General features: G+C 59.2%; 119 protein-coding genes, 2 tRNA genes and 1 pseudogene (1 of these 122 cut by a window edge). 69 read left to right on the top strand and 53 right to left on the bottom strand.

The window, feature by feature from the left end; translation table 11 throughout:
• The 7 genes from C7964_RS05495 to C7964_RS05465 all read left to right on the top strand — a co-directional run.
• On the top strand, positions 1-51 hold the 3' portion of the coding sequence (locus C7964_RS05495; RefSeq protein WP_110278692.1) for a Na+/H+ antiporter subunit E. It extends 429 nt beyond the left edge of the window; only the last 51 of its 480 coding nucleotides appear in the window; its start codon lies off the left edge, out of view; it ends in the stop codon at positions 49-51.
• Positions 48-350, top strand: a complete 303-nt coding sequence (locus C7964_RS05490) for an MrpF/PhaF family protein (protein WP_110278691.1) — start codon at positions 48-50, stop codon at positions 348-350. Before C7964_RS05495 ends, C7964_RS05490 begins: the two co-directional genes overlap by 4 nt.
• Positions 343-639 (top strand): monovalent cation/H(+) antiporter subunit G, encoded by a 297-nt coding sequence (gene mnhG, locus C7964_RS05485; RefSeq protein WP_110278690.1) that lies wholly within the window; start codon positions 343-345, stop codon positions 637-639. The genes C7964_RS05490 and mnhG overlap by 8 nt, the downstream gene beginning before the upstream one ends.
• Before the next feature lie 73 nt (positions 640-712).
• Entirely contained in the window at positions 713-2,128 is a 1,416-nt protein-coding gene (hydA, locus tag C7964_RS05480) for a dihydropyrimidinase (protein WP_110278689.1), read from the top strand.
• 9 nt (positions 2,129-2,137) lie between these two features.
• Positions 2,138-2,527 carry a VOC family protein gene (locus tag C7964_RS05475; RefSeq protein ID WP_110278688.1) on the top strand — a complete coding sequence of 130 codons (390 nt, stop codon included), beginning with the start codon at positions 2,138-2,140 and terminating at the stop codon, positions 2,525-2,527.
• Positions 2,524-3,204 (top strand): aspartate/glutamate racemase family protein, encoded by a 681-nt coding sequence (locus tag C7964_RS05470; protein ID WP_110278687.1) that lies wholly within the window; start codon positions 2,524-2,526, stop codon positions 3,202-3,204. Before C7964_RS05475 ends, C7964_RS05470 begins: the two co-directional genes overlap by 4 nt.
• On the top strand, positions 3,197-4,114 hold the full coding sequence (locus C7964_RS05465) for a dihydrodipicolinate synthase family protein (RefSeq protein ID WP_220000162.1): 918 nt from the start codon (positions 3,197-3,199) through the stop codon (positions 4,112-4,114). Before C7964_RS05470 ends, C7964_RS05465 begins: the two co-directional genes overlap by 8 nt.
• A 4-nt stretch (positions 4,115-4,118) precedes the next feature.
• Here C7964_RS05465 and C7964_RS05460 read toward each other — a convergent pair.
• The 10 genes from C7964_RS05460 to iscR form a co-directional block, all read right to left on the bottom strand.
• Positions 4,119-4,195 (bottom strand) — tRNA-Arg (locus C7964_RS05460).
• 71 nt (positions 4,196-4,266) lie between these two features.
• Positions 4,267-5,490 (bottom strand): cysteine desulfurase, encoded by a 1,224-nt coding sequence (locus tag C7964_RS05455; RefSeq protein ID WP_110278685.1) that lies wholly within the window; start codon positions 5,488-5,490, stop codon positions 4,267-4,269.
• Positions 5,487-6,083, bottom strand: a complete 597-nt coding sequence (locus C7964_RS05450) for a YIP1 family protein (RefSeq protein WP_110278684.1) — start codon at positions 6,081-6,083, stop codon at positions 5,487-5,489. Before C7964_RS05450 ends, C7964_RS05455 begins: the two co-directional genes overlap by 4 nt.
• Positions 6,080-6,583 carry a YIP1 family protein gene (locus C7964_RS05445; RefSeq protein WP_110278683.1) on the bottom strand — a complete coding sequence of 168 codons (504 nt, stop codon included), beginning with the start codon at positions 6,581-6,583 and terminating at the stop codon, positions 6,080-6,082. Before C7964_RS05445 ends, C7964_RS05450 begins: the two co-directional genes overlap by 4 nt.
• Positions 6,583-7,869, bottom strand: coding sequence for a SufB/SufD family protein (locus C7964_RS05440; RefSeq protein WP_110278682.1), 1,287 nt, complete (start codon positions 7,867-7,869; stop codon positions 6,583-6,585). Before C7964_RS05440 ends, C7964_RS05445 begins: the two co-directional genes overlap by 1 nt.
• Positions 7,869-8,624: a Fe-S cluster assembly ATPase SufC gene (sufC, locus tag C7964_RS05435; RefSeq protein WP_110278681.1), complete on the bottom strand. Its 756-nt coding sequence runs from the start codon at positions 8,622-8,624 to the stop codon at positions 7,869-7,871. Before sufC ends, C7964_RS05440 begins: the two co-directional genes overlap by 1 nt.
• A gap of 93 nt (positions 8,625-8,717) precedes the next feature.
• Entirely contained in the window at positions 8,718-9,227 is a 510-nt protein-coding gene (locus C7964_RS05430) for a hypothetical protein (protein WP_110278680.1), read from the bottom strand.
• 114 nt (positions 9,228-9,341) lie between these two features.
• Complete coding sequence (gene sufB / locus C7964_RS05425; RefSeq protein ID WP_110278679.1) at positions 9,342-10,865, bottom strand: Fe-S cluster assembly protein SufB; 1,524 nt, start codon at positions 10,863-10,865, stop codon at positions 9,342-9,344.
• Between the two features lie 12 nt (positions 10,866-10,877).
• Positions 10,878-11,909, bottom strand: a complete 1,032-nt coding sequence (locus C7964_RS05420; RefSeq protein WP_110278678.1) for a cysteine desulfurase family protein — start codon at positions 11,907-11,909, stop codon at positions 10,878-10,880.
• Positions 11,910-11,968: 59 nt separating this feature from the next.
• Positions 11,969-12,433, bottom strand: a complete 465-nt coding sequence (gene iscR, locus C7964_RS05415; RefSeq protein WP_055292933.1) for a Fe-S cluster assembly transcriptional regulator IscR — start codon at positions 12,431-12,433, stop codon at positions 11,969-11,971.
• A 169-nt stretch (positions 12,434-12,602) separates the two neighbouring features.
• On the opposite strand from iscR, the gene C7964_RS05410 reads away from it, so the two are divergent.
• From C7964_RS05410 to C7964_RS05385, 6 genes are all read left to right on the top strand, one after another.
• Positions 12,603-13,256, top strand: a complete 654-nt coding sequence (locus C7964_RS05410; RefSeq protein WP_110278677.1) for an alpha/beta hydrolase — start codon at positions 12,603-12,605, stop codon at positions 13,254-13,256.
• A gap of 2 nt (positions 13,257-13,258) precedes the next feature.
• Positions 13,259-13,717, top strand: coding sequence for a hypothetical protein (locus C7964_RS20320; RefSeq protein WP_353652412.1), 459 nt, complete (start codon positions 13,259-13,261; stop codon positions 13,715-13,717).
• A gap of 8 nt (positions 13,718-13,725) precedes the next feature.
• On the top strand, positions 13,726-14,307 hold the full coding sequence (locus C7964_RS05400; RefSeq protein WP_110278676.1) for an HD domain-containing protein: 582 nt from the start codon (positions 13,726-13,728) through the stop codon (positions 14,305-14,307).
• Between the two features lie 92 nt (positions 14,308-14,399).
• Complete coding sequence (locus tag C7964_RS05395; protein WP_110278675.1) at positions 14,400-16,496, top strand: DEAD/DEAH box helicase; 2,097 nt, start codon at positions 14,400-14,402, stop codon at positions 16,494-16,496.
• Positions 16,497-16,849: 353 nt separating this feature from the next.
• A complete protein-coding gene (locus C7964_RS05390; protein ID WP_110278674.1) occupies positions 16,850-17,182 on the top strand; it encodes a TfoX/Sxy family protein in 333 nt (110 codons plus the stop codon).
• An 85-nt stretch (positions 17,183-17,267) separates the two neighbouring features.
• The gene (locus tag C7964_RS05385; RefSeq protein WP_110278673.1) at positions 17,268-18,467 is read left to right on the top strand and encodes an MFS transporter; all 1,200 of its coding nucleotides are present in this window, start codon (positions 17,268-17,270) and stop codon (positions 18,465-18,467) included.
• Positions 18,468-18,492: 25 nt separating this feature from the next.
• Here C7964_RS05385 and ndk read toward each other — a convergent pair whose 3' ends face one another.
• Positions 18,493-18,915: a nucleoside-diphosphate kinase gene (gene ndk, locus C7964_RS05380; protein WP_110278672.1), complete on the bottom strand. Its 423-nt coding sequence runs from the start codon at positions 18,913-18,915 to the stop codon at positions 18,493-18,495.
• Positions 18,916-19,039: 124 nt separating this feature from the next.
• Between ndk and C7964_RS05375 the strand changes: the two genes are divergently transcribed.
• Positions 19,040-20,350: an MFS transporter gene (locus C7964_RS05375; protein ID WP_110278671.1), complete on the top strand. Its 1,311-nt coding sequence runs from the start codon at positions 19,040-19,042 to the stop codon at positions 20,348-20,350.
• On the opposite strand, the gene C7964_RS05370 is transcribed toward C7964_RS05375, so the two are convergent.
• Positions 20,347-21,240, bottom strand: coding sequence for a DMT family transporter (locus C7964_RS05370; RefSeq protein WP_110278670.1), 894 nt, complete (start codon positions 21,238-21,240; stop codon positions 20,347-20,349). The genes C7964_RS05375 and C7964_RS05370 overlap by 4 nt on opposite strands.
• Positions 21,241-21,345: 105 nt before the next feature.
• Here C7964_RS05370 and C7964_RS05365 point away from each other — a divergent pair, with 105 nt between their 5' ends.
• The 4 genes from C7964_RS05365 to C7964_RS05350 all read left to right on the top strand — a co-directional run bounded on the left by C7964_RS05365 (position 21,346) and on the right by C7964_RS05350 (position 24,603).
• Positions 21,346-23,199, top strand: a complete 1,854-nt coding sequence (locus C7964_RS05365; protein WP_110279419.1) for an ABC-F family ATP-binding cassette domain-containing protein — start codon at positions 21,346-21,348, stop codon at positions 23,197-23,199.
• A gap of 87 nt (positions 23,200-23,286) precedes the next feature.
• Complete coding sequence (locus C7964_RS05360; RefSeq protein WP_110278669.1) at positions 23,287-23,916, top strand: MarC family protein; 630 nt, start codon at positions 23,287-23,289, stop codon at positions 23,914-23,916.
• A gap of 16 nt (positions 23,917-23,932) precedes the next feature.
• The gene (locus C7964_RS05355) at positions 23,933-24,511 is read left to right on the top strand and encodes a retropepsin-like aspartic protease family protein (RefSeq protein ID WP_110278668.1); all 579 of its coding nucleotides are present in this window, start codon (positions 23,933-23,935) and stop codon (positions 24,509-24,511) included.
• On the top strand, positions 24,508-24,603 hold the full coding sequence (locus tag C7964_RS05350) for a DNA polymerase III subunit chi (protein ID WP_110278667.1): 96 nt from the start codon (positions 24,508-24,510) through the stop codon (positions 24,601-24,603). Before C7964_RS05355 ends, C7964_RS05350 begins: the two co-directional genes overlap by 4 nt.
• Positions 24,604-24,630: 27 nt before the next feature.
• Here the strand turns inward: C7964_RS05350 and C7964_RS05345 are convergent, their stop codons facing one another.
• Together C7964_RS05345 and C7964_RS05340 are read right to left on the bottom strand one after the other, a co-directional pair.
• Positions 24,631-25,095: a DNA polymerase III subunit chi gene (locus C7964_RS05345; protein ID WP_110278666.1), complete on the bottom strand. Its 465-nt coding sequence runs from the start codon at positions 25,093-25,095 to the stop codon at positions 24,631-24,633.
• Entirely contained in the window at positions 25,095-26,564 is a 1,470-nt protein-coding gene (locus C7964_RS05340; RefSeq protein WP_110278665.1) for a leucyl aminopeptidase, read from the bottom strand. The genes C7964_RS05345 and C7964_RS05340 overlap by 1 nt, the downstream gene beginning before the upstream one ends.
• Positions 26,565-26,725: 161 nt before the next feature.
• Between C7964_RS05340 and lptF the strand changes: the two genes are divergently transcribed.
• From lptF to rsmA, 6 genes are read left to right on the top strand one after another with little or no spacing between them, the layout of a single operon-like run.
• Entirely contained in the window at positions 26,726-27,835 is a 1,110-nt protein-coding gene (gene lptF, locus C7964_RS05335; RefSeq protein WP_110278664.1) for an LPS export ABC transporter permease LptF, read from the top strand.
• Entirely contained in the window at positions 27,832-28,926 is a 1,095-nt protein-coding gene (gene lptG, locus C7964_RS05330; RefSeq protein ID WP_110278663.1) for an LPS export ABC transporter permease LptG, read from the top strand. The genes lptF and lptG overlap by 4 nt, the downstream gene beginning before the upstream one ends.
• Entirely contained in the window at positions 28,926-31,013 is a 2,088-nt protein-coding gene (locus C7964_RS05325; RefSeq protein ID WP_110278662.1) for an LPS-assembly protein LptD, read from the top strand. Before lptG ends, C7964_RS05325 begins: the two co-directional genes overlap by 1 nt.
• Complete coding sequence (locus C7964_RS05320; RefSeq protein ID WP_286163790.1) at positions 31,010-32,245, top strand: peptidylprolyl isomerase; 1,236 nt, start codon at positions 31,010-31,012, stop codon at positions 32,243-32,245. Before C7964_RS05325 ends, C7964_RS05320 begins: the two co-directional genes overlap by 4 nt.
• Positions 32,245-33,201, top strand: a complete 957-nt coding sequence (pdxA, locus tag C7964_RS05315; protein ID WP_110278661.1) for a 4-hydroxythreonine-4-phosphate dehydrogenase PdxA — start codon at positions 32,245-32,247, stop codon at positions 33,199-33,201. Before C7964_RS05320 ends, pdxA begins: the two co-directional genes overlap by 1 nt.
• A complete protein-coding gene (rsmA, locus tag C7964_RS05310; protein WP_110278660.1) occupies positions 33,188-34,030 on the top strand; it encodes a 16S rRNA (adenine(1518)-N(6)/adenine(1519)-N(6))-dimethyltransferase RsmA in 843 nt (280 codons plus the stop codon). The genes pdxA and rsmA overlap by 14 nt, the downstream gene beginning before the upstream one ends.
• A gap of 99 nt (positions 34,031-34,129) precedes the next feature.
• Here the strand turns inward: rsmA and C7964_RS05305 are convergent, their stop codons facing one another.
• The 7 genes from C7964_RS05305 to C7964_RS05275 all read right to left on the bottom strand — a co-directional run bounded on the left by C7964_RS05305 (position 34,130) and on the right by C7964_RS05275 (position 40,407).
• Complete coding sequence (locus C7964_RS05305; RefSeq protein WP_110278659.1) at positions 34,130-34,645, bottom strand: DUF4167 domain-containing protein; 516 nt, start codon at positions 34,643-34,645, stop codon at positions 34,130-34,132.
• Between the two features lie 218 nt (positions 34,646-34,863).
• Positions 34,864-35,712: a peptide chain release factor N(5)-glutamine methyltransferase gene (gene prmC, locus C7964_RS05300; protein WP_110278658.1), complete on the bottom strand. Its 849-nt coding sequence runs from the start codon at positions 35,710-35,712 to the stop codon at positions 34,864-34,866.
• The gene (gene prfA / locus C7964_RS05295; protein ID WP_110278657.1) at positions 35,709-36,764 is read right to left on the bottom strand and encodes a peptide chain release factor 1; all 1,056 of its coding nucleotides are present in this window, start codon (positions 36,762-36,764) and stop codon (positions 35,709-35,711) included. Before prfA ends, prmC begins: the two co-directional genes overlap by 4 nt.
• Before the next feature lie 18 nt (positions 36,765-36,782).
• The gene (locus tag C7964_RS05290) at positions 36,783-37,214 is read right to left on the bottom strand and encodes a DUF1499 domain-containing protein (RefSeq protein ID WP_110278656.1); all 432 of its coding nucleotides are present in this window, start codon (positions 37,212-37,214) and stop codon (positions 36,783-36,785) included.
• Between the two features lie 58 nt (positions 37,215-37,272).
• The gene (gene speB, locus C7964_RS05285; RefSeq protein WP_110278655.1) at positions 37,273-38,214 is read right to left on the bottom strand and encodes an agmatinase; all 942 of its coding nucleotides are present in this window, start codon (positions 38,212-38,214) and stop codon (positions 37,273-37,275) included.
• Complete coding sequence (gene speB / locus C7964_RS05280; RefSeq protein ID WP_110279417.1) at positions 38,214-39,182, bottom strand: agmatinase; 969 nt, start codon at positions 39,180-39,182, stop codon at positions 38,214-38,216. The genes speB (C7964_RS05285) and speB (C7964_RS05280) overlap by 1 nt, the downstream gene beginning before the upstream one ends.
• A 67-nt stretch (positions 39,183-39,249) precedes the next feature.
• Positions 39,250-40,407, bottom strand: a complete 1,158-nt coding sequence (locus C7964_RS05275) for a M20 aminoacylase family protein (protein WP_110278654.1) — start codon at positions 40,405-40,407, stop codon at positions 39,250-39,252.
• A gap of 63 nt (positions 40,408-40,470) precedes the next feature.
• On the opposite strand from C7964_RS05275, the gene mazG reads away from it, so the two are divergent.
• Positions 40,471-41,295, top strand: coding sequence for a nucleoside triphosphate pyrophosphohydrolase (gene mazG, locus C7964_RS05270; RefSeq protein ID WP_110278653.1), 825 nt, complete (start codon positions 40,471-40,473; stop codon positions 41,293-41,295).
• Here mazG and C7964_RS05265 read toward each other — a convergent pair.
• Together C7964_RS05265 and C7964_RS05260 are read right to left on the bottom strand one after the other, a co-directional pair.
• Positions 41,292-43,097, bottom strand: a complete 1,806-nt coding sequence (locus tag C7964_RS05265) for an ABC-F family ATP-binding cassette domain-containing protein (protein ID WP_110278652.1) — start codon at positions 43,095-43,097, stop codon at positions 41,292-41,294. The two genes, mazG and C7964_RS05265, sit on opposite strands and share 4 nt — an antisense overlap.
• Before the next feature lie 9 nt (positions 43,098-43,106).
• Entirely contained in the window at positions 43,107-43,835 is a 729-nt protein-coding gene (locus C7964_RS05260) for a GNAT family N-acetyltransferase (protein WP_110278651.1), read from the bottom strand.
• Positions 43,836-43,910: 75 nt separating this feature from the next.
• Between C7964_RS05260 and msrB the strand changes: the two genes are divergently transcribed.
• Positions 43,911-44,303, top strand: a complete 393-nt coding sequence (msrB, locus tag C7964_RS05255) for a peptide-methionine (R)-S-oxide reductase MsrB (RefSeq protein WP_110278650.1) — start codon at positions 43,911-43,913, stop codon at positions 44,301-44,303.
• Between the two features lie 13 nt (positions 44,304-44,316).
• Here msrB and C7964_RS05250 read toward each other — a convergent pair whose 3' ends face one another.
• A complete protein-coding gene (locus tag C7964_RS05250; protein WP_110278649.1) occupies positions 44,317-45,177 on the bottom strand; it encodes a hypothetical protein in 861 nt (286 codons plus the stop codon).
• Between the two features lie 133 nt (positions 45,178-45,310).
• Positions 45,311-45,787 (bottom strand): outer membrane protein assembly factor BamE, encoded by a 477-nt coding sequence (locus C7964_RS05245; RefSeq protein ID WP_110278648.1) that lies wholly within the window; start codon positions 45,785-45,787, stop codon positions 45,311-45,313.
• An 84-nt stretch (positions 45,788-45,871) separates the two neighbouring features.
• On the opposite strand from C7964_RS05245, the gene C7964_RS05240 reads away from it, so the two are divergent.
• From C7964_RS05240 to C7964_RS05205, 8 genes are all read left to right on the top strand, one after another.
• The gene (locus C7964_RS05240; RefSeq protein WP_110278647.1) at positions 45,872-46,420 is read left to right on the top strand and encodes a YceD family protein; all 549 of its coding nucleotides are present in this window, start codon (positions 45,872-45,874) and stop codon (positions 46,418-46,420) included.
• Between the two features lie 161 nt (positions 46,421-46,581).
• On the top strand, positions 46,582-46,788 hold the full coding sequence (rpmF, locus tag C7964_RS05235; protein ID WP_008236104.1) for a 50S ribosomal protein L32: 207 nt from the start codon (positions 46,582-46,584) through the stop codon (positions 46,786-46,788).
• Between the two features lie 22 nt (positions 46,789-46,810).
• Positions 46,811-47,935: a phosphate acyltransferase PlsX gene (plsX, locus tag C7964_RS05230; RefSeq protein WP_110278646.1), complete on the top strand. Its 1,125-nt coding sequence runs from the start codon at positions 46,811-46,813 to the stop codon at positions 47,933-47,935.
• Positions 47,936-47,937: 2 nt separating this feature from the next.
• Positions 47,938-48,909 carry a beta-ketoacyl-ACP synthase III gene (locus C7964_RS05225; protein WP_110278645.1) on the top strand — a complete coding sequence of 324 codons (972 nt, stop codon included), beginning with the start codon at positions 47,938-47,940 and terminating at the stop codon, positions 48,907-48,909.
• Between the two features lie 100 nt (positions 48,910-49,009).
• On the top strand, positions 49,010-49,312 hold the full coding sequence (gene ihfA / locus C7964_RS05220; RefSeq protein ID WP_110278644.1) for an integration host factor subunit alpha: 303 nt from the start codon (positions 49,010-49,012) through the stop codon (positions 49,310-49,312).
• Between the two features lie 3 nt (positions 49,313-49,315).
• Positions 49,316-49,891 (top strand): MerR family transcriptional regulator, encoded by a 576-nt coding sequence (locus C7964_RS05215; protein WP_110278643.1) that lies wholly within the window; start codon positions 49,316-49,318, stop codon positions 49,889-49,891.
• Between the two features lie 54 nt (positions 49,892-49,945).
• A tRNA-Pro gene (locus tag C7964_RS05210) sits at positions 49,946-50,022 on the top strand.
• A gap of 62 nt (positions 50,023-50,084) precedes the next feature.
• Entirely contained in the window at positions 50,085-51,167 is a 1,083-nt protein-coding gene (locus tag C7964_RS05205; RefSeq protein ID WP_110278642.1) for a 2'-deoxycytidine 5'-triphosphate deaminase, read from the top strand.
• Positions 51,168-51,200: 33 nt separating this feature from the next.
• On the opposite strand, the gene C7964_RS05200 is transcribed toward C7964_RS05205, so the two are convergent.
• From C7964_RS05200 to C7964_RS05170, 7 genes are all read right to left on the bottom strand, one after another.
• Positions 51,201-51,401, bottom strand: coding sequence for a hypothetical protein (locus C7964_RS05200; RefSeq protein ID WP_110278641.1), 201 nt, complete (start codon positions 51,399-51,401; stop codon positions 51,201-51,203).
• Positions 51,402-51,443: 42 nt separating this feature from the next.
• The gene (gene scpB / locus C7964_RS05195) at positions 51,444-52,094 is read right to left on the bottom strand and encodes an SMC-Scp complex subunit ScpB (RefSeq protein ID WP_110278640.1); all 651 of its coding nucleotides are present in this window, start codon (positions 52,092-52,094) and stop codon (positions 51,444-51,446) included.
• A complete protein-coding gene (locus C7964_RS05190; protein WP_110278639.1) occupies positions 52,087-52,881 on the bottom strand; it encodes a segregation and condensation protein A in 795 nt (264 codons plus the stop codon). The genes scpB and C7964_RS05190 overlap by 8 nt, the downstream gene beginning before the upstream one ends.
• A 6-nt stretch (positions 52,882-52,887) precedes the next feature.
• Positions 52,888-53,871 (bottom strand): glycoside hydrolase family 3 N-terminal domain-containing protein, encoded by a 984-nt coding sequence (locus C7964_RS05185; RefSeq protein ID WP_110279416.1) that lies wholly within the window; start codon positions 53,869-53,871, stop codon positions 52,888-52,890.
• 6 nt (positions 53,872-53,877) lie between these two features.
• A complete protein-coding gene (locus C7964_RS05180; RefSeq protein WP_110278638.1) occupies positions 53,878-54,807 on the bottom strand; it encodes an SPOR domain-containing protein in 930 nt (309 codons plus the stop codon).
• A gap of 75 nt (positions 54,808-54,882) precedes the next feature.
• Positions 54,883-56,622, bottom strand: a complete 1,740-nt coding sequence (gene argS / locus C7964_RS05175) for an arginine--tRNA ligase (RefSeq protein ID WP_110278637.1) — start codon at positions 56,620-56,622, stop codon at positions 54,883-54,885.
• Positions 56,623-56,730: 108 nt separating this feature from the next.
• Positions 56,731-57,903 carry a deoxyguanosinetriphosphate triphosphohydrolase gene (locus tag C7964_RS05170; RefSeq protein ID WP_110278636.1) on the bottom strand — a complete coding sequence of 391 codons (1,173 nt, stop codon included), beginning with the start codon at positions 57,901-57,903 and terminating at the stop codon, positions 56,731-56,733.
• A gap of 74 nt (positions 57,904-57,977) precedes the next feature.
• Between C7964_RS05170 and C7964_RS05165 the strand changes: the two genes are divergently transcribed.
• The gene (locus C7964_RS05165; protein ID WP_076658583.1) at positions 57,978-58,304 is read left to right on the top strand and encodes a HesB/IscA family protein; all 327 of its coding nucleotides are present in this window, start codon (positions 57,978-57,980) and stop codon (positions 58,302-58,304) included.
• A 17-nt stretch (positions 58,305-58,321) separates the two neighbouring features.
• Here C7964_RS05165 and C7964_RS05160 read toward each other — a convergent pair whose 3' ends face one another.
• On the bottom strand, positions 58,322-58,714 hold the full coding sequence (locus C7964_RS05160) for a hypothetical protein (RefSeq protein ID WP_110278635.1): 393 nt from the start codon (positions 58,712-58,714) through the stop codon (positions 58,322-58,324).
• An 88-nt stretch (positions 58,715-58,802) separates the two neighbouring features.
• Between C7964_RS05160 and C7964_RS05155 the strand changes: the two genes are divergently transcribed.
• From C7964_RS05155 to C7964_RS05145, 3 genes are all read left to right on the top strand, one after another.
• On the top strand, positions 58,803-59,333 hold the full coding sequence (locus C7964_RS05155; RefSeq protein WP_110278634.1) for a TetR/AcrR family transcriptional regulator: 531 nt from the start codon (positions 58,803-58,805) through the stop codon (positions 59,331-59,333).
• Between the two features lie 75 nt (positions 59,334-59,408).
• A complete protein-coding gene (gene xth, locus C7964_RS05150; RefSeq protein ID WP_110278633.1) occupies positions 59,409-60,209 on the top strand; it encodes an exodeoxyribonuclease III in 801 nt (266 codons plus the stop codon).
• A 54-nt stretch (positions 60,210-60,263) separates the two neighbouring features.
• Positions 60,264-60,584 carry a hypothetical protein gene (locus C7964_RS05145; protein WP_110278632.1) on the top strand — a complete coding sequence of 107 codons (321 nt, stop codon included), beginning with the start codon at positions 60,264-60,266 and terminating at the stop codon, positions 60,582-60,584.
• 382 nt (positions 60,585-60,966) lie between these two features.
• Here the strand turns inward: C7964_RS05145 and C7964_RS05140 are convergent, their stop codons facing one another.
• Together C7964_RS05140 and dksA are read right to left on the bottom strand one after the other, a co-directional pair.
• Entirely contained in the window at positions 60,967-62,115 is a 1,149-nt protein-coding gene (locus C7964_RS05140; RefSeq protein ID WP_110278631.1) for an FAD-dependent monooxygenase, read from the bottom strand.
• A 1-nt stretch (position 62,116) separates the two neighbouring features.
• Positions 62,117-62,539 (bottom strand): RNA polymerase-binding protein DksA, encoded by a 423-nt coding sequence (dksA, locus tag C7964_RS05135; protein ID WP_110279415.1) that lies wholly within the window; start codon positions 62,537-62,539, stop codon positions 62,117-62,119.
• A gap of 176 nt (positions 62,540-62,715) precedes the next feature.
• Here dksA and C7964_RS05130 point away from each other — a divergent pair, with 176 nt between their 5' ends.
• The gene (locus C7964_RS05130; protein ID WP_110279414.1) at positions 62,716-63,555 is read left to right on the top strand and encodes an AAA family ATPase; all 840 of its coding nucleotides are present in this window, start codon (positions 62,716-62,718) and stop codon (positions 63,553-63,555) included.
• A gap of 4 nt (positions 63,556-63,559) precedes the next feature.
• Here the strand turns inward: C7964_RS05130 and C7964_RS05125 are convergent, their stop codons facing one another.
• Positions 63,560-64,135: a hypothetical protein gene (locus tag C7964_RS05125; protein WP_110278630.1), complete on the bottom strand. Its 576-nt coding sequence runs from the start codon at positions 64,133-64,135 to the stop codon at positions 63,560-63,562.
• Between the two features lie 195 nt (positions 64,136-64,330).
• Here C7964_RS05125 and C7964_RS05120 point away from each other — a divergent pair, with 195 nt between their 5' ends.
• Genes C7964_RS05120 through C7964_RS05095 form a run of 7 tightly spaced genes read left to right on the top strand, consistent with a single transcriptional unit; the run spans position 64,331 to position 69,238 of the window.
• The gene (locus C7964_RS05120; RefSeq protein ID WP_110278629.1) at positions 64,331-64,789 is read left to right on the top strand and encodes a GNAT family N-acetyltransferase; all 459 of its coding nucleotides are present in this window, start codon (positions 64,331-64,333) and stop codon (positions 64,787-64,789) included.
• A complete protein-coding gene (locus tag C7964_RS05115) occupies positions 64,786-66,132 on the top strand; it encodes a DUF2927 domain-containing protein (protein WP_110278628.1) in 1,347 nt (448 codons plus the stop codon). The genes C7964_RS05120 and C7964_RS05115 overlap by 4 nt, the downstream gene beginning before the upstream one ends.
• 15 nt (positions 66,133-66,147) lie before the next feature.
• A complete protein-coding gene (locus tag C7964_RS19885; RefSeq protein WP_181417111.1) occupies positions 66,148-66,315 on the top strand; it encodes a hypothetical protein in 168 nt (55 codons plus the stop codon).
• A gap of 3 nt (positions 66,316-66,318) precedes the next feature.
• The gene (locus C7964_RS05110) at positions 66,319-67,506 is read left to right on the top strand and encodes a vWA domain-containing protein (protein ID WP_110278627.1); all 1,188 of its coding nucleotides are present in this window, start codon (positions 66,319-66,321) and stop codon (positions 67,504-67,506) included.
• Positions 67,507-67,518: 12 nt separating this feature from the next.
• The gene (locus C7964_RS05105) at positions 67,519-67,878 is read left to right on the top strand and encodes a hypothetical protein (protein WP_110278626.1); all 360 of its coding nucleotides are present in this window, start codon (positions 67,519-67,521) and stop codon (positions 67,876-67,878) included.
• A complete protein-coding gene (locus C7964_RS05100; protein WP_110278625.1) occupies positions 67,871-68,521 on the top strand; it encodes a DedA family protein in 651 nt (216 codons plus the stop codon). Before C7964_RS05105 ends, C7964_RS05100 begins: the two co-directional genes overlap by 8 nt.
• Positions 68,522-68,551: 30 nt before the next feature.
• Entirely contained in the window at positions 68,552-69,238 is a 687-nt protein-coding gene (locus C7964_RS05095; protein WP_110278624.1) for a M48 family metallopeptidase, read from the top strand.
• Positions 69,239-69,326: 88 nt separating this feature from the next.
• On the opposite strand, the gene C7964_RS05090 is transcribed toward C7964_RS05095, so the two are convergent.
• From C7964_RS05090 to C7964_RS05080, 3 genes are read right to left on the bottom strand one after another with little or no spacing between them, the layout of a single operon-like run.
• A complete protein-coding gene (locus C7964_RS05090; RefSeq protein ID WP_110278623.1) occupies positions 69,327-69,869 on the bottom strand; it encodes an RSP_2648 family PIN domain-containing protein in 543 nt (180 codons plus the stop codon).
• Entirely contained in the window at positions 69,866-71,071 is a 1,206-nt protein-coding gene (locus C7964_RS05085) for an RSP_2647 family RNA methyltransferase (protein ID WP_110278622.1), read from the bottom strand. The genes C7964_RS05090 and C7964_RS05085 overlap by 4 nt, the downstream gene beginning before the upstream one ends.
• Before the next feature lie 51 nt (positions 71,072-71,122).
• On the bottom strand, positions 71,123-71,677 hold the full coding sequence (locus C7964_RS05080; protein WP_110278621.1) for a DUF6778 family protein: 555 nt from the start codon (positions 71,675-71,677) through the stop codon (positions 71,123-71,125).
• A gap of 163 nt (positions 71,678-71,840) precedes the next feature.
• On the opposite strand from C7964_RS05080, the gene edd reads away from it, so the two are divergent.
• From edd to C7964_RS05065, 3 genes are all read left to right on the top strand, one after another.
• A complete protein-coding gene (gene edd / locus C7964_RS05075; protein WP_110278620.1) occupies positions 71,841-73,646 on the top strand; it encodes a phosphogluconate dehydratase in 1,806 nt (601 codons plus the stop codon).
• A gap of 79 nt (positions 73,647-73,725) precedes the next feature.
• On the top strand, positions 73,726-74,364 hold the full coding sequence (gene eda, locus C7964_RS05070) for a bifunctional 4-hydroxy-2-oxoglutarate aldolase/2-dehydro-3-deoxy-phosphogluconate aldolase (RefSeq protein WP_110278619.1): 639 nt from the start codon (positions 73,726-73,728) through the stop codon (positions 74,362-74,364).
• Between the two features lie 79 nt (positions 74,365-74,443).
• Positions 74,444-76,633, top strand: a complete 2,190-nt coding sequence (locus C7964_RS05065; protein ID WP_110278618.1) for a methyl-accepting chemotaxis protein — start codon at positions 74,444-74,446, stop codon at positions 76,631-76,633.
• Positions 76,634-76,675: 42 nt separating this feature from the next.
• Here C7964_RS05065 and C7964_RS05060 read toward each other — a convergent pair whose 3' ends face one another.
• Both C7964_RS05060 and C7964_RS05055 read right to left on the bottom strand, forming a co-directional pair.
• Positions 76,676-76,945 carry a hypothetical protein gene (locus tag C7964_RS05060; RefSeq protein ID WP_110278617.1) on the bottom strand — a complete coding sequence of 90 codons (270 nt, stop codon included), beginning with the start codon at positions 76,943-76,945 and terminating at the stop codon, positions 76,676-76,678.
• Complete coding sequence (locus C7964_RS05055) at positions 76,942-79,707, bottom strand: bifunctional [glutamine synthetase] adenylyltransferase/[glutamine synthetase]-adenylyl-L-tyrosine phosphorylase (RefSeq protein WP_110278616.1); 2,766 nt, start codon at positions 79,705-79,707, stop codon at positions 76,942-76,944. The genes C7964_RS05060 and C7964_RS05055 overlap by 4 nt, the downstream gene beginning before the upstream one ends.
• A gap of 80 nt (positions 79,708-79,787) precedes the next feature.
• Between C7964_RS05055 and C7964_RS05050 the strand changes: the two genes are divergently transcribed.
• The 4 genes from C7964_RS05050 to C7964_RS05035 all read left to right on the top strand — a co-directional run bounded on the left by C7964_RS05050 (position 79,788) and on the right by C7964_RS05035 (position 82,209).
• Positions 79,788-80,258, top strand: a complete 471-nt coding sequence (locus C7964_RS05050; protein ID WP_110279413.1) for a YbaK/EbsC family protein — start codon at positions 79,788-79,790, stop codon at positions 80,256-80,258.
• A 115-nt stretch (positions 80,259-80,373) separates the two neighbouring features.
• The gene (locus C7964_RS05045; protein ID WP_110278615.1) at positions 80,374-80,811 is read left to right on the top strand and encodes a DUF2852 domain-containing protein; all 438 of its coding nucleotides are present in this window, start codon (positions 80,374-80,376) and stop codon (positions 80,809-80,811) included.
• A 74-nt stretch (positions 80,812-80,885) separates the two neighbouring features.
• Positions 80,886-81,329: an RDD family protein gene (locus tag C7964_RS05040; protein WP_110278614.1), complete on the top strand. Its 444-nt coding sequence runs from the start codon at positions 80,886-80,888 to the stop codon at positions 81,327-81,329.
• Positions 81,330-81,402: 73 nt separating this feature from the next.
• The gene (locus tag C7964_RS05035; protein ID WP_110278613.1) at positions 81,403-82,209 is read left to right on the top strand and encodes an arginyltransferase; all 807 of its coding nucleotides are present in this window, start codon (positions 81,403-81,405) and stop codon (positions 82,207-82,209) included.
• A 70-nt stretch (positions 82,210-82,279) separates the two neighbouring features.
• Here the strand turns inward: C7964_RS05035 and C7964_RS05030 are convergent, their stop codons facing one another.
• From C7964_RS05030 to C7964_RS05015, 4 genes are all read right to left on the bottom strand, one after another.
• Positions 82,280-84,634: a TRAP transporter large permease gene (locus tag C7964_RS05030; RefSeq protein WP_110278612.1), complete on the bottom strand. Its 2,355-nt coding sequence runs from the start codon at positions 84,632-84,634 to the stop codon at positions 82,280-82,282.
• Positions 84,635-84,652: 18 nt separating this feature from the next.
• Entirely contained in the window at positions 84,653-85,597 is a 945-nt protein-coding gene (locus C7964_RS05025) for a TRAP transporter small permease subunit (protein WP_110278611.1), read from the bottom strand.
• A 110-nt stretch (positions 85,598-85,707) separates the two neighbouring features.
• Entirely contained in the window at positions 85,708-86,793 is a 1,086-nt protein-coding gene (locus C7964_RS05020) for a TRAP transporter substrate-binding protein (protein ID WP_055293004.1), read from the bottom strand.
• Positions 86,794-87,146: 353 nt separating this feature from the next.
• Positions 87,147-88,220 (bottom strand): LysM peptidoglycan-binding domain-containing protein, encoded by a 1,074-nt coding sequence (locus tag C7964_RS05015; RefSeq protein ID WP_110278610.1) that lies wholly within the window; start codon positions 88,218-88,220, stop codon positions 87,147-87,149.
• A 433-nt stretch (positions 88,221-88,653) separates the two neighbouring features.
• On the opposite strand from C7964_RS05015, the gene yghU reads away from it, so the two are divergent.
• The 4 genes from yghU to ilvN all read left to right on the top strand — a co-directional run bounded on the left by yghU (position 88,654) and on the right by ilvN (position 93,267).
• Complete coding sequence (gene yghU / locus C7964_RS05010; protein WP_110278609.1) at positions 88,654-89,523, top strand: glutathione-dependent disulfide-bond oxidoreductase; 870 nt, start codon at positions 88,654-88,656, stop codon at positions 89,521-89,523.
• A 166-nt stretch (positions 89,524-89,689) separates the two neighbouring features.
• Complete coding sequence (locus tag C7964_RS05005; RefSeq protein WP_502693561.1) at positions 89,690-90,604, top strand: calcium/sodium antiporter; 915 nt, start codon at positions 89,690-89,692, stop codon at positions 90,602-90,604.
• A gap of 262 nt (positions 90,605-90,866) precedes the next feature.
• Complete coding sequence (locus C7964_RS05000) at positions 90,867-92,621, top strand: acetolactate synthase 3 large subunit (RefSeq protein WP_110278607.1); 1,755 nt, start codon at positions 90,867-90,869, stop codon at positions 92,619-92,621.
• 79 nt (positions 92,622-92,700) lie between these two features.
• Complete coding sequence (ilvN, locus tag C7964_RS04995; RefSeq protein WP_110278606.1) at positions 92,701-93,267, top strand: acetolactate synthase small subunit; 567 nt, start codon at positions 92,701-92,703, stop codon at positions 93,265-93,267.
• Between the two features lie 85 nt (positions 93,268-93,352).
• Here ilvN and C7964_RS04990 read toward each other — a convergent pair whose 3' ends face one another.
• Positions 93,353-93,595: an EF-hand domain-containing protein gene (locus tag C7964_RS04990; RefSeq protein ID WP_110278605.1), complete on the bottom strand. Its 243-nt coding sequence runs from the start codon at positions 93,593-93,595 to the stop codon at positions 93,353-93,355.
• 330 nt (positions 93,596-93,925) lie between these two features.
• Here C7964_RS04990 and C7964_RS04985 point away from each other — a divergent pair, with 330 nt between their 5' ends.
• The 4 genes from C7964_RS04985 to C7964_RS04970 are packed head-to-tail and all read left to right on the top strand — an operon-like array spanning position 93,926 to position 97,703.
• Positions 93,926-95,080: an aromatic ring-hydroxylating oxygenase subunit alpha gene (locus C7964_RS04985; RefSeq protein WP_110278604.1), complete on the top strand. Its 1,155-nt coding sequence runs from the start codon at positions 93,926-93,928 to the stop codon at positions 95,078-95,080.
• Positions 95,077-95,286, top strand: a complete 210-nt coding sequence (locus C7964_RS04980; protein ID WP_110278603.1) for a hypothetical protein — start codon at positions 95,077-95,079, stop codon at positions 95,284-95,286. Before C7964_RS04985 ends, C7964_RS04980 begins: the two co-directional genes overlap by 4 nt.
• Positions 95,287-95,345: 59 nt before the next feature.
• The gene (locus C7964_RS04975; RefSeq protein ID WP_110278602.1) at positions 95,346-96,287 is read left to right on the top strand and encodes a nucleoside hydrolase; all 942 of its coding nucleotides are present in this window, start codon (positions 95,346-95,348) and stop codon (positions 96,285-96,287) included.
• Positions 96,288-97,703, top strand: coding sequence for a protein adenylyltransferase SelO (locus C7964_RS04970; RefSeq protein WP_110278601.1), 1,416 nt, complete (start codon positions 96,288-96,290; stop codon positions 97,701-97,703). It abuts the gene before it with no gap.
• Here C7964_RS04970 and C7964_RS04965 read toward each other — a convergent pair.
• The 4 genes from C7964_RS04965 to C7964_RS04950 form a co-directional block, all read right to left on the bottom strand.
• Positions 97,678-98,574 carry a DMT family transporter gene (locus tag C7964_RS04965; protein WP_110278600.1) on the bottom strand — a complete coding sequence of 299 codons (897 nt, stop codon included), beginning with the start codon at positions 98,572-98,574 and terminating at the stop codon, positions 97,678-97,680. The genes C7964_RS04970 and C7964_RS04965 overlap by 26 nt on opposite strands.
• 107 nt (positions 98,575-98,681) lie before the next feature.
• Positions 98,682-99,647 (bottom strand): DUF3179 domain-containing protein, encoded by a 966-nt coding sequence (locus tag C7964_RS04960; protein WP_110278599.1) that lies wholly within the window; start codon positions 99,645-99,647, stop codon positions 98,682-98,684.
• A 92-nt stretch (positions 99,648-99,739) separates the two neighbouring features.
• Positions 99,740-100,285 carry a peptidylprolyl isomerase gene (locus C7964_RS04955; protein WP_110278598.1) on the bottom strand — a complete coding sequence of 182 codons (546 nt, stop codon included), beginning with the start codon at positions 100,283-100,285 and terminating at the stop codon, positions 99,740-99,742.
• On the bottom strand, positions 100,278-100,784 hold the full coding sequence (locus C7964_RS04950; protein WP_110278597.1) for a peptidylprolyl isomerase: 507 nt from the start codon (positions 100,782-100,784) through the stop codon (positions 100,278-100,280). The genes C7964_RS04955 and C7964_RS04950 overlap by 8 nt, the downstream gene beginning before the upstream one ends.
• Positions 100,785-100,916: 132 nt before the next feature.
• Here C7964_RS04950 and C7964_RS04945 point away from each other — a divergent pair, with 132 nt between their 5' ends.
• The 7 genes from C7964_RS04945 to C7964_RS04915 all read left to right on the top strand — a co-directional run bounded on the left by C7964_RS04945 (position 100,917) and on the right by C7964_RS04915 (position 108,315).
• Positions 100,917-102,092: a phosphoglycerate kinase gene (locus C7964_RS04945; RefSeq protein WP_110278596.1), complete on the top strand. Its 1,176-nt coding sequence runs from the start codon at positions 100,917-100,919 to the stop codon at positions 102,090-102,092.
• Positions 102,093-102,194: 102 nt separating this feature from the next.
• The gene (locus tag C7964_RS04940) at positions 102,195-103,124 is read left to right on the top strand and encodes a class I fructose-bisphosphate aldolase (protein WP_110278595.1); all 930 of its coding nucleotides are present in this window, start codon (positions 102,195-102,197) and stop codon (positions 103,122-103,124) included.
• Between the two features lie 92 nt (positions 103,125-103,216).
• The gene (locus C7964_RS04935; RefSeq protein ID WP_110278594.1) at positions 103,217-104,038 is read left to right on the top strand and encodes a patatin-like phospholipase family protein; all 822 of its coding nucleotides are present in this window, start codon (positions 103,217-103,219) and stop codon (positions 104,036-104,038) included.
• A gap of 126 nt (positions 104,039-104,164) precedes the next feature.
• On the top strand, positions 104,165-104,464 hold the full coding sequence (locus tag C7964_RS04930; protein WP_242654343.1) for an FtsB family cell division protein: 300 nt from the start codon (positions 104,165-104,167) through the stop codon (positions 104,462-104,464).
• A gap of 143 nt (positions 104,465-104,607) precedes the next feature.
• Positions 104,608-105,618 (top strand): pyruvate dehydrogenase (acetyl-transferring) E1 component subunit alpha, encoded by a 1,011-nt coding sequence (gene pdhA, locus C7964_RS04925; protein WP_055293021.1) that lies wholly within the window; start codon positions 104,608-104,610, stop codon positions 105,616-105,618.
• Positions 105,619-105,621: 3 nt separating this feature from the next.
• On the top strand, positions 105,622-106,986 hold the full coding sequence (locus tag C7964_RS04920; RefSeq protein WP_110278593.1) for a pyruvate dehydrogenase complex E1 component subunit beta: 1,365 nt from the start codon (positions 105,622-105,624) through the stop codon (positions 106,984-106,986).
• A 12-nt stretch (positions 106,987-106,998) separates the two neighbouring features.
• On the top strand, positions 106,999-108,315 hold the full coding sequence (locus C7964_RS04915) for a pyruvate dehydrogenase complex dihydrolipoamide acetyltransferase (RefSeq protein ID WP_110278592.1): 1,317 nt from the start codon (positions 106,999-107,001) through the stop codon (positions 108,313-108,315).
• Between the two features lie 53 nt (positions 108,316-108,368).
• Here the strand turns inward: C7964_RS04915 and cysE are convergent, their stop codons facing one another.
• The 3 genes from cysE to C7964_RS04900 form a co-directional block, all read right to left on the bottom strand.
• Positions 108,369-109,178, bottom strand: a complete 810-nt coding sequence (cysE, locus tag C7964_RS04910) for a serine O-acetyltransferase (protein WP_110278591.1) — start codon at positions 109,176-109,178, stop codon at positions 108,369-108,371.
• Between the two features lie 82 nt (positions 109,179-109,260).
• Positions 109,261-109,554 carry a DUF7742 family protein gene (locus C7964_RS04905; protein ID WP_110278590.1) on the bottom strand — a complete coding sequence of 98 codons (294 nt, stop codon included), beginning with the start codon at positions 109,552-109,554 and terminating at the stop codon, positions 109,261-109,263.
• Positions 109,551-109,751: a hypothetical protein gene (locus C7964_RS04900; RefSeq protein WP_110278589.1), complete on the bottom strand. Its 201-nt coding sequence runs from the start codon at positions 109,749-109,751 to the stop codon at positions 109,551-109,553. The genes C7964_RS04905 and C7964_RS04900 overlap by 4 nt, the downstream gene beginning before the upstream one ends.
• A 42-nt stretch (positions 109,752-109,793) precedes the next feature.
• Here C7964_RS04900 and C7964_RS04895 point away from each other — a divergent pair.
• Positions 109,794-110,419, top strand: a pseudogene (locus C7964_RS04895) (IS3 family transposase); the annotation flags it as partial.

Genomic DNA, 110,419 nt, shown 5'->3' with positions numbered 1-110,419 from the left:
AGTCTGAAAAACGGCATGGAACGCATGGTCAAAGAGGTATTCGAAGCATGACTTCCGCCGCATTTCTGGATCTCGCGATCTACGCAAGTTTCTTGATGGTGATGCTGTCGCTCGCTATCGCCTTTATCCGTCTGGCCAAAGGTCCCACGCTCGCCGACCGCGTGGTGGCGCTTGATATGATGACCGTGTCGATCATCGCCGTCTGTGGTGTGGTTGTCGTCGGAACCGGAGAGCCTGCATTGCTTGACGTGGCCCTCGTGCTCGCGCTGGTTGGCTTCCTTGCCACCGTCGCACTGGCGCGTTTCGCCGAACGCCGCGATGCCCGCCAAGAGGAGAACGCCAATGATTAATGTCATCATCGGTATTTTCCTGCTGTTGGGCGGTTTCTTTGCCCTCGTCGCCGCAATTGGCGTGCTGCGTCTGCCCGATGTGCTGACCCGTATGCATGCTTCGACCAAAGCAGGTGTGCTGGGCAGTAGTCTGATCCTGATCGGCGGTGCGTTCTATCTGGCCCAGACCGAAGTCACCGCACGCGTCATCGCGACGATCATCTTTCTGATGCTCACCTCACCCATCGGCGCGCATATGATCGGGCGCGCCTCGGTGCGGGATCTCAAGGATAAACACGACAAGGTCTAGAGCGACGAAGGGACTTGCGGATACCGTCGTGTGAAGGGCAACATAAACCCAACACACCGCTAGGAGCCGCCCCATGTCAGACCCGTTCGATTTGCTGATCACAGGCGGCCGGATCGTAACACCGGCCGGTGTGGTGACTGGTGATCTTGCCGTGCGCGGGGAAAATATCGCGGCGGTCGGTACACAGCTCGGTCCTGCGAAAACGACGATGAATGCCGCGGGAAAATACGTCATGCCCGGGGGCATCGACCCGCATGCGCATATCGAGCAAATGTCCGGCATGGGTGTGATGAATGCCGACACTTTCGAGACCGCCACAAGATCCGCAGCCCTTGGCGGCACCACAAGTGTGATCTCTTTCGCGGCCCAGGCCAAAGGCGAGCGATTGGCACAAACCGTCGCCGATTACAGCGCCCGCGCTGATCGCGGAGCGATGATCGACTATGCTTTTCATATGACGGTCACTGATACCGGTGTGCCCGCTTTCGCGGATGATCTGGCCGCGCTGATCGACGCAGGCAACCGGTCCATCAAGGTCTTTACTACCTACAACATCCAACTGTCGGACGCGCAAATCCTGTCCGTGATGTCCCGGGCCCGCGCCCATGGCGCATTGGTCTGTGTTCACGCCGAAACCGATGCCATCATCGCGCAGGCCAAATCCGAACTCATTGCCGCAGGCAAGACCGCCCCCCATTTCCACGCAGCCTCACACCCGCGCATGGCCGAGATCGAGGCGGTGGAACGCATCTGCCGCTTTGCCGAATATCTGGGGCAGCCGGTGATGCTCTTTCACATCTCCACCACTGAAGGTGCCGCCGCCGTCAGCAGCGCCCGCGCACGCGGTGCGCCGGTCTGGGCCGAAACCTGCCCCCATTACCTGTTCATGACCGAGGACATCCTGCGCCAACCCGGATTGGAGGGCGGAAAATGGATGTGCTCTCCCCCGCAGCGGCAGGTCGCGGATCAAGAGGCGCTCTGGTCCGCTCTTTTAGCGGGTGAGCTGCAAATCGTCTCTTCCGACCACGCGCCTTACCGCTTTGACGAAAGCGGCAAACTCTCTGCCGGACCTGACGCAGGGTTCCACGAGATCGCAAACGGGCTTCCCGGGCTGGAAACCCGCCTGCCTCTGATGTTCGACGCGATGGTCACCAAGGGCCGTGGCGGACCAGAGGCCTTTGCCCGCCTCACGGCAACCGCCCCTGCCGACATCTACGGCCTGCCGCAAAAGGGCGCTTTGGCTGTCGGCATGCACGCCGATATCACCCTCTGGGACCCTGAAAAGACGGTCACCTACGGTGCGAACGACCTGCATGACAATGTGGGCTATAATCCTTGGATGGGCAGCACGGTCACTGGCTGGCCCACGGATGTCTGGCTGCGGGGGGCGCGGATTGTGACAGACGGTGCCCTGACAACAACGCCCGGCACAGGCCGCAAGATTGACCGCCCCGCGCTTGCTGTCACGCCAACTGCACCCCAAAGCTGAGGATCACCCATGCCCCGCCCCGACGCCCCGAACATGCTTGCCATCACCTTTCTCTATTACCGCGACCTGCCCTCCGCGATGGCGTTCTATGAAGATATCCTCGGTCTGCCGCTCGCCATTGACCAGGGATGGTGCAAAATCTACCGGATCTGCGCGGGCGCGCATGTGGGGCTGGTCGATGAGAGCCGTGGCATGAACAAATGGCAGGCGGTCAAACCCGTGCAGCTTTGTATCCGTGTGCGCGATGTGGATGCGTGGTATGCCTACGCACAAGAGGAAGATCTTGCCAACCTGTCCGACCTCTTTGTCAATGATGCCTTGGGCATCCGCGCTTTTGTTTTCAACGACCCCGAAGGCTATCAAATCGAAATCCAGTCCGCCACGCGTGAGGGTGCATGACCAGTAAAACCTTGATTGTGATCAATCCCAATTCGTCCCAGACCGTTACGGACGGGATCAAACACGCGCTTGATCCGCTGCGCAAATTCGGAACCCCGATCCGTTGTCTGACACTGGCCGAAGGACCACCCGGCATCGAAAACCAAAGGCAGGCCGATCTGACCATCGCGCCCATGCTGGAGCTTGCGGCAGCACAAACCGACGCGGCAGGCTATGTCATCGCCTGTTTCGGCGATCCGGGGCTGCATGCCCTGCGCGACCAAACCGTTTTGCCCGTCGCGGGCATTCAGGAGGCCGCCGTGATGACCGCGCTGACCCTCGGGCAGCGCTTTGGCGTCATCGCAATCCTGCCCGCCTCGATCCCGCGCCACCTGCGGGCCTTTGGGGCGATGGGTGTTCTTGACAGGCTGGCCGGCGACCGCGCGCTTGGCCTCGGGGTTGCCGATCTTGCGGATCCTAACAAGAGCCTTGCTGCCATGATCGCCACCGGCAAACGGCTGCGTGATGAGGACGGGGCCAACGTGCTGATCATGGGGTGCGCTGGCATGGCGCAATACCGCGCCACCCTTGAACAAGAGATTGGCCTGCCCGTGGTCGAACCCTGTCAGGCCGCCACCGCAATGGTGCTCGGCCAGATTGCCCTGCAACTAAGCCACAAAGGAAATCCGGATGCTTGATGAAACCGCCAAAGGTGTCTTTACGATCGCTGTGACCCCCTTCAAGCCGGATGGCGCAGTGGATTGGGACAGCATCGACCGGATGGTTGATTTCTATATCGCACAAGGTGCGACGGGGCTGACAATTCTGGGCATGATGGGTGAGGCGGGCAAACTCTCGGCCGACGAATCCGTTGCCGTGGTCAAGCGTGTCACGGCGCGCAGCACGGTCCCCATTGTCGTGGGCGTCTCTGCACCCGGGTTTGCCGCAATGAAAACGCTGTCCGATGCGGCGATGGATCTCGGTGCCGCCGGTGTGATGGTGGCACCCCCCAGCAGCCTCAAGACCGACGACCAGATCCTGACCTATTACCACAACACGGCCGAGACCTTGGGTGATGCACCTTTCGTGTTGCAGGACTTCCCGCTGGTCACCAATGTCGTGATCCCCACCAAAGTCATCCTGCAGGTGGTTGCGGACTGTCCGACCTGCGTCATGCTCAAACACGAGGACTGGCCGGGGCTGGAAAAGATCAGCGCCCTGCGCCGCGCTTCAGACGCAGGCGCGCGGCGAATCTCGATCCTGTGCGGCAATGGCGGGCTGTACCTGCTGGAAGAAATGCTGCGCGGGGCGGACGGGGCGATGACAGGTTTTGCCTATCCCGAAATGATGGCGCAGGTGATTGCCGCCCATAACGCGGGGGATATCGACCGCGCACGCGATATCTTTGATGTCTATATGCCGATGGTGCGATACGAGGCGCAGCCGGGTCTGGGGCTGGCAATCCGGAAATATACGCTGGCGCAGCGCGGGGTGATTGCCCATGACACACTGCGCAAACCGGGCGGTGTTCTGACAGCGGAGACGAGAGCCGAAGTCGATGCCTTGGCGGCGCGGCAGGCCGTAAAGCTTCGGGCTCTTGGTCTATAGAAATTGGCGCACCCGAGAGGATTCGAACCTCTGGCCTCTGCCTTCGGAGGGCAGCGCTCTATCCAGCTGAGCTACGGGTGCCTAGGGGTTCTATAGCGACGGTGAATGAGCGTCGCAACGGCAAAGTCAGGTAAGGCGGATCAAGATCCACCTTACGCAAACAGATCGTGGCAAAGTTCCAGCGCGTCGATCAACACATCCACCTCGTCGGTGGTGTTATACATCCCAAACGACGCGCGGCAGGTGGCCCCCACGCCCATATGTTCCATCAATGGCATCGCACAGTGGGTACCGGCACGCACAGCGACACCCTTTTTGTCCAATACAGTCGAGATGTCATGCGCATGCGCCGCCCCTTCCAGCGTGAACGAGAAGATAGCGCCCTTGGTGGCGGACTGCCCCTGTACGCTGAGCCAGTTCAGGCCACCCAACCGGTCGCGCGCATAGTCGCGCAAACCCCGTTCATGGGCGGCAATCGCGTCCATGCCGACGTCCATCATGTATTCCAGCGCCACACCAAGCCCGATTGTCTGCACAATCCCCGGCGTGCCTGCTTCAAACTTCATCGGCGGATCATTCCAGGTGACCGTATCGCGTGTCACATCGCGGATCATATCGCCGCCGCCCATGAAGGGGCGCATTTCCGCCATCCGTTCCTTGCGCACATAGATCGCACCTGACCCCGAGGGGCCATAGAGCTTGTGACCCGTGATGGCGTAGAAATCGCAGCCAATATCGGCCACGTCGACGGGCATATGGACCGCGGCCTGACTGCCATCGACCAGCACAGGCACGCCTTTGGCATGGGCACCGGCGGTGATGGCTTTGACGTCAACCACGGTGCCCAGCACATTGGACATATGGGTAATCGCCACCAGCTTGGTCTTGGGGCCGATCGCATCAATCACCTTCTGGGGGTCCAGATCGCCATTGGCGTCCACATCAACCCATTTGATCACCACGCCCTGCCGTTCGCGCAGGAAATGCCATGGCACGATATTGGCGTGGTGTTCCATGATCGACAGGACAATCTCGTCACCCGCCTCCATATGCGGCATGGCCCAGCCATAGGCCACCATATTGATGCCTTCGGTCGTGCCGGAATTCATGATAATGTCATCTTCCGAAGGCGCGTTCAGAAAGCGCGCGATGATCCCGCGGACGCCTTCGTAGCGCTCGGTCGACAGGTTGCTGAGGTAATGCAAACCGCGATGCACATTGGCGTATTCCTCGGCATAGCCGCGGGTGACCGCATCAATCACCACCTGTGGTTTCTGGGCCGACGCGCCGTTGTCGAGATAGACCAGAGGCTTGTTGTTCACCTCACGCGACAGGATAGGAAAATCGGACCTGATTTTATTGACGTCATAGCTCATGCCATACCTCCTGTCGGACCAACGCCCAGAACAGCCAAAATGATGCCCGAGATCAGGGCGGTCCCGATCAGGGCAAGAACGATCGCACCCAAGGCTTTGCCCAGATTGTCGAAGCCGTGCAAGACGTTGATAAAATTCATAAAACACCAGATCAAAGCGCCGAGTGTGAGCAGCCCGAAGATCGACCCGATCGCGGGGCTGATCAGAACCAGCGCGAACTGGATTGCCTCAAGCGTCAGACTGACCGCCTGAAACCAGACCACAATCGTCAAGCTTGCCTGCAAGGTGCCTTGGCCGCCGATCATCCGGCCCGCATAGAAAATGCCGTAAACAAACAGCACAAAAAAGATGCTGATGATCGCAAAGAAACCGAAGGGCGAAAGCGCAAAGGCCTGTTCTTGCATGGCCAGCGGCGCCGGCGACAAGAGCTGCAACAGCGCCACAAGGATCACGTTCAGCACCGCAACAAGTGCGAGCCCCGTCCAAAGCGCCTGTACCGGAATGTCCATGGCAAGCGCTTTGCGCGCGCTCTCTGACGGCTCCATGATGCTGGTCCAGACGGCACGCATCCAGGTTTGAAAATCAACGGTCATGAATGGCTTTCCGCCTCGCGCAAGGATTGTATCCAGATGAAAACAAAGGCAATTGCCCCGATCGCACCGACAAGAACCGCCTGTGTGCCATGCCCAATCAGGCCGCGCACCAGACCGTAAAACAAAAACATCGGCGTTGTCGCCAGCATGGTCCAGAACAGGGCCAAGCGCGCCCCGAACCAAGACCCCTTCCCGCCCAGCACCTTCGCCACAAGATGCGACAGCGCCGCGATCCCGTACATCATCAAAGGCAGGATGATGACCGACCCGAAGAAAGTATAGGTCATCATCCCCTCAAAGTTCATGTCAGGCGGAAACGGTGAGGGTTCAAACCCTTCCGCCACCCGACGCAAACGGGGCCACTGCGCGACAAAGATCAGAAAGCAACTGACCATCAGGTACATGATGGCCCTGTCTTCGCGCCGCCCTTGATCCAGCAACTCGCGCATCACGGCGCGCGGCCTGCGCCACGTCCGCATGATGTCGTTTGTGACTGGCATTACCGGTGCCGTGCCAGCCAGCCTTCAAGCCGGTCGCGCAAGTCTTCTGCCAGGGTCTCGTCCTCGATCTCTTCCAGTGCCTCGGCCAGAAACGACAGGGTCAGCAGATTGCGTGCCTCGTCATGGGGCACACCGCGCGAGCGCAGATAAAACAAGGCCGTTTCATCAATCGCCCCCGAGGTGGAGCCATGCGAACAGGCCACATCATCGGCGTAAATCTCAAGCTCCGGCTTGGCGAGGAACTGGCTGTCATCATCGAGCAGAAGCGACTGGCTGATCTGGTAGCCATCGGTCTTTTGCGCGCCTTCCTTGACCAGAATCTTACCCTGAAAGACGCCCGTCGCACCGTTGCGCAGCACCTTTTTGAACACCTGACGGCTTTCGCCATTCAGCGCATCATGGGTAATGAACACCGTGTCGTCGTGATGGAAATCCTTGCCGTCACCGACACAGACACCCGCCACATGCGCAACTGCATCATCGCCGACAAGCTCAAGCACACATTCGTTGCGCGTCAGCACACCGTTGAAGGTGAGTGTGAAGGACTTGAAGACAGAATCCGCAGCAATCCTTGCAAAACAATGCGTTACGGCGCGGCGTTCATGGTCACGGCCTTGTGCGCGGACGTGGTTGAACTTGCCGCCCTCGGCCACTTCCACTTCCAGCAGCTTGGAGAACCGCGCCGCTGCAGGGCCGGTTTCCAGCAAGGTCATCTCGGCCCCCGCTTCAACCTTCACCACATTGTGCAGGATCGCGTCAGAGGTGGTATCATTATGAAGGTAGATAAAGTTCACGGGCTTTGTGGCCTTGCCTGTCACACGGATCACAACGCCATCGGTGGCAAGGGCCGTGTTCAGCGCCGCCAAGGGCCGCGCCACAGGTTTCTGACCGTGCGCTTCCAGAACACCATAGATGTCCTTAGCCCAGTGGATATCCGTCGCCATGGCATCAGAGAGGCGTTCGATCTCAAGACCTGTCGCCTCCAGATCGTCAGACGCATCCGCATCGAACACACCGTCCACAAAAACGATCTTTACGCGGTCAACCGCGTCAAAAAGCGGCGCCTCATCGCTGGCGAAGAGCGCGGCCTCTGGCGCATCTACCGCGGTCAAGGATGTCGGATCGGTATATTTCCAGTATTCGTCACGCTTGGTCGGCAGAGCCATCAGGCGCACGCGCGCCAAAGCATCGGCCCGCGCGGCATTGCCCCACGCAGCCCCCTGCGGCAGGTCGACATCGGCCAAGCGGGCCTCTGTTGTATCAATTTTCAACTGTGCCAGTGCCATTAGGCCACCTCGGACAGAATGTCGGCGTAACCGTTGTTTTCAACCTCGAGCGCAAGCTCGGGGCCACCGGATTTGATGATCCGGCCATTGGCCATGATGTGCACGATATCCGGCTGGATATGATCCAACAGACGCTGATAGTGTGTGATGACAAGGAACGACCGCCCCTCGGACCGCAACGCGTTTACGCCATCTGCCACAAGCTTCATCGCATCAACGTCAAGACCGGAATCTGTCTCATCCAGAATGCACATCTTGGGTTCAAGCATGGCCATCTGCAGGATTTCATTGCGCTTTTTCTCACCACCGGAGAAGCCGACATTGACCGGACGCTTCAGCATCTCTGCGTCGATCTTCAGGCTCTTGGCCTTTTCGCGGACCTCTTTGAGGAAATCTGCGGCGCTCAACTCGTCTTCGCCACGCGCTTTGCGCTGTGCGTTCACAGCCGTGCGCAGGAAAGTCATGTTGCCGACACCGGGAATTTCCACAGGGTACTGGAACGCAAGAAACAGGCCCAAGGCCGCGCGCTCTTCGGGTTCCATATCCAGCAGGTCTTCGCCGTCCAGCGTGGCGGATCCACCGGTAACCTCATAACCGTCCTTGCCCGAGAGCACATAGGACAGGGTCGATTTGCCGGACCCGTTCGGCCCCATGATCGCATGCACGGTTCCCGGTGCGATCGACAGGTCCACGCCTTTCAGGATCTGCTTGTCTTCTTCTTCCAGTTTGACCTCTAGGCCTTTGATTTCCAGCATTTTATTCTCCTGAAGATGTTTGTGTTACGCCAACGCGCATGGCCCCGCGCCGGGCAAAGCCGCGCAGGGTTTCCGCATTGCGATAGAGTGGGTTTACAGGCCGAAAACGGTCCCGCGATACACAACGGAATGTTGTGTTGTGACTTCCATGATCTGATCCACGTATTCTGCGGTATAGATCATCGCCATGGGTTCGGGCCAGCGCCAGATCAGGTTGTGACCTGCGGTCAGCATCACTGCGATACCCGCGACCTGCGCGAACCGCTCCACCACCTTGCGCCGGTCCAGAATGGCCGAAAACAGCACCATCGCCCAGAACGCGATGAACAGTTCCAGATAGAACACCACATCGCTTTGCTCGAGCAGGCCAAAATAGCGGATCCGCAGCACTTGCGCGAAAAGCAACGCCAGCGCCCCGATGATCATCGAGACGATAAACTTGCCCAGAAACGATGGTTCCTGCGGCTTTGCGATCTTTTCGCGTGTGACGCGCTTGGGGATGTGCATCCCCAGGTCGGGGTCGTAGTACGACTTGTTGCGCGGGTTCTTGATCTTCTTCACCCGCGCATTGAAATCGTTGATATCGTACTTCCGCGTCGCCATAGGCCGCTGCCCCACCAAAATATTGCTCAATCCCTAATGGCATTGAACTGGGGCAAGAAATTGGCCGCAGCGTGACAAGGTCACGACAGTTATGTTGACGCAGGGGAAGCATATTCAGCCGACAGAACCTTCCAGCGAGATCGCCACAAGTGCCTGCGCTTCCATCGCGAATTCCATCGGCAGCGCTTGCAGCACTTCCTTACAGAACCCGTTCACGACGAGCGCGACCGCCTCTTCCTCGTCCATGCCGCGCGAGCGGCAATAGAACAGCTGGTCATCATCCACCTTGGATGTGGTGGCCTCATGCTCGACCCGGGACGAGTTATTCTTGACCTCGATATAAGGCACCGTATGCGCCCCGCATTTATCGCCAATCAAAAGGCTGTCGCACTGGGTATAGTTGCGCGATTTCGTGGCCTTGGGGTGCATCGACACCAGACCACGATAGGTGTTCTGTGCCTTGCCCGCACTGATGCCTTTGGACACGATGCGCGACTTGGTATTTTTGCCCAAGTGGATCATCTTTGTGCCGGTATCGGCCTGCTGCATGTTGTTGGCAATCGCGATGGAATAGAACTCACCCTGACTGTCATCGCCGCGCAGGATGCAGCTTGGATACTTCCATGTGACAGCAGAGCCTGTTTCCACCTGCGTCCACATCACCTTGGACCGGTCGCCACGGCAATCGGCGCGCTTGGTCACAAAATTATAGATGCCACCCTTGCCGTCCTCATCACCGGGATACCAGTTCTGGACGGTGGAATATTTCACCTCTGCATCTTCCTCGACGATGATCTCAACCACAGCGGCGTGCAGCTGGGCCGTATCACGTTTCGGCGCGGTGCAGCCCTCAAGATAGGACACGTAAGAGCCTTTATCGGCGATAATCAGAGTGCGCTCGAACTGTCCGGTATTCTCGGCATTGATGCGGAAATAGGTCGAAAGCTCCATCGGGCAGCGCACACCGGGAGGAATATACACAAAGGAACCATCTGAAAACACGGCCGAATTCAGCGTGGCATAGAAGTTATCCGATGGCGGCACCACGGTGCCCAGATACTTCTTGACCAGCTCGGGGTGCTTCTCGATTGCCTCGGAGATCGAGCAGAAGATCACGCCCGCTTTTTCCAGCTCTTTCTGGAAAGTCGTGCCGACCGACACGGAATCAAACACCGCATCCACAGCAACCTTGCGGCCCTCGGCAGGTGCATCTTCGGCCCCTTCGACACCGGCCAGGATCATCTGCTCTTTCAGCGGAATACCCAGCTTTTCGTAAGTGGCCAACAGCTTGGGATCGACGTCATCCAGCGATTTCGGCTTCTCTTCCATGCTTTTCGGACGCGCATAGTAATAGATGTCCTGAAAATCGATGTCAGGATAGTTCACCATCGCCCATGTGGGCTCGTCCATCTTTTCCCAACGGGTGAACGCGGACAAACGCCACTCTGTCATCCACTCGGGTTCTTTGTTTTTGGATGAAATCAGGCGCACGATATCGGGGTTTACGCCTTTGGGGGCGTATTCCATCTCGATTTCGGTGTTCCAGCCGTATTTGTAGTTGCCAGAGAGTTCCTTGACCGCATCCACGGTCTCCTGATCAACGCCTTCTTTGACCTCGACGGTATCCAAAGCTGTCATCTTTTCATCCTCTCAAGCGGCCCTGCGCCGCGCCCGTTTTTCGCTCCAGGCCTGCGCGAAGCGCAAAACCTCATCCTCAGTTGTCTCGATGCCCAGTGACACGCGGATTGCGCTTGATGCCACCTCATCGTCCAGTCCCAGCGCCTGCAGCACCCGGCTTGTCTTGACCTTGCCACTCGAACAGGCCGAGCCAGCCGAGACAGCAAATCCTGCCAGATCCATCGCCATCACCTGCGTTTCACCCTTCCAGCCCGGAGAGGCAAAACAGCTTGTGTTCGGCAAGCGCTGCGACCCTTTCCCGACAAAAATAGTGCTCTTTTCAGATGCCTCAATGGCTCTTTCTAGAATATTTCTAAGTTTGGCAACCCGCTCCCATTTTCCGGCCGCCAGATCGGCCTGTGCGGCGACCGCAGCAGCGCCCATTCCGGCAATCGCCACGACGTTCTCGGTGCCGGACCGACGGCCCATTTCCTGCCCGCCACCCTTGATTTGTGCTGCGATATCTGTGCCTTGCGGGAAGATCAACGCACCAACACCTTTGGGGCCACCAAATTTATGCGCCGACAGGAAAACCATCTGCACACCGGACCACGAAAAGGCGAATGGCACTTTGCCAAACCCTTGGGTAATGTCACTGACCGCCAATCCCTGCGGCAAATCCTGCACAATACCGGTTTCCGAATTGGCCAGCTGCACGGTCGATCCGGCCGGATCCTCCACCTGCACAGCGCCATCCACAACGGCCAGACAAGGATCAACCCAGGCATGGACGGCATCATGTTCAATCGGGGCAGCTTTCAATCCCCGCCCCGCCAATGCCAGTGCCGCAGCTTCCGTCGCGCCCGATGTAAAGACCACATCCGCACCCGATGCACCCACAGCTTCGGCAATCTGCTGACGGGCTGTTTCGACAATCCCTTTGGCTGCACGCCCCTCAGCATGCACGGACGACGGATTGCCAACCACATCCATGGCCGCCAGCATCGCGGTGCGCGCCTCGGCCCGCAACGGGGTTGTCGCATTATGATCCAGATAGGTTCTCATCTCATCATCTTGCCAAAAATACTCCGGGGGAGCGCGGAACGCGCGGGGGCAGCGCCCCCTTAAGTCTCTTCATCTACAACTTCGAACAACGCCGGTACAGCAGGACAAGGGGCAAGCTCGTTGCTGACCACATCGGACAGGCGGGCCTGGTGCAGGAACACATAGACATGCGCGCTCAGCCCCTCCCACAAGCGGTTCGTCATGGATTGCGCCCGTGATCCCGAAGCGCCGCCAGAGGCCCCCGCCCCTTTGTGCATTGCCGACACGGTTTCATCCACGGCACCCAGAATCTCGACCACGCGAATATCCGACGCAGGCCGCGCCAGACGGTACCCGCCCCCCGGTCCACGCACAGAATCAACCAGTCCTGCGCGGCGCAACTTGACAAAAAGCTGCTCCAGATAGGGCAGTGAAATGTCCTGACGTTTGGAAATCTCGGTCAGATTGACGAGTGCATTTTCGGGCTGCAACGCCAAATCCGCCAAAGCAACCATCGCATAGCGGCCCTTCGTGCTTAATTTCATTGGCTTTCCCCAGATAAACAGGCGCAATTACATTGACGACGCAGGCTCGCGTCATTAGGTCACTTTGACCACGACAACATGGGCCCGCGCCCGAGTTTAGAATCTTTCTAAGGTGTCTGAGCATTTTCGTCAAGAATGTGAAGGCACCGACAGCAGCAACGGAAATACCATGCCCGAAGTCATTTTTCCTGGTCCAGAAGGTCGCCTTGAGGGGCGCTATCACCCGCAAAAAGACCGGGACGCACCCATCGCGATCGTTCTTCACCCGCATCCGCAGTTTGGCGGAACGATGAACAACCGCGTCGTCTATAACCTGCATTACGCCTTCTACAACATGGGCTTTACAGTCCTGCGGTTTAACTTCCGCGGTGTCGGGCGCTCTCAGGGCGAATACGATCAAGGCGTGGGTGAACTCTCTGATGCGGCCTCCGCGCTGGATTATCTGCAGTCCATGAACAACAACGCCAAACATTGCTGGGTGGCGGGTTTCTCTTTCGGGGCATGGATCGGCATGCAGCTTTTGATGCGCCGCCCCGAGATCACGGGTTTCATCTCGGTCAGCCCGCCTGCAAATATGTATGACTTCAGCTTCCTCGCCCCCTGCCCGTCTTCCGGCCTGATCATCAACGGCTCGAACGACCGTGTGGCCCCGCCCGCCGATACGGTGAACCTTGTGAACAAATTGCACGAGCAAAAGGGCATCACGGTTACCCACGACGTGATGGAAGGTGCAGGGCACTTCTTTGAAGACCCTCACATGGACCCGATGATCGACACTGTGCGCTCTTATGTGCGCCGCCGTCTGACAGAGAACACACGCTAGCCATGGCCGATAGCTATCTTGAACGCGTTGCCGGTGAAATCGCCGATCTTGCTCTCGAAGATGCGAGGACCAATGGGGATGAAAACATCGTTGATGTTATCGGTGAAATCCTCGGCTCGTCTTCGCAAACCCTGCAGGAGGCGTTTCTGACCGCAGTGCGCGTCCGGCGCGCCGAAGCACGTGCGCGCAAGCTTCTGGCGGAACGTGCGGGCAAACCCACGCGGGTGAAATCGCGGCTTCTGGCGGATGACGACAAACCCCGTTCATCATCAGAGTCGATCGCAATGGGCGGCGCCACAACGCAGCCCCCCGCGAAAGAAACACCGGCGGCTCAAGAGTCAGAAGAAGATGCTGCCTTTGCGGATGTCCTAAGCTCGCTTGATGAATTCCTTCAATCGGACGACACCGATGCTGACGCCCCGCAACCGGGCATTCAGCCTTCGCGGCCCTCGCGCGGCTAGATCCGGCCATGTCGCGCATTGATGCACAGCTGGCCTTTTTGATCGAAGCCGACAAACTCAAGACCGTCCTGCGGGGCACGACACTCTGCGATGGTGCGCGCCGTGAAAATTCAGGCGAACACAGCTGGCATATTGCACTTTACGCGCTGGTGATGGCGGAACACGCCAATCGTCCTGTGAATATCGACCGCGTGATCAAGATGCTGCTGATCCACGATATTGTGGAAATTGATGCTGGCGATAATCCCATTCACGGCGATCATGATCCGGCGGAACAAGACATCATCGAAAAGGCCGCTGCCGACCGCATCTTTGGCCTGCTGCCAGCTGATCAGGCCCAAAGCCTCCGTGCGCTTTGGGACGAATTCGAAGCGGCCGAAACCGACGATGCCATCTTTGCCAAATCCATCGACCGTGTGCAGCCGGTGATCTCCAATCTGGAGACAGGTGGCGGCACATGGCCCGCATACAACGTCACCGCCGCGCAACTGCAATCCCGCGTCGGCGTCAAGGTTGAACGCGGCGCACCAGCGATCTGGTCTGCCCTCAGAACGCGTATTGATGCGTGGTTTGCCCAACACACAGGCTGATGCACAGACGCCGCAGTCGCCGATTTCCCCCTATACAAACAACCAACACAGGCGTAGGGCGCAGGTCTAACGCCCATGAAAGCACTTTTTATATGATCACGACCCTCGCCGACGCCCTTGCCAAACAGGGCTATACCGACCTCACCCCCGTCCAGGAGGCCGTGACGGACGACGCACTCGTCGGTCAGGATCTTCTTGTGTCCGCGCAAACGGGGTCCGGTAAAACAGTCGGCTTCGGGCTTGCTATTGGTCCGACCATCCTGAACGAAGAGGGCCAGTTCGGCCCGCAGAGTGCGCCGCAGGCGCTGATTATCGCACCCACACGCGAATTGGCCCTGCAGGTCAAACGCGAATTGCAGTGGCTTTACGCCGGTGCCGGCGCGACGCTGGCCTCTTGTGTCGGCGGCATGGATTTCCGCGACGAACGCCGCCATCTGGAACGCGGCGCGCATATCGTCGTCGCAACCCCCGGCCGTCTGCGTGACCATATCATGCGCGGCACGATTGACCTGTCCGAGATCAAGGCCGTCGTGCTGGATGAAGCGGACGAGATGCTTGATCTGGGTTTTCGCGAAGACCTCGAATTCATTCTTGATCAGGCCCCCGCAACCCGCCGCACCCTGATGTTTTCTGCCACCGTCCCGCCGATGATTGCGACACTGGCCAAATCCTATCAGCGTGACGCCGTCCGGATTGCGACGACCAGCAAGGAAAGCCAGCACGCCGATATCGAATACCGCGCATTGACCGTTGCCAACCACGACATCGACGCCGCCATCGTCAACGTGCTGCGCTACTACGATGCGCCCAATTCCATCGTCTTCTGCAACACACGCGCGATGGTCACGCGCCTAACCACGCGCCTGTCGAACCGTGGCTTCTCGGTTGTGGCCCTCTCCGGTGAACTCACGCAATCCGAACGCTCCAACGCGCTGCAAGCCATGCGTGACGGGCGTGCCAAGGTCTGTGTGGCCACCGATGTGGCCGCACGCGGCATTGACCTGCCCAACCTCGAACTGGTGATCCACGCAGAACTGCCCACCAACGCCGAAACCCTACTGCACCGCTCGGGCCGCACGGGCCGCGCGGGCCGCAAGGGGATCTCTGCCCTGATCGTGCCTGCCAAGATGAAACGGCGCGGTGAAAACCTGCTGAAATGGGGCAAACTGACCGCAACTTGGGCGCTGCCACCCTCTGCCGAAGAGGTTGCGGCCAAAGACGAAGAGCGTCTACTGACCGATCCGGTCTGGTCCGAGGATTTCACCGAAGAAGAAATCACATTCGCGGCACGTCTGCTGGAACAGCACGCGCCCGAAAAAATCGCTGCCGCCTACCTGCGCCTTTATGCTGGCAAGCAATCAGCACCCGAATTCATTTCTGAATACAAAGATGGCCCCGCCGCCAAGGAACGCGCTCCGCGCGAGGTGAAATCCTTTGGCCCTTCCAAATGGTTCAGTGTCGATATCGGGCGCGAAGGCAAGGCCGAGGCGCGCTGGCTCCTGCCGATGATCTGCAAGGCCGGTGGGATCACCAAAAACGAAATCGGCGCGATCCGCATCCAGCCCAATGAGACATTCATCGAAATTTCCGCTCCTTCCGTCCCAGGCTTTCTGGACAGCGTCGGCAGCGATATGAAGCTGGAAAACCAGGCAACGCTGACCGCCTTGGATGGTGCCCCGCAACTTGGCGAACGCGGTCCGCGCAAAACCAAGCGTGACTATGACGACGGCTCGAAACGCGCACCCAAGCGCGATTTTGGCGACAAGCCCAAGCGCGAAGACGGTGATAAACCCAAGCGCCACGCCCCGCGCGATCAGGCGGCCCCGCCACCCTCGCGACAAGATCACGTGCCTGCAATCCAACCGGTCCCCGGTGCCGCCGACGACCACAAAGCACGCAAACCGCGCCATAAACCCGAGCGCCGTGACCACGGTGAGGCACTGACCGAGAAGCGCAGCAAACCACCCTACAAGGGCAAATCGGACGGCAAAAAACCTGCAGGCAAGGGCAAACCGCCCTACAACGCCGACAGCAAACCGCGCAAACCCGGCGCTGGTAAACCCACAGGTAAACCCGCGGGCAATGCCAAGGATACATCCAAACGCTTTGTCCCGCCGGGCGGAAAAGCCAAGCCGCGCAAGGGCTTAGGCAAAGGCGGCGGTGCCGCACCTCGGCGCGGGAAATCCTAAAACCCGCACAATTGGTCACATTTATGTCACGCCAACCCCATCTTGTGGGCACAGCAGACTAGTCCAATGACAACACCAGTCCTTATCATAAACCCCACGAGCAAGCTAAAGGACCAGCAAAATGGCCACAGCAACACCAAAGACAACTTGGCCCGCGCCGGCGCCAAAACCAGCACCGATGGCACCGCAGCAACAGGGCAAACCGACAGCGCCCGTCTATACCGATTACGCGAGTATCTAGCCGTTCACGGGCGCCAATGGCCGGTGAGGCCACGACCAGACCGATCGCCCTCCCCGATCAGCCGTCTGGAACCTCACTGGCCCTTTTTTCGTGGTATGGCTAAGATCGCGACATGGCGGAGCTGACTTCTATCAGGAATATCGGACCTGCATTTGCGGCGTCACTGAAAGCTGTGGGGATCACCACAGCAGAAGAATTGCGTGCGCTTGGCGCAGATACAGCCTATGCCAAGATGCTGGAAGGCGGATCCCGCCCCCATTTCATCGGCTATTACGTGCTGCATATGGCGCTGCAAGGACGGCCCTGGAATGACTGCAAGGGCGAAGAGAAAAAGGCGCTGCGCAAGCAGTTTGACCAGATCAAAGCGGGCAGCTTTGATGAAGACCGCTCGGAACTGGAACGGTTTCTGAACCAGATTGGCGTGGTGGCCGTGGCCAAGGAATAACATCCGGCATCCCCCTACTTTCCCCTCGCGCGTTCCGGCCTTCCTGTTACTGTGCCACGATAACGCATTATGTCAGAGGCCGGAAATGTCGCGGGTCGTGGTCTTCGCTCTCTATTTTTCGGCTATCTTCCTGCAAGCAGGGGCTTACGGGCTAACCTTTATGTTGCCGCGCCTCTTTGACAGTTTCGGGGCCAATGAAAAGGTCGTCGGCGCGATGCTGGCGCTGACGGCGATTTCTACCATCGTCACGGTCTATTTCTCGGGGCATCTGTCCGATCTCTTCGGGCGCCTGCGCACCTTGGGCGGAGCCTGTCTCGCGATTGCGCTCTCGCTCTATCTTTATGCCATCATTGACACGGTCGGCATCGGCCTGATCAGCGCAAGTCTGCTCCTGGGCTTCGGCTGGGGGCTGACCTACTCGCTCGGCCCCATCGTGCTCACAAGGCTGGTGGTGGCAAATGAGCGGACCCGCTTCTTTACACTGCTGTCGCTTTTCGTGATGGCCGGTTTCGGCCTTGCACCTGTTCTTGCCGCCGCACTTGAGGGCGCAGGCTATTCCGTGCGCGATGCCTTCACCCTCACGGCCATTGCCTGCCTTGTCAGCGCGGCCCTGTTCTTTGGCCTCAACGGGGCCGTCAAAACCCATGCGGTCACGCCCATTGCCGAGGTCCCCTCGCGCATCACCTTGGCGGCCCTGCGCGGCGTGGCGCGCTCATCTGCTCTCTTGCCGGTGGCGATGGTCTGTCTGGGGGCGAGCGTCTTTGCAGGTATGGCCAATTTCCAGACCGTTTTCGCCGATGCGCGCGGGCTGGATTACGCGCAATTCTTCCTGACCTACACCACAACGGTGGTTGTCGGACGGATGATCCTTGCGCGCTATAAGGGGGGCGAGAACACGTATCGCACCATCGCGGTGCTGCAATATATCATGGGCGCCAGCGTGGTGCTGTTCATCTTCAGCGGGGCCAGCCTGCCCGCCTATCTGCTCGTCGCCTTCTTATTCGGGGTCGGCTACGGCATGTCCTATCCGCTGCTGGTCAGCATGGCCGCACAGGATGCTGATGACGGTCTGGGCGCCCAGACGCTGCAGCTTTTTGCGCTGACCTACTTTATCGGGATTTTCGGCTTTCCCCTGATCGCAGGCTGGATGATCGTCGAGGTCGGGACCACCGCACTGTTGATCCTCACGGCCATGCTCGCGATCATCGAGGCCACGCTGGCGCTGCGACGTGCGCAAAGAAAAAACCGTCCGCACCAATCAGGTGCGGACGGTTCTGTTGCTTGACCCTAAGGTCGGGGCCTGCTCCGACTTAACCGACCAGTTCGAGACCGGAGAAGAAGAAAGCGATCTCTTCTGCCGCTGTCTCTGGTGCGTCGGAGCCGTGGACCGAGTTTTCGCCGATGGACAGCGCGAATTCCTTGCGGATCGTGCCGGGTGCTGCGTCGGCAGGGTTTGTGGCACCCATAACTTCGCGGTTCTTTGCAATCGCGTCTTCACCTTCGAGAACCTGCACAACAATCGGCTCGGAGATCATGAATTCGCATAGCTCGCCAAAGAACGGACGCTCGGAGTGCACACCGTAGAACTGCTGCGCCTGTGCCAGTGTCAGCTGGATGCGCTTGGATGCGACAACGCGCAGGCCTGCTTCTTCGAATTTCGCGGTGATTGCACCTGTCAGGTTACGCTTGGTGGCGTCAGGTTTGATGATGGAAAAAGTACGCTGGATAGCCATGTGAGCCTCTTGATGAATTACGCGGCGGATGCCGCGGTGAAATGATGGCTGCGCCCTACCATGCGCGTCTGGCCATGAAAAGGCGTGAATTGCGCCACCCCCCGCGACCCGCTAGCGTGGATGCATGTGGACCCTCATGAAACACCCCGTCTTTGGCCGGCTCTTCGGGGCGCAGGTGGTCGCATTGTTGGGCACGGGGCTCTTGACGGTGGCCCTTGGTCTGTTGGCGTTTGATCTCGCTGGGGCTGCTGCGGGTGCTGTGCTGGGCACGGCCTATGCGATCAAGATGGTGGCCTATGTGGGCCTGTCCCCGGTTGCCGGCGCTCTGGTCGCAAACCTGCCGCGCAAGCCTGTGTTGATCATGGCAGATCTTGTGCGTGCAGCGGTCGCCCTGTCCCTGCCCTTTATCAGCGAGGTCTGGCAGATTTATCTCGCCATTTTCCTGCTGCAAACCGCATCGGCGACGTTCACGCCCGCCTATCAGGCGACAATCCCTGATGTTTTGGAGGATGAGGACGACTATGCCCGCGCGCTCTCGCTCTCACGGCTGGCATACGATCTGGAAAACCTCATCAGCCCCGCTTTGGCTGGTCTGCTCTTGCTGATGATCAGCTATCACTGGCTTTTTGGCGGCACTGTGATCGGCTTTGCCTTTTCGGCCTTCCTGATCTGGGGCACGCTGCTTCCTGCCCGCCAACGTACCAAAGACCGCCCGTTCCGTACGCGCCTGACGCGCGGCGTGCGGATTTATCTGGCCACCCCCCGCCTGCGCGGCTTGCTGGCGCTTACGCTGACCGCCGCTGCCGCAAGCGCCTTTGTGATTGTGAATACCGTGGTCGTCGTGCGCAGCGGCTTTGGCGGGACCGACGGCGATGTGGCGATTGCGCTGGCGGCCTTTGGCGGCGGCTCCATGATCGCGGCGCTGGCGCTGCCAGCCATGCTCAAACGCCTCAGTGACCGTCCTGTCATGCTGACAGGCGCGGCTCTTCTCACGGTGCTTATGGCACTCCAGGCCTTCATCACCGTCAACTGGCCCGTGTTCCTTGCGCTCTGGGCCCTTCTCGGCCTCGGGTATTCAGCGACGCTCACGCCCCAGGGCAGGCTCTTGCGCCGCTCGGCCCATGCCGAGGACCGGCAGGCAATCTTTACCGCGCAATTCGCGCTGTCGCATGTGTGCTGGCTCTTTACCTATCCGCTGGCGGGGAACGCAATGAACGCCTGGGGGATGGGGCCGACTTTGGGTATTCTGGCCGTCGTCGGAGCCATCGGGCTGACCGCTGCCCTGCGCCTTTGGCCCGTGGGCGATCCGGTGATCGTCACCCACAGCCATGACGACCTGCCCGACAATCACCCCCATCTTGCAGGCGGCGGTCACAGACACGCCCATGCTTTGGTGATTGACGATGAACACCACGCATGGCCGACACAGGGCTAGGCAGGCTTCCTTTTCCGTTCGGGCAGAAACTCCAGCACACCTGCGATCAAGACCAAACTGCCGCCGATCCATTCGGCAGGCGACAACACCTCACCGGCAATCACCGAGGCCGAGGCCACACTGACCAGCACCTCCGAGATCATCAAAATCCCCACGCGCGCCGGTTCCAGCTTTGTCGTAGCCCAAAGCAGGCCCACGATCGAAAGCGCCCACCACAGGGTTGCAGAGAATACCACCCAAAAGGCAACGACGCCCGGTTGCGGCAGTGCCGCGATATCCGGCAAAGGGGCCACGAGAGGCGCCAGAATCAGCCCGCCTCCCAAAGCCCCCACGGCAAACAGGAACGTGCTTTCCGCAGGTCCCGCCGTGGCCTTCACCTTGATCCCGATCGAGGCCACGGCCCACAAAAACCCGCTTGTCAGGCCAAGCCATTCGCCAAGCCCGCGGGGCACCGGCAGCTGACCATCCCCGCCCAACATCAACACAAGCCCTGCAATGCCTGCCAGAAGCGCGGCAATCCGGGGCCCCGTGATCGGCCAACCCATCAGGTAACGCCCGATGAGCGTGCTCCAGATTGGGGTGAGATAGAACAGGATCACAATAATCGCCACGCGCCCGTAGAGCAGGCCCAGCGAGTAAAACATCAGCGAACAGCCGCCCAGGACAAGCGAGGCAACAGCCATGGGGTGCGAACCCATAAGCCGAAGGCGCCCACGCCACCCCCAAGGGGCCATGACCATCACAGCCACGACCATGATCGCCACAGTACCCCAAGGCCCCGTCAGCCCCAGCGCATCAATCTGGCGTAACGGCAGCCAGTAAAAGCCCCAAAGCATGCCGAAACCCACAATGGTGAGACTGGCCAGAAAGATCGTGCGCGGCGTATCCATATCCACCGCTTAGCAACCCGCCCCGCATGGCACCAGCCACAACAATCGCAGGGCTACAGAAAACGGGTGATTGACCCCGCCCAGACGATCAATCATAGCGCGCATATGCTCAAGATTTCAGATATCACCTATTCCGTCGAAGGCCGCACGCTGGTCGAACACGCAACCGTCACCATCCCTGCCGGCCATAAGGTCGGGCTAGTGGGGCGCAATGGCTCGGGCAAGACCACGCTGTTTCGGGTGATCCGCGGCGAAATGGTGCTTGATACGGGCAGTGTCAGCATCCCCAAAGGCTGGAAGATCGGCGGCGTCAGCCAGGAAGTGCCCGGCAACGAAGTGTCGTTGATCAACACCGTATTGCGTGCCGATACCGAACGCGAGGCGCTTTTGGCCGAGGCCGAGACCGCCACAGACCCCGCCCGCATTGCCGAGGTGCAGACACGTCTGGCCGATATCGAGGCATGGTCCGCCGAGGCGCGCGCCGCCACCATCCTGCGTGGTCTGGGCTTTACCCATGAAGAGCAACAGATGCCATGTTCTGCCTTTTCGGGCGGCTGGCGTATGCGCGTGGCCCTCGCCGCTGTGCTGTTCTCCGAACCCGATCTGTTGCTACTCGACGAGCCGACAAACTATCTCGACCTTGAAGGTGCGCTCTGGCTTGAAGCCTATCTGGTCAAATACCCCCATACCGTGCTGATCGTCAGCCACGACCGCGAGTTGCTGAACCGCTCGGTCGGCGGCATCCTGCACCTCGAAGACAAGGGGCTGATCTACTACACCGGTCCCTATGACACTTTCGCGCGCCAACGCGCCGCCAACCGTGCGGTGCAGGCTGCGGCTGCGAAAAAGCAGGATGCGCAACGCGCGCATTTGCAGGCCTTTGTCGACCGTTTCAAGGCGAAAGCCTCGAAGGCCAAGCAGGCACAATCACGCGTTAAGATGCTCGAAAAGATGGAAACGATCCGCGCGCCCGAAGATGCGGCACGCACGGTCTTTACCTTCCCCGAGCCGGAAGAACTCTCGCCACCGATCATTGCCACCGAAGGGGCGGCTGTGGGCTATGGCAACCACATCGTGCTGCATGACCTGAACCTGCGGATTGATCAGGACGACCGGATCGCCCTTCTGGGGCGCAACGGTGAAGGTAAATCAACCCTGTCGAAAATGCTCTCGGACCGCCTGCCGCTGGCACGCGGGAAAATGGTGACCTCGAACAAATTGCGCATCGGTTTCTTCGCACAGCATCAGGTGGATGAGCTGCGGATCGAGGAAACCCCGCTTGACCACCTCTTCCGCGAACGCCCCAATGAAGGCCAGGCCAAGCTGCGCGCGCGCCTTGCCGGATTCGGGCTTGGTGCGGATCAAGCCGATACCGCAGTGGGCCGTCTGTCCGGGGGGCAAAAGGCACGTCTGTCGCTTTTGCTGGCCACCCTGCCCGCGCCACACCTTCTGATCCTCGACGAGCCCACCAACCACCTTGATATCGAAAGCCGCGAAGCGCTGGTTGAGGCTCTGACCGCCTATTCCGGTGCAGTAATCCTTGTCAGCCACGACATGCACCTTTTGTCCATGGTGGCCGACCGTCTGTGGCTTGTGAAAGACGGCCATGTCACAACTTACGATGACGACCTGAACGCCTATCGCAAAATGCTGCTGACGCCGGAAAAGCCCCGTGAAAAGGAAAAACCCGCCCCCGTCAAAGCGCCGAAACCCTCGCGCGAAGCGATTGCCGCGTTGCGCAAAGAGGTGCGCAACAACGAAGAGCGGGTCAAGAAAATCAACGACATGCGTGACAAACTCGCCAAGAAACTGGCCGATCCGGTCCTCTACGAGGATGGCAAGGCGGGCGAGCTTGCCACATGGAACAAGAAATACGCCGAAGTGATGGAGGGTCTGGACCGCGCCGAAACCATGTGGATGGCATCGCTCGAGAAACTCGAAAAAGCCGAGAAAAGCTGATCCCGGACTTTCTGCGTCCCCTCAAACTTCCGCCGGAGGCAATCCTGCCCTTGCCACCGCGCGGTCCCATCTGGCAGACACATGACCATGACCGAAATACCAGCCCTCATCGCAGCCTTCACCACGCTGTTCATCATCATCGACCCTCCCGGTCTTGCGCCGGTGTTCATTGCGCTGACCCAAGGGATGACCGCGCAGCAACGCCGCGCCATTGCCCTGCGTGCCTTTCTGGTCGCCGTCGGCCTGATGATGGTGTTTCTGGTGCTGGGCGAGGCCGTATTGGGCTTCATCGGCATCTCGATGGATGCCTTCCGCATCGCGGGCGGGATACTGCTTTTCCTGACCGCGCTGGACATGCTTTTCCAGCGCCGGCAGGCGCGGCGCGCCGGTGAGGCCGCCGAAGGACAGGCCGAACACCAGGATGACCCGTCGGTCTTTCCGCTGGCGCTGCCCCTGATTGTCGGCCCTGGTGCCATCACCACGGTGATCCTGCTGGCAGGCGAGGCACAGGGTGCCGCCGATATGGGCGCCATCGCGGGCGTCATCTTTGCGGTGCTGCTGATCGTCCTTCTGGCCTTCCTTGCCGCGCCAGCAATCGAACGCGCACTGGGCAAAACAGGGCTGAACATCGTCACCCGTCTTTTGGGCATGTTGCTGGCGGCTCTGGCCGTGCAATTCGTGCTTGATGGCCTGCGGGGTTTTGGGATCGGCGCCTAGTGCCTATATCTGAACCATGACCACTGACCAAATCATGCAACTGACCTATCTGGTCCTTCTGGGGGCCGCCATCGGCGGCTCTGCGATCGTGGTCGGGCGCAAGAATATGGGCAAGATGGCGCAGCAGGCCGCGATCTGGGCGCTGATCTTTATCGGCGTGATCGGCGCTTACGGGCTGTGGGAAGATATCAGCAATAACGTCAACCCGCGCCAGACCATCCTCAGCGAAAGTGCCATCGCGGTGCCGCGCAGGGCTGACGGGCACTATCACCTGACCCTTGATGTCAACGGCACAGCGGTTGATTTCGTCATCGACACCGGTGCCAGCCAGGTCGTGTTGTCCCAACGCGATGCGGCACGGATCGGGATTGATGCCAACAGCCTGGATTACTCGGGTGCCGCCAGCACCGCCAATGGCGTGGTGCGGACAGCCCCAGTGGTGCTGGATCAGGTGCGCTTGGGCGATATCACCGACCGCAATGTGCCTGCGGTCGTCAACGGCGGCGATATGGATAATTCGCTGCTGGGCATGACCTATCTGGGGCTTTACAACCGGATCGAGATTTCCAACGGCGAACTGGTGTTGAACCGATGATCAGAGCTATTGCCATCCTGCTGCTTCTGGCCGCCTGCACGCCCGCGCCCGCCGAGCTGCCCGAAGGGTTTGACCCGACGTTCACGTTCTAGCGGATCGCGCGCCTCAGGTAAGGTGGATCAGGATCCACCCTCCTTTTCAGCTTTCTTCGTCCAGCGCCCCGCCTCTTGCGCCCAGTATTGCGCAGCACAGCCTGCGTCGGTCAGCGCCTTCCACTGGCCACGCGCCACATCAAGTGCGGCACCATCATGGCCATCAAACAAGATACAGGTCCGCTCGGCGGCGCTGACTTCCTCGGCGCTAACGGCCGCCCCGCCCACGCTCATGACGCAGGCAAACCCGTCACTGGGCACATCGCCCAACAGAACAGGTTGGTCTGCGTCATAGGGCCCGCCCGCAAGGCCATGGGGCAGAAAGCCGTCCTCGGGGCCCTGCCACAGCACCTCGTCCAACCGCTTCAAAAGTGTCGCGTCATGCCCGCGCACCAGCACCCGCCAGCCCGCGCCGCGTGCCTTGCCGATCAACATGGGCAAAGTCGCCTCTAGCGGGCTATCGGTCAGGCGGTAGAAAAACGCAGCCCCCATCAACCCTTCTCGTAATTGTCGGCAATCAACCGGTTCAGCGCCATGACACCCCAGCCCGTCGCACCCGCAGGGGCCAGCGTGGTTTCTTTCTTCACGCTGGCGGTACCCGCGATATCCAGATGCGCCCAAGGCACGTCGGGTTTGACAAACCGCTGCAGGAATTGCGCGGCAATCACCGCACCACCCATGCGCCCGCCAACGTTCTTCATATCCGCAATCCGTGATTTCAGCTCCGCGTCATAACCCGCACCCAGTGGCATCCGCCAGACGCCCTCGCCCTCGGCTGCGGCGGCTTTGGCAATCGATGTACTCAGGTCATCCGAGTTCGAGAACATCCCTGCATTTTCATGGCCCAAGGCCACCATGATCGCCCCTGTCAACGTTGCCAGATTGATCATGCCAACAGGCTTGAACCGCTCTTGCGCGTACCACAACACATCGGCCAGCACCAAACGGCCCTCGGCGTCGGTATTGATGATCTCGATCGTGTCGCCCTTCATGGATTTGACTACATCACCGGGGCGGGTCGCATTGCCCGAGGGCATGTTCTCCACCAATCCGACAATTCCCACCACATTGGCCTTGGCCTTGCGCAGCGCGAGCGTACGCATGACACCTGCCACAACGCCCGCACCGCCCATGTCCATGGTCATCTCTTCCATACCACCGGGCTGTTTGAGGCTGATGCCGCCGGTGTCAAAGACCACGCCTTTGCCCACAAAAGCAAAAGGCGCTTCCTTGCCGCCACCGTTCCAGGACATCACAACCACTTTGCTGGGGCTGTCCGATCCTTGGCCGACGCTCAACAACGTGCGCATCCCCAGCTTGGCAAGGTCTTCCTCTTCGAGGATTTCAACCTCGAGCCCCAGTTCCTGCATCGCGGCAAGCCGTGCGGCGAAATCATCCGTGGTCAGCACATTGGCGGGTTCATTCGTCAGATCGCGGGTGAAAAACACGCCTTCGGCCACTGCCGCCAAAGGTGCGGCCGCTTTCGCGACCGCTTCGGGTTTGGAGACCATGAAGGTCACCGTTCCAGCCGTCTTGGCCGGCGCGGTTTTGTGGGTCTCAAACGTGTACCCCCGCAGCGCGAGGCCCAAAGAAATCTCCTCGGCGCGCGCGATTGAACCGGCAAGGATCAGCAGGTCATCACCGTTCTGGATCTTGGCCAGTTGCGCCCCGGCCTTGCGCGCATCCGCACAGCTCGGCTTGCGCCCCAGTTTCACCACGACCACAGCCACCGCCGCCATGCCCACCGGATACCCAAGCGGTGCTACATCGCCCGCAGCCATCTTTTCAAAGGCTGCGCTTTCAACAAACCGCGCCAGCGCCTTGCGGGTCAGCGTGTTCACCTTGCGCGCACCCGCATCCAGCTTGCTGTCGTCCCCGACAAAAACAACAACCTTCCCCGCAGCACCGGCGACAGCCTCAAGGTCAACGTCTTTGAATTGGATTTCAGCGGGTGTGGTCATGGTCTCTCCGATCTGTGTGAATGTCTTGGTGGCAATAGGTAGCCCGCGACCACCCCTTTGACCAGATAGCTGTTCAAACCCGTGCGCGCTTGGGCTAGTTTGGCCCCAACAGAGCGACAGGCATCAAAAAGGACACAGCATTGGGGCGATTCGACAGATATATGTTGTCGCAACTGATGGTGCTGTTCGGCTTTTTCAGCCTTGTGCTGGTGTTGATCTACTGGATCAACCGTGCGGTATCCCTTTTTGACCAATTGATCGCGGACGGCCAGTCTGCTGCGGTTTTCCTTGAGTTCACCGCGCTGTCACTTCCTTCGGTGATGCGGCTGGCCTTGCCTTTGGCAGCCTTTGCAGCGGCAGTCTATGTGACCAACCGCATGTCGACTGAATCCGAGCTGACTGTGGTGCAGGCGACCGGATACTCGCCTTTCCGGCTTGCGCGGCCCGTGATGTATTTCGGGCTGATTGTCGCGGTGATGATGTCGGTCCTGATGCATTTTCTGGTCCCCCTCAGCAGTGCGCGTCTGGTCGAGCGCGAGGCCGAAATCGCGCAAAATATCACGGCGCGGTTTCTGACCGAAGGCCGCTTTCTCGAACCGGTAAACGGCGTCACCTTCTATATCCGCGACATCACGCCAGAGGGGGAATTACGCGATGTCTTCCTCTCGGACACCCGCGACGCTGACGAACAGATAACATACACTGCCGCCAAGGCGTTTCTGGTCCGGCAGGACGGCGTGACACAGTTGGTCATGATCGACGGTATGATCCAGATTCTCAGAACAGCCGATCAACGCCTGTTCCGCACCTCATTTGACGATTTCGCCTTCAACATCAGCAATCTGATGAGTGAACCGCGCACAAGCGGCCGGCGGGAAAATGTTGTCCCGACGTGGGAACTGCTTCGTCCGACACAAGCCCTGCAAGATGAAACGAACCGGTCGGCCGCGGCACTACTGGCGACCGCGCACGACAGGTTCAGCCAATCCATTCTGGGAATCGTTGCCGCGCTTTTGGGATTTTCGGCGCTGATGGTCGGCGGATATAGCCGGTTCGGGGTTTGGAAGCAGATTATTTTCGCAATCGTCCTGATAATCATCGTCAAGGCAATCGAAACATCAGGCATGCGCACCGCGCGCAGCGATCCACAATTCTGGTTTGTTGCCTACCTGCAGTGCATTGTGGGGTTTGTGATGATCTGGTGCCTGCTCTTTTGGGCGAGCCGGCCCTATCTCTTCAAACGCCGGATCCAGGGGGGCAGCGCGCCATGATCCTGCACCGCTATTTCGCACGCCGCTTTCTGGTCACACTGCTGGGTGTCGGCGGGGTGTTTTTCATGATCATGTTCTTTTCCGAACTGGTCGAGCAGTTGCGCCGTTTCGGCAGCGCCGACGCCACTTTCACCGATATGGTGATCCTGAGCCTGCTCAATATCCCTGAAGCGCTTTATGCCATACTGCCATTGATCGTCATTCTCGCGACTGTGGCGCTTTTCCTCAGCCTTGCGCGCTCTTCGGAAATGGTCGTGACACGGGCCGCAGGACGTTCGGCACTGAAAGCATTGCTGGCCCCGCTGACCGTTGCCTTTCTGGCGGGTGTGTTGGCAGTGGCCGTGTTGAACCCGATCGTCGCCGGTACATCAAAAGCATATGAAGTGCGCAGCGACGCCTTGCGCGGTACAAGCTCCGTGCTGTCCATCGGTTCGTCGGGTCTGTGGCTGCGTCAGGGCGATGAAGCCGGACAAACCGTTATCCGTGCCCTCAGTGCCAATCTTGACGGAACGCGATTGAGCGATGTCACCTTCCTGACATTTACGCCCGACGGGGCGCCATTCCAGCGGATCAGCGCGGAAACCGCCGAATTGATGGCGGGTGCATGGGTTCTGCAAGACGTCAAGTCATGGGCTTTGTCCGAAGACACAACACCCGAGGCGACAGCCAAGCTCTTGCCAGAACTCAGCCTGCCTTCCACATTAACCCCTGATCAGATCCGTGACAGCTTTGGTACGCCCTCTTCGATTGCGATCTGGGACCTGCCCGCGTTCATCACGCGGCTGCAAACAGCCGGTTTTTCGGCACAACGCCATCTGATGTGGTTCCACAAAGAACTGGCGCAACCTTTGTTTCTGGTCGCAATGGTCATGATCGGCGCGAGCTTTACCTTGCGGCATCAACGCGGCGGGCGCACCGGCCTGATGGTCATGTTCGCGATCCTGCTGGCGTTCGTGATCTATTTCATCCGTAACTTTGCAGAGGTGCTTGGCGAAAACGGCCAGTTGCCGGTCTTGCTGGCGGCATGGGCCCCGCCCTTTGTCGCGATTGGAATATCCATGGGTTTCCTGTTGCACAACGAGGACGGCTGATGCGCGTTTTCCTGATCCTCTTGATGCTGTGCCTGCCTCTTTCGCTACATGCCCAAGGCGCTGCCACACTCGTGGCGGACAGTGTTGTGCTGACCCAAGACGAACAGCTGATTGCGACGGGCAATGTTGAAGTGCTCTTTGACGGCAGCCGGCTGACCGCCAGCGAGATCGTATTTGATCGCGCCAGCGACACGTTGCAGATTATCGGACCGATCGTCGTTCAGGCGGCGGACGGTACCATCTTTACGGCAGACCGCGCCACACTCGACCCCCGCCTTGAGAACGGTATCTTGCAGGGTGCGCGCATCGTGCTTGATCAACAATTGCAGGTCGCATCAAACCAGATCGACCGCCGCGATGGACGCTATTCGCAACTGTACAAGACCACCGCCACCTCTTGCCGCGTCTGTGGCACGCAGACCCCGTTGTGGGAAATCCGCGCTGAACGGGTGATCCACGATGCAGAAGAACGGCAGCTTTACTTCCGCAACGCCACATTGCGCGTGCGCGGCATACCGGTTCTGTGGTTGCCGCGTATGCGCCTGCCTGATCCGTCGCTCGAGCGGGCCAACGGGCTGCTGGTCCCCGAACAGCGCAATACCACACAACTAGGTTTTGGGATCAAGCTACCCTATTTCATCACGCTTGGTGATCATCGCGACCTGACACTATCACCCTATGTATCGCCGGAAACAACCACGCTCGAGCTGCGCTATCGTCAGGCCTTTGCCAATGGCAACCTGACCGTCGAGGGTGCGATCAGCGACGATACATTGCTGCCGGAAGCACGGTCTTATCTCTTTGCCGAAGGCCGGTTCGATCTTGCCGATGACTATCAACTCAACTTTGATGTCCAAACGTCCAGTGACCCCGCCTATCTTCTGGATTACGGCTATTCGGATATCGACCGCCTAGAAAGCGCGGTGCAACTGCTGCGCGTGATGGACGATACGCTCTTCAATGCACGTTTGACGAATTACGAATCGCTCCGTGATGACGAAGAAGACGCATCCCTCCCCCCGATCATTGCGGATCTGAGTTATGAAACGCGCTATGAACCCGCCTTTGGCGGTGTGTTGCGCTATGGTGCCAGCCTTGATGTGGCCTACAGATATAGCACAATCGACGGGGACGCCGGACGCGATGTCGGCCGCATCGGGACGACAGGCGCATGGTCCGACAGTTGGGTCCTGCCTTATGGCTTTGTGGCAGACATGCAGACCGCATTGCGCGCGGATGTTTATTTCGTCAGCGATGATATCGCCTTCGAAAACGAAGACCTGCGCGTCGCGCCAAGTGTCGGCGCGACATTGCGATGGCCCCTCGGGCGCGTTGGGACTGCGGATGCCACACATCTTCTGGAACCCGTCGTCAGTCTTGGCTGGGCCGAAACCTATGGCGGCACACCTCCCAATGAAGACAGCCTGCGTACCGAACTGGACCGTGCCAACCTTTTTGCCCTTTCACGCTATGCGGGCGATGATCGCATCGAAACAGGCCTGCAAGGTGCCGCCGGAGTGACATGGACGCGTCTGGGCGGGCGGGGGTTCAACTCGGTCCTCAGCTTTGGGCGCGTGTTCCGTCAGGAAGAGCAGGACGGCTTCACCAAGACATCCGGCCTGGACGGGCGCAATTCCGACTGGCTGCTTGCAGGCCAGTTCACAGCGCCCGGCGGTTTCCTTTTTGACACGCGCAGCCTTTGGAATGGCGTGCAGGACCTGACAGTGATCGACAGCCGCATCACGTGGCAAAACGACCGCATATCACTGGGTGCAAACTATGTCTGGCTGGGGCCGGACCCAGAGGAAAACCGCTTGGAAACCAGTTCGGAATGGACAGTCGATGCGGGCTTCGTCATCAATGATGCATGGTCGTTTGACGTGGATGCACGCTATGATCTCGCCGCCGAGCGTCCCGTCCGCGCAGGCGCGGTACTGCAATGGAGAAACGAATGTGTGACCGTCGACGTTTCGGCCTCGCGCCGCTTTACGTCTTCCAGTACGGTTGAACCCACAACAACTTTCGGGATAAGCGGCTCTATCGGCAGCTTTTCCACAGGGCGCGCGACAGGATGCGGAAACGAATGACGGGTTTTGAGATGCTAAAAGGTCGGGTTATGGCGGCGGTGGCTGCCGCACTTATCGGCACATGTGTTGGACCAAGCGCCATCGCGCAAGGACAGCTATCCGCAGTCATCACAGTTGATGACCGTGTGGTGACCCAATACGAACTGACCCAGCGCATCCGTCTGCTTGAACTGTTCCGCACACCGGGTGACCTCAATGAGGCTGCACGCAATGCGCTGATCGAGGATCGCCTGAAACAGCAGGAAATGGCACGTTTCGATGTGACAATTTCCGAGGACGTCCTGCAGCAGGAACTGGAAGCCTTTGCCGAACGCGCCAATCTGACGCTGCCGCAATTCACTCAGGTCCTTGCGCAGAATGGTGTCGATTTCAGCACGTTGCGCGACTTTGTCGAAATCGGCGTGCTTTGGCGCGACTATGTGCGCGCGCGCTTCAGCCGTCAGGTGACAATCACCGATAGCGACGTGGAACGCGCCATTGCGCAGCGCGGCAATGCCCGCTCGCAACTTGAAGTGCTGCTTTCGGAAATCATCATCGCAGCCCCACCCGATCGTGCCGCACGGGCACAGCAGGCGGCCGATCAGATTTCGCGGATGCGCTCTTTTGCAGAGTTTGAAGCCGCTGCGCGCCAGGTTTCAGCTTTGCCGTCGCGTGAAGATGGCGGACGGCTGGGCTGGCTTCCCATTGACAACTATCCGCCGCAAATCCGCGCCATCATCCTTGATCTGGAACCGGGCGAAGTAACCGAACCGATCGAGATCCCCAATGGTATCGCGCTGTTCCAACTCCGCGGCACACGCGAGGCCCTGCGCCCGGCACAGGCCCCCGTCAGCCTTGAATATGCCGCCTATTACATTCCCGGTGGCAAATCCGATGCCGGCCTGCGTCAGGCGGCTGTAGTCAGCGATCAGGTCGACACCTGCGATGATCTCTACGGCGTGGCGCGCAACCAACCTGCCGAGGTGCTTGACCGGTTGACAGTTGCGCCCGCCGCGATCCCCGACGAGATCGCGCTCGAACTGGCCCGCCTTGATCCCGGCGAAGTGTCTTACAACCTGACACGCGACAATGGTGAAACGCTCGTGTTCCTGATGCTTTGTGCACGCAACGCCGCAGGCGCCGACACACTTGATCCCGCCGTCGTGCGCCAGCAAATCCTGAGCCAGCGTCTGACAGCACTTGCCGATGCCCTGTTGGAAGACCTGCGGGCCTCTGCCGTTATCCGCCCCTGATGCAACCGATCGCCATCAGTTGCGGCGAACCGGCGGGGATCGGCCCCGAGATCGCAGTTAAGGCGTGGCAGGCGCTGAGAAACGAAGTGCCGCTATTGTGGATCGGTGATCCGGCGCATCTGCCTGCAGGCACCGATGTGCACCGCGCCACTGATCCCGGCGATATCCATCCCTTCAAGATGACGGTGCTCGCCCGCGATTTCGGCAGCCCCGCCACCCCGGGCAAACCTGACCCGCGCCATGCCAGCGGTGTGATTGCGGCCATCGCCGACGCCGTGGCGCTGGTTCAGGCCGGTGCTGCCCGTGCGCTCTGTACCGCGCCGATCCATAAGGCCGCCCTGATCGACGGTGCCGATTTCGCCTACCCCGGACATACAGAATATCTGGCGGCCCTCGCGGGAACCGATCAGGTGGTGATGATGCTGGCCTGTGATGCCCTGCGCGTCGTGCCGACCACCATACATATCCCGCTGTCGGATGTGCCCACCGCACTGACCGCCAGCCTTCTGACCGATACCCTACTGATTACCCATGCCGCACTGCGGCGCGATTTCGGCATCACCAGGCCGCGCATCGCCGTGGCGGGTTTGAACCCGCATGCGGGCGAAGACGGGAAAATGGGCCATGAAGAGCAGGAAATGATCATCCCTGTCCTGAATGCGCTGCGCGCCCAAGGCATGGATATCAGCGGGCCGATGTCGGCCGACACGATGTTCCATGCAGGCGCGCGTGCGCGCTATGACGTGGCGGTCTGCATGTACCATGATCAGGCGCTGATCCCGATAAAGACGCTGGATTTTTCCGGCGGTGTGAACGTGACACTGGGCCTGCCATTTATCCGCACGTCGCCCGACCACGGCACCGCCTTTGATATCGCAGGCAAAGGGATCGCCGACGCCACCTCGATGATCGCGGCCATCCGTATGGCCGCAACAATGGCCGATGCCCGTGATTGATAACCTGCCCCCCCTGCGCGAGGTAATCGCCACGCATGAGCTGGCCGCGAAAAAATCGCTCGGCCAGAACTTTCTGCTCGATCTGAACCTGACAGCCAAGATTGCGCGGCTTGCCGGTGATCTCACTGGCGCTGACGTGCTCGAAATCGGCCCGGGTCCGGGTGGTCTCACGCGGGGTCTCTTGGCCGAAGGGGCGCGCCGCGTGCTGGCGATTGAAAAAGACCCCCGCTGCATGCCCGCCTTGGCCGAAATTGCCGCGGCCTACCCCGGCAGGTTACAGACCATCAACGGCGATGCGCTTAACGTCAATCCGCTCGAACACCTGACGCAACCGATAAAGATCGCGGCCAACCTGCCCTATAACGTCGGCACGGAACTTCTGGTGCGCTGGCTGACACCGCCGGAATGGCCCCCCTTCTGGGAAAGCCTGACACTGATGTTCCAACGCGAAGTGGCGCAAAGGATCGTCGCAACACCGGGCAGCAAAGCCTACGGGCGGCTGGCGCTCCTGGCGCAGTGGCGCACCGATGCCAAAATGGTGCTGGAACTGCCGCCCGAGGCCTTCAGCCCCCCACCCAAAGTAAACTCCGCCGTGGTCCACCTGACCGCCCTGCCCGCCCCGCGCTATCCCGCGGATCCTGCCACGCTCAACAAAGTGGTGGCCGCCGCGTTCAACCAGCGCCGCAAGATGCTGCGCTCGGCACTCAAATCCGTCAGCCCAGATATCGAAGACCACCTAAATGCTGTCGGCATCAAACCCACGGAACGCGCCGAACAGGTCGGATTAGAGGCCTTCTGCGCCTTGGCAAGAAGCCTCGACGCAGCCTAGGGCCCTGATCCCCGGGCTTTCCATGTCCCATCAAACTTCCGCCGGCGGCAATCCTGCCCCCGCCAAACAAAAAGCCCCCCGAAATCGGAGGGCTTGTCTTTATTCAGCAGCCTCTGGGGCGTTGTCGCTCTTTGGCCCCTCATCGGGTGCCTTGCGCGGTTTGCGCGGCTGACGCGGGCGCTTGGGCTTGGCCTCGGGGGTTTCTACCAAACCGCTGTCACCTTCGTGCGCATGATCCGGCTGATCCATCTCCAGAGGAGCGTTCGCGGCCTCCTCCTGCGCGCTCAAGCGCTCCTGACGCTCGCGGTCACGCTCGGCCTGACGCTGACGGTTCTGCTCTTCCTGCTCTTCGCGCTTGGCATCGACTTCACGCTGCGCTTCGGCCAGAAGACGCGTGTAGTGTTCTGCGTGCTGGGCAAAGTTTTCCGCATCCACACGGTCGCCCGACAAAACGGCATCGCGGTGAAGCTGGTTGTACTTTTCAATAATTTGCTGCGGCGTACCGCGCACTTTGCCATCAGGGCCCGAGCTGTCAAAAACCCGATTGATGATGTTACCGCCCGTGGGACGGTTGTTGCGATTTTTATTCCGCGACCGTGACTTAGATGATCTCATAAGTTGCTTTCAAGCCTTTGGCTGTCGTTGCTGGGCCAATGTCGCGCTAATAGCGCGTCTCAAATGTGTAGCCTTGCGATGTTTGGCGACTGATCGGGGGGAGGTCAGTGGCGAGCCTCGTCCCATCCGATGGGATTGAATAAGCATGTGGGGGGACGCAAGACAAGACCAAAGTGAGAAAAAGGCGTGTTTTTGCCGGTTATTGTGGCGCTGGCGGGTCAAGAACGCCTGGTTTTGCCGGTCACAACACGGTCGCGACCATCAAGGTCGGGAATCACGAAAACATGGGTCAGACCGCCTTGCAGCATCAGTTCAGCCACCGCTTTGCCTTGTGTCGATCCGATCTCGAAGATCAACCGGCCGTCCGGTTCCAGCACATCTTGCGCCTGTGAAATGATGGTGCGGTAGGCGAACAGCCCATCAGCCTCATCGGTCAGCGCCAAACGCGGCTCCCATTCGCGCACATCGCGTGACAGGCCCGCCATTTCATCGGCGGCAATATAGGGCGGATTCGCCACGATCAGATCAAAGGGCCGCCTGATACCCGCCAACCAGTCGCTTTGCACAAAGGTTGCCCTGTCATCCACATGGTGTCGCTGCGCGTTGCGCAAGGCCACGGCAAGCGCCTTGGGCGACACATCGGCCCCCACACCAACCGCCTGCGTATTTTCCGCCAGCAGCGTCACCAGAATACAGCCTGACCCCGTCCCGAGATCCAGCACACGCGCGAAGGGATCACGCAAGGCCACATCAATCAGCGTTTCGGTTTCAGGACGCGGATCAAGGACATCCTTTGTCACCTCGAAATCGCGCCCGTAGAACGCGCGTGACCCGATCAGATGCGACACGGGCTCGAACCGCGCGCGGCGGGCGATCAGGTGGTCAAACCGCGTCATGACCTCTGCCGACACAGGCTCTGGCAGGATCAGCGTCAGCCGCCCTGCATCCACGCCGGAGGCATAGGCAAAAAGCTTGCGCGCGTCACGCGCGGCATCGGGCACCCCGGCTTTGGTCAATTGCTGCACAGCCGCCGTCAGAACCTGACTGCCGGTCCTGGCGTCACTCACGCGCCCATCTCGGCCAGCATCGTGGCTTGCGCGTCAGATTGCAGGGCATCGATGATCTCATCCAGATCACCCTGCATCACCTGCCCCAAGGAATAGAGCGTGAGGTTGATCCGGTGATCCGTCAGGCGCCCTTGGGGGAAGTTGTAGGTCCTGATCCGCTCCGAGCGGTCCCCCGACCCGACCTGACTTTTCCGGTCTGCCGAGCGTTCGCTGTCCACGCGCTGGCGTTCCAGATCAAACAGGCGCGTTTTCAGCACCTGCATTGCAATCTCGCGGTTGCGGTGCTGGGATTTTTCGGAACTGACAACAATGATGCCCGTGGGAATATGCAGGATCCGCACCGCACTGTCCGTGGTATTGACGTGCTGTCCCCCCGATCCCGACGCGCGCATCGTATCAATGCGCAAATCATTCGCATTGATCTCGATATCGACGTCTTCCGCCTCGGGGAGCACTGCCACCGTTGCAGCAGAAGTATGAATACGCCCGCCACTCTCGGTTTCAGGCACACGCTGCACGCGGTGCACACCGCTTTCGTATTTCAGCCTTGCGAAGACACCATCACCGACAACCCGCGCGACTACCTCTTTCACGCCGCCCAATTCGCTCAGGCTCTCTTCAAGAATTTCGAATTTCCAGCCCTGCTTTTCGGCATAGCGCTGATACATCCGTAAGAGATCAGCCGCAAAAAGCCCCGCCTCATCACCGCCCGTGCCGGGCCGGATTTCCAGCAATGCGGGCCGGCTGTCAGCGGCATCTTTCGGCAAAAGCGCCAGTTGCACATCATGTTCGGACGCTTCCAGCGCCGCTTTCAGATCAGGCAATTCAGCCTCGGCCAATTCCTTCATCTCCGGATCAGCCAGCATCGCCTCGGCATCGGCGATCTGCGCGAGCAGGTCCTTGTAGGCGGTCACGGTTTCCACGACGGGGCGCAAATCGGCGTATTCCTTGCCCAATTTGGCAATATCATTGCCCGCGGCACCACTCGACATTTTCGCTTCCAGAAACTGGAAACGGTCAATCAGCTGTTCGATTTTATCAGATGCGATCATGGATCACCGATTGGCGGATCAAAGCGGCTCGGTCAAGGGGGCAAGCGTTTCAAGCCAGCTTTCAACGCGCGCCTTGTTCACACCCATATCAGACTGGCCGAACCGCAACCTGCCGTAAATCACAAGTAAATCACCCTGCACGGCAACAGTTGTATGATCGGGAAAGCCCCATAAAAGCGACCGTGTCTGAAAGGTTATCATACCCTCCGCCACACTGCCCGCCAGCAACCGTGTCCGTGGCGTCGCCAAGGCCCGCTGTTCAACCCTTCCCAGCACGTCGGCAGCGGGGGCATTGATGCGGCGCACGGCAAGGAACGACCCCGGCCCCTCCGTATCGCCCGGCGCAGTCACTTCGGGCACTTGATGCCAGCGCGCTATGTCCGTCGGCGCAAACCGCACATAGGCCACAAGACCGGCAACAATGAGAATGATCAGATAAAGAATGCGCATAGGGCCCCTCATAATTGATTTAAAATGCACCTAATGCGCCGGTGGTCACTTTTGAAGCCTAGCGGTACGGCACACCGGGCAGTATCGACAGCATTTCGAACATGAGGTTCGCCCCGGTCAGTGCAGTATTGCCCGACGGATCATAGGGCGGCGACACCTCGACAAGGTCACAGCCCACAATATTCAGGCCCCGCAAACCGCGGATCAGCTCCATCGCCTGCGGTGTGGTCAGCCCGCCAATCTCGGGTGTGCCGGTGCCCGGCGCATATGCAGGGTCCAGACTGTCGATATCATAGGTGATGTAACAAGGCTGGTCGCCGATGGTGGCCTTGATCTCGGCCGCGAGGGGCGTCAGCGATTTGTGCCACAACTGCGGCGCCAGATACTGGTTGAACCCCCAGCCCGCGGCCTCTGTAAAGTCATCTGCGGTGTAACCCGTACCACGCAGCCCGATCTGGAACACCTTGTTGGCGGTGATCAGCCCTTCCTCATAGGCGCGGCGAAAAACCGTGCCGTGGGTCTCGCGCTCGCCGAACATCTCGTCGTTTACATCGGCATGGGCATCCACATGCACGAGCGCGACCGGCCCATGCTTGGCCGCCACCGCACGCAGCACAGGCAGGGTCAGCGTATGATCACCACCCAATGTCATCGGGATGAAATCATGCTTGAGGTGTGCCGCGTAAGTCTCTGTTATAATGCGGATACTCTCGCTGAGCGAAAAGGTGTTGATCGCCACATCCCCAAGGTCCGCACATTGCAGTACATCAAAAGGCGCCGCACCCGTCTGTATGTTATAGGGGCGGATCATCGCCGACTGTTCGCGGACCTGCTTGGGGCCCATCCGCGTACCGGACCGCCACGACGTGCCGATATCCATCGGGATGCCGATAAATCCCACATCAAGGCCTGCCGCACTGGTGACTTCTGGCAGGCGCATGAAGGTCTGCGGCCCTGAAAACCGCGCCAGATCATTTCCCGATATCGGTTGGTTCGGCATCACTTTTTCCTTTTATTCCAGAGCGCAAGACAGCAAAGTTCCATCGCCACATGCGCCCCCGCAATCGCGGTGGCCCCTGTCGTGTCATAGGGCGGCGACACCTCAACGATGTCGCCCCCCACCATATTGATCCCGGCAATATCCCGCAGGATTGCCGCCGCCTGCCAGGACGCCAGACCACCCCAGACAGGCGTGCCGGTGCCGGGCGCAAAAGCGGGATCAAGCGCGTCGATATCAAAGGTCACATAGGTCGGATGATCGCCCACCCGCGCCCTGATCTCTTCGGCCACCCACGCATTGCCCTTTTCGTGGCACGTGCGGGCGTCAATATAGGGCATTCCCAGATAGTCTGCGCATTCCGTCCGAATGCCGATCTGGACAGAGCGCGTCACATCCACCAAACCCAGCTTCACGGCCTTGTACATCATCGTGCCGTGATCAATGCGGGCCATATCGTCATCAGGCCAAAGATCGGAATGGGCATCAAACTGAACCACCGACAGCGGCCCGTATTGCGCGGCATAGGCACGCAGGATCGGCAGGGTGATGAAGTGATCACCCCCCAAGGTCACCGTCCCGCAGCCCTGCCCCAATATCCCCGCGATATGGGCCTCCACCAAAGCAGGCACACCGGCCACATTGGCATAGTCAAAGGCCATATCGCCATAGTCTGCGATGGCAAATTCCCCCAGCGGATCAAACCCGTCCCAGCCGTAAGGCGGATCATAGGGTTGCAGGCTCGACGCCTCGCGGATCGCGCGCGGTCCAAACCGCGTGCCGGGGCGATGGGTGACGGCCTGATCGAACGGCACACCCGTGACCGCCAGATCGAACCCCGTCAGATCCTTGGTGTACATCCTGCGCAAGAACGACGTGGCCCCGCCAAAAGCGTTCTCATAGGCCAATCCGCGCCGCTCGATGGCCGTAAACGCCCCGTCCACCGCCTCTTTCGCTTTATCAAGTGTCACCACGCCACCTCATTTTCCATGTCCAATCAAACTTCCGCCGGAGGCTTCTGCCCCTGCACCGCACGCCTCAGGCCGCTGGCAAAGCCCGCTCGACCAACCGCGCGAAAAAGGACGCCCCCACAGGGGCCGCCCCATCGGCAAAATCATATTTGGGGTGATGCAACCCCGCACTGTCACCGTTACCGACATAAACATAGGCACCGGGACGTTTTTCGAGAAAATACGAAAAATCCTCTGCCCCCATGTCATACTGGCGGGCATCATCCACATCCGGCGAGATTTCCCGCGCGACAGCCGCGGCAAAGGCGGTCTTTTCAGGATCATTGATCGTCGCCGGATAGCCGCGTTCGTAAATCACCTCGGCCTGCACACCGTAAGCCGCCGCATGACCAGTCACGATCTCGGTCAGCCGCTTTTCCACCATGTCCTGCACCGATTTTGCCATCGTGCGGACTGTGCCGTTGATATAGGCTTTCTCGGGCACGATGTTATCGGCTGATCCCGTATGAATTTGCGTGACCGAGACGACCAGATCCTCGAAAGGCACATGGTTGCGGCTCACAATTGTCTGGATCGCATTGACCATCCCCACAGCCGCAACCACCGGATCAGCGGTTTCGTAGGGGTAGGCCCCGTGCCCGCCAATCCCTGTGATATGAATGTGAAAGCTATCGACAGCGGCCATAATCGGCCCCGGCGTGGTATAGAAGGCCCCCACCGCATCGCCCGGTCCACTGTGCAGGGCATAAACCTCGGCGATGTCAAACCGCTCAAGAATACCTTCCCTGACCATGACCTCGCCGCCGCCGCCATTTTCCTCGGCAGGCTGGAAAATCAGCGCGACGCGCCCTGCAAAATTGCGCGTTTCCGCCAGATACCGCGCCGCCCCCAGCAACATCGTGGTATGCCCGTCATGACCGCAGGCATGCATCCGGCCCGCCACTTTTGATGCATAATCCAACCCCGTTTCCTCCTGCATGGGCAGCGCATCCATGTCGGCGCGCAAGCCAATCGTTGGCCCAGCAGCCTTGCCATTGATAATCGCCACCACGCCAGTCGTCGCGATCCCCTCGTGGATCTCGTCCACCCCGAAGGTGCGCAGCTTTTCAACCACAAAGGCCGCCGTTTCATGGCATTCAAATCCCAACTCGGGATACTGGTGCAGATGCCTGCGCCACGCGGTCATATCCTCCGCAAAATCGGCGATACGGTTAATCACTGGCATGTCTGGTGCTCCGGCAAATCTGCTCTTACGGTGCCACTTGACCCCAACAAGAGGCCCCGTGCAATGCCTGATGACACCCTGATCCATGATCCTGACGGCGGAATGCCGCGTCTGCTGGAAATCATGCGGCGTTTGCGTGATCCCCACACTGGCTGCCCTTGGGATATCGAACAGGATTTCGCCTCCATCGCCCCCTACACCATCGAAGAGGCCTATGAGGTCGCTGACGCCATCGCCCGCGCCGACTGGGACGAGCTTGAGGGCGAATTGGGCGATCTGCTGCTGCAAACCGTCTATCACACGCAGATGGGGTCAGAGGCGGGGCATTTCACCTTTGACAGCGTCGTCAAGGCGATCGCTGACAAAATGGTCGCGCGCCACCCGCATGTTTTCGGCGACGAATCGCGCGACAAATCCGCCGAACAACAGACCGCCGACTGGGAAAAGATCAAAGCAGCCGAGCGCGCAGGCAAAGCGCAGACCCGCACGCTGGACGGTGTGGCCACCGGCCTGCCCGCGCTAACCCGCGCCGTGAAACTGCAAAAACGTGCAGCCCGTGTGGGCTTTGACTGGCCCGATACCTCCCATGTGATCGACAAGATCATCGAGGAAGCAGGTGAGCTGGTCGAGGCGCGTGATACGCTCAGCCGCGCAGAGGTCGAGGAAGAATTCGGCGATCTGCTGTTCGTGGTCGCCAACCTTGCCCGTCATCTTGATATCGACCCCGAAACGGCCCTGCGCGCCACCAACGCCAAATTCACGCGGCGCTTTGAGGCGGTGGAAGATGCGCTGAAAGCGATGGGCAAAACCCCCGCCGACAGCGATCTCGCCGAAATGGATGCGCTTTGGGATCAGGTCAAAGCTGCCGAGAAACGGGCGAAAACCTAGCCCGCCTTCTCTTCCAGCTTCAACCATTCCTCTTCAGCATCCTGCAACGCGGACTGTCGCGCGACCAATGCGTCAGTGGCTTTTTGAAACTTCAAAGGCTGCTTGGTGAACAACTCGGGATCGGCCAGCAACTCCTCAAGCTTTGCGATCTCGGCGGTCAGCTTGTCGATGACGCCGGGCAGTTCTTCAAGTCGGTGCTTTTCGGTGAACGACAGCCCCGCACTGGCCTTCTTCGGGGCTTCTTTTTCCTTCTTGGCCAATGGCTTGCTGGCCTGCTTGGCCTCGGTGAAATCACCACCGCGTTGGGCGCGATAGTCTGTCCAACCACCTGCATAAACGACCGCCTCGCCATTACCTTCCATGGCAATCGTCGTGGTCGCGACACGGTCGAGAAAGTCACGGTCGTGACTGACGAGAAGCACCGTGCCCTCGTAATCGCCCAATATATCCTGCAACAGATCAAGCGTTTCGATATCCAGATCGTTGGTCGGTTCGTCGAGGATCAGCAGATTGCTTTCCCGCGCCATCAGCCGCGCCAGCAAGAGCCGCGCCTTTTCACCGCCCGAAAGCGAACGCACTGGCGCACGTGCTTGCGCCTCGTTGAACAAAAATTCCTTCAGATAGCCGACCACATGTTTGGGCGTGCCGCGCACCATGATCTGGTCGGATTTACCCGAGACACCCAGTTCGGGATCATTGGCCAGATTTTCCCACAGTGTCATATCTTCGTTCAGCGCCGCACGCGTCTGATCAAACACCGCGATATCAAGGTTGGTGCCGAGTTTCACCGATCCCGCGTCCGGTTCCACCTGCCCCAATAGCATCTTGATCAGCGTGGTTTTACCCACACCATTCGGCCCCACAAAGGCAATCCGGTCGCCGCGCTGCACCGTCAGATCGAAATTGCGCACGATGTTTTTGCCGTCAAAAGCTTTGCTCAGCCCGAAGGCCTCAACCACTTTTTTGCCAGAGGTTGACCCACCGTCAAAGGCCATCGACGCTGTGCCCTGCCGTGTGATCTGCGCGGCACGTTCGGCGCGCAATTCCTGCAAGGCCCGCACGCGGCCCTGATTGCGCTTGCGGCGGGCAGAGATGCCTTCCACCGCCCAACGCGCCTCGGCCTTGATCTTGCGGTTCAGCTTATGGCGCTGCTGGTCTTCTTCTTCCCAGATCTTGTCACGCCACGCCTCGAAATTCTCGAATCCCTCTTCCGCGCGCCGTACCTGCCCGCGATCAATCCAGAGCGTCGCGCGGGTCAGCGCGCGTAAAAACGCGCGGTCGTGGCTGATCAGCACAAAACCGGCACGTGTGGTTTTCAGCTCGTTCTCAAGCCAGGCAATCGCCTCGATATCAAGATGGTTTGTCGGCTCGTCCAGCAGCATCAGTTCCGGCGCTTCGGCCATCAGCTTGGCCAAGGCCGCACGCCGCCGTTCCCCGCCCGAGGCCGTGTTCACATCACCTGCGGGATCAAATTTCAGGCCCTCGGCCACCATATCGACCTTATAGGCCTCATCAATGTCCAGCCCGCTGGCGGCATAATCACCCAAAGTGGCGAAACCGGCCATCGTGGGGTCCTGCTCCATATAGCCTACCTGCACACCTGGGGCAGCGGTACGCGCGCCGCTGTCGGGCAGGACAAGGCCCGCCATAACCTTCATCAAGGTCGATTTGCCTGATCCGTTACGCCCGACCAGCGCCACACGGTCGCCGGGTTGGACGACCAGGGACAGGTCTTCGAATACAGGATCGCCGCCGAAGGTCAGCGCGATTTCAGAGAGTTGGAGTAAGGGTGCTCTAGCCATATCCGCCTGCTATGGCAGAGATGCTGTCTGCGCAAGGGCCCTCAGTGCAGCGGCACGTGCAGGCGGCACCGACGCGACCTCAAGACAGGTGAAAACATGCAAGGTTTGCATGGTGCGGTCGATCACCGCGTGGTCACATACCCAGCCGCCCATGGCCAGATAGGTGCGCAAAAGTGGCGGCATCGGCACGGTGCCATGGCACGGGATATCGGCAAAGCGCACTACCTCTGCGGCTTTCGGGCCGGGGCGCAAGGTTTCAGGCCCCAGATGACGCGCGGCAAGCCGTTTGAAGGCCTGCCCGTATGGCGCGGGATCGGTGCCTGCAAAACTGGTACAGCCGAACAGGACCGCGATACCGCGCGCATCCACCAGCCCGGTCAACGCCCCCCACGCAACGCGCAAAACATCCGCATCACGCGCATCGGCGGCAATACAAAAGCGGCCCACCTCGATCATCGGGGCGTCGCAGGTCGCAAGGCCGGACAGGTCATAACACCCCGCCGCATAGCATTTGCCGATCTCGGCCCCTGACGCCATCTCGAGCAGGCGCGCTGTCGCGACCAGCCGGCCCGCCTGATCCTCGACCATCACATGGGCACAGATCGGATCATAGGCATCGCGGTCCTGCCCCTTGCCGCCAAAAAAGCACTGATGCCGCAGGCGTTGACAGGCAACGAGATCAGCATCGGTTCTGGCCAACCGTGCCGCATAGCGTCCGTCCTGAAACGAAATTGTCATCTGGGCCTGCCTTGGCGAACTACCGTTGTAGACCTAAGTTAACGACAGATAGGTTACGAAAGGAATGGGGAAACCATGGATAAAGTCGTCAAATCTGATGCTGAATGGCGCGCGCAACTGTCAGATATGGCCTATAAGGTCACGCGCAAGCATGGCACGGAACGGGCTGGCACGCATGAGAATTTCCCGAAAGGTCCGGGCACTTACATGTGTGTTTGCTGTGGCGCGCCGCTCTTTGAGCAGGCAGCCAAGTTCGAAAGCGGCACAGGCTGGCCTTCGTTCTATCAACCCATCGATTCCGAAATGGTGGGCGAGAGTGTCGACCGCAGCTTTTTCATGAAGCGCACAGAGGTGCACTGTAACCGCTGCGACGCGCATCTGGGCCATGTGTTCCCCGACGGACCACAGCCAACCGGTCTGCGCTACTGTATCAACGGGGTCGCGCTGGAGTTTGAACCCGAAGAATAGTTACTATGCGTCGCTATGGGCATTTGCGCGCATGCCGCGACACATTCGACATGTTCGTTACAAACCGCGGGAGTGTACACAGGCCAGCCGGACAACGCGCCACGCCCTGATCGGTTGGAAACAGAAAAACCTGTGTGTCGACAGTGGCAAACGCGGAGTTATTGTCATTCAGAAGTACGGGAATATCATTGAAAATCAGCCTGAAAAAAGTAGGCGAAGCAGGCGAAACAACATCCACATCATCATACGGAAACCTGCGCTCAATACCCAAGGGTATGCCCGACGACGTCGTCTGAACGTATCTCAGATACAAGCGTGGCTCAAGCACCTGCACAGCATTCTCGCAGCCCTCGACGGGGTTTTGAAAGACAGTGCCCGTCACTTCAGACGGCCCCTTCGGTTCGTTGATTTGCGCACGCCAACTACTGTCCATGATCTCGAATGCGAAAGGTGAGTGACACGCAGTAAATGTTCCAGAGATCGAGATGGACGTCTGAGAAAGATTGCGTGCATCGAAAGGCGAACGCTGCAATTCGCCGCCGTTGCAGCTGACTTCGACCTGTCTGAGTTCAGTGCCAGACCTGTGACCTACGAAGCATCTTGCTTCTTCCTCTAGGATGACACCATCCGATGATATGCTAGCTTCCCGCAAAGACTGCACATGCTGCGCCGTATAGGACACTTCGCCGGTCTCGAATTCCACTTTAAACGCGGTTTGCCCGGGACCATTGCATTGAGGGTGATCTTCAATGATCGTGAGCGGAGCAAATAATCCATTTGGAATATCGGATGCAATCGTGTCCGCATCGCTGGCGACCGGTGCTGCGATGAAAGACACGCAAACAACACCACCTAGGAAAAGTGAATTCTGCATCGATTCCCCCACTCTACTTCAGGTAGAAATATGGGCAACCTGATCTGTCACTTCAAGGTGCAGGCGTCTGTGGCGGCAGCCTCCGGACCAAACCAGCGGGCATGACAAGTGATTGTAATTGCCTAAGTGCGCCCTACGGCTCGTCACCCAGGAACTGCCCGGCATCAATGCGACCGAACGATCCCAACAGCTGGCTGAGGAAGGTAATGTCGTTGATGCCATCCTCAGTCACCCGACGGTCAAGCACCACCACGCGGCCATCTTCGAGCGTATAGCGCGAGATGTTGCGCACGCGGTCGCCCGCGTCAAAATCAATCGCCAGAACTTGCCGGTCCACCTCTTCCGGTGCGAAGGGGCCGAAAATTTCGAACTGGCTGGAGGCATAGTAGATCGTGTTGTTCTGCAAGGCGCGGTCAGACACAGGCGGGCCGAAAAGGGCGATCACCTCGTCCTTGGTTGTGCTGCCGACATTCACTGTCGCAAGCTCCTCTGCGGGCGGGATAAAGCCGTGATAGCGGTCCATCGGGCTACAGCCGGCCACGATTGCAAACACGGACACGAATCCTGCGGCCTTGATTGTTTTGCGCAGTTTACCTGTCATCGCACTCATACCTGTCGCCTCTTGCCTTGGCGCCGTGCGCCTTTTATCCCCGATACAGTACACCCCGCCCCTGTTCAAGAATCGAAAGCAGTTATGACCAACATACCCACGTCACATCTGCGTTTGGCTGATCTGGCAACGCGCAAACCAACACCCTTTGAACTGGTGCCGACGCCACAGGAACGCGCGGCAATAGCAGAGGAACTCGGCATTGTCGGGATCAAGAAACTGCGCTTTGCCGGCACACTGACACCGCAGGACCGCAAGGACTGGGTCCTGAACGGCGAACTGGGTGCCACAGTGGTGCAATCCTGCGTCGTCACGCTTGATCCGGTGACCACCCGCATAGATGAGCCGCTTGTGCGGCATTACTTGGCCGAACTGCCCGAGATTGAAGCCACCGAGATCGAAATGCCTGTGGACGACACGGTTGAGGGCTTGCCCGAAACGCTCGACCTTGCGCAGGTGATGATCGAGGCGCTTGCGCTGGCTTTGCCGCTTTATCCACGCAAAGAGGACGCCGCGCTCACAGATGCGATTTTCACCAAACCGGGCGAAACCCCGATGACGGACGATGATGCCAAGCCTTTTGCGGGCCTAGGCGCTTTACGGGAAAGTCTTGAAAAGAAAGAAGAAAAATAGCGCCACGGCCCTTGGCGAAAAAGGGTTGCACTATAGAGGAATCGCAGTATGTTCGCGGCCTCTTTGACATCGTGTCTCGACAGGGCTGCCACAATGGCGTAGGACCCCGCGCAGACGCACAGAAATCAGGGCCGCGGCCCTTTAAACCATAGGGTTGAGACATGGCTGTCCAGCAGAATAAAGTATCCAAATCCCGCCGCAACAACCGGCGTGCACACGATTCACTCGTCGCGGCGAACCCGAACGAGTGTGACAACTGTGGTGAGCTGAAGCGCCCACATCACGTGTGCCCTTCCTGTGGCCACTATGCGACACGTGAAGTGATCGCAGACACCACAGAAATCGATCTCGACGACGACGCTGCTTAACGTCGCATAAAGGCAAAGTAGCATGACAACACCCCAGACGGACACCGCTCCGACACAGGGGCATGCTGCGAGCCACGTGCTTTCCGTCGACGCCATGGGCGGCGACAAAGGGCCTGCAACGGTTGTTGCGGGCCTTGCCAAGTTTCTGGGCAAGCAATCCGGCGCCTCTGCGATTTTGCACGGGCCCAAGCAAGAACTTACCCCGCTTGTCGACAAGCACGGCATCGCAGAACGCGTCACGATCCATGATGCCGCTGACGTGGTGATGATGACCGACAAGCCCAGCCATGTGCTGCGCCATGGTAAGAACACCTCCATGTGGTCGGCAATTGAGGCGGTACGCAACCGCGAGGCTGCCGTTGCTGTCAGTTGCGGCAACACAGGCGGTCTGATGGCGATGTCCATGCTGCGCCTGCGCAAGGCCGAGGGCGTCAACCGCCCTGCCATCGCCTGCCTGTGGCCGTCGCGCAATCCGTCAGGGTTCAACGTGATGCTGGATGCAGGCGCCGACATCCGCGCCGATCAGGATGACCTGCTGACCTATGCGCTCATGGGGGCCTCCTACGCGCGCAACGGTCTTGATATCGCGCGCCCTCGTGTGGGGCTTCTCAATGTCGGCACAGAAGAGCACAAAGGCCGTGCTGAGTTGAAGGTTGCCCATGAACTTATTGGAAACGCTGCAATAATCGGTGACTTTGAATATGTCGGTTTTGTTGAAGGCGGCGATCTGCCTTCCAACAAAGTCGATGTAATCGTCACCGACGGTTTCACCGGCAACGTCGCGTTGAAGACCGGCGAAGGCACCGCCACGCTGATCAGCGAGCTGCTGCGCGGTGCCTTGATGAAAAACCCCTGGTCTATGCTGGGCGCACTGCTCGCGGGTGGTTCTTTGCGCAGCTTGCGCAAACGGATTGATCCGCGCCGCGTGAACGGCGGCGTGTTTCTGGGGCTGAACCAGACGGTGATCAAGAGCCACGGCTCTGCCGACGAAACCGGTGTCGCAGCCGCGCTTCATCTGGCCTACCGGCTCGCCCAAAGCGGTTTTTCAGATAAACTCGCAGCAAGGGTTGCGTCCGCTGCCTCGCTTGCCCAAGATGCAAGCACGGCAAGCGGAACCGACGGTTCCAAGATAAAAACGGGCAAATAAACATGGTGCGTCGCGCAGTGGTCAAAGGGGTTGGTCATTACCTTCCCGAACGTGTGGTTCTGAACGCTGAATTCGAAGCAACACTCGATACCTCGGACGAATGGATCAAGACCCGTTCCGGCATCGAACGTCGCCATTTCGCCGCCGAAGGTGAAACCACATCCGACCTTGCTATCAAAGCCGCGAAAGCCGCACTCGCGATGGCCGGTATGGACGGCAATGATATCGACGCCATCGTTCTGGCCACGTCAACCGCCGATCTGACATTTCCCTCGGCCGCCACAATGGTGCAAAACGCCATTGGCAACACAAAGGGCTATGCCTTTGATGTCCAAGCAGTTTGTGCCGGATTTGTTTATGCACTGTCCAACGCCAATGCGCTGATTGTCTCGGGTCAGGCAGACCGTGTCCTTGTGATCGGGGCCGAAACCTTCAGCAGGATCATGGACTGGACCGACCGCGCGACCTGTGTGCTTTTCGGGGATGGTGCGGGTGCGCTGATCCTTGAGGCAGAGGAAGGAACCGGTGAAACCTCCGATCGCGGGATCCTGTCGGTCGATCTGAATTCTGACGGGCGTTACAAGGACCTGCTCTATGTCGACGGTGGCGTCTCAACCCAGAACTCGGGTATGGTGCGCATGAAAGGCAGTGAGCTTTTCAGACATGCGGTCGAGAAGCTCGCGAAAACTGCCGACACCGCACTGGAAAAGGTCGGCCTTGGCGCGGATGATATCGACTGGGTCGTACCGCATCAGGCCAATATCCGCATTATCCAGTCCACAGCCAAGAAGCTGGGAATCGGGATGGACCGGGTGATCGTGACCGTGCAGGACCACGGCAATACTTCGGCTGCATCGATTCCCCTCGCGCTTTCGGTTGGGGTACAGAACGGGCAAATTAAACAGGGTGATCTGCTTGTGACCGAGGCAATCGGAGGCGGATTGACCTGGGGTGCGGTCGTCATCCGCTGGTAAGGGCCGGAAACACGCTGTTCACTGTGCTTGCCAAGCCGTTGTTATTGACTCTGAAATTACGCTGCGCCTATGCTCTGTGAAACTGTGAGGGGTTCCGACTATGGCTGACAAGACTTTGACGCGGATGGATTTGGCAGATGCAGTGCACAGTCAGGTCGGACTTTCCCGGAACGACAGCGCCGATCTGGTTGAAAGCGTCCTGACACATGTTTCCGACAGCCTCGTTAACGGTGAAACGGTCAAGATTTCCTCATTCGGGACATTCTCGGTCCGCGATAAGGCGGCCCGCGTTGGTCGCAATCCGAAAACGGGCGAAGAGGTGCCGATCCACCCCCGCCGTGTTCTGACATTCCGCCCTTCGCATCTGATGAAAGATCGCGTCGCAGACGGGAACAAGCGCTAGGTCATGGCCAAAGCCAAAGACGCTTTCCGCACGATCAGTGAAGTCGCTGAGTGGCTGGACACGCCCACCCATGTGCTGCGTTTCTGGGAAAGCAAGTTCAGCCAGATAAAACCTGTCAAAGGGGCCGGTGGCCGGCGGTATTACCGCCCTGCGGATATGGAACTGCTCGGCGGGATCAAACAGCTTCTCCACGTTGATGGCCTGACGATCAAAGGCACACAAAAGCTGCTACGCGAAAAAGGCGTCAAATATGTTGCCAGCCTCGGGCCGTCGATGACGGCACAGGCCGAACCTGTCCATGAACGGGCGCAAATCGACGCCGCGCCAACGCCGGAACCAGCAGCAGCACCAACACCGGCAGAGCCCACACCAGCGCCAGCGCAAGAGGCCCTGCCCTTCGCACCAACGGCACCTGCCTTTGCCATCGACCTGCCACTACCCCCAACGGCGCTGCCTGCTGCAAAGCCGCGGTTGATCGGGCGCGCACCTGCCGATTCACATGCCTTGCGGGCCCGTGCCGCACAGATCACCCCGCTGCTCTTGCGGCTGGAAGAGATTCGTGCGCGGATGCATGGCTGAGAGATGTTTTTCGGGCTTGCCCTTGGACGAGTTTGGGGTATGAACGCCCACAGTCGGGCTATAGCGCAGCCTGGTAGCGCGTCCGTCTGGGGGACGGAAGGTCGCAGGTTCGAGTCCTGCTAGCCCGACCAATCATAACCGCCCGCCTGTGTGCAAGCACGGCGGGCGTTTTGGTATCAAGAGGGAAGACGATATGACAAACGCTGGTGTCCTCGCCGACCATCAAATCCGCGATATGATCGCATCCGGTGGCATCACGGCCGACACCCCGATTGAGCCCGGCCAGATTCAGCCCGCCTCGCTTGATCTGCGTCTGGGCAGCACAGCTTACCGTGTGCGCGCATCCTTTCTGGCAGGGCGCCAGCGCACAGTCAAAGACCGTCTGGCCGATTTTCAAATGCATGAGGTGGATCTGACCGGCGGTGCCGTACTTGAGAAAGGTTGCGTCTACGTCGTCCCGCTGATGGAGCGCCTGCGCCTGCCCAAAGGCATGACCGCTGCGGCCAGTGCAAAATCCTCGATCGGGCGGCTGGATCTTCTGACCCGCATCATTACCGATCACGGTGTCGAATTCGACCGTGTACCCGAAGGCTATGACGGCCCGCTTTATGTGGAAATCTGCCCACGGTCCTTTTCGGTCGTGGCCCAGCCCGGGCAGATGCTGAACCAGATCATCTTCCGGCAGGGCAAAACCCTGATGTCAGACGCTGATCTGCGCGCCCTTCACGCGCAAACACCCATCGTTTCGGGCGATCCTGTCATCTCGGATGGCTTGGGCTTTTCGGTCGACCTGCGGCCCGAGAGCGGCACCTTGGTCGGCTACCGCGCCAAACCGCATACCGGTGTCGTGGATCTGGCGAAACTGAACCACTACGACCCGACCGAATTCTGGGAAGAGGTCCATACCAAGGACGGCTGGATCATCCTTGATCCGGGTGCCTTCTATATTCTGGTCAGCCGCGAGGCGATTGTGATCCCGCCGATGCAGGCCGCCGAAATGGCCCCCTATCTGGCAATGGTCGGCGAGTTCCGCGTGCATTACGCAGGCTTCTTCGACCCCGGTTTCGGTTATGCCGAGGCGGGCGGCGCAGGATCACGCGGTGTGCTGGAAGTGCGCTGTCACGAAGCGCCCTTTGTACTGGAACACGGGCAGGTCGTGGGCCGGCTGGTTTATGAGAACATGTCTGCCCTGCCAGCCGCGCTTTATGGGCGCGACATCAAATCGAACTATCAGGGACAGGGCCTGAAACTCTCCAAGCACTTTCAATCAAAGTAATACGCAGTCCCGGACCTGATCCGGGACCTCGTGCTAACGCATAAACCGCCGCGCGGCATTGAGCCCGCGTTGCGCCTTTTGCGCGGTCTGCTGTGCGTTCTTGGCCTGCGCGCGTTCTTCTGGCGTCATATCCTCGGGCCGTTTGCCTTTGTTCGCCATCAGCGCCACGCCCTTGCTCATGCCTTTGCGCATCAAAATCCGCATGCCCATATTGATCAACTGGTTCACATTCATCTGCGACTCCCTATCTGCTCTACGCCATGTAAGGCTTGCGGATTAATCTTCAAATAATTCGGACTGGTTGTCGTCGTCATCGGCGTCTTCTGTCTCGCCCAAGATCTGCGCACCCGGTGGCGGACGGTTTTCCAGAAGGCCCGCAGAGCGCAGTTCTTTCAAACCTGGCAGGTCACGGGCGTTTTCCAGACCGAAGTGATCCAGAAACCCTTGAGTGACAACAAACGTCACAGGCCGCCCCGGTGTCATCTTTCGGCGGCCAAAGCGGATCCATTCCAGTTCGATCAACTGGTCAATCGTGCCACGGCTGACGCTGACACCACGGATTTCTTCAATCTCGGCGCGCGTCACAGGCTGATGATAGGCCACAATCGCCAAGGTTTCGATCGCGGCACGACTGAGTTTGCGCGTCTCGACCGTTTCTTTCTGCATCAGAAAGCCCAGATCACCCGCCGTGCGGATGGCCCAGGCATCACCCACCTTTACCACATTCACCCCGCGACCCTCATAGCGTTTGCGCAGATGCGCAATCGCTTCGGCGGGGTCACAGCCATGCGGCATCCGGCCCGTCAGTTCCGTGATCGTCACCGGATCAGCGGTCGCAAACAAGATCGCCTCGACCATGCGCTCCTGTTCGCCCATGGGCGGCGCTTCAAAGAGGCTTTCGTTGCGGGGGGTCTCTGTCTTAGCCATCACGCGGGTCTTTCTTGCGGATTTCGATCGGGGCAAACATCTCGCCCTGCCGGATTTCTATTTTGCCTTCCTTGGCCAATTCGAGCGAGGCCGCGAAAGTTGCCGCCGTCGTCGACCGGCGGCGTTGGGGGTCGGCGTCCCAGCCATCAGGCAGATAGCTGACGATATCGGTCCAGTTGCCCGCAAAGCCGATCAGCGACCGCATCCGCTCCAGCGCCTGTTCCATCGTCATCACATGCTGACGGTCCATCACAAAGGGGCGGAAATCATCGCGGGTGCGGATCCGGGCGTACCCCTGCATCAGGTCCAGAAGTGTGGCGGTATAGGTCACGCGGCGCACGCGCTGCACGTCTTCGGTGATCCCGCGGGCAAAGAAATCGCGGCCCAGCTGGTCGCGCGCCATCAGTTGGGCGGCGGCATTACGCATCGCCTCAAGCCGTTCAAGCTGGAACGCAAGATGTGCCGCCAGTTCCTCTCCGGACGGCCCCTCCTCGGAGGGGTCAGGCGGCAACAAGAGCCGCGATTTGAGGAAGGCAAGCCAGGCCGCCATCACCAGATAATCCGCGGCAAGTTCCAGACGCAGGCGTTTGGCCTGTTCCACAAAGGCCAGATATTGTTGGGCCAAAGCCAGAATGGAAATCTGGCGCAGGTCCACCTTCTGTGTGCGTGACAGCGTCAGCAACAGATCGAGCGGGCCCTCGAATGCGCCCACATCAACGATCAAGGCCTCAGCGGCGACACGCTCGCTGACACTGATCGTGTCTTCCTGGAAATCTTCGCCCTGCATCTGCCCTCAGCCTAAGTGACGGCCAAGTTCCGCTTCCAGCGCCCCGATGTCAATATTTTCAGGTGTTTTTCGCAATACCAAAGCACGATTTGCGCGGGTTATGGCCGCGTCCGTCATGACGCCCGACGCCTGTGCCACAGCAGCCATTTCATCCGCCTTGCCGTTGCAATGCAGGATAATATCACAGCCCGCCGCGATACTCGCCGCTGCACGCTGCGCGACCGTTCCCGAGAGCGCCTCCATCGACAGATCATCGGTCATCAAAAGACCATCGAAACCGATGTCCTTGCGGATCACTTCCATCATTCTAGCGGATGTTGTGGCGGGGTTGGCGGCGTCAATATCCGAGAACACGATATGCGCCGTCATCCCCATCGGCAGATCGGACAGCGCCGCAAATGGCGCGAAATCCCATGCGTCCAATTCTGGCCGCGGCGCATCCACACGCGGCAGGTCCTTGTGGCTATCCACCGCCGCCCGCCCATATCCGGGGATATGTTTCAGCACCGGCAGCACACCACCGGCCAGATGCGCGTCCGCACAGACGCGGCAGGCATCAACGACTGTCTGTACATCATACCCGTAGAGGCGGTTCTTCAGGACCGGATGCGTTGCCTCTTCGGCGATATCCGCCAAGGGGGCGCAATTGGCATCAATCCCCACATCATGCAGTTCCGCCGCGATCAACCGGTTACGGACCCAATGGGCGCGGAAGGGATCTTTGGCGCGTGACATCTGGTCCAAGGCCGGCAGATATTCGCGCCAATGCGGGCTGCGCATCCGCTGGACGCGCCCGCCCTCTTGGTCAATCAGGATCATCGCATCGCGTTGCACGGCCTCGCGCAGACTATGCGTCAGGCGGCGCAGCTGGTCAGGGTTGTCGATATTGCGCGCAAAAAGGATAAAGCCAAGCGGCTGGACTTCGCGGAAAAACCCGCGTTCCCAATCCGTGATCTCCAGCCCCTCGGGGCCGAAAATCGTTGCATTCATCGTCACTTAATTGACCACCACGGCAATACATTCCGCGCCTTCAGCCTGCAAGGCAGCACACAGGCGGCGGGCTTCGGCGCGGTCTTCAAACCCGCTGGCCCGCAGGCGGTACCACGTGGCACTGCTTTGATTGCTGACCTGAATGACGCGCTCACGCCCGCCCATCAACTGGCCAAAGCGTGATTGCAGTCGGTCCCATTCGGCTGCGGCAAGGCTGGGGTTGGGGAAGGCGCCAAGCTGCACAAGATTGGTACCGGCAGGAAAGGTTGCGGTCGTGACGGCCACTTCGCTACTGGCAGGCACAGGTGTTGCCGCAGCCACCGGTGCCGGAATACGCATATTTGCAGGCCGGATCACAGGACGCACCGAGATTGCGACACCGGGCACGCTTGCCGGGATCACATTTGGGTCTTGTGCCTCTTCTGCAGGGACCATCGGCGGTTCGGTGCTCAGGGCTGCCAATTGCGCGGCAAGCGCTGTGGCGTCATCCAGCGGGGCAACAGCGGCAACGGTCTCATCCGCGACAATTTCGGCTTCAAAAGCTGTGGGGACGTCTTCAACCGCCGCCGACACGGTAGAAAGAACCTCCGGTGTTGGTCGCACGTCAAGGTCTTCGGGTGACAATCCCGCCGTGCGCGGGGCCAGGACCAAACGATCCTCGGGACCGCCCGCTTCGCCCATCGCGGCGACTTCATTCACCGAAAGCCCCGTATGCGCGGCAACGCCACCACCGGGGTTGTCGGGCAGAACCCGCATATCGCCTTCCATGGCGCGCACCACGGGGATCCCGCTGACATCACGCACAATCAGCTTGTATCCCCAAAAGCTTACGCCAAGGATCAGCGCCAGCGAAAACGCCGCACCTGCGAAGTTGACTAGATTGGTTGAGCGCGGCTCACGTGCCGCCCGGGCGAACCCGTCATCGTATACTGCCATCTCTGCCTCACTGCGCCCCAGACCTTGTGGTTTTTTCGGGGTCAATATTTTCAGCTCGATCCGGCAGTCTGTGCGTTAACGCATCTCTTCCGCCGGAGTGACGCCAAGAATACCCAAACCGTGCAAAATAACAATCGCTACGGCCCGAATGAGGGCAATTTTCGCTTGTGTGGTATCTGAGTCACCCTCTTGGACAAAGCGCAGGCTCTCGTCCGCGTTCCCTTGGTGGTAAAGCGCGTGGAAATCCGACGCCAGATCATAGAGGTAAAAGGCGATCCGGTGCGGCTCATGCCCGCGCGCGGCGATTTCTACCAGACGCGGCCACTCGGCCAGTTTCTTGATCAGAGTGAGCTCCGCCTCATGGGTCAGACCGGAGAGATCGACCCCTGCCAATGCGGCATCTGAGACATCCGTGAACGCCCCCGCCTTGGCCACGGCGGAATTCACCCGCGCATAGGCATAGTTGACGTAGAACACCGGATTGTCCTTGGACTGCTCCAGCACCTTGTCGAAATCGAAATCCAGCGGCGCGTCATTCTTTCGCGTCAGCATATGGAACCGTGTCACATTGGGGCCGACTTGATCGACCACATCGCGCAGGGTCACAAAGGTCCCTGCCCGCTTGGACATTTTGAAGGGTTCGCCGTTTTTATACAGCTTCACAAGCTGCGTCAGCTTCACATCAAGTGGCACCCGCCCGTCAGACAGCGCCGAGACAGCCGCCTTCATCCGCTTGACGTAGCCGCCATGGTCGGCACCAAAGACGTCGATCAACTGATCAAAGCCGCGCTGCACCTTGTCATAATGGTACGCGATATCCGGCGCGAAATAGGTCCATGACCCGTCGGATTTCTGCACAGGCCGGTCCACATCGTCGCCATGGGCAGTGGATTTAAAGAGCGTCTGTTCGCGCGGCTCCCAATCCTCGGGCATTTTGCCTTTGGGGGGTTCCAGCACGCCGCGATAGATCAGGCCCTTGGCGTCGAGTTCGGCAATCGCCTTTTCGATCAGCCCCGTGCCATAGAGCGATTTTTCCGAAAAGAAGCTGTCCATGACCACACCAAGCTGGGCCAGATCCTCGCGGATCAGGTCCATCATGGCTTCGGTGGCGAATTCACGGATTTCTTCCAGCCAAACATCCTCGGGCTGCCCGACAAAGGCGTCGCCGACTTTTTCTTTCAGCGCCTGGCCGACTGGGATCAGATAGTCGCCCGGATAGGTGCCATCCTCGAACGCCACCTCCTGGCCATGCGCCTCAAGATAGCGCAGATAGACAGACCGCGCGAGCACATCGACCTGCGCGCCGCCATCGTTGATGTAATATTCTTTGGTGACATCATAGCCCGCATAATCGAGCAGACGCGCCAGCGCGTCACCAAAGACAGCCCCCCGCGTGTGGCCGACGTGCAAAGGCCCGGTGGGGTTGGCGGACACATATTCCACCATCATTTTCTGGCCTTGGCCCAGCGTGGATTGCCCGTAGGACGGATCGCTCAGCACGGTCTTGATCACACCTTGCCACACGTCAGGCACAAGCCGCATATTCAGGAACCCAGGCCCCGCCACTTCCGCCACCGCGATTTGCGGATCGTCCAGCAGCTTTGCCGCCAGCGCATCCGCGATCACCCGCGGGTTCATTTTGGCAGGTTTTGCCAAGACCATCGCCGCATTCGTTGCCATATCACCATGGGCCGCATCGCGCGGCGGCTCGACCGAGACAACAGCGGTCGAGAGGCCATCGGGCAGCGTGCCTTCTGCGACCAATTGGTCCAGACAGGCCAGCACACGGGTGCGAATATCAGCAAAAAGGTTCATGGGTCATCCAACAGCTTTGTTTGACTGGGGTTTACCACCCCGATAGCGCAGGGCAAGCAGACTTTTGTCAAAAGTCTGCCTCCAAAACCTTCAAAGGATTTGGCCCCTCTAATTCCCGTCAATCACCCCGGGTGGAATATCCTCGCCACCGATCAGCCGCTTATGTTCCTGAATGGCAAAGCGGTCTGTCATCCCGGCAATGTAATCCGCGACAATCCGTGCCAGTGCGGTCCTGTCAGGCGCATCCGCCACGTCCTTGCGCCATTGTTTGGGCAACTCGTCGGTGTTCTCCATGAAAAACGGGAACAGATCGTTGATCATCTGCGTCACCACCACCCGCATCTCCACCACCGCAGGGGCGCGGTACATCCGCGTGAACAAAAAGGCGCGGATCACCTTCAGGTCTTGCCAAAGCGCCGGTGAAAACTGGACCATCATCCGTCCTGCGTGGCGAATATCATGTACTGTCGCCGGGGCCAGTTCCGTCAGATTGTGGCGGCTGACGGCGATCACATCCTCGACCAGCACACCAAAGAACCGCCGCAGCGCCTCATGCCGGCGGCGATAGTAATTCAGGTCTGGGTATTTCGCATCCACCCGCGCAAAACAGTCGCGCAGGATCGGCAGTTCGGCAAGTTCATCGGTGCTGAAGAGTTCTGCCCGCAACCCGTCATGCAGATCGTGGTTATTATAGGCGATATCATCGGCCAAAGCTGCCGCCTGTGCCTCGGCACTGGCGTGCGTATGCAACTCCAGATCGTGCCGCGCGTTATAGGCGGCCAGCGCATAAGGCACCTGCCCCACCACCGGCCCGTTGTGTTTGGCAATCCCTTCCAGCGTTTCCCACGTCAGGTTCAGCCCGTCCCATTCCGCATAATGCCGTTCGAGGGAGGTCACGATGTGCAACGCCTGCGCGTTGTGATCAAAGCCGCCATAGGGCTGCATCAAGGCATCAAGTGCTTCTTCACCGGTATGCCCGAACGGCGTGTGGCCCAGATCATGAGCCAATGCGACCGCCTCGGTCAGCTCCACGTTCAGATCAAGGGCAGCCGCCACGGTGCGCGCCACCTGCGCCACCTCGATCGAATGGGTCAGACGGGTGCGGAAATAATCGCCCTCGTGCTCAATAAAGACCTGGGTTTTATGCTTGAGCCGCCGAAAGGCGCTGGAATGGATGATCCGGTCACGGTCCCGTTGAAACGGCGAACGGAACGCACTTTCTTCCTCAGGATAAAGCCGCCCGCGCGCATTGGCGGGGTCTGTCGCATAGGGCGCTGCCATGTGAATTGCCTGTCTTGTCGCTTTTGCCTGTCATCCCTATATTACAGGTACACCCAAACCGATAGGCCCCCGTGATGTTCACCGTCCCTCCCAAAGTTACCACCCGTGCATTTGAACGCCTCGCCGAAATCGGCGCGAGCGCGCAAGGCAAGGCCCTGCGTGTCGCGGTTGAAGGGGGCGGTTGTTCCGGCTTTCAGTACGAGATCGACCTTGATGAGGCGAAAGAGGATGATCTGGTTCTGTCTGACAAGGGCGAAACAGTCGTCATCGATTCCGTATCGCTGCCATTTCTGGCGGATGCAGTGATTGATTTCACCGAAGAGCTGATCGGTGCGCGGTTCGTGATCAACAATCCGAACGCGACCTCGTCTTGCGGCTGCGGGACTTCGTTTTCGATGTAGATCGCATCACTGGGGCGCTAATGCGCGCTCTTCTGCTCCAGCCACAATACTCTTGCCAGCATAGGCAACAATGCGATGCAGGCTGTCGCGAACACCGCAACGGACCACGGGAGCAGCGGCATACCAACTGCCTTTGCCCGAGGTGCAATCAGGTAAAAGCCAATCGTCACCGCGATGATCAGATCGAACCAGACTTGATTGCCTGCGAAATCAGTTGTGTGGTTTACCCAGAACTGGATCAATCCGTCCTGCGCCAAGGTCACGAGTGTAAAGATAAAAAATACTGCGCCGGTGGCTGCAGGGATCAGCCATTGCGATCCGGCAGTGGTTGACCGCCCAACGGCAATCATCAGGATTGCGCCGATACATCCTGCGTAGCCAAGGATGGGCAATACTTGAAACATGGTCATTGAAGTGTTCTTTCTAAGCAAGTGAATATCAGACAGCGTAGCAGTCGCTACATAATAGTCTTATGTAGCGACTGCTTCAAGGAAAAACATGGCCCGAACCAAGCCAAATAAAGACGCGCTTCTATCCGACCTCGCTGATCATGTACTGGCGCATGGCCTTAACACGGCCAGCCTGCGTCCGCTGGCAGCAGCAGCAGGCACATCTGACAGGATGCTCATCTACCACTTTGGCAGTAAGGATCAGTTGATCGCGGCGTTACTTGAATATCTCGCCGCTCGGATGGCGGCAGGGCTGGATGGGGCAATGCCCCCTGCCCGGCATGCTACGGAAGAAGAGTTGTTGCGCAAAGTCTTGCAGCTCATGCGATCAGATGCCTTTCAACCTTACAACCGTGTCTGGCTTGATATCATCGCCGCGGCGGCCCAAGGCGGGGCCGCCCATCGTGAGGCCGCGCATCAGATCATTCGGGTTTTTCTGGATTGGATCGCCAAGCGTCACCCTGCTGGCGCGCAAGGCGCGCCGCATGCATTGACGTTAATCGAAGGAATGCTGGTGATGGATGCGGCTGGACATGCATCGATTGCCAATGCTGCAGCAGGTCTGAGCGACGACGAATAGATTACGGACAAGGCAAGCTTGCCTTTTGCCCCCGCCTCCACCAAAACCAGATTTACAAAGTGACGGGGTGCCTCCATGAAAATCGCGACATTCAACATCAATGGCGTCAAAGCGCGGATTGAGGCGCTGACCAACTGGATTGATGACACCCAGCCCGATGTGGCGGTCCTGCAAGAGATCAAATCCGTGGATGAGAATTTCCCCCGCGAGATTTTTGAGGACAAAGGCTATAACGTCGAAACCCATGGCCAAAAGGGCTTTAACGGGGTCGCACTCCTGTCGAAATTCCCGCTTGAGGACGTCACCCGCGGTCTGCACAGTGCGCAAGGTAACGGGCGCGACGGCGCGGATGACGAAGAGGCCCGCTATATCGAGGCCACCGTCGTTGGCGTGAAAGCGGTGCGGATTTGCGGGCTTTACCTGCCCAACGGCAACCCCGCACCGGGGCCGAAATATGACTATAAACTGCGCTGGATGGAACGGCTTCAGGCCCGTGCCAAAGAGCTGTTGGAACATGAAGAAGTGGCGCTACTCTGCGGGGATTACAACATTATTCCGCAGGCAGAGGATGCCGCCCGCCCGGATGCGTGGCGCGATGACGCGCTCTTTCGTCTTGAAAGCCGCGAGGCGTTCCGCCGCATTCTGAACCTTGGCTACACCGAAGCTTTCCGCGCGCGCGAGGCGGGTGCGGGCCACTATTCCTTCTGGGATTATCAGGCGGGTGCATGGGACAAAAACGACGGCATCCGCATCGACCATTTCCTGCTGACACCGCAATGCGCGGACCTTTTGAACAACTGCTGGATCGAAAGCGAAGTGCGCGGTCGCGAAAAGCCCTCGGACCACGTGCCGGTCTGGGTAGACCTTGCCGCCTAGCCCGTTAATCGGTTAGGATCGCTTTTTCAGGTCGCATTTCAGGAGCACAGACACATGCTTCGCAAGTTAATCAGTATCGCAGTTGTCGCTGTCACATTGCCGACAATCGGTCAGGCAAAGTGCCGCATCGCCGTCGCAGGCACCGCTTGCGTCGCCATCCCCCAGCCCTTGACGCCACAGCCCGGCCCTGTCGAGATTGGTGAGATACTCGAACGCGGACAGTATTCCATGATCATGAATGCCCGCTACTATGGCCTGCCAACCGTCAGCGACGGCTGGGTCTATTTCCGGATCGAGGACGAGATCTACCGCGTCGATTGGCGCAGCCATGAAGTGCTGGAGCGCGTCACGGATCAGGCCAGCAGAAATTGGTGATCAGTGCGGTTGGGCTTCAGGCCGTTGAAACGCCTAACGGCCGCTAAGCGTCTGATACGAGTAAATCCCGCGACACCGCCCTCAGGTCACTGTTTTCTGTCGTGCGGTGTTTGCACACAAAGGACAATGTCGTGCGCCGGATCGAGATTGCCAGAAACATATCTGCGCCGGAGACGGAACCCGACGCAGGCTGCACCGGGCGGGTTTGGGCATACTTATGAAAATCAATAGGCAACATGAAACCTGTCTACACATGCAATTTGCCGAAAGCTGGGCAGAAACCGGAAACAATCAAGGTATTCAGGGGCATTGTTGCCGCAATCGCGACATAACCTGAAAAAGCGTTCCTGCTTTATCCTGCCCGAAGGAATCCTGAACGCGGTTAGGCGGTCACATCGTAATCATAAAGCCAGCCAAGCCGGTTGAGAAACACCGCTGGCGCGACTTTCCCCAAGGTCCGCAGCCCAGCATGGGCCACCATGCGTTGCATACCGCGCAGGTGATAATTGCGCGCATTCCTGTTTGCTGCCTCAATCGCCCGCACGACACGCGCGCGGCGTTTGTCCTGATAGCGGCGCAAGCCCGCCTCAATCGTTGCCTCTTCGTTGCAGCAGCGCGCCAAGGTGTAGGCATCCTCGATCGCGAGGTTCGCCCCCTGCGCAAGAAACGGCAACGTCGGATGTGCCGCATCCCCCAAAATCGCCACTGTGCCCAGATGCCATTTTGCCGCCACGGGGTGCCGGAACAGCCCCCAAAGCCGCACCTCTTCGACCGCCGACAAGATGCTCTTGGCCTCCCAGCCGCAGTCCGCAAAGGCCATTCGCAGGTTGCCGGGATCATCGCTGTGATGCCAGCCTTCCTTGGCCCATTGGCTGCGTTCCTGCACCGCAACAATGTTCAGCCGACCGCCTGGCAAAGGATAGGTCACCATGTGCCGCCCCGGGGCCATCCAGATACGGGCCACAGGGTCCGTCTTGTCGGACTTGATCATGGCGCGCCATGCCACCTGCCCTGTAAAGAACGGCTGTGCAGGCCGGTTGATCAGACCGCGCACGACCGAATGCAGCCCGTCGGCACCGACAGTCAGCGCAGGCCGGTGTGTCTCGCCATCCAAACTGAAACTGCCATCGGCGCTGATCTGCGTGATCTTTACACCCAGCCTGACCGTGACGCCCGCCGCATCACACCCGCGCGCCAGAATATCGATCAGGGCGGCACGGTGATAAAAAACATAAGGGGGTGTCTGCGCGGAGAGATCAAAGCGCGCAATCTCGCGCCCTGTCATCGCATCCATCGGCACCACGGCCTGTGCCTGCACACCGGAGGCGGCAAGCGCGCGGTCGATCCCAAGCGCGTTCAAGGCACGCGCACCGTTGGGGGTAATCTGCAGACCGGCGCCAACCTCGGTCAGCGCGGTTGCCTGTTCATAGACCGTGACGTTCGCGCCACTGCGCGCAAAGGCCAATGCGGCCGTCAACCCACCAATGCCGCCGCCGACTACAGCGATGTCGCGGCTTTGGTTGTGGGTCATCCTAGTCGTCCCGATGCACCTTTTCGCGGCGCTCGTGACGCTCTTGCGCCTCAAGGCTCATGGTGGCGATAGGGCGTGCATCCAGACGCTTGAGCGAAATAGGCTCGCCGGTGATTTCGCAGTAGCCGTATTCGCCCTGTTCGATCCGGCGCAATGCCGCGTCGATCTTGGTGACCAGCTTGCGCTGGCGGTCACGTGTGCGCAGTTCAAGTGAACGGTCGGTTTCTTCAGAAGCGCGATCAGCCACATCAGGAATATTGCGTGTCTGGTCTTTCATGCCGGCGACAGTGTCGCGGCTGTCTTCGAGGAGCTCGGCCTTCCATGCGATCAGTTTGCGACGGAAATATTCGGTCTGCCGCTCGTTCATGAATGGTTCGTCATCTGCGGGGCGATAGTCGTCTCCAAGAAACACTTCTGCCTTCATATTCATACCCTCTTGCTTTGATGCGCGCTGACGCGTTGCGCTCACCCCAACCCCAATTTTGTCGGGGTTTACTTGGTTCCCGACGCGCTGTCACCCCCCATTTTGACAGGCCTCGCAGGGTGTTGATGATCCCGAACGACCTGCTAGGTTGTTTTTGCAAATCAAAGGGCAAGCAGATGCAATTCACCGGAACCGAAACCTATATCGCCACAGATGATCTGACGATGGCGGTGAATGCAGCCGTCACGCTGGAACGCCCGCTATTGGTCAAGGGCGAGCCCGGCACCGGCAAGACCGAGCTTGCGCGGCAGGTCAGCGCGGCCCTTGGCCTGCCCATGATTGAATGGCACATCAAATCAACCACCAAGGCGCAACAGGGGCTTTATGAATACGATGCCGTCAGCCGTTTGCGCGACAGCCAGCTGGGTGATGCGCGGGTGCATGACGTGGCCAACTACATCAAAAAGGGCAAGCTCTGGCAGGCCTTCGGCGCGGAAGGTAAGGTCGTGTTGCTGATCGACGAGATCGACAAGGCCGACATCGAATTCCCCAACGACCTCTTGCAGGAACTGGACCGGATGGAGTTCCACGTCTACGAGACCGGTGAGACCGTGAAGGCCATCCACCGCCCTGTCGTGATCATCACATCCAACAACGAAAAAGAATTGCCCGACGCCTTTCTGCGCCGCTGCTTTTTCCACTACATCCGCTTTCCCGACATCGACACGATGCGCAGAATCGTCGAGGTGCACCATCCGGGCATCAAGGAACAGTTACTGACGACCGCACTCACCCAATTCTACGAGTTGCGCGAAACGGCGGGCCTGAAGAAAAAGCCGTCCACCTCCGAAGTGCTGGATTGGCTCAAACTGCTGCTGGCCGAGGATCTGAGTGCCGAGGACCTTAAACGTGACGGGGCGAATGCGCTGCCCAAACTCCATGGCGCCCTGCTCAAGAACGAGCAGGACGTGCATTTGTTTGAACGGCTGGCCTTTATGGCACGCGGACAGCGCTAGCGCGCTATTTCGTCCAGCCGTGGACGTGGACATCCTTGCCTGAATGGCCTTTGAGGATCTTTGTCGCGAGCGCCTCTTTGTCCTTGTTTTCGGTGCGTACCCACAACAGGATGCCGCCGTTCTCGATTTGGTGGGCGTAGTAATCCTTGTGATGCTGCCCGACGCGCCGCGCCAGCAACGTACCCAGAATCGCGCCGGGGGTGCCACCGATCGCCACCGCCGCGATTGAGGCCGCAAGCGTGCTGAGCGGTGTCAGCATCGCGGTCATGGCGATGGCCGATCCCAGAAAGAAGAACCCGCCTGCGATTGCGCCCTCCAACTCTCCGATGGCTTCCTCTGACACAAAGGCCGCACGGGGCGCATGAGGGTCGTCTTCAAGGTCCTTCGCGCGCCAAAAGGCCGAACCCAGCTTGTCCTCCAATGCAGCCTCATCCCCCAGAAGGCTGATATCACGGCGCGAAAAGCCCGACATGCGCAGGTCATAGATTGCGGCCTGCAAGTCTGCAAAGCTGTCAAAGACGCCGACCGCTTCGGGTATTTCGATTACGATGGTCTTTTCCTTGGCCTTTTCTGTGGTCATCTTCTTTCCTCTTGTATCAATCCCTCCCTTCCCTAACGCCAATGCCGTATCGCAAATTGCGTTTCATCAATCCGGAAGGCGCAAAACGGCCATTCCCGAGACAAAACGAGCGCAGCCCCGCCCCCCACAGGGAATTGACTGGCCCTGCGCCTAAACACCTCTATTGTCAGTCAAAGACAAAAACGAGAACACCCCATGGCAACATCCCCCATCGTCACAATCCGTCCACTTGCGGCCAAAGATGAAGCCCGTTGGCGTGTCCTGTGGTCGGGTTATCTCGATTTCTACAAATCCAGCGTCCCCGAGGCGGTCTATGCCAGTACTTTTGCGCGCCTTCTGGGGGATGACGCGCAAGATTTTCATGGCATGGTCGCCGAACAGGACGGCACCATCGTGGGGCTGGTGCATTATCTTTTTCATCGCCATTGCTGGCGGATCGAGAACGTCTGCTATCTGCAAGACCTTTATGCCGATCCGGCGGTGCGCGGCACTGGGATCGGGCGCAAGTTGATCGAAGCGGTCTATCAGGCAGCCGATGAGGCGGGCGCACCGGCGGTTTACTGGCTGACGCAAGAAGATAACGCGGTGGGCCGCCAGCTTTATGATCGCGTGGGCCAGAAAACCGACTTTATAAAATACGCCAGACCCGCATGAAGTATCTTGCCGCCCTTGCCCTCGCCTTTGTTGCGGGCTGCGCCCAGATGCCTGCGGGGCCGGATCCCGTGCGCCTGACATTCCCCGAAATGGCGCGTTTTGCAGGTGAAAGCCCCGGGCCGTCCACACGTCCGAACGCGGAGATTGCGCTGGATTTTGCGGATCTGGCGTTCCGGATGGAAAGCGGACGGCCTTTGCCTGTCCTGACCCGCTTTGAAGGGCCGATCACTGTGCGGGTCGTCGGACAGCTGCGCCCCGAAAACCGGCAGGACCTTGAGGCGCTGTTGCGCCGTCTGCGCAACGAGGCCCGTATTGATATCCGGCTGACCAATGACACCGACGCCAATATCGTGATCGAGAGCCTGCCCAACCGTACCCTCCAGCGCGTTGCCCCCAATGCCGCGTGCTTTGTGGTTCCACGGGTGCAAAGCTGGACGGAACTGCGCGCGGCCCGCGATACGCCTCTGCTCGACTGGGCAACGCTGGAGCGGCGCGACAAGGCGGCCATCTTCCTGCCATCGGATGTGACCGCGCAGGAAGTGCGCGATTGCCTGCATGAGGAACTCGCGCAGGCGCTTGGCCCGCTGAATGATCTTTACCGGTTGCCTGATTCTGTCTTCAATGATGACAACATGCACGCCGTGCTGACCGGTTTCGATATGCTGATCCTGCGGGCCTATTATGCCCCCGAATTGCGCAGCGGTATGTCCGAACGGCAGGTGGCCGAACGCCTGCCCGCAATCCTTGCGCGGATCAACCCGAGCGGGCAACGCCCGGGCGGGCAGATCCCTTCCGAAACATCACGCGCCTGGATCAACGAAATCACAACCGCACTCGGCAACAGCGCCTCTGAACCGCGGCGCAGGCAGGCCGCGGCGCGCGCTGTCGCGATCGGGCAATCACTGGGATGGACCGGCCCGCGCGAAGGCTTTGCCAACTATGCCTATGGCCGCTTGCAGATCGGCAATGACGCGACCCTCTCTTTGGGCGCCTTCAACGCCGCCGGCCGCGCCTATGCGCAAACGCCCGCCACCAATATCCACGCAGCCCATATCGCGCTGCAACTGGCCGCATTTACGCTGATCTCGCGCGATGCCGACGCCACCATCGCACTGACGACACCTGCCATTGAGGTCGCCCGCCGCCATGAAAACGCGGCTCTGATGGCGCTGTTGATGATGTTCAAAGCCGAAGCGCTTGATCTCAAAGGCCAGACCGAGGCAGGCATGGCCCTGCGTCTGGACAGTCTGGGGTGGGCGCTTTATGGCTTGGGCGACAGGGATGAGGTCATCATGCGGCTCAATGAAATTGCGTCTCTGGCCCCGCCTCCGCCCCCAACCTAACAAAGGCCCTTTTCGATGATATTCCCGCTCTCAGGTATGGTTTTCGGTGCAGTTCTCGGCGCATTGCGCGCGAAATCGAAAGGCGGACAACGCAAGGATATGCTGCAATGGGGCGCGGTGTTTGCGATCATCTTCGGCCTTGTCGGTCTCTTTGTTCTGATCTTCCTGCAACGCAGCCTGTGATACATGTTTCTGCCCTTCTTTGACAATCTGCGAAAGGAAGGGGTGCCGGTCTCGCTGCGCGAGTTTCTGTCCTTTCTGGAGGGCATGAAAGCGGGGCTGGCCACCTATGATGTCGAGGGTTTCTACTTTCTGGCCCGCGCCACCATGGTCAAGGACGAGCGCCACCTCGATAAATTCGACCGCGCCTTTGCGACCAGCTTCGAAGGACTGGACGCAATCCCTGACGAGGCCGTCCTGAACGCCGTTGATATCCCTGCCGACTGGCTGGAAAAGCTGGCTGAGAAGCACCTGAGCGACGCAGAGAAAGCCGAAATCGAGGCCATGGGCGGTTTCGACAAGCTCATGGAAACGCTCAAAAAGCGGCTCGAAGAACAAAAAGGCCGCCATCAGGGCGGGTCCAAATGGGTCGGCACTGCTGGCACCTCGCCTTTTGGCGCATACGGCTATAATCCCGAAGGCGTGCGGATCGGCCAGAACGAAAGCCGCCACCAGCGCGCGGTCAAAGTCTGGGACAAGCGCGAATTCAGGAACCTCGATGACACGGTCGAACTGGGCACACGAAACATCAAGGTTGCTCTGAAACGCCTGCGCCGATGGGCACGTGACGGCGCACATGAGGAACTGGACCTCAACGGCACCATCCGCGCCACAGCCGAACACGGCTATCTGGATGTGCAGACGCGGCCCGAAAGGCGCAATGCGGTCAAGGTTCTGCTGTTTCTCGATATCGGGGGGTCGATGGACCCGCATATCAAAGTGGTCGAGGAACTCTTCAGCGCCGCCAAATCCGAATTCAAGCATTTCGAATATTTCTACTTCCACAACTGCCTCTATGAGGGCGTGTGGAAGGACAACCGCCGCCGCTGGAACGCGCAGACCCCCACATGGGACGTGCTGCGCACCTACGGGTCTGATTACAAATGCATTTTCGTGGGTGACGCCAGCATGTCGCCCTATGAAATCGCCTTCAAGGGCGGCGCAAACGAACACTGGAACGAAGAGACAGGCCAGACATGGCTGGAACGGGCGCGCGATCAATGGCCCAATCATCTCTGGATCAATCCGCTTGACGAACGCTACTGGCCTTACACACAGTCGATCCAGATGATCCGCGATATCTTTGGCCCCGACCGTATGGTGCCGATGACACTCGCGGGGATCGACGCGGGCATGCGGACCTTGGGACGCTAGGAGACAAAGGCGATGTGGCACCATCTCAAAGATCTTTGGACCCACAATCGCGCAGCTTTTCTAGCCTTTGTGGTGGTTTTTGCGCTGACCGGCGTTTTTGGTGTGCGTGCCGTCACGCAATACATCTACTGGTCCGATCCGGTAAAACAGAACCAGACCTTGGCCGGATGGATGACCCCGCGCTATGTGGCCAAATCGTATAACGTGCCCCCCGAAGTGATCAAAGCGGCGTGGAACCTGAACCCCGACAGCGCATTGCGGCGCGCCTCGCTTGACACGATTGCGCGGGAACTGGGGCTCACGCTGGAAGAGATGCAACAGCGGGTTGCGGCCGCGGCATTGGCCTATCACGCAGGTCAAACCAATGAATGATCTCATCCTCGGGCTCGCGGCGGACTACGGCGTTCCCCTGCTCTTTATTGTGACATTCCTCAGCTGTCTGGCCCTGCCGGTCCCGTCATCACTATTGATGCTGGCCTCTGGCGGTTTTGCGGCAGCGGGTGATCTGTCATTGGCAGCCGTGACCGCAGCCGCCTTTTGCGGGGCGGTTTTGGGCGACAATACGGGGTATTGGGTGGCGCGCCGGTTGGGTAAGCGCATGGATCGCTGGCTTATGGCGAAACCCAAACGGGCGGCACTGCGCAGCAAATCCGCGCAATTCATGGACAAATGGGGCGGGTCTGCTGTGTTTTTCTCGCGCTGGCTGGTGTCCCCGCTGGGTCCGCATATCAACTACGTCAGCGGCCTTGCGCGTTTTCATTGGCCCCGCTTTGCGCTCTGGTCGATGAGCGGCGAGCTTGTCTGGGTCGCACTCTATGTCGGGCTTGGCTATGTCTTTGCGGATAATATGACAGCAATCGCGAGCATCTCGGGCAACCTTTCGGGCTTTCTTGCGGCGGGTGTGGTCGCCACGGGCCTCGGCCTGTGGCTGGTCAAATCCAGCAAGGCGCGGGCACGGCGCCGGGCGGACAACGCGGCGCCAAATGTCGCAGATGAAAACCCCCGTCAGGCTTGAGAAACAGCCGCAAACGCCCATATTAACACCATGATCAAGTTCACACCGATCCTTTTTGCCGTGCTCTACGGGCTTGCGATGTACCGCTTCTCGATGTGGCGGACCAAGCGCGAGCTTGACGCGCGATCCACCGAGCTTGCCGATCCGATCCTCAAGGTGCTGATGGACCGCATGGCCAAGGCCCTCGATATCGACCGGATCAAGGTGCATATCTATGAGATCGAACCCGTGAACGGGCTGGCCGCCCCTGACGGGCGCATTTTCATCACCCGTGGGTTCTACAACAAATACCGCGCAGGCGAGGTCACCTCCGAAGAAATGGCCAGTGTGATTGCCCATGAAATGGGCCACGTGGCCTTGGGCCATTCACGCCGCCGGATGATTGATTTCTCGGGCCAGAACGCGATGCGCACTGCACTTGCGATGATTCTGGGGCGCTTTGTGCCCTTTATCGGCCCATGGATCGCCAGCGCGTTGATGAGCCTGCTGGCCGCCCGCCTGTCGCGCAGTGACGAATTCGAGGCTGATGCCTATGCCTCGGCCCTGCTGGTCACGGCAGGGATCGGCACAGAACCGCAGAAATCACTGTTCAGGAAACTGGAAACGCTGACAGGTGCGCGTGGGGCCGCAACGCCTGCGTGGATGATGAGCCACCCCAAAACGCCGCTGCGCATCGCAGCAATTGAGGCGAATGAAGCCAAGTGGAACGCCGGTTAAACGCGCGGCACCGCTTATCATCTTGCCCGAAATACTCCCGCCGGAGGCACCTGCCCGCGCAATCCACGCAGGCGGTCCCGAAGGGGCATCACGCCTCCAGCGCCTTGCCTAACCGTGGCATCCGTGCCTTTTTCATCAGCGCCCGCATCGTCCAAGGCTCCGGTGACAGCCTGTTGGCCACGTCCAACACACGCGCCGCCACGCCCCGGACCTGATCCGGGGCCTCTGCCAGCAACATAAGCGCAAAACCGTCAGGGTCCCACCGCAAGAGTGCGGCATCCCCCAAAATATCCTTGGGAAAATCCTTGGTATTCATCGTCAGAATGCCGTCACAGGACCCGATGACCGCCGCCGTCAGCACATGGATATCCGCCGGATCAGGCAACCAGAATGCCCGCTCCTGCGCCGGATCATAGCGTACCGTTGCATCCGGGAATTGCGCCGCCAGCGCTGCAATCTCGCCGCGCGCCCAGACCTCTTGCTCCAGCCCAAGCTTTGCCGTCGCCCGCGCCCATTCTTCCAGAATACGCGCCGACCACCGCGCCTCGAACAGCCCCGCCCCGGCGCAGCCCAGAAGCACCTCGCGCATCACGGTGGGATAGAGAACGCAAGCGTCGAGCATCACCCTCATAGGCGGAAGGTCAGCGCTTTCAGATAGCCGCTTTCGGCCAGATGCGGCAGCAGCGGATGATCCGGCCCCGCAAATCCGGTATGGATGATCTGCCCGCGCCGCCCCCCGCGCCCGATCCCGCGGGCCGAGGCGTTGCGGAACTTCGTCAGATCCGCCGCATGCGAACAGGAACAGAGCGTCAGATAACCCCCATCCGCGACCAGTGGGGCCGCCAGTCGGGCGATCCGTTCATAAGCCCGCAGGCCCGCCTCCAGCGCGGATTTGGACGGGGCGAAGGCCGGTGGATCACAGATCACCACATCAAATGTCGCACCTTCTTCGGCCAGCGCGGTCAGCACATCAAAGGCATCGCCTTTGCGTGTGGCAAACCGGTCCGACACACCCATGGCGGCCGCACCCTGTTCGGCCAGCTCCAGCGCGGGCGCAGAGCCGTCAACAGCCAGTACTGAAGCCGCACCCCCCGCCAATGCCGCCAATCCGAACCCGCCGACATGGCTGAACACATCCAGCACGCGCGCAGCTTTGGACAGTCCGGCCACAAAGGCATGGTTCGGGCGTTGATCAAAAAACAGGCCGGTTTTCTGCCCGCCCATCACGTCGGCCATATATATCGCCCCGTTCATCGGCACCTGCACAGGCGCATCGGGGGCGGTACCCACAAGAACGTCGGTTTTTTCTTCAAGCCCTTCGAGCGTGCGCGCACGCCCTGTCCCGTTCATAATCACGGTGGTGACGCCCGTGACCTCTTGCAGCGCCGCAACCAGCGGTTTGATCAGCAAATCGGCCCAAGCGGCATTGGGCTGGATCACTGCCAGATCGCCAAACCGGTCGATGATGACACCCGGCAACCCATCAGCCTCGGCATGGACCAGACGGTAGAACGGCGCCTCATAAAGCCGCGCACGATGGGCCAAAGCGCGTTGGATCTTCCCCGCAAACCACGCCTGATCAATGACCGCAGCCGGATCCTGATCCAGCATGCGGCAGATGATCTTGGATGCGGCGTTCACCGTCACAACGCCCATGGGCGTGCGATTGGCGTCTTCCAGTTGCGCAATGGTCCCGGGGGTCAGATTGCGGGTGCGGCGGTCTGTGACCAGTTCATTGGCATAAACCCAAGGAAACCCGTGGCGGATTGCACGGGCTTCGGCTTTGGGGATCAGCCGGACAACCGGCATGGCGGAGGATGTATGTTCTGTCATACCCGCCTCCTATCCGCCTTTGGTGCGGCTGGGAAGCCGTGCGATGACAAATTAGACCAATTGCGCCCGCAGCAGGCTGGTCAGAAAATCCGTCACCCGCACTTTCTGCGTCTGGCCTTCGCTTTCCAGCACGGTTGCACGTGTCCCGCCCGGCGCTTCGAGATTGCCGACAACGCGCCGCGTCGGTTCGATCACGTCGCCTGTGGTCGCATTGCGCACAGTCATATCAAAGACGACATTATAAACGCCGCCCACGGTATAACGGGTCCGGTTGGTCACGCCGTGAAACCGCACCAGTGTCACATCCACTGTGACGGGCAACGCGCCATTCACCACCCGCCGGTTGCGCGCAGCGGCCTCTTCGAACATCGCTGCAATCTGCGGAATGCGCGGACCCAGCGGATCTCCGCGCCACACCACATCTGCCGTCGGATAAAAGGATTCGTCTTCCGAGACGGTCAGACCCTCAAGCACATTGAAATTGAACCCTTGCAGCGCATAGGAGCGGTCCATCGGCGGACGCGGGTCGCTTTTCATGCCCGTGGCCGCGCCACAGCCCATAAGCCCCAGAAGAGAAAACGAAACAAGAAAAGTTCTACGATGCATAAGCCTGCCCAATGACGTGTTTTTATTCATTCACCATGGAATTCTGACAACATTAAGACATGGCCGGCGCGCCGCTGCAATCTCTTCCATGCGTCCTCTCGCCCCCTTGTTAGCGCTAACGGGTCGTGTTAAGGCATCCGCAAACAGATCGAGGGAGGATGTCATGTCACTGCACCCCAAAATTGCCGAAGTTACCGACCGGATCCGCGCCCGCTCGGAAGGGCCGCGCCGGAAGTATATGGACACGATGGCCCGCGCAGCTGCCGAAGGCCCGCGCCGGTCGCACCTGACCTGCGGCAACCAGGCCCATGCCTATGCTGCCATGGGGGGTGACAAAGACGCGCTGACGGCTGGCCGGACCCCCAATATCGGCATTATTACCGCCTATAATGATATGCTCTCGGCGCATCAGCCGTTTGAAACCTACCCTGATCTGATCCGCGCCGCCGCCCGTGCGGCAGGTGGTACCGCACAGGTCGCAGGCGGCGTGCCTGCGATGTGCGACGGCGTGACCCAAGGGCAAACGGGGATGGAACTGTCACTCTTCTCACGCGATGTGATCGCGCTGGCCGCAGGTGTGGGCCTGTCGCACAACGTCTTTGACAGCGCCGTTTACTTGGGTGTCTGCGATAAAATCGTCCCGGGCCTTGTGATGGCCGCCGCCACTTTTGGCTATATCCCGGGCATCTTCATGCCCGCAGGCCCCATGGTGTCCGGCCTGCCTAACGACGAAAAGGCCCGTGTGCGTCAGGAATTCGCCAAAGGCAATGTGGGCCGCGAAGAGCTGATGGCCGCCGAAATGGCCAGCTACCACGGCCCCGGCACCTGCACCTTCTATGGCACCGCCAACTCCAACCAGATGCTGATGGAGTTCATGGGCCTGCACCTGCCCGGCGCGTCCTTCGTCAATCCCGGCACGCCGCTGCGCGATGCGCTGACCACAGCCGCCACAGAGCGCGCACTGGAAATCACGGCCCTTGGCAATGATTACACCCCTGTCTGCGATATTCTGGATGAAAAGGCCTTTGTGAACGGCATCGTAGGTCTGATGGCCACGGGTGGATCCACGAACCTCGTGATCCACCTGCCCGCCATGGCCAAAGCCGCCGGCGTGATCCTTGATCTGCAGGACTTCAGCGACCTTTCCGCCGTCACACCGCTGATGGCCAAGGTCTATCCCAACGGTCTGGCCGATGTGAACCACTTCCACGCCGCAGGCGGGCTTGGGTTTATGATCGGCGAACTGCTGAACGCAGGCCTGTTGCATGACGACACCAAAACCGTCGCAGGGCAAGGTCTGGAACGCTACTCGCAGGAACCCAAACTGGTCGATGGCCGCGTGGAATACGCCGAGGGCACAACCACATCGCTGAACGAAAAAATCCTGCGCCCCGTCACGGATCCCTTCCAACCACAGGGCGGCCTCGTGCAACTCTCCGGCAATCTCGGGCGCGGCGTCATCAAGACCTCTGCCGTGGCCCCCGAGCGTCACGTGGTCGAGGCCCCTGCCCGTGTATTCCACACCCAAGAGGCCGTCAAAGACGCCTTCAAAGCAGGCGAGTTCACGCAAGACACGATCATCGTCGTCCGCTTTCAAGGCCCCAAATCCAACGGGATGCCAGAATTGCATGGCCTGACGCCGACATTGGCCGTGCTGCAGGACCGTGGCCTGAAAGTGGCGCTTGTCACCGACGGGCGCATGTCGGGTGCCTCGGGCAAAGTGCCGTCCGCCATCCATGTCTGCCCCGAAGCCGCCGATCACGGCCCCATCGCCCTGATCCGCGACGGTGATATCATCCGGCTCGACGCAACCACAGGCACGATCGAAGTCAAAGGCGTTGATCTGGCCACCCGCACCCCCGCCACCGCCGATCTGAGCGGCAACGGCACCGGCGTCGGGCGCGAACTCTTCGAAGTATTCCGCCAGACTGTCGGTCTGGCCGCAGAAGGCGCAGGTGTCGTTGTCTGACCTGCCCTTTCCATGTCCAATCAAACTTCCGCCGGAGGCTCCGACACATGCCCCGCACACCCTACGCTAGGATCCTGAAATGACCCCACAAGAAGCCTCTGCCGCCGCCGCCAAAGTCTGCCTCATGGCCCCTGTCGTGCCGGTCCTCGTCGTTGATGATGCCGGTATCGCAGCCGCATTGGCACAGGCGCTTGTCGCCGGTGGATTGCCCGCGCTGGAAGTGACACTGCGCACCCCCGCCGCCTTGGATGTGATCCGCGAAATGGCGACGGTGCCGGGCGGTGTGGTTGGTGCGGGCACGCTTTTGACCCCCAAAGACGTCGAAGACGCCAAAGCCGCCGGTGCGACCTTCGGCGTATCGCCCGGCGCCACGGATCGTTTGCTGGACGCCTGTGAAGCCAATGACCTGCCGCTCCTGCCCGGTGCCGCGACAGCCTCCGAGGCGATGCGCCTTCTGGAACGTGGCTATACCGTGCAAAAATTCTTCCCCGCCGAAGCCAACGGCGGCGCCCCTGCACTCAAGGCCATCGGCGCGCCGATCCCGCAGGTGAAATTCTGCCCGACAGGTGGTGTTACACTGAAAAATGCGCCGGATTACTTGGGGTTAAGCAACACACTTTGCGTCGGTGGTTCTTGGGTCGCACCCAAGAATCTGGTCGATGCAGGCGACTGGGCCGGCATCACAGCACTGGCCGCCGAGGCTGCTGCCCTGTCATAAACGCAGGGTGAGTGGCGGCTTTCACGCCATGTTAGGAAATTGGCTCTAGGGGTTTCTCAAATGTTTTGAGGAACCGCCAATGCTTGACTCATGGCCGATATCGCGACGCGTGAACACCGGCTTTCTCATCGTGACACTGATGCTGGTTGGCCTGGCCGTGTTTGCACACCGTACGGTCGGTGCGCTTGGCAGTGTATATGAAGAATATCGGCAAATCGCGAACCAGAAGATCGCCATTTCCGCTTTTGTCGAAGACATCTTCGAGGCGAAACAAGCGGCCTTGCAGTACCGCATCACGCCAGACCCGGTCTTCCGTGAACAAGTCAGTAGCAATATTGACGAGGTGTTGGATGGTACCGTTTTTCTGAACTCTTTTGCGACTGCGCCAGATAGGTTGGCCGCAGTCGAAACCATCCTGGGCACAGCGCGCACATATCAGGGGCAGTTCACCCTGATGGCCAATGCCCTTGAAACGGCTAATGTCGTGGAACGCGATTTTTCCGCGCGCTCGGACCAGCTTCAAAGGGAAACGGGAACGGCGTTTGACCTTGCGCTGCAGTCGGCCAATCCGGCACTCACATCAGCAGTGGGACGGTGCCTGCAAACCCTGTACACCGCCATTCTGGCCGGAAAGCGCTATCTGGCATCAAGTGACACCACTGATCTGGACGAATTCACCACAGAGTATACCGCCTTTGGCAACGCACTGAAGCGCTTGGAGGCACTGAACCGCCAGGACAACATCACTGAGGTCTTAAACCGTATCAAAGACCTGATGAGCGGCTATCCCGAGATGCTCAATGCTTTCGCCGTCGCAAATGCAGATGCAGAGCATATCCAGAACGAGGTGCTCGACCGGATTGGTCCGGAGATGCAGGAGCGGTTGGACGATGTCGCCGCAGCGATCACCGACCGCCAAGGCGATCTTGGCGTCGAAGGCAGCACGATTGTCAGTCAGATACGCGCTGTCATCCCGGTTGTGGGCAGCGTTGCAACGCTCTTTGCGCTCGCTGCCGCCTATGTCATTGGGCGCTGGATCAGCGGCGCTATCGCAAGACTGGCAGACGTTACAGACAGGCTGGCCTCAGGCGACAACGAAGTCACCATTTCCGGCACCGAGCACCCGCATGAACTGGGGCGCATGGCGCGCGCACTCCTGATATTCCGCGACACGCAGGTCGAACGGATTGCAACTGCGGCCGAGCAGGCAAAACTGCGCGCGCAACAAGACGCGGTGGTCAGCACGATGAAACGCCAGCTTGCGGCACTTGCACAGGGCAATCTTACTGTGGAAATCAAGGAACCCTTCGCACCGGAATATGAAGAGCTGCGCGTCAACTTCAACGCCGCCATTCAGGGGCTTCACAGCGCCATACTGCGTGTCATTGAAACATCAGCGCTGATTGGTCAGAACGCAACAGACTCAAATATCGCCACGGCAGATCTTTCCCAACGCACCGAAAATCAGGCCGCGACGCTTGAAGAAACGGCCGCTGCGCTGGATCAGTTGACCGCAAGCGTCCGCTCGGCGGCCGAACACGCAAAATCGGTCGACATCTCGGTGACGAAAGCACGTGCAGAGGCGGCGAAAAACGGGGAAATCGTGGCACAGGCCGTCGGCGCCATGGACGCGATCGCACATTCCTCACAGCAGATCACACAGGTTATCGGCGTCATCGACGATATTGCGTTCCAGACCAACCTTCTGGCTTTGAACGCAGGCGTCGAGGCCGCACGTGCGGGTGAATCCGGCAGGGGCTTTGCCGTCGTCGCCTCTGAAGTGCGCGCACTGGCCCAACGGTCGGCCGATGCCGCCAAGGAGATCGCCGGCTTGATCGAAAACAGTTCACGCCACGTGTCCCAAGGCACGCAACTGGTCGGACATGCGGGTGATGCTTTGTCCGCGATTATCACACAGGTGAACGACATCGCATCCATGACATCCCAGATCGCGACCAGCGCAGAGGAACAGGCGATTGGTCTGTCGGAGATCAATGTTGGCGTGAACCAACTGGATCAAGTCACCCAGCAAAACGCCGCAATGGTGCAGGACTCGATCACACGCGGGGATGCATTGGCGACGGAAACAAGCCAACTCAAAGCCCTGATCGGCAAGTTCAAAACGACATCAGAGCGCGCGAAATCCGCCGTACCCTACGACGCCGGAAACGCCCTGCGTGATGCGATTGCAAACACACATCTGCCCACGACAGGTAGGCCGCACAATACAGCACGTGCAGCGGCGCAACCGGCGTGGGAGGACTTCTGAGCAGAACAGATCAGGGCGGCAGTGCAGGAATAGCTCACTGTGCTAGATGCGCCCGCTCCGTCCCCCTTTGCGTCTTGGTTTCGGTGGCTCTTGGAGCGCGGCGCGCAAAGTCTCCAGCATTGGATGCGCCTGCGGTGCGTGATCACGATAATGCGTGATGAGCTTGCTTGCCTCGATCCGCACATCATAGCCTGCAGGCAGGCCGAGCGCCCAGTCCAGAAAAATGCTCCGGCATTCCGGTGCGCCTATGCCTTCAATCGCAAAGGATTCGCGTATCAGCCCCTTGGGATCAAAAAGTGCCTCGTCCGTCATGCGGCCTCCAGGTATCGTTGAATGATTGCGGCGGCCTGTTCTTGCGTGGCAAGCAACGCGGCCAGAAGCGTCTCGACATCTTTCGCGCCTGTTTCACGCAGGATCAAGCGTCTTGCACCCTCGGAGAGATCACTTAACTCGCCTTCTTCACCGGCCAGAAACCGCAGCGCCGTCTGCAACTGCCAGAAAAGATCAAAGGCAGCACCCAGTGTTTCCGCATCACCTGCTGTCAGCCAGCCATCTGCAACACCGGCCTGTAACTGCAGCAAGGTATCCGCAGCACCGTCAGCGGCTTTCAATGCGACAGTTTGCGCAAAAAGCTCGATGTCCTGCAGACGCCCGGGGCCGATCTTGGTGTCCCATCCGGCGCCCTGCCCCTTTTCCGTCGCGATCCGCGCGCGCATGTCAGCCACATCAGCCAGAATATTTGCACCCCCCGATTTGGCCTGCAAAAGCGCCCGGCGAAACGCCTCGATCTCTGCGCAAAGACTGTCATCACCCGCGATCGCACGCGCACGGGTCAGCGCCAGATGCTCCCATGTCCAGGCTTCGTTTTTCTGGTAGTCCTCGAATGAGGCCAGCGATGTCGCCACGGGGCCCTGCCGCCCCGAGGGGCGCAAACGCATATCCACTTCATAAAGCCGCCCCTCGGCCATTTGCGCGCTCAGTGCCGTGATCAATGCCTGCGTGAGACGGGCAAAATAGGTGCGGGTGGGCAGCGGCCTGCGGCCGTCCGACGTTTCCACCCCTTGCGCGTCATAAACCATGATCAGATCAAGATCAGAGGTGGCCGTCAACCGCGCCGCCCCCAGCGAACCCATCGCAATCACTGCACCGCCACGCCCCGGCATGGGCCCGTGTTTACGGGCAAAATCGGCCACCACGGCAGGCCACAGGCCCACAACGACAGCCTCGGCAAGATCGGCATATTGCGCGCCGGCCTGGGCGGCATCGGTCAAGTCACGCAGGAAATGCACACCGATCCGGAAATGCCACTCCTTGGCCCAGCGACGGGCGGCCAGCAACTGGGTCTCATAGTCGTCGGAGGACGCCATGACCCCGTTCAATTCATCAATAAGTGCCGCCTTGCCGGGCCATTCCGCAAAGAACGCCCCGCCTAGAACCGCGTCCAGCACACCCGAATTGCGCGACAGATACTGCGCCAGAGCCGGTGCCGTTGCACAAATATCGACGATCAACTGCGTCAGATGCGGGTTGGCCTCAAAAAGCGAAAACAGCTGCACGCCCGCAGGCAGCCCCGCAAGAAATCCGTCAAACTGGGCCAAGGCTTCGGCAGGCTTTGCGGCCTCTTGCAAACGGTCCATGATCTTGGGGGTGATGCGGGCAAAAATCTCGGTCGCGCGGGACGATCGCAAGGCCGGATAGCTGTGCCAGCGCGCGACAATGTCCTGCCCCCATTCAAGCGTTTCAGGGTCGGCAGATGGCGCATCGGGGCTGAAGAACCCCTCGGTCAGCGCATGGACGTCTTCCAACCTGTCGCGCAGATCCGTGCGCAATGCTGCTGTGTCCAGCCCCATAAAGGCCGCCAGCCGGTCAAATCCGGCGGCATCCTGCGGCAAGGTCTGGGTTTGTGCGTCATTGATCATCTGCAAGCGGTGTTCGACCTCGCGGTGGTGGCGGTAATGGTCGTAAAGTTGTTCCGCTGTCTGCTGCGGAATCCAGCCTGCCGCGGCAAGCGCCAGCAGACCTTCGCGGGTCTGGCGGGCGCGCAGGGACGGGTCCCGCCCGCCCGCAATCAACTGGCGGGTCTGGGTGAAGAACTCGATCTCGCGGATGCCCCCGCGCCCCAGTTTCATATTATGGCCTTCGAGCACAAGCGGGCCGTGCAGCCCCTTGTGGTCGCGGATTTTCAGGCGCATGTCGTGTGCGTCCTGAATGGCTGCGAAATCCAGATGCTTGCGCCACACGAAGGGGCGCAGGGTTTCAAGAAAGCGTCCGCCCGCTGCCTGATCGCCCGCGCAGACCCGCGCTTTGATAAAAGCCGCCCTTTCCCACGTGCGGCCCACGCTTTCGTAATAGCGCTCGGCGGTTTCCATCGACAGGCAGACCGGCGTGACAGAGGCATCAGGACGCAAACGCAGGTCTGTCCGGAAGACATAACCGCCCTCGCGCAGATCCGACAGGATCGCAGTCATCTTGCGGGTGACGCGAATGAAGGCAGCGCGCACTTCGTGATAATCGTCAGGATCAAAGCGCGTTTCGTCAAAGAGGCAGATCAGGTCAATGTCAGAGGAATAATTCAGCTCGCCCGCGCCCATCTTGCCCATGGCCAGCACGACCATGCCACCCGCATCGGCAGGGTCACCACCATCAGGAAGTTTGCCGCGCGCGACCTCGGCTGCGACCAGCTGGCTGACTGCCGCCTGTACTGCCGCATCGGCAAAATCTGTGAGAATTTGCGTCACCGTCTCAAGCGGCCAGACACCGCCCAGATCGGCAAGACCTGTGAGCAGCGCGATACGCCGCTTGGCCTGTCGCAAGGCAAGGGGCAGATCGGACAGTGCCACTTCGGGAATATCCGCCAAAAGATCGGCAACCGCCGCTTCGGGATCATCGAAGGCCGCCTCGATCCACGCCCCCTCGCGGCGCAGTAAATCGGCCAGAAACGGGCTGCACCCCGCCGTTCCGGCAATCAGACTGCGCAGTTCAGGCGCCAGTGACGCAAACCCACCAAGGGCATCCTGCCCCCGATCAACGTCGAAAGGATTAGGCGAACGGGTGATGCGTGCGGCAAATGACATGGGCCCACACTGCGGCGCAGTTGCGCTCTGGTCAATCCGTCTCGCAGGGGTAGACTGGCCCCAAAAAGGACATGACGATCATGAGCAAAAGTCTCAAACGGGTGGTGGCAGCGTTGTCGGAAGCCGGTCACGATATTGCGCCACTGGAGCTTGGCCCCGAAACGCGCACGGCACAGCAGGCCGCCGATGCTGCGGGATGCGCGCTCGACCAGATCGCGAAATCGGTGATTTTTGCAGGGCAGACCAGCGGGCGCGCGATCCTTTTCATCACCGCAGGTGGCAACCGCGTTGATCCGGCCAAAGCCAGTGCCGTGGCGGGCGAGCCGTTGGGCAAGGCCGATGCCGCTTTGATCCGCGCCCAAACGGGGTTTGCGATTGGCGGGGTTGCACCCGTGGGCCACCTTGCCCCGATCACAGCGTTTTTTGATCCGAGACTCCTGGATTTTCCGCTGATCTACGCCGCCGCAGGCACGCCAAGGCATATTTTTCCCATAGCACCAGCGGATCTTTTGAAAATTTCCAGCGCGCAAGTATCTGAATTTACGTTATAATAAAAGTAAATGTAAAAAACATTTACATCAGGACTTGAAGCAGGGCGTCAAACCTCCAATATCGGTGATGTGAAAAGCATTCACATAGACACACAGATAGCTAAGGAGCCCAACCATGAACACCGCCACATCCCATTCCCCAATGGCAATGCACAACCGTCCCGGTTTTTTTGCCCGTGCCGAGGCTTGGCTTGATGAGCGTGGCAAAGGCGCCTGGATCGCCGCCATGGTTGTCAGCTTTATCGTCTTCTGGCCCATCGGCCTTGCCCTTCTTGCCTATATGATCTGGAGCAAACGCATGTTCAATTCTTCCTGTTCGTCCAAAACCCGCAGCCGCACACGCCACATGGGTCAATCCTCGGGCAACAGCGCATTTGACGCCTATAAGGCCGAAACGCTGCAACGTCTGGAAGAAGAGCAGGACAAATTCGAGGCCTTCCTCAAGCGCCTGCGTGACGCCAAGGACAAGGCAGAGTTCGACCAGTTCATGGACGACCGCGCCAAGAAGATGACGAACGCTGACGACGAAAACACCGGTCCTGCCGCTGTCTAAGCACAGCACCCCAAGGGCGGCCCGCTTTCCCCGGCAGGTCGCCCTTCCCTGCCCCTTTGATGCATGAGTTCACCATGACCACGTCTTACGCATACGGCCCCCATCTTGATTATGACCCCGAACGCTATGAGGGCGTGACACTCAAACGCGGTATTGCGTGGGTGTTCGACGTTGTCATGATCGCCATGCTTTGTGCATTGGTGCTGCCGTTTACGGCCTTTACCGGAATCTTCTTCTTTCCCTTCCTGATGCTGGTTGTGGGCTTCATCTATCGCTGGTTCACGCTGGCAAACGGGTCATCGACATGGGGGATGCGCTTGATGGGCATCCGGTTCCGCGACCATCGCGGCGCGCCGCTCTCGTCCGGTTTGGCGCTTGCCCATACGCTTGGATATAGCATCAGCATCGCGGTGGCCCCTCTGCAACTGATCTCGATTATTCTGATGCTGGTCACCCAACGGGGCCAGGGCCTGACCGATCTGGTACTGGGGACCGAAGCCGTGAATATCTACTATTAACTATGTCGCACACGGGGGGCTTGGCGCAGGGTAAACAGATTGTTAAGCTTTGTGGAAATCAACCGGACCTCGCATGCGCCACACGCTTCCCATTGCCCCGCAGTTTTATGTAACTGCCCCACAGCCATGCCCTTATTTGGAAGGGCGGATGGAGCGTAAGCTCTTTACGGCGCTACAGGGCGATATGGCCACCAAGCTGAACGACTCTCTGTCCAAGCAGGGCTTTCGCAGGTCGCAGAACGTGCTCTACCGCCCCTCTTGTGCGGAATGCTCGGCCTGCATGTCGGCGCGGATTGATGTGTCGAAATTCATGCCCAGCCGCAGTCAGCGCCGGGTCGCCAAGCGGGCCGCGCATCTGAACCGCCGCGCCACATCCCCATGGGCGACGGAAGAGCAATATGACCTCTTTCGCGAATACCTTGACGGGCGGCACGCCACAGGCGGCATGGCCGACATGGATATGTTCGAATTCGCGGCGATGGTCGAAGAAACGCCGATCCGGTCCCGCCTGATCGAATACACGACCGAACAGGATCTGACAGCGGTTTGTCTCACCGATATCCTCGATGACGGGCTGTCGATGGTCTATTCCTTTTTCGATCCCGCCAACGAGAAACTCTCGCTCGGAACCTACGTTATTCTGGACCATATCGCTATCGCCCGTGAATTGGGCCTGCCTTACGTGTACCTGGGCTATTGGGTGCCTGGCAGCCCCAAGATGGACTACAAAGCAAAATACAAGGGGCTTGAGGTGTACCGCGGCGGTGAGTGGTCGCCCGTTACTGACCCGTCGGAATATCGCGCCGACCTGCACCCGCTCTCGACCGATCCGATCGCGGAACAGGTGGCGCGGATCGACCTGCCGGACGGGCGGAGCTGAGCACCGATTTCAGATGCAAACAAAAAAGGGCGGCGCCATCGGTACCGCCCTTTTCTTGTTATGCTCCGGCTTAGTTCAACAGGTTCGGGATAATTGTCACCACACCCGGCACGAAGGCCAAAAGCAGCAGTGCAACAACCTGAATACCGATGAACGGCATCACGCCCTTATAGATCTGGCCCGTCGTGATCGACTTGGGCGCAACCCCGCGCAGATAGAACAGCGCAAAGCCAAAGGGCGGTGTCAGGAAGGATGTCTGCAGGTTCACCGCGATCATGATCGTCACCCACTTGGGATCAAAGGTGCCGCCATAGATAACCGGCCCCACAATCGGGATAACGATGTAGATGATCTCGAGGAAGTCGAGCACGAAGCCCAGCACGAAAAGCACCAGCATCACCAGCAGGAACACGGTCCATTCGTTGTCGAATGAGCGCAGGAACTGCTGGATGTAATGTTCACCACCAAATGAGATCAGCACGAGGTTCAAAAGCTGCGAACCGATCAGGATGGTGAAGACCATTGAGGTCACTTTGGCCGTCTCGCGCACAACCGGTGCCAGAACACCGCCCGCGATCAGAACCCAGCAAGACCAGAGCAAGCCGAACATCGCGTAAAGGAACGCGGCAAAAGCCACCAGATAGGCCAGACGGTTCTCAAACAGCACCACTTCCTGTCCAAGGCGCAAATCGAAGTTGCCACCAATCACGAGCATGACAACAATCGCGCCAGCGGTCAGGAGTACGATCCGCCCAGAAAGCCCCTGATCCTTGCGCTTGCGGTAGGCCGCCAGCAGGATCGCACCGCCCGCACCCAAGGCCGCAGCAGGTGTCGGGTTGGTGATACCGCCAAGGATGGATCCGAGCACTGCAACGATCAGGACAAGCGGCGGGAAGACCACGCGCATGATCTCGTTTCCGGCCAGATATTTGACCGCATGCCGCATCCCCAGATAGGTCACGAAAAGCGGGATCACCAAGATCATCGTCGTCACTCCGGGCGACGTCAGCGGCGTGATCAAGACGATATCGGCCAGCAGGATCAGGCCAACACCTGCCGCCCCCAGCCAAAGCGGGCGATGATCGGCACTTGGTGCCACACCACGTGCCAGTGCGAGCAGAAGGCCCAGCAGAACAGCAAGAACCGCAATACCTGTCCCAATCGGGGCTGCATCTTCGGCCGCCTGGACAACAGCGGCTGCGCGCTCTTCCGGTGTCAGTTCGCGCGATGCCGTGGCGCCGCCCGATGCTTCAATCGCCGCCTGCTGGGCGACAGCGGTTTCCCATGCCTCGATCCCGTGCAGTTCGATCATGGATGCCTGACATTCCTCGCTGACGCGCGTGCGCAGTGATGCGTTTTCACTGGCGTCTGTAAAGCTGTCCACAAGGACGGATTGCGAACCCACAAGGTTCACCTGCCCCATGCCGATGGTCAGGGCGATGATACCCGCAGGTACAGCCAACAGCCATGTCAGACCTTCGTTGCGCGTAATCACTTCACGGCCTGCACTATCGGCAAACTGTACGGCTGGTGCCTTGCTCGGGTTGATCAGCGCAAAGATGAACGCATAGCCCGCATAGAGCGTTGCCAGCAGAACGCCGGGCAACAGCGCCGCCTGGAACAATGTCCCGACTGACAACACGGCAGGTGAGCCGAGATAGGTCAAGGCATCGGTACAGCCCGCCAGTTGCGCGCGGTTTTCCTGTGCGGCGGAATAGATATCACCGGCCAGCGTCCCCAACAGAACAATCACAATCGACGGCGGAATGATCTGCCCCAAGGTACCCGACGCGGCGATCACACCTGTGGACAGCTCGGGCGAGTAGCCGTTCTTGAGCATGGTCGGCAGTGCCAGCAGACCCATGGTGACAACAGTTGCACCAACGATGCCTGTCGACGCAGCAAGGAAAGCACCCACGATCACGATGGACACAGCCAGACCGCCCGGCAGCGGGCCAAAAACCTTTGCCATCGAGGTCAGCAATTCATCCGCAATCCGCGACCGCTCGAGCACGATGCCCATCATCACGAACATCAGAACCGCGAGCAGCGTTTCAATCGACTGGCCCGCAAGCACACGCTCGTTCATGCGGTTGACCATAAAGCCGATGTTGCGGTCCAGCGCCACTTCCCAGCCTTGCGGGAACAACGGCCCCTCGTAGCGTGGCAGTTCGGGATGACTGAAGACCGAGATCGTTTCCTGTCGCACCCCCTCGTTGACCAAGGCGCGGAACTCGGCCGAGCTTGAGTCGACCGCCGCGTGAATCAAGAGACCTGCACTATCCAGCCCCGCGATAATCGCGAACGAAATCACCGCAGAGCCCATGATTGCAAAGGCCACAGGGAAGCCCGAAAGGATCCCCGCAAAGAGCGTCAGAAATACGATAATGATACCGATTTCGATGCCATCTAATCCGAAAAGCATGTCTTTACCGCCCTGTTCTTAGTGGATGTCTGCGACGAGTTCGGCAGTCGGATCGCCGAGTTCGTCTTTATCAAGGTATTTGCCTTCGCTTTCAGGACCCTCTTTCCACTCAAGATACGAGCGGTAGAAGAAAGCGACTGCCTGCAACATGACCATCAGCGCGAAGGTCACCAGCAACACCTTGAAGAGGAAGTACGCATTAAAGCCGTTGGGCGAGAAACCGATGGTTTCGATATTCCACCGCAGCGCACGGGCTTTGGTCAGCAAACGGTCAAGCGTATCCGAGGCCGAGGGGTTCGGCACCACAAGGTGACGCCACAAGAAGAACCAGCCGTAAAGCCAGATAATAATCGCTCCGGGCAGCATGAACACAATGGACCCGAACATGTCGATGACGCGCTTTGTGCGGTAGCTAACGGCGGAATAGACCAGATCGACGCGCACATGGCCGCCCTGCACGAATGTGTAGGCCGCACAAAGGCAAACAATCATGGCGTTGTAGAATTTCAGTTCTTCGGACCACCAGCTGACATCTTTGGTGAAACTGGCCCCGAAGCCGACGCTGATTTCGGCCACAGCAAAGACCCGCTGCATGAAGATAATGACGATCTGCTGCAGCACCATAAGCAAACCCGCCCATGCCGCAACGCGGCCGACGATGTTCGCAAAACCCTCAAGCCCGCGCACATAGCCCCACATGATCCGGTTGTTATAAAGACCGACCGCTGTGAAAACGAGAAACGCCGCCAACGCGACAAAGAAGAACTCAACGGAGGCCCCGTAGTAGATGAAGCGCATCAGCGCTTCTTTCTGCTCGGTCTCCATTGCCCCGTTAATCGTGGGCACCCAAGACAACCATTGGCCCGGATGAAAGATCGCATAAAAGAAGTTGTAGAACGCCTCAATCAGGTTGGCAAAAAACCACCCGATCGCATTACCGCCCCATGCTTCGACCAGTCCCATGGTCACTCCCCCGCATTGATGATCGTCTTGTTTTGCGGATAGGGCCCCGCCACTGGCAGGGCCCTATACGATGGCTGATTTTCAGCCGCTATGCGGCCGAAACAAACGCCTTAGAGTGCGTTAAAACGTGCGCGCTGTTGCTGGAACACGTTGTCCGAGATGGACGTCCAAGCATAAGTCGCTGCAGCCGCTTCTTCCTGGCTTGCACGGATACGCGCGAAGAGCTCGTCACCCATGAACTCGTCCAGCGCCTCTTTTGATGCACGACCGAACGCATCCCAGACATCGTCAGGGAATTGCATGATCTTGGTGCCCTGCTGCTGCAAACGCAGCAATGCGGCACCGTTGTTGTAGTTGGACTGCGACAGGCTCCAGTGGTGTGTTGCAGCGGCAGCTGTTTCACAGATCGCCTGCTGGGCTGGTGTCAGCTCGTTCCACACATCGCGGTTGAACGCACATGTCAGAACTGAACCTGGCTCGTGGAAACCACCTGTGTAGTAGAATTCACAGACTTCCTGGAAGCCAAGACGCTCGTCCGCGAAAGGACCGATCCACTCGGCACCGTCGATGGCACCAGAAGACAGCGCCTGATAGATTTCGCCGCCTGGAATGTTCTGAACGGATGCGCCTGTGCGACCCAGCGCCAGACCACCGATGCCTGGCATGCGGAAACGCAGACCCTGCAGGTCAGCGGCAGAGTTGATCTCTTTGTTGAACCAACCACCTGGCTGGTGACCAGTGTTGCCGCACATGAACGACTTGAGGTTAAAGATTTCGCCCAGCTCGTCGTGCAGTTCCTTACCGCCGCCATGCTGGTACCAGCTGATCATCTCACCGCCTGTCGCACCGAAAGGCACAGCAGTGAAGTAGTAGTAACCGGGGTGCTGACCGCCGAAGTAGTAGTCAGCCGAGTGGTAGACGTCTGCCTGACCCGAAGACACAGCGTCAAACACTTCGAATGCACCGACCAGCTGGCCTGCTGCGCGCTTCTCGATTGTGATCTGACCGTCGGACATGCTGTTGACAAGGTCAACAAACTTGACTGCGGCATCATCAAAGACGGCAAAGCCGTCAGGCACCGATGTTACCATCGTCAATGTGCGTCCACCCTGCGCGATTGCTGGTGCTGCCAGTGCCGATGCGGCAACAGCCGAACCACCAATAGCGGTATTCTTTAGAAAGGAACGACGATCCATATAGTTTTCTCCCAGTTGTAACTCTGTCCGGCTCCTCCCAGAGCACGAACCTGTATTAGGTTCTCGCATCCTAGCGTCGCAGATTGAAAGTTAAAGCATTACATTCGTGCAAATGGCAAAAATTGTTATTTTTTTTGACCAATCTTTACGCAAATCCGACTTACTGCCCCGCCGGAACACGCAAAACGGGTAGAGACATGGTGTTTATTGCGCGCAGGCAGCACAGATCGCAACAATATCACATGCACGTTCAGGCAAACTATCGGCCTGCGCGTACACCTGCCCCTGACAAATGAAAACGCCCGCTGCAATCAAGCAACGGACGCTTCCATCCTGGGAGGAGGGAACTTGATTTAGTTCTCGACGGTTTCTTGGATGCTTTCACGCACAATGTTGAACCACTCGCCCGACAGGCGCAGCTGTTCCAGACCTGCATTGATGATCGGCAGGGCTTCGTTGGCGAAAGCGTTGTTCTTTGAAACGAAGATGTGTGACGACACGGTTCCGCGCAGCGGTTCCAGTGTGGCAACGGCGTCTTCCATACCGGCAGAGCGGATGTCCTCTTCGGCAGGCAGCGCGTCATATGTCACGATATCGACCTCACCGTCCTTCAACAGCTGGAAGCAGCCGTTCTGCGCCACTGTTGTCACGTAAGTGATATTCGGCTCGACAAGCTGTGCTGCCTCGAGATCAAACACAAACCACGCTTCGGGCCGGCAGATACGCGCCCCGAACAGATCATTCGTGCTTTGCGCATTCGCATATGCACTTCCGTTCAACGTATAGAAATCAACGATAATCTCATAGAACGGGTCAGAATGGTTGAATTCGGTGCAGCGATAGGCGCTGGCCGGACCAAGGTTTTCAACGCGGCTACAGTCGGGGCGGAACCAAGGGAATGCCATATCAACAGCACCGGTCGGCAACAGGGTTTCAAGGTGCGATCCCCAGTCGTTGATAAAGATGATATCATATTCCTGATCAGCATTGCCCAGTTGCATGGACCGGTCGACCATACGGGTAATCATGCCACCGCCGGGAAGGTTTTCGTCCGTAAACGGCGCATAGTCGGATGCTGTGGCAATGCGCAACGGACGCGCAGGCGCGGATGTTACGGGTGCAGGCGCTGTGGAGGCCGCGACAACGGGCGCAGCACCTGTTGGCAATGATCCGTCGGCGCAGGGAATCGTCAGGACCTGCCCGACTTCAAGCAGGTTCGGGCTGTCGAGAACGTTGGTGTTGGCATCAAACAGAACGCGGAAGCCGCCGCGAACATCAGCTGCGGATGCAATCCCGCTCAAGGTGTCACCACGCACAACAGTATATGTCGAGCACGCCTCTTGCGCCTGCGCCTGCCCTGCGGTGATTGTTGTGAACCCTGCCGCTGCTGCAACAGCCAAAGCCATACTCGTGGAAGCCTTATACATTGTGTTTCCTTTCCCTATAGGAGCGCCGCAGCGCAAAATGCTTACGTTGAATGAACCGTCGTCACCGATTTCGGTTTCCTTGCGGCCCACTATCCTGCAGAAAAAGGCAAAATGTTGACCAAAACGGGACCAATACAAAGTTTCTTTCTGTTAACTTTCGTACAACCAAGATGCAGTGTTTAAACCCTGTTTGAGAGCTAACAGGCCCCAAACCACGCTATTGTAGTGAAAAACGAAACGGTGAAGCCCCGGCTCATTTTCTCCATGCGGCGGAAATATGGCTGATATTGCGGCATCCCCATTTTTTGTCATTCACTGGTTGAAAAGAGCAATCTTAGCCGGCTGTTTTGCATCTGCAGCACGCAAAGCCTTGCAGCGCCAGCAATGCGACCCACATTGAAATGAACATCAAATACCCCTGAACGGAGAAGACATGTCAGAGACCACCGCCTACACCCCGCCGAAAGTCTGGACTTGGGACGCCGAAAGCGGCGGTCAGTTTGCCAATATCAACCGCCCGATCGCAGGGCCAACACATGACAAAGACCTGCCCGTCGGCAAGCACCCGCTGCAACTGCACTCGCTTGCCACGCCGAACGGGGTCAAAGTGACCGTCATGCTCGAAGAGCTGCTGGCCGCGGGCCATACCGCCGAATATGACGCCTGGCTGATCAACATTCAGGAAGGCGACCAATTCAGCAGCGGGTTTGTGGATGTGAACCCCAACTCCAAGATCCCTGCCCTGTTCGACAAGGAAACCGGCGTGCGTGTGTTCGAAAGTGGCGCGATCCTGCTCTATCTGGCCGAGAAATACGGGGCGTTCCTGCCCAAAGACGTGGCGGAACGTACAGAGACGCTCAACTGGCTGTTCTGGCTGCAAGGCTCGGCGCCCTATCTTGGCGGCGGCTTTGGCCATTTCTACGCCTATGCTCCGGAGAAATTCGAGTATCCCATCAACCGCTTCGCGATGGAGGCCAAGCGCCAGCTTGATGTGCTGAACCAGCGGCTTGAAGACTGCGAATATCTGGGGGGCGACAGCTATTCGATTGCCGACATGGCCACAGCACCCTGGTATGGCGCGCTGGTCAAAGGCCTTGTCTATGATGCGGCTGAATTCCTTGATGTCGCCTCCTATGAACACGTCAACCGCTGGGCAGATGCGGTGATGAACCGTCCCGCCTATTTGCGCGGCAAGATGGTGAACCGCGCATGGGGTGATCCGGCCGAGCAGTTGCGCGAACGCCATGATGCAGGCGATTTCGAGACGCAAACGTGGGACAAGATCGGGACCGAGGAAAGCTGATTGGCAAAGGCTTTCACACTTGCCCGAAACAAGACCTGCACAGGGTCTTTGTTTCGGGGAAGTGCCCGCCCGCCAAAAGTGAAACCTGCGGGATAATTATTTTCGGCCTCCACTTGTAAACGCCCGCGCGGCGGCTTCTCTACACAAAAGCAGGGGGCGCGTGATGCTGACATATCTTATTCTGGTTTTCGGGCTGGCAGCCCTCTTTTTTGGCGGCGATATGCTGGTCAAAGGGGCCAGCGGCCTTGCCCTGCGGTTCGGGCTCTCGCCCATGGTGATCGGGCTGACCGTGGTGGGCTTCGGCACCTCTGCGCCTGAACTGCTTGTGTCGTTGAACGCAGCCCTTGGCGGGCAATCCGGTATCGCGATCGGGAATGTCGTAGGCTCCAACATCGCCAATACCCTGCTGATCCTCGGGCTGGCCGCCGTGCTGGCCCCTATCGTTGTCAATTTCAAAACCCTCCGGCGCGATCTGGGCTGGATGATTGCAGCCACGCTTGCGCTACCGCTTGTGCTTTGGTCCGGCGAAATTGGACGGATTGAAGGGTTGGTATTGGTCGCAGGTCTTGCGGTGTTCCTGGTCACCAGTCTGCAATCCGGCGGACATATCCCTGATGAAATCACCCCCGCAGGTTCGTTGGGGCGCGGTGTGGTGTTTACGCTTGGCGGGCTTGTCACACTCATGGTCGGCGCCCATTACCTTGTGCAAAGCGCCACCATCATCGCCCGCGATTTCGGCGTGTCCGAGGCGATGATCGGGTTGAGCATCGTAGCCGTCGGCACCTCTTTGCCTGAACTGGCAACCACCGTCACCGCCGTGATCCGCGGGCAACGGGATATCGCGATCGGCAATGTGATCGGGTCCAATATTTTCAATGTATTGGGCATTCTGGGTTTAACGGCATTGGTCACGCCAATCCCTGTCGCTGCGCGCTTTGTTGCGGTTGATATGCCGTTCCTGCTGGGCCTGACCGCAATCACCCTCGGACTATTGTGGCTGACCGGCAGACTGGGGCGGATCACCGGAACACTCATGCTTATCGTCTATGCCACATACCTGTTGTCGACAGCCAATCTCTGACCCTGCAAAACGCCTTTTGAAAGAAAGTTGCAAAAAACCGCTCCGAAACGACATTTTCTCCATTCCGGCGGTTGACCCCCCTTTTCCCGCGCACTAATGTCCGCCCAAGCAAAAGGAACCCCGATGACACACGTCGTACTAATTGTGAGAAACACGCGCATGGGCCGGTAACGGTAAATCCATAACGATCCCATGCGCCCCCGACACACTCGGGGGTTTTTTTGTGACTAAAGAAACCAGATACGCGAAGGACGCGAGACAGATGACAAAGACCATGACGGGCGCAAAAATGGTTGTTCAAGCACTGATTGATCAGGGCGTGGACACAGTCTTTGGATACCCCGGTGGTGCGGTCCTACCGATCTATGACGAGATTTTTCAGCAAAACAGCATCAAACACGTGCTGGTGCGCCATGAACAGGGCGCGGTGCACGCGGCGGAAGGCTATGCACGTTCCACCGGCAAACCCGGTGTGGCGCTGGTCACCTCCGGCCCCGGTGCTACAAACGCTGTCACAGGTCTGACCGATGCGTTGATGGACAGTATTCCGATCATCGTGCTGACAGGTCAGGTGCCGACCTTCATGATCGGCTCTGATGCGTTTCAGGAATGCGACACCGTCGGCATCACCCGCCCCTGCACAAAACACAACTGGCTGGTCAAAGAGACCGACAAACTGTCGTCCGTCCTGCACGAGGCGTTCCACATCGCCACGTCCGGCCGCCCCGGCCCTGTTGTGATCGACATTCCCAAGGACGTGCAATTCGCCACCGGCAAATACACCGAGGCGCGGCAGGTCGAGACCCATTACAACCCGCAGGTCAAAGGTGACATGGAAATGATCACCGAACTGGCCGAGGCGATGGAAACCGCCAAACGCCCTGTGTTCTATACCGGCGGCGGTGTCATCAACTCGGGCCCTGCGGCCAGCCAACTGCTGCGCGAACTGGTTGCCGAAACCGGTTTTCCGATCACATCCACGTTGATGGGTCTGGGCTGTTATCCCGCATCCGGTGATAACTGGCTGGGCATGCTGGGCATGCACGGGCTTTATGAGGCGAACATGGCGATGCACGACTGCGACCTGATGATCAACATCGGCGCACGTTTTGACGACCGGATTACCGGACGGCTCGATGCATTCAGCCCCGGCTCAACCAAGGCGCATATCGACATCGACGCGTCCTCCATCAACAAGGTGATCAAGGTCGATATCCCGATTTTGGGTGATGTGGCGCATGTGCTGGAAGACCTGCTGAATGTCTGGAAATCCCGCGGTCGCAAGACCAACAAAGAGGCGGTCCAGAAATGGTGGGGTCAGATCAACGAATGGCGCAAGGTGGACTGTCTGAAGTTCGAACAAAAGGGCAAGGTCATTAAACCGCAATACGCCCTGTCGCGCCTGCAAGAGCTGACAAAGAATCACGACCGTTACATTTGCACCGAAGTGGGCCAGCACCAGATGTGGGCCGCGCAATACCTTGATTTCGAGGATCCGAACCGCTGGATGACATCTGGTGGTCTGGGCACGATGGGTTACGGTTTCCCTGCGTCCATCGGTGTGCAGATGGGCCACCCTGATGCGCTGGTGATCAACGTGGCCGGTGAGGCCTCATGGCTGATGAACATGCAAGAGCTGGGCACGGCGATGCAGTATAAACTGCCCGTCAAACAGTTCATCCTGAACAACGAACGTCTGGGCATGGTGCGCCAGTGGCAGGAGTTGCTGCATGGCGAGCGGTATTCCTCAAGCTGGTCAGAATCGCTGCCTGATTTCGTGAAACTGGCCGAGGCATTTGGCGCCAAAGGTATCATCTGCTCCGACCCCGATGATCTGGATGATGCGATCATGGAGATGCTGAACCACGACGGGCCGGTCCTGTTCGACTGTCTGGTGGAAAAGCACGAGAACTGCTTCCCGATGATCCCGTCAGGCAAACCCCATAACGAGATGCTTTTGGGCGAAAACGCCGATACAGCCAACGCAATCAAATCTGACGGCGCGGTGATGGTGTAAGCACATCTGTCTGCACGCATTGTGTACAGGGTGTGTACGCCCTGTGTACCGGAAAAATAACGACTAAAGGGACAAACACATGTCACCGCTAAAAATCAAAAAAGGCTCGACCAGCCACTCCGCCTATGACCTACGGCCCACCTTTTCCGATAAGGAAGAGCGGCACACGCTGGCGGTTCTTGTTGAAAACGAACCGGGAGTTCTATCGCGCGTCATCGGGCTTTTTGCGGGCCGCGGCTATAACATCGACAGCCTGACCGTGGCCGAGGTGGACCATCTGGGCCACCGCTCGCGCATTACCATTGTCACCAGCGGCACACCGCAGATCATCGTGCAGATCAAGGCGCAACTGGGCCGGATCGTGGATGTGCACAAGGTCAACGACCTGACGGTTGAGGGCCCGTCTGTTGAACGCGAACTGGCGCTCTTCAAGGTGCAGGGCACCGGCGAACATCGGATCGAGGCCATTCGTCTTGCCGATATCTTCCGCGCAAGTGTGGTGGATAGCACATTGGAATCATTCGTTTTCGAGATCACCGGCACATCTGAAAAGATCGACGCCTTCGCCGAATTGATGCAGCCTTTGGGCCTGACAGAAATCGCACGCACCGGCGTGGCAGCACTCGCGCGCGGCTCCGTCGCCTAAGCGCAATCCCCCGCGCCCGATTGGGGCATGACGCGAGGGACGCGTCGTTGCGCCGGACCAGAGGCAGGACCGGCGCGAACAGACTTTAGGCTGGCAGAAGACCCGCTTCTGTCGCCGCGGCAATCTCGTCTACATCCAGCAGGCCGTCGCCGGATGTATCGAGTGCCGCGAAATCATCTTCGGACATTTCAGGCATCACCGCCTGAACTTCCGGATAGCTGTACATGCCATCGCCGTTGATATCGATATCGGCGCTTTGGGCAAAGCCGGGAACAGCCAGCGCAGTAAGTACGGCAATTGGTGCAATCAGCTTAAGTGTACGTGTCATTTTTCGTTCTCCTATAAGGACATGAAGAAGGCTTTGCTGCCTTCGCCGTCACAATTGGTCGTCCTTGCGCAACCATTCCATAGGCAGGCCGCAAAAGACAGTATTCCAGCGCCGTTGCGCCAAATTCTGGGTCAGTGATGCGCTAAAGCACGCTGACAATCCGGCACGCCAAACCCACCGGCAACAGATCACCTAGGCACTCTGCGCGAAATGGCAATCTTTGGCGCATGATGGCCAGCAATGTCGCTGGGGGAAAATCCGCCGTCGCGGTCAGACCGAATCTTTGGCCGGTCCCTGTGCTAGGGTTTTGTCACAATGAGGATGTGACCCATGGCCAAAGACATTTCCCCCCAGGCACTCGACGCGGTACGCCAGCCGATCGAGACAGCCAATGGTTTGCCCAACGCGCACTATATCGACCCTGCCGTCTTCGAGATTGAAAAACAGGCCGTACTTTGTGCCAACTGGGCCGGCCTTGCCGTCGCGTCGGACGTGCCCGAAGCGGGCGATGCGAAACCGATGGAATTTCTGGGTATGCCGCTATTGCTGGTGCGCGACCGTGCGGGTCAGGTCCGTGTGTTCCAGAACATCTGCCGCCATCGCGGGATGATCCTTGTGGCCGAACCGCGCAAGATCGAAGGCGCGATCCGCTGCCCCTATCATTCGTGGTGTTACTCCACCGAAGGCAAACTGGTTTCGACCCCCCATGTGGGCGGCCCCGGTCACAACACCCATGAGGCGATCGACAAATCGCTGCTGGGGCTGATCGAGGTGCGCAGCCATATCTGGTTCGACACGGTCTTTATCAACATGAGCGGCAATGCCGCCCCCTTTGAGGAAGTCCACGCCGATCTGATCGCCCGCTGGTCCGCCTTTGACCAGCCGATGTATCATGGTGGGACGGACAGCACCTTTACCCTTGATGTCAAAACCAACTGGAAGCTGGCGGTCGAGAATTATTGCGAGAGCTATCACCTGCCGTGGGTCCACCCCGGCCTGAACAGCTATTCGCGGCTGGAGGATCACTACAACATCAACGAGAAAGGCAAATTCTCGGGCCAAGGCACGCTGGTTTACCGGCAGCTGACGGGTGACGATGGCGCAGTATTCCCAGATTTTACGGGACTTGACGCGCAATGGACCGAAGGTGGCGAATATCTGACCGTCTTTCCAAACGTCCTGCTGGGCGTGCAGCGCGACCATGCCTTTGTGATCGTGCTGGAACCTGTGAGCCACGCGCAAACGCGCGAGCATATCCACCTTTACTATGCTGCACCGCAAACCGATGACGCCTTGCGCGCAAAGAACGCGGCGCAATGGAAGGTGGTTTTCGAGGAAGATATCTTCGTGGTCGAAGGCATGCAAAAGGGCCGCTATGCGCCCGGTTTTGACGGTGGCCGGTTCAGCCCCGCGATGGACGGCCCCACGCATTGCTTCCACGATTGGGTGGCGGAAAAAGTCGCGGCGCATCTAGCGACCCCATGACGCCACTCCAAGATCGCCTGCTTGACGCACACGCCCGCGATGACCGCGCAGCGCTGGTTGGACTATATACCGAGGCAGCGGATGCGGCCCCTGATCTGGACGCCGCCTGTTTCTACCTGACCCACGCCTATATCTACGCGCTTGAAAAGGGCGATCCCGCCGCAGAGCAACTTTATCGCCGCCTGAAGGCGCAAGGGCGCGTCTAGCCCCTTGCCCCTGCCCGCCCTTCACCCCAGTTTAGGGGTAAGCAAGACAGGACAAATACATGGCACCGCGCAAAATCATTATCGACACAGACCCCGGACAAGACGACGCGGTGGCGATCCTGCTCGCCCTCGCATCGCCCGAGGATATCGAGGTGCTGGGGATCACGGCAGTGGCGGGCAACGTGCCCCTGCCCCTGACCGAAAAGAACGCGCGGATTGTTTGCGAACTGGCAGGCAAGCCTGATACCAAGGTCTTTGCCGGGTGCGATGCACCCATGAAGCGCAAACTGGTCACAGCGGAGCATGTGCACGGGAAAACCGGCCTTGACGGCCCGCAGATGGACGACCCCACAATGCCCTTGCAAGAGCAGCACGCGGTGGACTTCATTATTGAGACCCTGCGGCGCGAACCCAGCGGCACTGTCACCCTGTGCCCCATCGGCCCGCTGACCAATATCGCAACCGCCTTTGAACGCGCACCCGATATTATCGAACGCGTGCAGGAGATCGTCCTGATGGGCGGTGCCTATTTCGAGGTTGGCAACATCACACCCACCGCCGAGTTCAACATCTATGTTGATCCCGAGGCCGCCAAGATCGTTTTTGGTGCAGGTGTGCCGCTGGTCGTGATGCCGCTGGATGTGACGCATAAGGCGCTGACCACGCATAACCGCATCGACGCCTTCCGGTCCATGCACACAAAGGTCGGCGATATGGTGGCCGCCTGGACCGATTTCTTTGAACGCTTCGACATGGAGAAATACGGGTCCGAAGGCGCGCCGCTGCATGACCCCTGCACCATCGCCTATCTGATCGAACCGCAGCTTTTTGCAGGGCGTCATATCAATGTGGAAATCGAGACCGAGGCGGAACTCACCCTTGGCATGACCGTGGCCGACTGGTGGCGCGTCACCGACCGCCCCGCCAATGCGCTGTTCATGAAGGATATCGATGCCTCGGGCTTTTACGCATTGCTGGCGGCAAGACTGGCGCGTCTTTAAATGCGTATTCCTTTTGACAATTCCTACGCGCAATTGCCGCCGCAGATGTACACGGCGCAACTGCCGACACCGGTGAAAGCCCCGCAGGTGATTGCAACAAATGCGGCACTTGCCACGATCCTCGGGATTGATCCTGCTGATCTGGCCGCACCGGATGCCGCACAGGTCTTTGCAGGCAACCATATCCCCGACGGGGCCGCCCCGCTTGCGCAGGTCTATGCCGGTCACCAATTCGGCAACTGGAACCCGCAGCTAGGTGACGGGCGCGCGGTGCTCCTCGGTGAGGTTGTGAGCACAGACGGCATCCGCCGCGATATCCAGCTCAAGGGCGCTGGCCCCACACCCTATTCACGCAGCGGCGACGGGCGCGCGTGGCTGGGGCCTGTGATGCGCGAATACCTTGTCTCCGAGGCGATGCATGCGATGGGTGTGCCCACAACCCGCGCGCTGGCCGCTGTGACCACCGGCGAAGACGTCTACCGCGAAGAACGCCTGCCCGGTGCTGTCATCTCCCGTGTGGCCCAAAGCCATATCCGTGTCGGCACATTCCAGTTCTTCGCCAGCCGTGGCGATATGCAGGCGCTGCAAGCGCTGACGGACCACGTCATCGCGCGGCACTACCCCGACGCGACCGGCCCTGCGGACCTGCTTGACCTGGTGATCGCCCGCTATGCCAAGCTGATCGCGCAATGGATGGGGCTGGGATTCATTCACGGGGTCATGAACACAGATAACGTCTCAATCGCAGGCGAGACCATTGATTACGGGCCTTGCGCCTTCATGGACGGGTTCCACCCCGATAGTGTCTTCAGCGCAATCGACCAATACGGACGTTACGCCTATTCCAACCAGCCCGGGATCGGCACGTGGAACATGGCGCAGTTTGCGACTGCTCTCATCCCGCTGATGCCGGACCGTGACGCGGCGATTGAAGACTTTACAGCCGCTGTGCACCGTATGCCCGCGCTCTATGAAGAGGCCTGGCTGTCTGTCTTTGGCGCAAAACTGGGGATCGCCAATCCGGTTGAGGAAGATCGCGTACTGATCACCGATCTGCTTGATCTCATGGCCAAGAATGGCGCGGATTTCACCAATACATTCGCCAATCTGGATGCAGCCAATGCCCGCGATCAGTTCATTAACCGTGATGCCTTTAATACGTGGGCCGCGCGGTGGCAACCGCGCAAGGCAGCGGACGCAGCGACGATCATGGCGCGGGCCAATCCGCAGATCATCCCGCGCAACCACCGTATTGAAGAGGTTATTCAGGCAAGCCGCACCGGCGATTATGCGCCGTTCCACGCGCTACTGGCAGCAGTCACAGCACCCTATGCGCCGTTGACCGAAACGACCGCCCAGTTCGCGCGCGCGCCCAGCAAGGACGAAATGGTTACGCGGACCTTCTGCGGGACTTAGGCCGGTTCACCATCAGGATCCCGATGGCAACAAGGATCAGAGCTATGATCAGATTGGGGCCAACTTCTTCGCCCAGCAACAGCCAGCCAAGCGCCACCGTCAGCACCGGTGACAAAAAGCTGAACGAAGCAACACCGGAGGCGGGATAGATCGACAAAAGCCAGAGCCAGAAGATAAAACCCGCGCTGACCACCACAACGATCTGAAACGCCAGTCCCGCGATATGGATGGGCGCGATGTCACGGATCAAAGGACCGAAAAAGAGTGCGGCAAACAACAAAAGCGGCGCTGACACCCCAACCTGCCACATCAACTGGATTTCAGGACGCACCCGCGACAGCGACGAGGCTTTGGCGATCATCGCGGTGACGGCCCAACCGATAGCGGCCCCCAAAGCTGCCAGATCGCCCCAGAAACTGCCCACACCATCATCACGGGTCAGGATGGCAATCGCGACCCCCACAAGAGCAAGCCCAAGGCCAACGGCTTTGACCGGCGTGATCTTGTCGTCAGGCATGATGAAATGCGCAATGATCGCAAGCCAGACCGGCATGGAATAGAAGATCACAGAAGCGCGGCTGACCGCCGTCAGATCGAGGGCCACAAAGAGACACAGAAACTCGAAAGCAAAGACGCAACCGACAGCAAAGCCCGCAGCCCGCGTGCCCTTTTCAAAACGCAAGGGAATGCCGCGCCAGCGCAGCCAGAGCCAGATACAGATCACCGCCCCCGCCGAACGCAGCCCTGCAAAGAACACAGGCTGCAACCCGCCGTTTGTGACTTTGATGACCACCTGATTGAAGGCCAGCAAAAGAGCAAAACTTGTGAGTGCCACAGCACCGAAGAGATCAATCTGGGATTTCTTTTCCATCCGCGCAGATCATGCGCGCATCGCCCCCATGTCAAGCGAAACCCTATGACTTTCCATGTCCCTTCAAACTTCCGCCGGAGGCAGCAACCGCGCAGACCGGCACAAGGCTAGTTGCCGATCATCCACATCCCCTCGGGCCAGAAGGCGTGGAACGCAAAAGCAAACAGCACATCATGCGGCAGATCATTGCCCGCGTCGTCGCGCACCCGCACATTGCCCACGTCCCGACCTGCGCTGATGTCGGCACTGTCCAGCGCCGAGGCCTGCCCCGCTAACCACGACAGGGTCACCCCCGCTTCGCTCAGGGTGCCGGCCTCTGCCAGCCGGGTCAGTGGCCACGCCCGATCACCGACGCGCACCACACGCGCGAGGGCGGGGATGTCATGGGGTGGCATTTCACCGGAATAGAGGAACGGGCGATACGCGCTGTCATAGCGCACATAGGGGTTGGCCCCGTAGTTGCGGTTAAACGCCGGTTCTTCCATCACCAAGCCTTCGGGATTGCGGCTTGCAAAAGTTTCCCAGCTTTCCATCCAGCTGGGCAGACTGATCAGGTCTGCACCAGTCAGCTCGCCTACAATCGCCTCGCCTGTGGCCTGTTGCCACCAGCTTTCTGTTTCGCGGTCATACATGATCATATCGGAATTGCGCAGCTTGCCCGACACGCCGAAGCTGAGCGTTCGGTTTGCGGTGCGCCGGTCAAAGGTGATGCCGGAATTACACAAGGGACAAAAGGTGACAGCGACAGGCATGTCGCCGACCACGTCGTTGACGATCTCGTGCCATGTCAGATAGCGGATCGGATAGGCGCGCGGCGTCTCGCCTGCAATCTCAAGGGTGATGACCGGTTCGCGCGGCGTCAGACCCGTTTTGTCGGCGACAGTGACGAACGCAGGATTATCGAGTGCCGGAATACCGTCTTTCGGCGGACCGCCCGAGATAACCTCGACCCAGCTTTCGACGCTTGTCGTTTCAAAATCGGTGTTGGGCCATTCAAAGGCCCAGAATTCCGGGCTTGCCGCAGACATGGTCGCAGCAGTGCAGAATGCTAGAAACGTAGGGAAAATGCGCATCGGTCTCTCCTGACAGTTGCCCGCAGGGTGTCCGATTGTGTAGTTTGCGCCTAGCCCCCTCGCGGAGTTGTGAGGAGGCTAGGCCTATATCGTTACTCGGTCACGCGCACGGCGGCCATCATATCCGGCTGGCCGATCACGGCGCCATTGGCACCGGTGCCGCGCTTGATCTGGTCAACCAGCTCCATGCCTTCGGTGACTTCGCCCACAACGGTATATTGCCCGTTCAGGAAATAGCCCGGCTCGAACATGATGAAGAACTGGCTGTTGGCCGAATTGGGGTTCTGCGCGCGGGCCATGCCCACGACCCCGCGTTCGAAGGGAATGTCCGAGAATTCGGCAGGAATATCCGCGAATTCAGAGCCGCCAGTACCCGCACGGGACAGGTCCATGCCCATCACGCCGTTTTCCACGTCACCTGTTTGTGCCATGAAGCCGTCGATCACACGGTGAAAGACCACGCCATCGTAGCTGCCTGCTTCGGCAATAGCAGTGATCTGGGCCACATGCAGTGGCGCTGTGTCCTCGAAGAGGTCGATGACAATCGTGCCGTTGGCCTCGCCCGCAATGTCGATTTCCAAGCCTGCGCTGAGCGCAGGGGTGGCCAGCACAGCAAATACAGCAGCGTACTTAAACATCGGCAGCGACCTTGACGCTGATCATGCGGTCAGGGTTCATCGGCGGCTCGCCGCGGACGATGGCATCGACGTGCTCCATCCCTGCGATAACCTGCCCGTAAACGGTATACTGGCCGTTCAGGAAGTCGTTATCCTTGAAGTTGATGAAGAACTGGCTGTTGGCCGAGTTCGGGTTCGCCGAACGCGCCGCACCCAGCGATCCGCGCGCATGCGGGATCTTGGAAAATTCGGCAGGCAGATCAGGCAGGTCGGAGCCGCCGGTGCCCGCGCGGCCGATGTTGAAATTCTCTTCCATATTGCCGTTGGCCACGTCGCCTGTCTGCGCCATGAAACCGTCGATGACCCGATGAAAACAGACGTTGTCATATTTGCCAGCGCGCGCCAGCTCTTTCATGCGGGCGGTGTGGGCGGGGGCCACATCCGGCAGCAGCTGGATAGTCACGTCGCCGCCTTTGAGTGTCATAATGATCGTGTTTTCGGGGTCTTTGATCTCGGCCATGGGGCGCTCCTTAAACTTTTGTTCGGACCTGACATATGATCCCTTGCGACGATTGCCAAGCGGGTCTGGTTGACGCGGGCGCGAGATTGCCGCAACACCATTGCGAAACCTCTGACGCACAGGAGCATGAAGATGGCTTGGAAGACACTTGACGACATGGATTTTGCGGGCAAACGCGCCTTGGTGCGTGTGGATATCAACGTGCCAGTCGAGAATGGCGTCGTGACCGACACGACCCGCATTGAACGGATCATACCCACAGTTGATGATATTCAGGAAAAAGGCGGCAAGGTCATCCTGATGGCGCATTTCGGCCGCCCGAAAGGCCAGGTCGTGCCCGAGATGTCGTTGGAACACATCGCCCCTGCGGTCGCCGATGTCCTGGGCCTGCCGGTGACATGGGTCAATTCAGACTATGCAGATGCCGTGGCAGAGATGGAAGATGATGAGGTTCTGCTCTTGGAAAACCTGCGCTTCAACCCCGGTGAAGAAAAGAACGACGCAGACTTTGCCAAACGTCTGGCAAGCCTTGGTGATATCTACGTCAATGATGCGTTTTCAGCAGCCCACCGCGCCCATGCCAGCACCGAAGCGATCGCACGGCTTTTGCCGTCTTGCGCGGGCCGTTTGATGGCGGAAGAACTGGGCGCTTTGGAAAAGGCGCTTGGCACCCCAGAACGCCCAGTGGTCGCTGTGGTCGGCGGCGCGAAAGTGTCTACGAAACTTGACCTGCTGGGCAATCTGGTGGGCAAGGTCGATCATCTGGTGATCGGTGGCGGGATGGCGAATACCTTTCTGGCCGCGCAAGGCATCAATGTGGGCAAATCCCTTTGCGAACATGATCTGGCCGACACCGCGCGCGATATTCTAGCCAAGGCAGAGGCAGCGGGCTGCGAGATCATCCTGCCGCGTGACATTGTGGTGGCGCGCGAATTCAAGGCGGGTGCCGCAAATGAAACGGTCGCCCCTGATGCCTGTCCGGCAGACGCGATGATCCTTGATGCGGGGCCTGCGACAGTCGCTTATATTTCCGAGGTTCTCGAAAAGGCGAAGACACTTGTCTGGAACGGGCCTTTGGGGGCGTTTGAAATTGCGCCTTTCGATGCGGCAACCAACGCAGCGGCGGCGAAGGCGGCGAAACTCTCCAAGGCAGGCAAGCTGATCTCGGTGGCCGGTGGCGGTGATACCGTGGCGGCACTGAATCAGGCGGGGGCTGCGGATGATTTCACCTATATTTCCACCGCCGGTGGTGCCTTTCTGGAATGGATGGAAGGCAAGGAATTGCCCGGCGTGGCCGCACTTGGCTAACTGTTTGCGATAACATCCTGCCCGGTTGCGCTAACACATTTGCAACCGGGCACGCAGCCCCCTATCGGTCAGGTAACGCTGTTCAGCCACAAGGGGCCCATCATGAAAACCACCCGCACCGTTCAGAAAATCCTTGCCAACTACGAAGGCGAAACGCCGGGTGTGAAGGCCAATCTGGCGCGCATTCTGATGAACGGCAAACTGGGTGGCACGGGCAAGATGATTATCCTGCCCGTCGATCAGGGGTTCGAGCACGGCCCTGCCCGCTCTTTCGCTCCGAACCCGCCCGCCTATGACCCGCATTATCACTATCAACTGGCGATTGACGCGGGCCTGAACGCCTATGCAGCACCTCTGGGCATGATCGAGGCCGGGGCAGACACCTTTGCGGGGCAGATCCCGACGATCCTCAAGGTCAACTCGGCCAATTCGCTGATCCCTGACGCCGCCCCCAAAACCCAAGCTATTACAGCGTCTGTCGATGATGCGCTGCGGCTTGGCTGTTCTGCCATCGGCTTTACGGTCTACCCCGGCTCATCTGCAGCGCTGGATATGTTCGGCGACATCGCCGAAATGCGCCGCGAAGCCGCCGCGAAAGGCATTGCGACCGTCATCTGGTCCTATCCGCGCGGTGAGGCGCTGGACAAGGACGGCGAAACCGCCATTGATATCGGCGCCTATGCGGCACAGATCGCGGCCCTTCTTGGCGCGCATATCATCAAGATCAAGCTTTCGACCGATCATCTGAGCCTTGGCGAGGCCAAGAAGGTCTATGAGGCGCAGGGCATCGACGTGGCGACCCAAGCAGCCCGCGTGCGCCATTGTGTGCAAAGCGCCTTTGACGGACGGCGTTTGATGGTCTTTTCGGGCGGTGCAGCCAAAGGTGCCGATGCGGTTTATGATGATGCGCGTGCGATCCGTGATGGCGGTGGCAACGGGTCCATCATCGGGCGGAATTCGTTCCAGCGGGACCGCGCCGATGCGCTGGCGATGCTGAACAAACTGGTCGAGATCTATCGCGGCAAGGACTAGGCTACACGCCGCAACACGCCCGTTTCCCTGCGCTGTTGATTGCCTTATGACCTGAGCAGATAAATTCTGCGGCTAAGACAAGGACAGACATCATGCATTCAATTGCACTCGCATTGGGGGCGGGCGGCGCGCGCGGACTGGCGCATATTCACGCGGTCCGTGCGTTTGATGAATTGGGCATCAAACCAAAGGCAGTCGCCGGCACCTCGATGGGGTCGATCATCGGGGCCGCCGCCTGCGCGGGTATGTGCGCCGACGCGATCACCGACCATGTCTTTGGCAAGATCAGCAATCCTCTTTCGCTGATCAATGATGCCTTCAAAACCCGCGCAACCAGCCTGAAGCGGTTTTTCGAGGAAGGTGGACCGCGTATCGGCGAGCTGAACCTTGAACGCATTCTTGACGTTGTATTGCCGGATGCGATTCCCGAAACCTTCGCGGAACTGGCAACCCCTTTGAAAATCGCGGCGACTGATTTCTATGGCCAACGCACCGCCGTGTTCGTTGACGGGCCTCTGCTCTCTGCGATGGCTGCCTCGGCTGCCATGCCTGCGGTGTTCCTGCCTGTCGCGCGCAACGGCCGCTTCCACATTGATGGCAGCGCCACGAATCCCTGCCCGCTGGATCTTGTGCAGGATGACGCGGATCATGTGATCGCCATTGACGTATCAGGCGGCACAAGCGGCGATCCCAAAGAACGCCCGAGCAAGATTGATGCGGTCTACGGGTCCAACCAGATGATGCAGATGTCGATCGTTCAGAACACGGCAATGCAATACCCTGAAACGGTATTGCTGCGCCCGCCCGTCGATAGTTATCGCGCGCTGGATTTGTTGAAGGCGAAAGAAATCCTCAACCAGACGGCGGCGCTCTGCGAGCAGGTAAAGCACGAGATTGACCGCCTGAGCGCGTAACGGCCGCCCAAGCCCCGAAAACGCAAGAAATTAACTGGTTTGTTGCATTTAAGGGATTCCCTTTGCGAATCAGATATGCGATTCTGCTTTTAGTCACCCGCCAGAGGTGACGTTTGAGGCAGACCTATGATCCGACGCGGCCGCACACAACTTGGTGCATTGTTTTACTTCCTCGGCATGATCATGCTGGGGCTGTATTTCACATTTGCCGCCGTTCAGGGCGACTACGGACTATTCAAGCGGATCGAAGTGCGTGCCGAGGGTGATGCCTTGGCGGTTGAGCTGGCGGCACTTGAAGACGAGGTTGCACGGATGGAAAACCTGACCATGCGCCTGTCTGACAATTTCCTTGATCTGGACCTTCTCGACCAACAGGCGCGCGATGTCTTGGGCATGATCCGCGCCGATGAAATCGTCATTCGCTAAAATTTCCTGACATTCGACTGGCGCAACACAGCTATTCCACTCACGCTTGACGAAGGGTCACTTTGACTCTCGCATTTGTTCGGGGCATGCTTTAGTAGATAGTTTAATACTAAACTAAATACGAAACCGCTGGAGGATAGCACATGCCGCCCAAGAAGGCCGCCGCGAAACCCAACGTCTCAGCCGAGGAACTGCTGGGACATTACCGTGAAATGCTGTTGATCCGGCGATTTGAGGAAAAGGCGGGCCAGTTGTACGGCATGGGCCTGATCGGCGGTTTCTGCCACCTCTATATCGGGCAGGAAGCGGTAGTCGTGGGCCTTGAGGCTGCAGCCGAGGAAGGCGACAAGCGCGTCACATCCTATCGCGACCACGGCCATATGCTGGCCTGTGGCATGGACCCCAAGGGGATTATGGCCGAACTGACAGGCCGCGAGGGTGGTTTTTCCAAAGGCAAAGGCGGCTCGATGCACATGTTCTCGAAAGAGAAGCATTTCTATGGCGGCCACGGGATTGTGGCGGCGCAGGTGCCACTCGGCGCCGGTCTGGCCTTTGCGGATAAATACAAAGGCAACGGACGCGTCACATTCACCTACTTCGGTGATGGTGCAGCCAACCAGGGTCAGGTTTATGAGACCTACAACATGGCCGAGCTGTGGGACCTGCCCGTCGTTTTCGTGATCGAGAACAACCAGTATGCCATGGGCACCTCGGTACAGCGTTCGACCAAGTCTCCGTCACTTTGGGAACGCGGTGCGGCTTACGGCATCCCCGGCGAGGAAGTGGACGGAATGAACGTTCTGGCCGTGAAAGAGGCAGGCGAGCGCGCTGTTGCCCACTGCCGGGCAGGCAAAGGCCCATACATTCTGGAGGTGAAAACATACCGTTATCGCGGCCACTCCATGTCGGACCCGGCGAAATACCGGACCCGCGAGGAAGTGCAGAAGATGCGCGACGAGCGTGACCCGATCGAGCAGATCCGCGATATGCTGCTGACCGGCAAACATGCGACGGACGATGACCTCAAGGCCATCGACAAGGAAATCAAAGCCATCGTGAACGAGGCCGCAGAGTTTTCGAAAGAAAGCCCCGAGCCTGCCTTGGACGAGCTTTGGACAGATATCTACGCAACCGAAATTCCGCAGGAGGCTTAAGGAATGGCAACCGAAATTCTTATGCCCGCCCTCTCGCCCACGATGGAAGAAGGCACATTGGCCAAATGGCTTGTCAAAGAGGGCGACACTGTCTCCTCGGGCGACATCATGGCCGAGATTGAAACCGACAAAGCCACGATGGAATTCGAGGCCGTTGACGAAGGCGTGGTTGGCAAGATCCTGATCGCCGAAGGCACGGAAGGGGTGAAAGTGAACACACCTATCGCGATTCTTGTGGAAGAAGGCGAGGACGTGCCCGCCGCTGATGCGGCCCCTGCTGCCGAGGCCAAAGAAGAAGCGGCACCTGTCCCGACGAAGGCGCCTGCTGTTGCTGCACCTGCGGCACCAGTTGCGGATGCGACGCCTGACTGGGATGCAGATGTCGAGGTCAAGCAAACCACCGTGCGTGAAGCCCTGCGCGATGCGATGGCCGAAGAGATGCGCCGTGATCCCGACGTGTTCCTGATGGGTGAAGAAGTTGCCGAGTATCAGGGTGCCTATAAGATCTCACAAGGTCTGCTGGATGAATTCGGCGCCAAGCGCGTGATCGACACGCCTATTACCGAGCACGGTTTTGCAGGTATTGGTGTGGGTGCCGCCTTTGGCGGACTGAAGCCGATTGTCGAATTCATGACATTCAACTTCGCCATGCAAGCCATTGATCACATTATCAACTCTGCCGCCAAGACGCTCTATATGTCGGGCGGTCAGATGGGTGCCCCCATGGTGTTCCGTGGACCCAACGGTGCCGCTGCCCGCGTCGGTGCGCAGCACTCTCAGGATTATGCGGCATGGTATATGCAGATCCCCGGTCTGAAGGTTGTGATGCCCTACTCGGCGTCCGATGCCAAAGGTCTGATGAAGACCGCGATCCGCGACCCCAACCCTGTGATCTTCCTTGAGAATGAAATCCTTTACGGCAAATCATTCGATGTGCCTGTTATGGATGACTTCACCATTCCGTTCGGCAAGGCCAAGATCGAGCGCGCAGGCGATGATGTGACCATCGTATCCTTCGGGATCGGTATGACCTATGCGCTGGCGGCTGCTGAAAAGCTGGCCGAAGAGGGCATCAACGCCGAGGTGATCAACCTGCGCACCCTCCGTCCGATGGACACGGCGACAATCCTGAATTCCGTGCGCAAGACCAACCGCTGTGTCACCGTTGAAGAAGGCTGGCCGCAAGGCAGCGTCGGCGGCTATATCAGCAGTGTGATCATGCAAGAGGCGTTCGATTACCTCGATGCGCCGGTGATCACCTGCACAGGTAAGGACGTCCCGATGCCCTATGCTGCCAACCTTGAAAAACACGCTTTGGTGACCGCTGATGAGGTTGTCGATGCCTGTAAAAAAGTAACCTACCGTTAAGGAGACCGCGCAATGCCAACAGAAATCCTGATGCCTGCCCTGTCCCCCACGATGGAGGAAGGCACGCTGGCCAAATGGCACGTCAAAGAGGGGGACAAAGTGTCCTCTGGCGATATCATGGCCGAAATCGAGACCGACAAAGCCACGATGGAGTTCGAGGCGGTGGACGAAGGTGTGATGGGCAAGATCATCGTGCCCGAAGGCACCGAAGGCGTGAAGGTCAACGATGTGATCGCCGTGCTGCTGGAAGATGGTGAAAGCGCGGATGATATCGGTGACGTTTCGTCCGGTTCATCCGCCGCTGAAGCGCCGTCTTCACCTGAACCCGCGCCGAGTGCCGCACCAGCGGCCGAGAAGCCTGCGGCGGCCCCTGCCGCGCCGACAAAGGACGGCGAGCGGATCTTTGCAACGCCGCTGGCGCGCCGGATTGCTGCCGATAAGGGCCTTGATCTGACACAGATCAGTGGCTCCGGTCCGCATGGCCGGATCGTCAAGGCCGATGTGGAGAACGCGACTGCCACACCCAAGGCTGCGGCACCTGCGGCCAAGGCCGATGCGCCTGCGCCCGCAGCTTCTGCCGGTGCAGCAATGGCCGCTGGTCCTTCAACCGATGCTGTGCTGAAGACCTATGCGGATCGTCCGTTCGAAGAGGTCAAGCTTGACGGGATGCGCAAGACGATTGCCGCCCGTCTGACCGAGGCCAAGCAATCCGTGCCGCATTTCTATCTGCGCCGCGATATCCAGCTGGACGCGCTGATGAAATTCCGCGCCCAGTTGAACAAACAGCTTGAGCCCCGTGGCGTGAAGTTGTCGGTCAACGACTTCATCATCAAGGCCTGCGCGCTTGCCTTGCAGCAGGTGCCCGATGCGAATGCGGTTTGGGCCGGTGACCGGACGCTGAAGTTCGAGAAATCCGACGTGGCGGTCGCTGTCGCCATCGAAGGCGGGCTCTTTACTCCGGTGCTGAAAGACGCCGAGATGAAGTCGCTCTCTGCCCTTTCAGCCGAGATGAAAGACCTCGCCACACGTGCCCGCGACCGCAAACTGGCACCGCATGAATACGCAGGCGGCAGCTTTGCGATCTCGAACCTCGGGATGTTCGGCATCGACAACTTTGATGCGATCATCAACCCGCCACACGCGGCCATTCTCGCGGTCGGTGCCGGCGTGAAAAAGCCGATTGTCGGGGCTGACGGCGAATTGACCGTGGGCACAGTCATGTCGACGACACTGTCGGTTGATCACCGTGTGATTGACGGGGCCCTGGGTGCGAACCTGCTCAATGCGATCAAGGACAACCTTGAAAACCCGATGACGATGCTGGCATAAACTGCTGATATAAAGGTAGAAAAAGGGCGGCCCACTTATTGGGCCGTCCTTCTTTATTTCACCGTCTTCAAAATCTGGTCCATGCTGAGCGCCGGCTGGGAACAGCCTGCCTCGCCCACGATCTTGGCGGGCACACCAGCCACCGTTTTCATCGGCGGCACTTCTTCGAGCACCACAGACCCTGCGGCGATCCGGCTGCAATGGCCGACTTTGATGTTGCCAAGCACTTTCGCCCCGGCCCCGATCAGCACGCCGTCGCCGATCTTGGGGTGGCGGTCATCGTCCTCTTTGCCGGTGCCGCCCAAGGTGACGGAATGCAGCATCGACACGTTATCGCCCACAACAGCGGTTTCGCCGACAACGATGGAATGAGCGTGGTCGATCATGATCCCCTGCCCGATCCTCGCAGCCGGGTGGATATCGACGCCGAACATCTCGCTTGTGCGCATCTGGATGAAATAGGCCAGATCCTTGCGGTTATGCTGATAAAGCCAATGTGCCAGACGATAGCACTGCACCGCTTGATACCCTTTGAAAAACAGCAAGGGTTTCATAAAGCGGTGGCAGGCCGGATCACGGTCATAGGTCGCCACAAGATCGGCGCGCGCCGCTGCAACCAGATCGGGCGATACGACATAGGCCTGATCTGCGATTTCACGCAGAATCTGCTCGGACATTTCGCGCGACGCGAGCTTCATCGAAATGCGGTAGGCCAGCGCGCCTTCAAAGGATTTATGATGCAGGATACCCGAATAGATCAGCCCGCCCATAAGCGGCTCTGCATCAATGGCCGCCTCTGCCTCTTGGCAGATGCGTTGCCAGACCGGATCAAACTCGGTGACACTGGGGTTTGGACGCGCCATGGCACTTACCTCGCTGCTTGTTGGTCATCTGTCTAAAGCAGATAGGGCCTTCAAGCCAAGAACAAAGCTGTGATGGTGTGTGTCACTGAATTTGATGCATGAAATATCCGCGCAGTTCCTTTGCGGCGATGACGAACGCGTGCAGAGCATCCGGCCCCAGCGCCGCAGGACGCGGCGCAACCGCCCTGCGCAGGGCACAGGACATGAGCGTGCCGGTCCCGAAAAGCGGGTGCGGTCTACCATTTGCAAGGCGGTATCTGTCGGCAAGCGCGGCCTTTGCGATCATGTCCCGCATGACCGCCGCGCGTTCTTCTGGCGCAATCAGCGCCAAGGCACGCGCGGCGGTTTCGATGTCGGCCAGATGAAGCGGCCTCACAGGTAGCGCTCGATTTGCGCTGTCAGCCCAGCGCCAAAACGGTCAGAGAGTTGCGCGACCTCTATTGTGTAAAAGCCGGAGCCGATATCGTTGCCGAGATCGGCAGCCGCGTAGGTCCACTGCGCCGTTGCAACGATCTGCTCGCGGCGCAGCTGGCCGGACTTGTAGATGCGCAGGCGGTAGTGATCCTCCCCCACTGAAGTGGTCCTCCGCTAGGTTTAGGAAAACAGAGGAAACACATGGCCAACAAGCGACCAAAGCCGGAAGAGATTGTCACAAAGTTACGGCATGTTGAGGTTCTGACGGGGCAAGGCATGCCGCGTCTGGATGCAATCCGCCAGATTGGTGTGACTGAACAAACGTTCCACCGCTGGAAGAAGAAATACGGTGGAATGGGCACGGATCAATTGAAGGAACTGAAGCGTTTACAGAAAGAGAACGAGCGGCTGAGAAGGGCCGTATCGGATCTGACGCTGGACAAATTGATTTTGGCGGAGGCAGCAAAGGGAAACTTCTAAGCCCCGCTCGTTGCCGTGCTTGCATTGATCGTGTTCGTGCTGAGTTGATTGTCTCGGAGCGTCGCGCTTGCCGCGTTCTAAGACAACATCGATCCACACAGCGCAAGGTACCAGTTGGTCGCCCAGACGAAGAACGTTTGGTGGCTGATATGATCGAGTTGACCCGGCAATACGGCCGCTACGGCTATCGTCGGATCGCAGCGATGCTGAGAGATGCAGGCTGGCATGTGAATGACAAGCGCGTTGAGCGATTATGGCGGCGGGAGGGGCTGAAAGTGCCAATGAAACAACCGAAGAAGGGGCGGCTATGGCTGAATGACGGATCGTGCGTTCGATTGCGGCAAGAA

The sequence above is a fragment of the Loktanella sp. PT4BL genome (assembly GCF_003201935.1).
Lineage (GTDB): Bacteria > Pseudomonadota > Alphaproteobacteria > Rhodobacterales > Rhodobacteraceae > Yoonia.
This window is presented reverse-complemented; position numbering and strand designations above follow the sequence as displayed.

Excerpts from the sequence above, each read along its gene's own strand:
- C7964_RS05490 (WP_110278691.1), top strand. The coding sequence starts at position 48 with ATGACTTCCGCCGCATTTCTGGATCTCGCGATCTACGCAAGTTTCTTG.
- mnhG (WP_110278690.1), top strand. The coding sequence starts at position 343 with ATGATTAATGTCATCATCGGTATTTTCCTGCTGTTGGGCGGTTTCTTT.
- hydA (WP_110278689.1), top strand. The coding sequence starts at position 713 with ATGTCAGACCCGTTCGATTTGCTGATCACAGGCGGCCGGATCGTAACA.
- C7964_RS05475 (WP_110278688.1), top strand. The coding sequence starts at position 2,138 with ATGCCCCGCCCCGACGCCCCGAACATGCTTGCCATCACCTTTCTCTAT.
- C7964_RS05470 (WP_110278687.1), top strand. The coding sequence starts at position 2,524 with ATGACCAGTAAAACCTTGATTGTGATCAATCCCAATTCGTCCCAGACC.
- C7964_RS05465 (WP_220000162.1), top strand. The coding sequence starts at position 3,197 with ATGCTTGATGAAACCGCCAAAGGTGTCTTTACGATCGCTGTGACCCCC.
- C7964_RS05455 (WP_110278685.1), bottom strand. The coding sequence starts at position 5,490 with ATGAGCTATGACGTCAATAAAATCAGGTCCGATTTTCCTATCCTGTCG.
- C7964_RS05450 (WP_110278684.1), bottom strand. The coding sequence starts at position 6,083 with ATGACCGTTGATTTTCAAACCTGGATGCGTGCCGTCTGGACCAGCATC.
- C7964_RS05445 (WP_110278683.1), bottom strand. The coding sequence starts at position 6,583 with ATGCCAGTCACAAACGACATCATGCGGACGTGGCGCAGGCCGCGCGCC.
- C7964_RS05440 (WP_110278682.1), bottom strand. The coding sequence starts at position 7,869 with ATGGCACTGGCACAGTTGAAAATTGATACAACAGAGGCCCGCTTGGCC.
- sufC (WP_110278681.1), bottom strand. The coding sequence starts at position 8,624 with ATGCTGGAAATCAAAGGCCTAGAGGTCAAACTGGAAGAAGAAGACAAG.
- C7964_RS05430 (WP_110278680.1), bottom strand. The coding sequence starts at position 9,227 with ATGGCGACGCGGAAGTACGATATCAACGATTTCAATGCGCGGGTGAAG.
- sufB (WP_110278679.1), bottom strand. The coding sequence starts at position 10,865 with ATGACAGCTTTGGATACCGTCGAGGTCAAAGAAGGCGTTGATCAGGAG.
- C7964_RS05420 (WP_110278678.1), bottom strand. The coding sequence starts at position 11,909 with ATGAGAACCTATCTGGATCATAATGCGACAACCCCGTTGCGGGCCGAG.
- iscR (WP_055292933.1), bottom strand. The coding sequence starts at position 12,433 with ATGAAATTAAGCACGAAGGGCCGCTATGCGATGGTTGCTTTGGCGGAT.
- C7964_RS05410 (WP_110278677.1), top strand. The coding sequence starts at position 12,603 with ATGCCCGAAGTCATTTTTCCTGGTCCAGAAGGTCGCCTTGAGGGGCGC.
- C7964_RS20320 (WP_353652412.1), top strand. The coding sequence starts at position 13,259 with ATGGCCGATAGCTATCTTGAACGCGTTGCCGGTGAAATCGCCGATCTT.
- C7964_RS05400 (WP_110278676.1), top strand. The coding sequence starts at position 13,726 with ATGTCGCGCATTGATGCACAGCTGGCCTTTTTGATCGAAGCCGACAAA.
- C7964_RS05395 (WP_110278675.1), top strand. The coding sequence starts at position 14,400 with ATGATCACGACCCTCGCCGACGCCCTTGCCAAACAGGGCTATACCGAC.
- C7964_RS05390 (WP_110278674.1), top strand. The coding sequence starts at position 16,850 with ATGGCGGAGCTGACTTCTATCAGGAATATCGGACCTGCATTTGCGGCG.
- C7964_RS05385 (WP_110278673.1), top strand. The coding sequence starts at position 17,268 with ATGTCGCGGGTCGTGGTCTTCGCTCTCTATTTTTCGGCTATCTTCCTG.
- ndk (WP_110278672.1), bottom strand. The coding sequence starts at position 18,915 with ATGGCTATCCAGCGTACTTTTTCCATCATCAAACCTGACGCCACCAAG.
- C7964_RS05375 (WP_110278671.1), top strand. The coding sequence starts at position 19,040 with ATGTGGACCCTCATGAAACACCCCGTCTTTGGCCGGCTCTTCGGGGCG.
- C7964_RS05370 (WP_110278670.1), bottom strand. The coding sequence starts at position 21,240 with ATGGATACGCCGCGCACGATCTTTCTGGCCAGTCTCACCATTGTGGGT.
- C7964_RS05365 (WP_110279419.1), top strand. The coding sequence starts at position 21,346 with ATGCTCAAGATTTCAGATATCACCTATTCCGTCGAAGGCCGCACGCTG.
- C7964_RS05360 (WP_110278669.1), top strand. The coding sequence starts at position 23,287 with ATGACCGAAATACCAGCCCTCATCGCAGCCTTCACCACGCTGTTCATC.
- C7964_RS05355 (WP_110278668.1), top strand. The coding sequence starts at position 23,933 with ATGACCACTGACCAAATCATGCAACTGACCTATCTGGTCCTTCTGGGG.
- C7964_RS05350 (WP_110278667.1), top strand. The coding sequence starts at position 24,508 with ATGATCAGAGCTATTGCCATCCTGCTGCTTCTGGCCGCCTGCACGCCC.
- C7964_RS05345 (WP_110278666.1), bottom strand. The coding sequence starts at position 25,095 with ATGGGGGCTGCGTTTTTCTACCGCCTGACCGATAGCCCGCTAGAGGCG.
- C7964_RS05340 (WP_110278665.1), bottom strand. The coding sequence starts at position 26,564 with ATGACCACACCCGCTGAAATCCAATTCAAAGACGTTGACCTTGAGGCT.
- lptF (WP_110278664.1), top strand. The coding sequence starts at position 26,726 with ATGTTGTCGCAACTGATGGTGCTGTTCGGCTTTTTCAGCCTTGTGCTG.
- lptG (WP_110278663.1), top strand. The coding sequence starts at position 27,832 with ATGATCCTGCACCGCTATTTCGCACGCCGCTTTCTGGTCACACTGCTG.
- C7964_RS05325 (WP_110278662.1), top strand. The coding sequence starts at position 28,926 with ATGCGCGTTTTCCTGATCCTCTTGATGCTGTGCCTGCCTCTTTCGCTA.
- C7964_RS05320 (WP_286163790.1), top strand. The coding sequence starts at position 31,010 with ATGACGGGTTTTGAGATGCTAAAAGGTCGGGTTATGGCGGCGGTGGCT.
- pdxA (WP_110278661.1), top strand. The coding sequence starts at position 32,245 with ATGCAACCGATCGCCATCAGTTGCGGCGAACCGGCGGGGATCGGCCCC.
- rsmA (WP_110278660.1), top strand. The coding sequence starts at position 33,188 with ATGCCCGTGATTGATAACCTGCCCCCCCTGCGCGAGGTAATCGCCACG.
- C7964_RS05305 (WP_110278659.1), bottom strand. The coding sequence starts at position 34,645 with ATGAGATCATCTAAGTCACGGTCGCGGAATAAAAATCGCAACAACCGT.
- prfA (WP_110278657.1), bottom strand. The coding sequence starts at position 36,764 with ATGATCGCATCTGATAAAATCGAACAGCTGATTGACCGTTTCCAGTTT.
- C7964_RS05290 (WP_110278656.1), bottom strand. The coding sequence starts at position 37,214 with ATGCGCATTCTTTATCTGATCATTCTCATTGTTGCCGGTCTTGTGGCC.
- speB (WP_110278655.1), bottom strand. The coding sequence starts at position 38,214 with ATGCCGAACCAACCGATATCGGGAAATGATCTGGCGCGGTTTTCAGGG.
- C7964_RS05275 (WP_110278654.1), bottom strand. The coding sequence starts at position 40,407 with ATGCCAGTGATTAACCGTATCGCCGATTTTGCGGAGGATATGACCGCG.
- mazG (WP_110278653.1), top strand. The coding sequence starts at position 40,471 with ATGCCTGATGACACCCTGATCCATGATCCTGACGGCGGAATGCCGCGT.
- C7964_RS05265 (WP_110278652.1), bottom strand. The coding sequence starts at position 43,097 with ATGGCTAGAGCACCCTTACTCCAACTCTCTGAAATCGCGCTGACCTTC.
- C7964_RS05260 (WP_110278651.1), bottom strand. The coding sequence starts at position 43,835 with ATGACAATTTCGTTTCAGGACGGACGCTATGCGGCACGGTTGGCCAGA.
- msrB (WP_110278650.1), top strand. The coding sequence starts at position 43,911 with ATGGATAAAGTCGTCAAATCTGATGCTGAATGGCGCGCGCAACTGTCA.
- C7964_RS05250 (WP_110278649.1), bottom strand. The coding sequence starts at position 45,177 with ATGCAGAATTCACTTTTCCTAGGTGGTGTTGTTTGCGTGTCTTTCATC.
- C7964_RS05245 (WP_110278648.1), bottom strand. The coding sequence starts at position 45,787 with ATGAGTGCGATGACAGGTAAACTGCGCAAAACAATCAAGGCCGCAGGA.
- C7964_RS05240 (WP_110278647.1), top strand. The coding sequence starts at position 45,872 with ATGACCAACATACCCACGTCACATCTGCGTTTGGCTGATCTGGCAACG.
- rpmF (WP_008236104.1), top strand. The coding sequence starts at position 46,582 with ATGGCTGTCCAGCAGAATAAAGTATCCAAATCCCGCCGCAACAACCGG.
- plsX (WP_110278646.1), top strand. The coding sequence starts at position 46,811 with ATGACAACACCCCAGACGGACACCGCTCCGACACAGGGGCATGCTGCG.
- C7964_RS05225 (WP_110278645.1), top strand. The coding sequence starts at position 47,938 with ATGGTGCGTCGCGCAGTGGTCAAAGGGGTTGGTCATTACCTTCCCGAA.
- ihfA (WP_110278644.1), top strand. The coding sequence starts at position 49,010 with ATGGCTGACAAGACTTTGACGCGGATGGATTTGGCAGATGCAGTGCAC.
- C7964_RS05215 (WP_110278643.1), top strand. The coding sequence starts at position 49,316 with ATGGCCAAAGCCAAAGACGCTTTCCGCACGATCAGTGAAGTCGCTGAG.
- C7964_RS05205 (WP_110278642.1), top strand. The coding sequence starts at position 50,085 with ATGACAAACGCTGGTGTCCTCGCCGACCATCAAATCCGCGATATGATC.
- C7964_RS05200 (WP_110278641.1), bottom strand. The coding sequence starts at position 51,401 with ATGAATGTGAACCAGTTGATCAATATGGGCATGCGGATTTTGATGCGC.
- scpB (WP_110278640.1), bottom strand. The coding sequence starts at position 52,094 with ATGGCTAAGACAGAGACCCCCCGCAACGAAAGCCTCTTTGAAGCGCCG.
- C7964_RS05190 (WP_110278639.1), bottom strand. The coding sequence starts at position 52,881 with ATGCAGGGCGAAGATTTCCAGGAAGACACGATCAGTGTCAGCGAGCGT.
- C7964_RS05185 (WP_110279416.1), bottom strand. The coding sequence starts at position 53,871 with ATGAATGCAACGATTTTCGGCCCCGAGGGGCTGGAGATCACGGATTGG.
- C7964_RS05180 (WP_110278638.1), bottom strand. The coding sequence starts at position 54,807 with ATGGCAGTATACGATGACGGGTTCGCCCGGGCGGCACGTGAGCCGCGC.
- argS (WP_110278637.1), bottom strand. The coding sequence starts at position 56,622 with ATGAACCTTTTTGCTGATATTCGCACCCGTGTGCTGGCCTGTCTGGAC.
- C7964_RS05170 (WP_110278636.1), bottom strand. The coding sequence starts at position 57,903 with ATGGCAGCGCCCTATGCGACAGACCCCGCCAATGCGCGCGGGCGGCTT.
- C7964_RS05165 (WP_076658583.1), top strand. The coding sequence starts at position 57,978 with ATGTTCACCGTCCCTCCCAAAGTTACCACCCGTGCATTTGAACGCCTC.
- C7964_RS05160 (WP_110278635.1), bottom strand. The coding sequence starts at position 58,714 with ATGACCATGTTTCAAGTATTGCCCATCCTTGGCTACGCAGGATGTATC.
- C7964_RS05155 (WP_110278634.1), top strand. The coding sequence starts at position 58,803 with ATGGCCCGAACCAAGCCAAATAAAGACGCGCTTCTATCCGACCTCGCT.
- xth (WP_110278633.1), top strand. The coding sequence starts at position 59,409 with ATGAAAATCGCGACATTCAACATCAATGGCGTCAAAGCGCGGATTGAG.
- C7964_RS05145 (WP_110278632.1), top strand. The coding sequence starts at position 60,264 with ATGCTTCGCAAGTTAATCAGTATCGCAGTTGTCGCTGTCACATTGCCG.
- C7964_RS05140 (WP_110278631.1), bottom strand. The coding sequence starts at position 62,115 with ATGACCCACAACCAAAGCCGCGACATCGCTGTAGTCGGCGGCGGCATT.
- dksA (WP_110279415.1), bottom strand. The coding sequence starts at position 62,539 with ATGAAGGCAGAAGTGTTTCTTGGAGACGACTATCGCCCCGCAGATGAC.
- C7964_RS05130 (WP_110279414.1), top strand. The coding sequence starts at position 62,716 with ATGCAATTCACCGGAACCGAAACCTATATCGCCACAGATGATCTGACG.
- C7964_RS05125 (WP_110278630.1), bottom strand. The coding sequence starts at position 64,135 with ATGACCACAGAAAAGGCCAAGGAAAAGACCATCGTAATCGAAATACCC.
- C7964_RS05120 (WP_110278629.1), top strand. The coding sequence starts at position 64,331 with ATGGCAACATCCCCCATCGTCACAATCCGTCCACTTGCGGCCAAAGAT.
- C7964_RS05115 (WP_110278628.1), top strand. The coding sequence starts at position 64,786 with ATGAAGTATCTTGCCGCCCTTGCCCTCGCCTTTGTTGCGGGCTGCGCC.
- C7964_RS19885 (WP_181417111.1), top strand. The coding sequence starts at position 66,148 with ATGATATTCCCGCTCTCAGGTATGGTTTTCGGTGCAGTTCTCGGCGCA.
- C7964_RS05110 (WP_110278627.1), top strand. The coding sequence starts at position 66,319 with ATGTTTCTGCCCTTCTTTGACAATCTGCGAAAGGAAGGGGTGCCGGTC.
- C7964_RS05105 (WP_110278626.1), top strand. The coding sequence starts at position 67,519 with ATGTGGCACCATCTCAAAGATCTTTGGACCCACAATCGCGCAGCTTTT.
- C7964_RS05100 (WP_110278625.1), top strand. The coding sequence starts at position 67,871 with ATGAATGATCTCATCCTCGGGCTCGCGGCGGACTACGGCGTTCCCCTG.
- C7964_RS05095 (WP_110278624.1), top strand. The coding sequence starts at position 68,552 with ATGATCAAGTTCACACCGATCCTTTTTGCCGTGCTCTACGGGCTTGCG.
- C7964_RS05090 (WP_110278623.1), bottom strand. The coding sequence starts at position 69,869 with ATGAGGGTGATGCTCGACGCTTGCGTTCTCTATCCCACCGTGATGCGC.
- C7964_RS05085 (WP_110278622.1), bottom strand. The coding sequence starts at position 71,071 with ATGACAGAACATACATCCTCCGCCATGCCGGTTGTCCGGCTGATCCCC.
- C7964_RS05080 (WP_110278621.1), bottom strand. The coding sequence starts at position 71,677 with ATGCATCGTAGAACTTTTCTTGTTTCGTTTTCTCTTCTGGGGCTTATG.
- edd (WP_110278620.1), top strand. The coding sequence starts at position 71,841 with ATGTCACTGCACCCCAAAATTGCCGAAGTTACCGACCGGATCCGCGCC.
- eda (WP_110278619.1), top strand. The coding sequence starts at position 73,726 with ATGACCCCACAAGAAGCCTCTGCCGCCGCCGCCAAAGTCTGCCTCATG.
- C7964_RS05065 (WP_110278618.1), top strand. The coding sequence starts at position 74,444 with ATGCTTGACTCATGGCCGATATCGCGACGCGTGAACACCGGCTTTCTC.
- C7964_RS05060 (WP_110278617.1), bottom strand. The coding sequence starts at position 76,945 with ATGACGGACGAGGCACTTTTTGATCCCAAGGGGCTGATACGCGAATCC.
- C7964_RS05055 (WP_110278616.1), bottom strand. The coding sequence starts at position 79,707 with ATGTCATTTGCCGCACGCATCACCCGTTCGCCTAATCCTTTCGACGTT.
- C7964_RS05050 (WP_110279413.1), top strand. The coding sequence starts at position 79,788 with ATGAGCAAAAGTCTCAAACGGGTGGTGGCAGCGTTGTCGGAAGCCGGT.
- C7964_RS05045 (WP_110278615.1), top strand. The coding sequence starts at position 80,374 with ATGAACACCGCCACATCCCATTCCCCAATGGCAATGCACAACCGTCCC.
- C7964_RS05040 (WP_110278614.1), top strand. The coding sequence starts at position 80,886 with ATGACCACGTCTTACGCATACGGCCCCCATCTTGATTATGACCCCGAA.
- C7964_RS05035 (WP_110278613.1), top strand. The coding sequence starts at position 81,403 with ATGCGCCACACGCTTCCCATTGCCCCGCAGTTTTATGTAACTGCCCCA.
- C7964_RS05030 (WP_110278612.1), bottom strand. The coding sequence starts at position 84,634 with ATGCTTTTCGGATTAGATGGCATCGAAATCGGTATCATTATCGTATTT.
- C7964_RS05025 (WP_110278611.1), bottom strand. The coding sequence starts at position 85,597 with ATGGGACTGGTCGAAGCATGGGGCGGTAATGCGATCGGGTGGTTTTTT.
- C7964_RS05020 (WP_055293004.1), bottom strand. The coding sequence starts at position 86,793 with ATGGATCGTCGTTCCTTTCTAAAGAATACCGCTATTGGTGGTTCGGCT.
- C7964_RS05015 (WP_110278610.1), bottom strand. The coding sequence starts at position 88,220 with ATGTATAAGGCTTCCACGAGTATGGCTTTGGCTGTTGCAGCAGCGGCA.
- yghU (WP_110278609.1), top strand. The coding sequence starts at position 88,654 with ATGTCAGAGACCACCGCCTACACCCCGCCGAAAGTCTGGACTTGGGAC.
- C7964_RS05000 (WP_110278607.1), top strand. The coding sequence starts at position 90,867 with ATGACAAAGACCATGACGGGCGCAAAAATGGTTGTTCAAGCACTGATT.
- ilvN (WP_110278606.1), top strand. The coding sequence starts at position 92,701 with ATGTCACCGCTAAAAATCAAAAAAGGCTCGACCAGCCACTCCGCCTAT.
- C7964_RS04990 (WP_110278605.1), bottom strand. The coding sequence starts at position 93,595 with ATGACACGTACACTTAAGCTGATTGCACCAATTGCCGTACTTACTGCG.
- C7964_RS04985 (WP_110278604.1), top strand. The coding sequence starts at position 93,926 with ATGGCCAAAGACATTTCCCCCCAGGCACTCGACGCGGTACGCCAGCCG.
- C7964_RS04980 (WP_110278603.1), top strand. The coding sequence starts at position 95,077 with ATGACGCCACTCCAAGATCGCCTGCTTGACGCACACGCCCGCGATGAC.
- C7964_RS04975 (WP_110278602.1), top strand. The coding sequence starts at position 95,346 with ATGGCACCGCGCAAAATCATTATCGACACAGACCCCGGACAAGACGAC.
- C7964_RS04970 (WP_110278601.1), top strand. The coding sequence starts at position 96,288 with ATGCGTATTCCTTTTGACAATTCCTACGCGCAATTGCCGCCGCAGATG.
- C7964_RS04965 (WP_110278600.1), bottom strand. The coding sequence starts at position 98,574 with ATGGAAAAGAAATCCCAGATTGATCTCTTCGGTGCTGTGGCACTCACA.
- C7964_RS04960 (WP_110278599.1), bottom strand. The coding sequence starts at position 99,647 with ATGCGCATTTTCCCTACGTTTCTAGCATTCTGCACTGCTGCGACCATG.
- C7964_RS04955 (WP_110278598.1), bottom strand. The coding sequence starts at position 100,285 with ATGTTTAAGTACGCTGCTGTATTTGCTGTGCTGGCCACCCCTGCGCTC.
- C7964_RS04950 (WP_110278597.1), bottom strand. The coding sequence starts at position 100,784 with ATGGCCGAGATCAAAGACCCCGAAAACACGATCATTATGACACTCAAA.
- C7964_RS04945 (WP_110278596.1), top strand. The coding sequence starts at position 100,917 with ATGGCTTGGAAGACACTTGACGACATGGATTTTGCGGGCAAACGCGCC.
- C7964_RS04940 (WP_110278595.1), top strand. The coding sequence starts at position 102,195 with ATGAAAACCACCCGCACCGTTCAGAAAATCCTTGCCAACTACGAAGGC.
- C7964_RS04935 (WP_110278594.1), top strand. The coding sequence starts at position 103,217 with ATGCATTCAATTGCACTCGCATTGGGGGCGGGCGGCGCGCGCGGACTG.
- C7964_RS04930 (WP_242654343.1), top strand. The coding sequence starts at position 104,165 with ATGATCCGACGCGGCCGCACACAACTTGGTGCATTGTTTTACTTCCTC.
- pdhA (WP_055293021.1), top strand. The coding sequence starts at position 104,608 with ATGCCGCCCAAGAAGGCCGCCGCGAAACCCAACGTCTCAGCCGAGGAA.
- C7964_RS04920 (WP_110278593.1), top strand. The coding sequence starts at position 105,622 with ATGGCAACCGAAATTCTTATGCCCGCCCTCTCGCCCACGATGGAAGAA.
- C7964_RS04915 (WP_110278592.1), top strand. The coding sequence starts at position 106,999 with ATGCCAACAGAAATCCTGATGCCTGCCCTGTCCCCCACGATGGAGGAA.
- cysE (WP_110278591.1), bottom strand. The coding sequence starts at position 109,178 with ATGGCGCGTCCAAACCCCAGTGTCACCGAGTTTGATCCGGTCTGGCAA.